At 54.0% G+C, this 109,117-nt stretch carries 123 protein-coding genes, 1 tRNA gene, 2 rRNA genes and 1 pseudogene (2 of these 127 cut by a window edge); 93 read left to right on the plus strand and 34 right to left on the minus strand.

What is annotated here, in order from left to right; translation table 11 throughout:
* Both malP and malQ read left to right on the plus strand, forming a co-directional pair.
* A protein-coding gene (gene malP, locus AAEY27_RS01680; RefSeq protein WP_342323237.1) for a maltodextrin phosphorylase crosses the window boundary here: on the plus strand, nucleotides 1–1,021 show its final stretch. Its footprint begins 1,373 nt before the window's first position; the window shows 1,021 of its 2,394 coding nt (coding positions 1,374–2,394); the start codon falls outside the window, past its left edge; its stop codon occupies nucleotides 1,019–1,021.
* A gap of 9 nt (nucleotides 1,022–1,030) precedes the next feature.
* Entirely contained in the window at nucleotides 1,031–3,109 is a 2,079-nt protein-coding gene (gene malQ, locus AAEY27_RS01685; protein ID WP_342323238.1) for a 4-alpha-glucanotransferase, read from the plus strand.
* Nucleotides 3,110–3,225: 116 nt separating this feature from the next.
* Here the strand turns inward: malQ and gntT are convergent, their stop codons facing one another.
* The 3 genes from gntT to gntX form a co-directional block, all read right to left on the minus strand.
* On the minus strand, nucleotides 3,226–4,542 hold the full coding sequence (gene gntT, locus AAEY27_RS01690) for a gluconate transporter (protein ID WP_342323239.1): 1,317 nt from the start codon (nucleotides 4,540–4,542) through the stop codon (nucleotides 3,226–3,228).
* Between the two features lie 402 nt (nucleotides 4,543–4,944).
* The gene (gene nfuA / locus AAEY27_RS01695) at nucleotides 4,945–5,520 is read right to left on the minus strand and encodes a Fe-S biogenesis protein NfuA (RefSeq protein ID WP_342323240.1); all 576 of its coding nucleotides are present in this window, start codon (nucleotides 5,518–5,520) and stop codon (nucleotides 4,945–4,947) included.
* A 58-nt stretch (nucleotides 5,521–5,578) separates the two neighbouring features.
* Complete coding sequence (gene gntX / locus AAEY27_RS01700; protein ID WP_342323241.1) at nucleotides 5,579–6,262, minus strand: DNA utilization protein GntX; 684 nt, start codon at nucleotides 6,260–6,262, stop codon at nucleotides 5,579–5,581.
* A 38-nt stretch (nucleotides 6,263–6,300) separates the two neighbouring features.
* Between gntX and bioH the strand changes: the two genes are divergently transcribed.
* Entirely contained in the window at nucleotides 6,301–7,071 is a 771-nt protein-coding gene (gene bioH, locus AAEY27_RS01705) for a pimeloyl-ACP methyl ester esterase BioH (protein WP_342323242.1), read from the plus strand.
* A gap of 8 nt (nucleotides 7,072–7,079) precedes the next feature.
* On the opposite strand, the gene feoC is transcribed toward bioH, so the two are convergent.
* The 5 genes from feoC to greB form a co-directional block, all read right to left on the minus strand.
* The gene (feoC, locus tag AAEY27_RS01710; protein ID WP_342323243.1) at nucleotides 7,080–7,319 is read right to left on the minus strand and encodes a [Fe-S]-dependent transcriptional repressor FeoC; all 240 of its coding nucleotides are present in this window, start codon (nucleotides 7,317–7,319) and stop codon (nucleotides 7,080–7,082) included.
* Nucleotides 7,320–7,330: 11 nt separating this feature from the next.
* On the minus strand, nucleotides 7,331–9,649 hold the full coding sequence (feoB, locus tag AAEY27_RS01715) for a Fe(2+) transporter permease subunit FeoB (protein WP_342323244.1): 2,319 nt from the start codon (nucleotides 9,647–9,649) through the stop codon (nucleotides 7,331–7,333).
* A gap of 31 nt (nucleotides 9,650–9,680) precedes the next feature.
* Nucleotides 9,681–9,908, minus strand: a complete 228-nt coding sequence (gene feoA, locus AAEY27_RS01720) for a ferrous iron transporter A (protein WP_342323245.1) — start codon at nucleotides 9,906–9,908, stop codon at nucleotides 9,681–9,683.
* Between the two features lie 442 nt (nucleotides 9,909–10,350).
* Nucleotides 10,351–12,690 carry a Tex family protein gene (locus AAEY27_RS01725; RefSeq protein WP_342323246.1) on the minus strand — a complete coding sequence of 780 codons (2,340 nt, stop codon included), beginning with the start codon at nucleotides 12,688–12,690 and terminating at the stop codon, nucleotides 10,351–10,353.
* Nucleotides 12,691–12,788: 98 nt separating this feature from the next.
* Nucleotides 12,789–13,262, minus strand: a complete 474-nt coding sequence (gene greB, locus AAEY27_RS01730) for a transcription elongation factor GreB (RefSeq protein ID WP_342323247.1) — start codon at nucleotides 13,260–13,262, stop codon at nucleotides 12,789–12,791.
* 218 nt (nucleotides 13,263–13,480) lie between these two features.
* On the opposite strand from greB, the gene ompR reads away from it, so the two are divergent.
* Together ompR and envZ are read left to right on the plus strand one after the other, a co-directional pair.
* The gene (gene ompR / locus AAEY27_RS01735; RefSeq protein WP_001157751.1) at nucleotides 13,481–14,200 is read left to right on the plus strand and encodes a two-component system response regulator OmpR; all 720 of its coding nucleotides are present in this window, start codon (nucleotides 13,481–13,483) and stop codon (nucleotides 14,198–14,200) included.
* Nucleotides 14,197–15,549 (plus strand): two-component system sensor histidine kinase EnvZ, encoded by a 1,353-nt coding sequence (gene envZ / locus AAEY27_RS01740; RefSeq protein WP_342323248.1) that lies wholly within the window; start codon nucleotides 14,197–14,199, stop codon nucleotides 15,547–15,549. Before ompR ends, envZ begins: the two co-directional genes overlap by 4 nt.
* Here the strand turns inward: envZ and AAEY27_RS01745 are convergent.
* Nucleotides 15,544–16,494: a sugar-binding transcriptional regulator gene (locus AAEY27_RS01745; protein WP_342323249.1), complete on the minus strand. Its 951-nt coding sequence runs from the start codon at nucleotides 16,492–16,494 to the stop codon at nucleotides 15,544–15,546. The genes envZ and AAEY27_RS01745 overlap by 6 nt on opposite strands.
* 205 nt (nucleotides 16,495–16,699) lie before the next feature.
* Between AAEY27_RS01745 and dalD the strand changes: the two genes are divergently transcribed.
* The 5 genes from dalD to AAEY27_RS01770 all read left to right on the plus strand — a co-directional run bounded on the left by dalD (nucleotide 16,700) and on the right by AAEY27_RS01770 (nucleotide 23,179).
* Entirely contained in the window at nucleotides 16,700–18,097 is a 1,398-nt protein-coding gene (gene dalD / locus AAEY27_RS01750) for a D-arabinitol 4-dehydrogenase (RefSeq protein ID WP_342323250.1), read from the plus strand.
* Between the two features lie 12 nt (nucleotides 18,098–18,109).
* Nucleotides 18,110–19,582: a xylulokinase gene (xylB, locus tag AAEY27_RS01755; protein ID WP_342323251.1), complete on the plus strand. Its 1,473-nt coding sequence runs from the start codon at nucleotides 18,110–18,112 to the stop codon at nucleotides 19,580–19,582.
* 101 nt (nucleotides 19,583–19,683) lie between these two features.
* Nucleotides 19,684–20,634 (plus strand): substrate-binding domain-containing protein, encoded by a 951-nt coding sequence (locus tag AAEY27_RS01760; RefSeq protein WP_425294665.1) that lies wholly within the window; start codon nucleotides 19,684–19,686, stop codon nucleotides 20,632–20,634.
* Between the two features lie 58 nt (nucleotides 20,635–20,692).
* A complete protein-coding gene (locus tag AAEY27_RS01765; protein ID WP_342323253.1) occupies nucleotides 20,693–22,192 on the plus strand; it encodes a sugar ABC transporter ATP-binding protein in 1,500 nt (499 codons plus the stop codon).
* A 39-nt stretch (nucleotides 22,193–22,231) separates the two neighbouring features.
* A complete protein-coding gene (locus AAEY27_RS01770; protein ID WP_425294666.1) occupies nucleotides 22,232–23,179 on the plus strand; it encodes an ABC transporter permease in 948 nt (315 codons plus the stop codon).
* Between the two features lie 121 nt (nucleotides 23,180–23,300).
* On the opposite strand, the gene pckA is transcribed toward AAEY27_RS01770, so the two are convergent.
* From pckA to AAEY27_RS01795, 5 genes are all read right to left on the minus strand, one after another.
* Nucleotides 23,301–24,920, minus strand: a complete 1,620-nt coding sequence (gene pckA, locus AAEY27_RS01775; protein WP_342323255.1) for a phosphoenolpyruvate carboxykinase (ATP) — start codon at nucleotides 24,918–24,920, stop codon at nucleotides 23,301–23,303.
* Between the two features lie 338 nt (nucleotides 24,921–25,258).
* Entirely contained in the window at nucleotides 25,259–26,143 is an 885-nt protein-coding gene (gene hslO / locus AAEY27_RS01780; RefSeq protein ID WP_342325435.1) for an Hsp33 family molecular chaperone HslO, read from the minus strand.
* Between the two features lie 18 nt (nucleotides 26,144–26,161).
* Nucleotides 26,162–26,563 (minus strand): ribosome-associated heat shock protein Hsp15, encoded by a 402-nt coding sequence (gene hslR / locus AAEY27_RS01785; RefSeq protein WP_342323256.1) that lies wholly within the window; start codon nucleotides 26,561–26,563, stop codon nucleotides 26,162–26,164.
* On the minus strand, nucleotides 26,563–27,240 hold the full coding sequence (gene yrfG / locus AAEY27_RS01790; RefSeq protein WP_342323257.1) for a GMP/IMP nucleotidase: 678 nt from the start codon (nucleotides 27,238–27,240) through the stop codon (nucleotides 26,563–26,565). Before yrfG ends, hslR begins: the two co-directional genes overlap by 1 nt.
* Nucleotides 27,241–27,305: 65 nt before the next feature.
* Entirely contained in the window at nucleotides 27,306–29,441 is a 2,136-nt protein-coding gene (locus AAEY27_RS01795) for an intracellular growth attenuator family protein (RefSeq protein WP_342323258.1), read from the minus strand.
* Between the two features lie 317 nt (nucleotides 29,442–29,758).
* On the opposite strand from AAEY27_RS01795, the gene nudE reads away from it, so the two are divergent.
* Nucleotides 29,759–30,319 (plus strand): ADP compounds hydrolase NudE, encoded by a 561-nt coding sequence (gene nudE / locus AAEY27_RS01800; protein WP_342323259.1) that lies wholly within the window; start codon nucleotides 29,759–29,761, stop codon nucleotides 30,317–30,319.
* 64 nt (nucleotides 30,320–30,383) lie between these two features.
* On the opposite strand, the gene mrcA is transcribed toward nudE, so the two are convergent.
* Entirely contained in the window at nucleotides 30,384–32,936 is a 2,553-nt protein-coding gene (mrcA, locus tag AAEY27_RS01805; RefSeq protein WP_342323260.1) for a peptidoglycan glycosyltransferase/peptidoglycan DD-transpeptidase MrcA, read from the minus strand.
* 119 nt (nucleotides 32,937–33,055) lie between these two features.
* On the opposite strand from mrcA, the gene AAEY27_RS01810 reads away from it, so the two are divergent.
* From AAEY27_RS01810 to trpS, 12 genes are all read left to right on the plus strand, one after another.
* Nucleotides 33,056–33,841 carry a DNA utilization protein HofM gene (locus AAEY27_RS01810; protein ID WP_342323261.1) on the plus strand — a complete coding sequence of 262 codons (786 nt, stop codon included), beginning with the start codon at nucleotides 33,056–33,058 and terminating at the stop codon, nucleotides 33,839–33,841.
* Nucleotides 33,841–34,359 carry a PilN domain-containing protein gene (locus AAEY27_RS01815; protein ID WP_342323262.1) on the plus strand — a complete coding sequence of 173 codons (519 nt, stop codon included), beginning with the start codon at nucleotides 33,841–33,843 and terminating at the stop codon, nucleotides 34,357–34,359. The genes AAEY27_RS01810 and AAEY27_RS01815 overlap by 1 nt, the downstream gene beginning before the upstream one ends.
* 4 nt (nucleotides 34,360–34,363) lie before the next feature.
* Complete coding sequence (locus tag AAEY27_RS01820) at nucleotides 34,364–34,825, plus strand: hypothetical protein (protein ID WP_342323263.1); 462 nt, start codon at nucleotides 34,364–34,366, stop codon at nucleotides 34,823–34,825.
* Nucleotides 34,815–35,162, plus strand: coding sequence for a HofP DNA utilization family protein (locus AAEY27_RS01825; protein WP_342323264.1), 348 nt, complete (start codon nucleotides 34,815–34,817; stop codon nucleotides 35,160–35,162). The genes AAEY27_RS01820 and AAEY27_RS01825 overlap by 11 nt, the downstream gene beginning before the upstream one ends.
* Nucleotides 35,128–36,363 carry a DNA uptake porin HofQ gene (gene hofQ, locus AAEY27_RS01830; protein ID WP_342323265.1) on the plus strand — a complete coding sequence of 412 codons (1,236 nt, stop codon included), beginning with the start codon at nucleotides 35,128–35,130 and terminating at the stop codon, nucleotides 36,361–36,363. Before AAEY27_RS01825 ends, hofQ begins: the two co-directional genes overlap by 35 nt.
* Before the next feature lie 286 nt (nucleotides 36,364–36,649).
* Nucleotides 36,650–37,171 carry a shikimate kinase AroK gene (gene aroK, locus AAEY27_RS01835; protein WP_002920267.1) on the plus strand — a complete coding sequence of 174 codons (522 nt, stop codon included), beginning with the start codon at nucleotides 36,650–36,652 and terminating at the stop codon, nucleotides 37,169–37,171.
* A gap of 55 nt (nucleotides 37,172–37,226) precedes the next feature.
* Nucleotides 37,227–38,315, plus strand: coding sequence for a 3-dehydroquinate synthase (gene aroB / locus AAEY27_RS01840; protein ID WP_342323266.1), 1,089 nt, complete (start codon nucleotides 37,227–37,229; stop codon nucleotides 38,313–38,315).
* An 88-nt stretch (nucleotides 38,316–38,403) separates the two neighbouring features.
* Entirely contained in the window at nucleotides 38,404–39,681 is a 1,278-nt protein-coding gene (damX, locus tag AAEY27_RS01845; RefSeq protein WP_342323267.1) for a cell division protein DamX, read from the plus strand.
* 67 nt (nucleotides 39,682–39,748) lie between these two features.
* Nucleotides 39,749–40,570 (plus strand): adenine-specific DNA-methyltransferase, encoded by an 822-nt coding sequence (gene dam / locus AAEY27_RS01850; RefSeq protein ID WP_342323268.1) that lies wholly within the window; start codon nucleotides 39,749–39,751, stop codon nucleotides 40,568–40,570.
* A gap of 54 nt (nucleotides 40,571–40,624) precedes the next feature.
* A complete protein-coding gene (gene rpe / locus AAEY27_RS01855) occupies nucleotides 40,625–41,302 on the plus strand; it encodes a ribulose-phosphate 3-epimerase (RefSeq protein WP_342323269.1) in 678 nt (225 codons plus the stop codon).
* A complete protein-coding gene (gph, locus tag AAEY27_RS01860; protein ID WP_342323270.1) occupies nucleotides 41,295–42,056 on the plus strand; it encodes a phosphoglycolate phosphatase in 762 nt (253 codons plus the stop codon). Before rpe ends, gph begins: the two co-directional genes overlap by 8 nt.
* A complete protein-coding gene (gene trpS, locus AAEY27_RS01865) occupies nucleotides 42,049–43,053 on the plus strand; it encodes a tryptophan--tRNA ligase (protein WP_342323271.1) in 1,005 nt (334 codons plus the stop codon). The genes gph and trpS overlap by 8 nt, the downstream gene beginning before the upstream one ends.
* Before the next feature lie 89 nt (nucleotides 43,054–43,142).
* On the opposite strand, the gene cysG is transcribed toward trpS, so the two are convergent.
* From cysG to nirB, 4 genes and pseudogenes are all read right to left on the minus strand, one after another.
* Nucleotides 43,143–44,507, minus strand: a complete 1,365-nt coding sequence (gene cysG, locus AAEY27_RS01870; RefSeq protein ID WP_342323272.1) for a siroheme synthase CysG — start codon at nucleotides 44,505–44,507, stop codon at nucleotides 43,143–43,145.
* 17 nt (nucleotides 44,508–44,524) lie between these two features.
* Nucleotides 44,525–44,671: pseudogene (locus AAEY27_RS01875) on the minus strand (nitrite transporter NirC); the annotation flags it as partial.
* A 16-nt stretch (nucleotides 44,672–44,687) separates the two neighbouring features.
* Nucleotides 44,688–45,014: a nitrite reductase small subunit NirD gene (nirD, locus tag AAEY27_RS01880; RefSeq protein WP_342323273.1), complete on the minus strand. Its 327-nt coding sequence runs from the start codon at nucleotides 45,012–45,014 to the stop codon at nucleotides 44,688–44,690.
* Nucleotides 45,011–47,554, minus strand: a complete 2,544-nt coding sequence (gene nirB / locus AAEY27_RS01885; RefSeq protein ID WP_342323274.1) for a nitrite reductase large subunit NirB — start codon at nucleotides 47,552–47,554, stop codon at nucleotides 45,011–45,013. The genes nirD and nirB overlap by 4 nt, the downstream gene beginning before the upstream one ends.
* Nucleotides 47,555–47,794: 240 nt before the next feature.
* Between nirB and AAEY27_RS01890 the strand changes: the two genes are divergently transcribed.
* From AAEY27_RS01890 to argD, 6 genes are all read left to right on the plus strand, one after another.
* Nucleotides 47,795–49,093, plus strand: coding sequence for a cytosine deaminase (locus AAEY27_RS01890; protein ID WP_342323275.1), 1,299 nt, complete (start codon nucleotides 47,795–47,797; stop codon nucleotides 49,091–49,093).
* Nucleotides 49,094–49,248: 155 nt separating this feature from the next.
* Nucleotides 49,249–49,821, plus strand: coding sequence for a peptidylprolyl isomerase A (gene ppiA, locus AAEY27_RS01895; RefSeq protein WP_342323276.1), 573 nt, complete (start codon nucleotides 49,249–49,251; stop codon nucleotides 49,819–49,821).
* Nucleotides 49,822–49,926: 105 nt separating this feature from the next.
* On the plus strand, nucleotides 49,927–50,097 hold the full coding sequence (locus AAEY27_RS01900) for a YhfG family protein (protein ID WP_342323277.1): 171 nt from the start codon (nucleotides 49,927–49,929) through the stop codon (nucleotides 50,095–50,097).
* Entirely contained in the window at nucleotides 50,087–50,689 is a 603-nt protein-coding gene (locus tag AAEY27_RS01905) for a putative adenosine monophosphate-protein transferase Fic (protein ID WP_342323278.1), read from the plus strand. The genes AAEY27_RS01900 and AAEY27_RS01905 overlap by 11 nt, the downstream gene beginning before the upstream one ends.
* 196 nt (nucleotides 50,690–50,885) lie before the next feature.
* The gene (gene pabA / locus AAEY27_RS01910; RefSeq protein ID WP_342323279.1) at nucleotides 50,886–51,449 is read left to right on the plus strand and encodes an aminodeoxychorismate synthase component 2; all 564 of its coding nucleotides are present in this window, start codon (nucleotides 50,886–50,888) and stop codon (nucleotides 51,447–51,449) included.
* 87 nt (nucleotides 51,450–51,536) lie between these two features.
* A complete protein-coding gene (gene argD, locus AAEY27_RS01915; RefSeq protein ID WP_342323280.1) occupies nucleotides 51,537–52,757 on the plus strand; it encodes a bifunctional acetylornithine/succinyldiaminopimelate transaminase in 1,221 nt (406 codons plus the stop codon).
* Here argD and AAEY27_RS01920 read toward each other — a convergent pair.
* Both AAEY27_RS01920 and crp read right to left on the minus strand, forming a co-directional pair.
* The gene (locus tag AAEY27_RS01920; RefSeq protein ID WP_342323281.1) at nucleotides 52,747–54,825 is read right to left on the minus strand and encodes a YccS/YhfK family putative transporter; all 2,079 of its coding nucleotides are present in this window, start codon (nucleotides 54,823–54,825) and stop codon (nucleotides 52,747–52,749) included. The genes argD and AAEY27_RS01920 overlap by 11 nt on opposite strands.
* 48 nt (nucleotides 54,826–54,873) lie before the next feature.
* Nucleotides 54,874–55,506 (minus strand): cAMP-activated global transcriptional regulator CRP, encoded by a 633-nt coding sequence (gene crp, locus AAEY27_RS01925; protein ID WP_000242755.1) that lies wholly within the window; start codon nucleotides 55,504–55,506, stop codon nucleotides 54,874–54,876.
* Between the two features lie 312 nt (nucleotides 55,507–55,818).
* Here crp and AAEY27_RS01930 point away from each other — a divergent pair, with 312 nt between their 5' ends.
* Nucleotides 55,819–56,223 (plus strand): OsmC family protein, encoded by a 405-nt coding sequence (locus AAEY27_RS01930; RefSeq protein ID WP_342323282.1) that lies wholly within the window; start codon nucleotides 55,819–55,821, stop codon nucleotides 56,221–56,223.
* Between the two features lie 27 nt (nucleotides 56,224–56,250).
* Here AAEY27_RS01930 and AAEY27_RS01935 read toward each other — a convergent pair whose 3' ends face one another.
* From AAEY27_RS01935 to AAEY27_RS01945, 3 genes are read right to left on the minus strand one after another with little or no spacing between them, the layout of a single operon-like run.
* Nucleotides 56,251–57,120 (minus strand): phosphoribulokinase, encoded by an 870-nt coding sequence (locus AAEY27_RS01935; protein ID WP_342323283.1) that lies wholly within the window; start codon nucleotides 57,118–57,120, stop codon nucleotides 56,251–56,253.
* 53 nt (nucleotides 57,121–57,173) lie between these two features.
* Nucleotides 57,174–57,392 (minus strand): YheU family protein, encoded by a 219-nt coding sequence (locus AAEY27_RS01940; protein ID WP_342323284.1) that lies wholly within the window; start codon nucleotides 57,390–57,392, stop codon nucleotides 57,174–57,176.
* Nucleotides 57,389–58,408 (minus strand): hydrolase, encoded by a 1,020-nt coding sequence (locus tag AAEY27_RS01945; RefSeq protein ID WP_342323285.1) that lies wholly within the window; start codon nucleotides 58,406–58,408, stop codon nucleotides 57,389–57,391. Before AAEY27_RS01945 ends, AAEY27_RS01940 begins: the two co-directional genes overlap by 4 nt.
* Nucleotides 58,409–58,676: 268 nt before the next feature.
* Here AAEY27_RS01945 and mdcA point away from each other — a divergent pair, with 268 nt between their 5' ends.
* From mdcA to mdcH, 8 genes are all read left to right on the plus strand, one after another.
* Nucleotides 58,677–60,332 (plus strand): malonate decarboxylase subunit alpha, encoded by a 1,656-nt coding sequence (gene mdcA, locus AAEY27_RS01950; RefSeq protein WP_342323286.1) that lies wholly within the window; start codon nucleotides 58,677–58,679, stop codon nucleotides 60,330–60,332.
* The gene (locus tag AAEY27_RS01955) at nucleotides 60,332–61,189 is read left to right on the plus strand and encodes a triphosphoribosyl-dephospho-CoA synthase (RefSeq protein ID WP_342323287.1); all 858 of its coding nucleotides are present in this window, start codon (nucleotides 60,332–60,334) and stop codon (nucleotides 61,187–61,189) included. The genes mdcA and AAEY27_RS01955 overlap by 1 nt, the downstream gene beginning before the upstream one ends.
* Before the next feature lie 9 nt (nucleotides 61,190–61,198).
* Nucleotides 61,199–61,498 (plus strand): malonate decarboxylase acyl carrier protein, encoded by a 300-nt coding sequence (gene mdcC / locus AAEY27_RS01960; RefSeq protein WP_342323288.1) that lies wholly within the window; start codon nucleotides 61,199–61,201, stop codon nucleotides 61,496–61,498.
* Entirely contained in the window at nucleotides 61,491–62,327 is an 837-nt protein-coding gene (locus AAEY27_RS01965) for a biotin-independent malonate decarboxylase subunit beta (protein ID WP_342323289.1), read from the plus strand. Before mdcC ends, AAEY27_RS01965 begins: the two co-directional genes overlap by 8 nt.
* The gene (gene mdcE / locus AAEY27_RS01970; RefSeq protein WP_342323290.1) at nucleotides 62,324–63,124 is read left to right on the plus strand and encodes a biotin-independent malonate decarboxylase subunit gamma; all 801 of its coding nucleotides are present in this window, start codon (nucleotides 62,324–62,326) and stop codon (nucleotides 63,122–63,124) included. Before AAEY27_RS01965 ends, mdcE begins: the two co-directional genes overlap by 4 nt.
* 124 nt (nucleotides 63,125–63,248) lie before the next feature.
* Nucleotides 63,249–64,208, plus strand: a complete 960-nt coding sequence (locus AAEY27_RS01975; RefSeq protein WP_342323291.1) for an AEC family transporter — start codon at nucleotides 63,249–63,251, stop codon at nucleotides 64,206–64,208.
* Between the two features lie 2 nt (nucleotides 64,209–64,210).
* A complete protein-coding gene (locus AAEY27_RS01980; RefSeq protein ID WP_342323292.1) occupies nucleotides 64,211–64,828 on the plus strand; it encodes a malonate decarboxylase holo-ACP synthase in 618 nt (205 codons plus the stop codon).
* Entirely contained in the window at nucleotides 64,828–65,724 is an 897-nt protein-coding gene (gene mdcH, locus AAEY27_RS01985) for a malonate decarboxylase subunit epsilon (protein WP_342323293.1), read from the plus strand. The genes AAEY27_RS01980 and mdcH overlap by 1 nt, the downstream gene beginning before the upstream one ends.
* A 135-nt stretch (nucleotides 65,725–65,859) precedes the next feature.
* Here the strand turns inward: mdcH and AAEY27_RS01990 are convergent, their stop codons facing one another.
* Complete coding sequence (locus tag AAEY27_RS01990) at nucleotides 65,860–66,792, minus strand: LysR family transcriptional regulator (protein ID WP_342323294.1); 933 nt, start codon at nucleotides 66,790–66,792, stop codon at nucleotides 65,860–65,862.
* A 25-nt stretch (nucleotides 66,793–66,817) separates the two neighbouring features.
* Complete coding sequence (locus AAEY27_RS01995) at nucleotides 66,818–68,719, minus strand: ABC transporter ATP-binding protein (RefSeq protein WP_342323295.1); 1,902 nt, start codon at nucleotides 68,717–68,719, stop codon at nucleotides 66,818–66,820.
* A gap of 170 nt (nucleotides 68,720–68,889) precedes the next feature.
* On the opposite strand from AAEY27_RS01995, the gene kefG reads away from it, so the two are divergent.
* From kefG to slyD, 4 genes are all read left to right on the plus strand, one after another.
* Nucleotides 68,890–69,441 carry a glutathione-regulated potassium-efflux system ancillary protein KefG gene (kefG, locus tag AAEY27_RS02000; RefSeq protein WP_342323296.1) on the plus strand — a complete coding sequence of 184 codons (552 nt, stop codon included), beginning with the start codon at nucleotides 68,890–68,892 and terminating at the stop codon, nucleotides 69,439–69,441.
* On the plus strand, nucleotides 69,441–71,246 hold the full coding sequence (gene kefB / locus AAEY27_RS02005) for a glutathione-regulated potassium-efflux system protein KefB (protein ID WP_342323297.1): 1,806 nt from the start codon (nucleotides 69,441–69,443) through the stop codon (nucleotides 71,244–71,246). Before kefG ends, kefB begins: the two co-directional genes overlap by 1 nt.
* A gap of 10 nt (nucleotides 71,247–71,256) precedes the next feature.
* A complete protein-coding gene (locus AAEY27_RS02010; RefSeq protein WP_342323298.1) occupies nucleotides 71,257–71,457 on the plus strand; it encodes a YheV family putative zinc ribbon protein in 201 nt (66 codons plus the stop codon).
* A gap of 94 nt (nucleotides 71,458–71,551) precedes the next feature.
* Entirely contained in the window at nucleotides 71,552–72,142 is a 591-nt protein-coding gene (slyD, locus tag AAEY27_RS02015) for a peptidylprolyl isomerase (protein WP_342323299.1), read from the plus strand.
* A 114-nt stretch (nucleotides 72,143–72,256) separates the two neighbouring features.
* Here slyD and AAEY27_RS02020 read toward each other — a convergent pair whose 3' ends face one another.
* Nucleotides 72,257–72,475, minus strand: coding sequence for a protein SlyX (locus AAEY27_RS02020; RefSeq protein ID WP_342323300.1), 219 nt, complete (start codon nucleotides 72,473–72,475; stop codon nucleotides 72,257–72,259).
* Between the two features lie 238 nt (nucleotides 72,476–72,713).
* On the opposite strand from AAEY27_RS02020, the gene fkpA reads away from it, so the two are divergent.
* The 11 genes from fkpA to bfr all read left to right on the plus strand — a co-directional run bounded on the left by fkpA (nucleotide 72,714) and on the right by bfr (nucleotide 80,942).
* Nucleotides 72,714–73,562 (plus strand): FKBP-type peptidyl-prolyl cis-trans isomerase, encoded by an 849-nt coding sequence (gene fkpA / locus AAEY27_RS02025; protein WP_342323301.1) that lies wholly within the window; start codon nucleotides 72,714–72,716, stop codon nucleotides 73,560–73,562.
* 159 nt (nucleotides 73,563–73,721) lie between these two features.
* Nucleotides 73,722–74,444 (plus strand): helix-turn-helix transcriptional regulator, encoded by a 723-nt coding sequence (locus AAEY27_RS02030; RefSeq protein WP_342323302.1) that lies wholly within the window; start codon nucleotides 73,722–73,724, stop codon nucleotides 74,442–74,444.
* On the plus strand, nucleotides 74,444–74,830 hold the full coding sequence (gene tusD, locus AAEY27_RS02035; protein ID WP_342323303.1) for a sulfurtransferase complex subunit TusD: 387 nt from the start codon (nucleotides 74,444–74,446) through the stop codon (nucleotides 74,828–74,830). The genes AAEY27_RS02030 and tusD overlap by 1 nt, the downstream gene beginning before the upstream one ends.
* Entirely contained in the window at nucleotides 74,830–75,189 is a 360-nt protein-coding gene (gene tusC, locus AAEY27_RS02040; protein ID WP_342323304.1) for a sulfurtransferase complex subunit TusC, read from the plus strand. Before tusD ends, tusC begins: the two co-directional genes overlap by 1 nt.
* 7 nt (nucleotides 75,190–75,196) lie before the next feature.
* Nucleotides 75,197–75,484, plus strand: a complete 288-nt coding sequence (tusB, locus tag AAEY27_RS02045; RefSeq protein WP_342323305.1) for a sulfurtransferase complex subunit TusB — start codon at nucleotides 75,197–75,199, stop codon at nucleotides 75,482–75,484.
* Between the two features lie 124 nt (nucleotides 75,485–75,608).
* Nucleotides 75,609–75,983 (plus strand): 30S ribosomal protein S12, encoded by a 375-nt coding sequence (gene rpsL / locus AAEY27_RS02050; protein ID WP_003023654.1) that lies wholly within the window; start codon nucleotides 75,609–75,611, stop codon nucleotides 75,981–75,983.
* A 96-nt stretch (nucleotides 75,984–76,079) separates the two neighbouring features.
* Nucleotides 76,080–76,550, plus strand: a complete 471-nt coding sequence (gene rpsG, locus AAEY27_RS02055) for a 30S ribosomal protein S7 (protein WP_007369802.1) — start codon at nucleotides 76,080–76,082, stop codon at nucleotides 76,548–76,550.
* A gap of 99 nt (nucleotides 76,551–76,649) precedes the next feature.
* Nucleotides 76,650–78,764 carry an elongation factor G gene (gene fusA / locus AAEY27_RS02060; protein ID WP_342323306.1) on the plus strand — a complete coding sequence of 705 codons (2,115 nt, stop codon included), beginning with the start codon at nucleotides 76,650–76,652 and terminating at the stop codon, nucleotides 78,762–78,764.
* A 70-nt stretch (nucleotides 78,765–78,834) separates the two neighbouring features.
* The gene (gene tuf / locus AAEY27_RS02065; protein WP_342322705.1) at nucleotides 78,835–80,019 is read left to right on the plus strand and encodes an elongation factor Tu; all 1,185 of its coding nucleotides are present in this window, start codon (nucleotides 78,835–78,837) and stop codon (nucleotides 80,017–80,019) included.
* Nucleotides 80,020–80,198: 179 nt separating this feature from the next.
* Nucleotides 80,199–80,393 (plus strand): bacterioferritin-associated ferredoxin, encoded by a 195-nt coding sequence (gene bfd / locus AAEY27_RS02070; protein ID WP_034812717.1) that lies wholly within the window; start codon nucleotides 80,199–80,201, stop codon nucleotides 80,391–80,393.
* Between the two features lie 72 nt (nucleotides 80,394–80,465).
* A complete protein-coding gene (gene bfr / locus AAEY27_RS02075) occupies nucleotides 80,466–80,942 on the plus strand; it encodes a bacterioferritin (RefSeq protein WP_342323307.1) in 477 nt (158 codons plus the stop codon).
* On the opposite strand, the gene AAEY27_RS02080 is transcribed toward bfr, so the two are convergent.
* Nucleotides 80,939–81,340 carry a prepilin peptidase gene (locus tag AAEY27_RS02080; RefSeq protein WP_425294652.1) on the minus strand — a complete coding sequence of 134 codons (402 nt, stop codon included), beginning with the start codon at nucleotides 81,338–81,340 and terminating at the stop codon, nucleotides 80,939–80,941. The genes bfr and AAEY27_RS02080 overlap by 4 nt on opposite strands.
* A 434-nt stretch (nucleotides 81,341–81,774) precedes the next feature.
* On the opposite strand from AAEY27_RS02080, the gene rpsJ reads away from it, so the two are divergent.
* From rpsJ to AAEY27_RS02235, 31 genes are all read left to right on the plus strand, one after another.
* The gene (rpsJ, locus tag AAEY27_RS02085) at nucleotides 81,775–82,086 is read left to right on the plus strand and encodes a 30S ribosomal protein S10 (protein ID WP_001181005.1); all 312 of its coding nucleotides are present in this window, start codon (nucleotides 81,775–81,777) and stop codon (nucleotides 82,084–82,086) included.
* 32 nt (nucleotides 82,087–82,118) lie between these two features.
* Nucleotides 82,119–82,748 (plus strand): 50S ribosomal protein L3, encoded by a 630-nt coding sequence (rplC, locus tag AAEY27_RS02090; protein ID WP_017460069.1) that lies wholly within the window; start codon nucleotides 82,119–82,121, stop codon nucleotides 82,746–82,748.
* Between the two features lie 10 nt (nucleotides 82,749–82,758).
* Entirely contained in the window at nucleotides 82,759–83,364 is a 606-nt protein-coding gene (rplD, locus tag AAEY27_RS02095) for a 50S ribosomal protein L4 (RefSeq protein WP_342323309.1), read from the plus strand.
* Nucleotides 83,361–83,663, plus strand: coding sequence for a 50S ribosomal protein L23 (rplW, locus tag AAEY27_RS02100; RefSeq protein ID WP_000617546.1), 303 nt, complete (start codon nucleotides 83,361–83,363; stop codon nucleotides 83,661–83,663). The genes rplD and rplW overlap by 4 nt, the downstream gene beginning before the upstream one ends.
* A gap of 17 nt (nucleotides 83,664–83,680) precedes the next feature.
* Nucleotides 83,681–84,502, plus strand: a complete 822-nt coding sequence (rplB, locus tag AAEY27_RS02105) for a 50S ribosomal protein L2 (RefSeq protein ID WP_023479412.1) — start codon at nucleotides 83,681–83,683, stop codon at nucleotides 84,500–84,502.
* A 16-nt stretch (nucleotides 84,503–84,518) separates the two neighbouring features.
* Complete coding sequence (gene rpsS / locus AAEY27_RS02110; RefSeq protein ID WP_001138115.1) at nucleotides 84,519–84,797, plus strand: 30S ribosomal protein S19; 279 nt, start codon at nucleotides 84,519–84,521, stop codon at nucleotides 84,795–84,797.
* Nucleotides 84,798–84,811: 14 nt separating this feature from the next.
* Nucleotides 84,812–85,144 (plus strand): 50S ribosomal protein L22, encoded by a 333-nt coding sequence (rplV, locus tag AAEY27_RS02115; protein ID WP_002919773.1) that lies wholly within the window; start codon nucleotides 84,812–84,814, stop codon nucleotides 85,142–85,144.
* 17 nt (nucleotides 85,145–85,161) lie between these two features.
* On the plus strand, nucleotides 85,162–85,863 hold the full coding sequence (gene rpsC / locus AAEY27_RS02120; protein ID WP_000529945.1) for a 30S ribosomal protein S3: 702 nt from the start codon (nucleotides 85,162–85,164) through the stop codon (nucleotides 85,861–85,863).
* Nucleotides 85,864–85,875: 12 nt separating this feature from the next.
* The gene (gene rplP / locus AAEY27_RS02125; RefSeq protein WP_007369814.1) at nucleotides 85,876–86,286 is read left to right on the plus strand and encodes a 50S ribosomal protein L16; all 411 of its coding nucleotides are present in this window, start codon (nucleotides 85,876–85,878) and stop codon (nucleotides 86,284–86,286) included.
* Entirely contained in the window at nucleotides 86,286–86,477 is a 192-nt protein-coding gene (rpmC, locus tag AAEY27_RS02130) for a 50S ribosomal protein L29 (protein ID WP_004388609.1), read from the plus strand. Before rplP ends, rpmC begins: the two co-directional genes overlap by 1 nt.
* The gene (gene rpsQ / locus AAEY27_RS02135) at nucleotides 86,477–86,731 is read left to right on the plus strand and encodes a 30S ribosomal protein S17 (RefSeq protein WP_003031120.1); all 255 of its coding nucleotides are present in this window, start codon (nucleotides 86,477–86,479) and stop codon (nucleotides 86,729–86,731) included. The genes rpmC and rpsQ overlap by 1 nt, the downstream gene beginning before the upstream one ends.
* 165 nt (nucleotides 86,732–86,896) lie before the next feature.
* Nucleotides 86,897–87,268 (plus strand): 50S ribosomal protein L14, encoded by a 372-nt coding sequence (rplN, locus tag AAEY27_RS02140; protein WP_004388611.1) that lies wholly within the window; start codon nucleotides 86,897–86,899, stop codon nucleotides 87,266–87,268.
* 10 nt (nucleotides 87,269–87,278) lie between these two features.
* On the plus strand, nucleotides 87,279–87,593 hold the full coding sequence (gene rplX / locus AAEY27_RS02145; RefSeq protein ID WP_007369816.1) for a 50S ribosomal protein L24: 315 nt from the start codon (nucleotides 87,279–87,281) through the stop codon (nucleotides 87,591–87,593).
* A gap of 14 nt (nucleotides 87,594–87,607) precedes the next feature.
* Nucleotides 87,608–88,147, plus strand: coding sequence for a 50S ribosomal protein L5 (gene rplE, locus AAEY27_RS02150; protein ID WP_074780829.1), 540 nt, complete (start codon nucleotides 87,608–87,610; stop codon nucleotides 88,145–88,147).
* 14 nt (nucleotides 88,148–88,161) lie between these two features.
* On the plus strand, nucleotides 88,162–88,467 hold the full coding sequence (gene rpsN, locus AAEY27_RS02155; protein WP_007369817.1) for a 30S ribosomal protein S14: 306 nt from the start codon (nucleotides 88,162–88,164) through the stop codon (nucleotides 88,465–88,467).
* A gap of 33 nt (nucleotides 88,468–88,500) precedes the next feature.
* Nucleotides 88,501–88,893, plus strand: a complete 393-nt coding sequence (gene rpsH / locus AAEY27_RS02160) for a 30S ribosomal protein S8 (protein WP_342323310.1) — start codon at nucleotides 88,501–88,503, stop codon at nucleotides 88,891–88,893.
* Nucleotides 88,894–88,905: 12 nt separating this feature from the next.
* Entirely contained in the window at nucleotides 88,906–89,439 is a 534-nt protein-coding gene (rplF, locus tag AAEY27_RS02165; protein WP_342323311.1) for a 50S ribosomal protein L6, read from the plus strand.
* Nucleotides 89,440–89,448: 9 nt separating this feature from the next.
* Nucleotides 89,449–89,802, plus strand: a complete 354-nt coding sequence (gene rplR, locus AAEY27_RS02170) for a 50S ribosomal protein L18 (protein WP_017460073.1) — start codon at nucleotides 89,449–89,451, stop codon at nucleotides 89,800–89,802.
* Nucleotides 89,803–89,816: 14 nt separating this feature from the next.
* On the plus strand, nucleotides 89,817–90,317 hold the full coding sequence (rpsE, locus tag AAEY27_RS02175; protein ID WP_007369821.1) for a 30S ribosomal protein S5: 501 nt from the start codon (nucleotides 89,817–89,819) through the stop codon (nucleotides 90,315–90,317).
* A gap of 6 nt (nucleotides 90,318–90,323) precedes the next feature.
* On the plus strand, nucleotides 90,324–90,503 hold the full coding sequence (rpmD, locus tag AAEY27_RS02180; protein ID WP_079805475.1) for a 50S ribosomal protein L30: 180 nt from the start codon (nucleotides 90,324–90,326) through the stop codon (nucleotides 90,501–90,503).
* 3 nt (nucleotides 90,504–90,506) lie between these two features.
* Nucleotides 90,507–90,941, plus strand: coding sequence for a 50S ribosomal protein L15 (gene rplO, locus AAEY27_RS02185; protein WP_342323312.1), 435 nt, complete (start codon nucleotides 90,507–90,509; stop codon nucleotides 90,939–90,941).
* 7 nt (nucleotides 90,942–90,948) lie between these two features.
* Nucleotides 90,949–92,280, plus strand: a complete 1,332-nt coding sequence (gene secY, locus AAEY27_RS02190) for a preprotein translocase subunit SecY (protein WP_007369823.1) — start codon at nucleotides 90,949–90,951, stop codon at nucleotides 92,278–92,280.
* 30 nt (nucleotides 92,281–92,310) lie between these two features.
* Complete coding sequence (gene rpmJ, locus AAEY27_RS02195) at nucleotides 92,311–92,427, plus strand: 50S ribosomal protein L36 (RefSeq protein ID WP_000868187.1); 117 nt, start codon at nucleotides 92,311–92,313, stop codon at nucleotides 92,425–92,427.
* A gap of 146 nt (nucleotides 92,428–92,573) precedes the next feature.
* The gene (gene rpsM, locus AAEY27_RS02200) at nucleotides 92,574–92,930 is read left to right on the plus strand and encodes a 30S ribosomal protein S13 (protein WP_023479435.1); all 357 of its coding nucleotides are present in this window, start codon (nucleotides 92,574–92,576) and stop codon (nucleotides 92,928–92,930) included.
* Nucleotides 92,931–92,946: 16 nt separating this feature from the next.
* Entirely contained in the window at nucleotides 92,947–93,336 is a 390-nt protein-coding gene (gene rpsK, locus AAEY27_RS02205; RefSeq protein ID WP_002919257.1) for a 30S ribosomal protein S11, read from the plus strand.
* 34 nt (nucleotides 93,337–93,370) lie between these two features.
* Entirely contained in the window at nucleotides 93,371–93,991 is a 621-nt protein-coding gene (gene rpsD / locus AAEY27_RS02210; protein WP_000135224.1) for a 30S ribosomal protein S4, read from the plus strand.
* A 25-nt stretch (nucleotides 93,992–94,016) separates the two neighbouring features.
* Nucleotides 94,017–95,006 (plus strand): DNA-directed RNA polymerase subunit alpha, encoded by a 990-nt coding sequence (locus AAEY27_RS02215; RefSeq protein WP_007369825.1) that lies wholly within the window; start codon nucleotides 94,017–94,019, stop codon nucleotides 95,004–95,006.
* Between the two features lie 40 nt (nucleotides 95,007–95,046).
* A complete protein-coding gene (gene rplQ, locus AAEY27_RS02220; RefSeq protein WP_002919206.1) occupies nucleotides 95,047–95,433 on the plus strand; it encodes a 50S ribosomal protein L17 in 387 nt (128 codons plus the stop codon).
* 108 nt (nucleotides 95,434–95,541) lie between these two features.
* Entirely contained in the window at nucleotides 95,542–95,910 is a 369-nt protein-coding gene (locus AAEY27_RS02225) for a DUF1992 domain-containing protein (RefSeq protein WP_342323313.1), read from the plus strand.
* A gap of 8 nt (nucleotides 95,911–95,918) precedes the next feature.
* Entirely contained in the window at nucleotides 95,919–96,350 is a 432-nt protein-coding gene (gene zntR / locus AAEY27_RS02230; protein WP_342323314.1) for a Zn(2+)-responsive transcriptional regulator, read from the plus strand.
* A gap of 57 nt (nucleotides 96,351–96,407) precedes the next feature.
* On the plus strand, nucleotides 96,408–96,620 hold the full coding sequence (locus AAEY27_RS02235; RefSeq protein WP_342323315.1) for an alternative ribosome-rescue factor A: 213 nt from the start codon (nucleotides 96,408–96,410) through the stop codon (nucleotides 96,618–96,620).
* On the opposite strand, the gene mscL is transcribed toward AAEY27_RS02235, so the two are convergent.
* The 5 genes from mscL to def form a co-directional block, all read right to left on the minus strand.
* The gene (mscL, locus tag AAEY27_RS02240; protein ID WP_342325437.1) at nucleotides 96,617–97,030 is read right to left on the minus strand and encodes a large-conductance mechanosensitive channel protein MscL; all 414 of its coding nucleotides are present in this window, start codon (nucleotides 97,028–97,030) and stop codon (nucleotides 96,617–96,619) included. The genes AAEY27_RS02235 and mscL overlap by 4 nt on opposite strands.
* Nucleotides 97,031–97,173: 143 nt before the next feature.
* Nucleotides 97,174–98,550, minus strand: a complete 1,377-nt coding sequence (gene trkA / locus AAEY27_RS02245; RefSeq protein WP_342323316.1) for a Trk system potassium transporter TrkA — start codon at nucleotides 98,548–98,550, stop codon at nucleotides 97,174–97,176.
* 22 nt (nucleotides 98,551–98,572) lie between these two features.
* A complete protein-coding gene (gene rsmB / locus AAEY27_RS02250; RefSeq protein WP_342325439.1) occupies nucleotides 98,573–99,862 on the minus strand; it encodes a 16S rRNA (cytosine(967)-C(5))-methyltransferase RsmB in 1,290 nt (429 codons plus the stop codon).
* Nucleotides 99,863–99,908: 46 nt separating this feature from the next.
* Complete coding sequence (gene fmt, locus AAEY27_RS02255; RefSeq protein ID WP_342323317.1) at nucleotides 99,909–100,856, minus strand: methionyl-tRNA formyltransferase; 948 nt, start codon at nucleotides 100,854–100,856, stop codon at nucleotides 99,909–99,911.
* Between the two features lie 21 nt (nucleotides 100,857–100,877).
* A complete protein-coding gene (def, locus tag AAEY27_RS02260) occupies nucleotides 100,878–101,387 on the minus strand; it encodes a peptide deformylase (protein WP_007369833.1) in 510 nt (169 codons plus the stop codon).
* A gap of 130 nt (nucleotides 101,388–101,517) precedes the next feature.
* On the opposite strand from def, the gene dprA reads away from it, so the two are divergent.
* Genes dprA through AAEY27_RS02290 form a run of 6 tightly spaced genes read left to right on the plus strand, consistent with a single transcriptional unit; the run spans nucleotide 101,518 to nucleotide 105,310 of the window.
* Nucleotides 101,518–102,642 (plus strand): DNA-protecting protein DprA, encoded by a 1,125-nt coding sequence (dprA, locus tag AAEY27_RS02265; RefSeq protein ID WP_342323318.1) that lies wholly within the window; start codon nucleotides 101,518–101,520, stop codon nucleotides 102,640–102,642.
* Nucleotides 102,614–103,087: a DUF494 family protein Smg gene (smg, locus tag AAEY27_RS02270; protein ID WP_342323319.1), complete on the plus strand. Its 474-nt coding sequence runs from the start codon at nucleotides 102,614–102,616 to the stop codon at nucleotides 103,085–103,087. The genes dprA and smg overlap by 29 nt, the downstream gene beginning before the upstream one ends.
* Before the next feature lie 26 nt (nucleotides 103,088–103,113).
* Nucleotides 103,114–103,671: a DNA topoisomerase family protein gene (locus tag AAEY27_RS02275; RefSeq protein ID WP_342323320.1), complete on the plus strand. Its 558-nt coding sequence runs from the start codon at nucleotides 103,114–103,116 to the stop codon at nucleotides 103,669–103,671.
* Nucleotides 103,661–104,233, plus strand: coding sequence for an L-threonylcarbamoyladenylate synthase type 1 TsaC (gene tsaC / locus AAEY27_RS02280; protein WP_342323321.1), 573 nt, complete (start codon nucleotides 103,661–103,663; stop codon nucleotides 104,231–104,233). The genes AAEY27_RS02275 and tsaC overlap by 11 nt, the downstream gene beginning before the upstream one ends.
* Before the next feature lie 4 nt (nucleotides 104,234–104,237).
* Nucleotides 104,238–105,056: a shikimate dehydrogenase gene (gene aroE / locus AAEY27_RS02285; protein ID WP_342323322.1), complete on the plus strand. Its 819-nt coding sequence runs from the start codon at nucleotides 104,238–104,240 to the stop codon at nucleotides 105,054–105,056.
* Nucleotides 105,053–105,310 carry a DUF1488 domain-containing protein gene (locus AAEY27_RS02290; RefSeq protein WP_342323323.1) on the plus strand — a complete coding sequence of 86 codons (258 nt, stop codon included), beginning with the start codon at nucleotides 105,053–105,055 and terminating at the stop codon, nucleotides 105,308–105,310. Before aroE ends, AAEY27_RS02290 begins: the two co-directional genes overlap by 4 nt.
* Here AAEY27_RS02290 and AAEY27_RS02295 read toward each other — a convergent pair.
* Nucleotides 105,286–105,840: a gamma carbonic anhydrase family protein gene (locus tag AAEY27_RS02295; RefSeq protein WP_342323324.1), complete on the minus strand. Its 555-nt coding sequence runs from the start codon at nucleotides 105,838–105,840 to the stop codon at nucleotides 105,286–105,288. The genes AAEY27_RS02290 and AAEY27_RS02295 overlap by 25 nt on opposite strands.
* 472 nt (nucleotides 105,841–106,312) lie before the next feature.
* On the opposite strand from AAEY27_RS02295, the gene AAEY27_RS02300 reads away from it, so the two are divergent.
* The 3 genes from AAEY27_RS02300 to AAEY27_RS02310 all read left to right on the plus strand — a co-directional run.
* Nucleotides 106,313–107,854, plus strand: a 16S ribosomal RNA gene (locus AAEY27_RS02300).
* Nucleotides 107,855–107,939: 85 nt separating this feature from the next.
* A tRNA-Glu gene (locus tag AAEY27_RS02305) sits at nucleotides 107,940–108,015 on the plus strand.
* Nucleotides 108,016–108,246: 231 nt separating this feature from the next.
* Nucleotides 108,247–109,117 (plus strand): 23S ribosomal RNA (locus AAEY27_RS02310) (it continues 2,035 nt past the right edge of the window).
* Together the 16S and 23S rRNA genes with 1 tRNA gene alongside form the textbook arrangement of a ribosomal RNA operon.

Raw genomic sequence — 109,117 nt, forward strand, 5'->3', positions numbered from 1 at the left:
CAAACAGTGCAACCCGCTGCTGGCCGCGCTGCTTGATAAGACGCTGAAAAAAGAGTGGGCCAACGATCTCGACCAGTTAATCAACCTTGAGAAATACGCCGATGATGCGGCGTTTCGCCAACAATATCGCGACATTAAACAGCAGAACAAAGTACGCCTGGCCGCGTTTGTGAAAGCGCGTACCGGCATTGAAATTAACCCGCAGGCGCTGTTTGACATCCAAATCAAACGCCTGCACGAGTACAAACGCCAGCATCTGGGTTTGCTGCACATCATCGCGCTGTATAAAGAAATCCGCGAAAACCCACAGGCCAACCGCGTACCGCGCGTGTTCCTGTTCGGGGCGAAAGCCGCGCCAGGGTACTACCTGGCGAAAAATATTATTTATGCGATCAACAAAGTGGCAGAGGTGATCAACAACGATGCGACGATTGGCGACCAACTGAAAGTGGTGTTCTTGCCGGATTACTGCGTGTCAGCGGCGGAAAAACTGATCCCGGCGGCGGATATCTCTGAACAAATTTCGACGGCGGGCAAAGAAGCCTCGGGCACCGGCAATATGAAACTGGCGCTCAATGGCGCGCTGACGGTCGGTACGCTGGACGGCGCCAACGTTGAAATCGCAGAACAGGTGGGCGAGGAGAATATCTTTATCTTCGGCCACACGGTCGAGCAGGTGAAAGCGTTGAAAGCCAAAGGCTACGACCCGGTGAAATGGCGCAAAAAAGACAAGCAGCTGGATGGGGTGCTGAAAGAGCTGGAGAGCGGCAAATACAGCGACGGCGACAAACACGCATTCGACCAGATGCTGCACAGCATCGGCAAACAGGGCGGCGATCCGTACCTGGTGCTGGCGGATTTCGCCGCCTATGTGGACGCGCAAAAACGGGTGGATGTGTTGTATCGCGACCAGGACGCCTGGACCCGCGCGGCGATTTTGAATACCGCCCGCTGCGGCATGTTTAGCTCCGATCGCGCGATCCGCGATTATCAAACCCGAATCTGGCAGGCAAAACGTTAAGGAAGCGCGATGCAGAGTAAACGTCTGGAGCAGGCCGCGCTGGCGGCGGGGATCAGCCCGAACTACATCAATGCGCACGGTAAACCGCAGTCCATCACCGCGCAAACCCGGCAGCGTTTGCTGGACGCGATGCACCCTGTAACGAGCAAAACATCACCTGTGCCAACGGTGCAGGTGTTTATTCATGGCAAAAAAAAGCCATTACCGGTTACCGGGAAAGGGGATTTCCACTGGCAACTGACCACCGAGGCGGGCAAACAGCACCAGGGCGACGTCAGCGGTGGAACCCACATTGCACTGCCGACCGGGCTGGCGCTGGGCTACCACACTTTGACGCTCACGCAAAAAAACCAGCACTGGCAGTGCCGGGTGATTATCGCCCCGGCGCGTTGTTACGAACCGCAGGCGCTGCGCGAGGGCAAAAAGTTGTGGGGCGCGTGCGTGCAGCTTTATACCCTGCGCTCAGAAGCTAACTGGGGCATCGGCGATTTTGGCGATCTGAAAGCGATGCTTGGCGAGGTGGCAAACCGCGGTGGCGCGTTTATCGGCCTCAACCCTATTCATGCGCTCTACCCGGCGAACCCGGAGAGCGCCAGCCCTTACAGCCCGTCATCCCGCCGTTGGTTGAATATCATTTATATCGATGTCAACGCGGTGGCGGATTTTCGCGACAGCGACGCGGCGCAGGCGTGGTGGCAACTGCCAACTACCCAGCAAACATTGCGCGCCGCGCGAGACAGCGAGTGGGTGGATTACTCGACGGTAACGGCGCTGAAACTGGCGGCGTTACGTATGGCCTGGCAGCGCTTTAGCCAGCGCGGCGAGGAGGATGAACAAGCCTGCGCTTTCCGCGCCTTTGTGCAGCAGGAAGGTGAGAGCCTGTACTGGCAAGCGGCGTTTGATGCGTTACATGCAAGCCAGGTCAAAGAAGATGAATTGCGCTGGGGCTGGCCGGTGTGGCCGGAAGGGTATCAGTCCATCGACAGCCCGCAGGTCAACACTTTTTGCCAGCAACATGCCGATGAGGTGGATTTCTACCTTTGGTTGCAATGGCTGGCGTATACGCAATTTGCCGAGTGCTGGGAAACCAGTCAGGGCTACGCCATGCCGATTGGCTTATATCGCGACCTGGCGGTCGGTGTCGCGGAAGGCGGGGCGGAAACCTGGTGCGATCGCGAACTCTATTGCCTGAAAGCCTCCGTCGGTGCGCCGCCGGATATTCTTGGCCCGCTAGGGCAAAACTGGGGATTGCCGCCGATGGATCCCCACGTCATGCGCGCGCGTGCCTATGCGCCGTTTGTCGACCTGTTACGGGCGAACATGAAAAGCTGCGGCGCGTTGCGTATTGATCATGTGATGTCGATGCTGCGCCTGTGGTGGATCCCTTACGGTGAAACGGCGGATCACGGTGCCTATGTGCAGTATCCGGTGGATGATCTGCTCGCGATTTTGGCGCTGGAAAGCCAGCGTCATCAGTGCATGGTGATTGGCGAAGATTTGGGAACGGTGCCGGTGGAAATCGTCGGTAAGCTGCGCAGCAGCGGCGTCTACTCCTACAAAGTGCTCTATTTCGAAAGCGATCACGAGAAAACCTTCCGTGCGCCGCAAGCTTACCCGGCGCAGTCGATGGCGGTCGCCACCACGCATGACCTTCCGACCCTGCGCGGTTACTGGGAAAGCGGTGATTTAACGCTTGGCAAAACGCTGGGTTTGTACCCGGATGACGTGATTCTGCGTGGGTTATACGCCGATCGCGAGCGGGCGAAACAAGGGCTGCTGGATGCGTTGCATCAGTACGGTTGCCTGCCGCAACGCGCCGGGCATAAGGCGTCGCGCATGCCGATGACGGATGTGCTTAACCGCGGGATGCAGCGGTATATCGCCGACAGCAACAGTGCGCTGCTGGGGTTACAGCCGGAAGATTGGCTGGATATGCCAGGGCCGGTGAATATACCGGGAACCAGTTATCAGTATAAAAACTGGCGGCGTAAACTCGCGGTGTCGCTGGAGAAAATGTTTGCCGACCAGAAGGTCAACAAGCTGATAAAAGATCTCGACCGACGCCGCAAAGCGGCAGGAAAACACTAACAAAAATGCCCGGATAACCGGGCATTTGTTTTTGTAGAACTAACTTGCAGGCCCGGCTCATAGGCCTGATAAGCGAAGCGCCATCAGGCAATCGGTGCCACCGGGCAATATGAAAATCAGACCACCATACCCAGCAGCAAGCAACCTACCAAACCACACACGGAAATAATGGTTTCCAGCGCTGACCAGGAACGCATGGTTTCGCCGATAGTCAGGTTGAAATACTCCTTGAACAGCCAGAAACCTGGATCGTTTACGTGAGAGAAAATCACGCTACCAGAACCCACGGCGATAACCATCAGCTCCGGGCTAACACCGGTGGTGGCAATCAGCGGCGCGGCGATACCGCCTGCGGTAATGGCTGCCACGGTCGCGGAACCGAGCGCAATACGCAGAACGGCCGCGATAGACCAGGCCATAAACAGCGGGGAAAGATTGGTGGAATGCATCATTGAAGCGATGTATTTATCGACGCCGCTATCAACCAAAACCTGCTTGAACGCGCCGCCGCCGCCGATGATCAGCAACATCATGGCGATGATTTTGATCGAGCTGGTCAGGGTGTCATTGATGTCGTCCATGGAACGACCGCGATTCAGGCCGAAGGTAAACACCGCAATCAGCACCGCGATCATCGTTGCCATCACCGGATCGCCGAAGAACTCTGCATACGGCAGTATCGCATGGCCTTTTGGCAGCAGCATTTCCGCGACCGCACGCAGAGCCATCAGGATAACCGGCACCAGAGAAGTCCAGACGCTGACGCCGAAGCTCGGCATCTCTTCTTCGCTGAAGGTCTTAGCGTTGTACAGCCCTTCCGGAATCGGTTTATCAATGCTTTTCAGGAATTGTGCGTAAACCGGGCCGGCGAGGATCACCGTTGGAATCCCGAGCAGCGTACCGTACAGCAGGGTTTTGCCCATATCCGCATGGAAAATGGTCGCAATAGCGGTCGGGCCTGGGTGCGGTGGCAGGAAGCCGTGCGTCACAGAGAGCGCCGCCGCCATCGGTACACCCACATAGAGCAGCGGAATACGCGCGGAAGCAGCAACGGTGAAGACCAGCGGCAGCAACAGCACAAAACCGACTTCATAGAAGAGAGCGAAACCGACAGTAAAACCGGTTAACACAATCGCCCATTGAATATATTTACGACCGAATTTTTCAATAAGTGTGGTGGCGATACGCTGCGCGCCGCCGCAATCCGCCAGCAGCTTGCCGAGCATGGCGCCAAAGCCCATGATCAGCGCAAGGCTTCCCAGCGTTCCGCCAACACCATTTTTGATGGATTTGACAACGGCATCCAGCGGCATGCCCTGCATCATCCCGACGGCGAGCGCCACCAGGATAAGAGCGATAAACCCGTTCAGTTTGAAACGGATCATTAACAACAGTAAGAGGGCAACACCGATAGCGACAATGACTAATGGCATGATTTACCTGGCCTTTAATTTGTTATGGGTAACGTCAGTGTTTCGTGGCAGCCGCCTCCCAATTGGGAACAACGCGCTGCGGCACCGTTACGGCTTACATCCATTGCTCAAAATTGTAGTCGGATGTTTTTTATCTTGTCGGTGCTGGGTGGGATGATACGGGTAACATCCATGAAAAGAGAATCACCCCGTTGATCAAAATGTAAGATCTGAGACCTTCGTCATACTAAGGCAGGGAAATTAATCGTTAACAAAACGGGAGAAATGAGGGAGAGGATACGGGTAACAAGCTGAATGTGGGCGCTGCGTCGCGGTTTGGTTGCTGGATGGCTCCTACCTATGGAGACTTGTAGGCCCGGTAAGCGAAGCGCCACCGGGCAAATCACAGCGCAATGGAAATACTTAGTAGTAGGAGTGCTCGCCGCGCTGGTGCTCGGTAAGATCGCGCACGCCTGCCAGTTCCGGGAACTCGTTCAGCAGTTGCTTCTCAATACCTTCTTTCAGCGTCACATCGACCATCGAACAACCGTTACAGCCGCCGCCAAATTGCAGAATGGCGTAACCTTCTTCGGTGATCTCCATCAGCGTTACGCGGCCGCCATGGCCTGCCAGCTGCGGGTTAATCTGTGATTGCAGCAAATACTCCACGCGCTCCATCAGCGGTGCGTCGTCAGAGACTTTGCGCATTTTGGCGTTCGGCGCTTTCAGCGTCAGCTGAGAGCCAAGTTGGTCGGTAACAAAATCGATTTCCGCATCTTCCAGATACGGCGCGCTCAGCTCATCGACATAGGCAACCAGTTGTTCAAATTTCAGCGCGGTATCGGTGGCTTCAACCGCGTCCGGCGGACAATAAGAGACACCGCATTCAGCGTTTGGCGTGCCTGGGTTAATCACAAATACGCGAATTTGTGTCCCTTCTTCCTGATTTGCCAGCAGTTTGACAAAGTGCGCTTGGGCAGCGTCGGAAATACGGATCATAGCAATGGCCTAATAGTTGACTATTTTACTCGGTTATAATACGCCCATCATCGAGGGTCTACAAGGTTCGACACAGGCACCAAACCTGAACAGTTGCTGCGCCGCTGCGTAAAAGCAGCCGGGTAATCTCTGCAACAGTGCTGCCGGTCGTGACGACATCATCCACAACGACGATATGGAGACCCGCCACCGGCAATTCAAGGTGAAAGGCGTTTTTCAAATTCTGTTTGCGCAACCGCGCGCTGAGATGGTGCTGAATCGGCGTCGCCCGCAGGCGTTTCAACGCTTTGCGCGGGTAGGGGCACTGCAACCAACGCGAGAGAAACTGGCACAACAAATCGCTCTGATTAAACCCTCTTCGCCACTGGCGACGCGAATGCAACGGTACGCTGAGGATCATGTCCGGCGGCGGTTGCACGCTTCTACCCCGCGCGTTTAACACCGCCAACAGCAGCAGTCGCGCCAGCGCCGGTGCGATTTCCGGGCGCGGCAAAAACTTGAACTGATGCACCAGCGAACTGAGCGGTGGCGCATAGCTACTCACCGCTACCAACCGATGCCACGGCGGTGCTTTTTTCAGGCAGCGCCCGCATTGCAAATCATCCCGGGCGGCCGGTAAACCGCACAAAGGGCAAACTTTATCGCGCAGTTGGATGGCGCGCGCGCAGCCGGAACAGATTCCCCAGTGGCTCAGCATCAACGGCATTAAGCATAGCCAGCACAAACCCGGCACTGATAGCATGTTGCACCTCCTTGTGTGAAAGAAGAGAACGATAACTGATGAATGACATCTGGTGGCAAACCAAAGGCGAAGGGAATTCTCATCTTGTGCTGTTGCACGGCTGGGGACTGAATGCCCAAGTCTGGGATTGCATTATTGCGGAACTGAGTACGCAATTTACGCTGCATCTGGTCGATCTGCCGGGGTATGGCAGAAGCACCGGGTTCGGCGCGTTATCATTGCAGCAGATGGCGGACATCGTGTTAGCGCAGGCGCCAAAACAGGCAATTTGGCTGGGTTGGAGCCTCGGTGGCCTGGTCGCGAGCCAGATTGCGTTGCAGGCGCCTGGACGCGTAAATGCGCTGGTTACAGTCGCTTCGTCGCCGTGTTTTAGTGCGCAAGACGATTGGGCGGGCATCAAGCCGGACGTGCTGGCGGGTTTTCAGCAGCAACTGAACGAAGATTTTCAGCGTACCGTAGAGCGTTTTCTGGCGCTGCAAACACTGGGTACGGAAACCGCGCGTCAGGATGCGCGGCAATTAAAAAACGCGGTGTTATCACTGGATATGCCCTCGACAGAGGTGCTGAACAGCGGGTTGGAAATTCTAAAAACCGTGGATTTGCGTGAAGAACTCGGCGCGCTGGCGGTGCCGTTTTTGCGCCTGTATGGCCGCCTCGACGGGCTGGTGCCGCGCAAAATCGTTCCATTGTTAGATGAGAAGTGGCCGGGCAGCGAATCGGTTGTTTTCCCGAAAGCGGCCCATGCACCGTTTATTTCCCATCCCGCCGAGTTTTGTGATGCGCTGGTGGCGTTAAACGCGACGTTATAGCTTTCAACTCAACGTAAAACCCACCATTCACGCAAACAGGCGCTTTTTCCTTCCGGGCACTGCTTACAGCTTCCGGTTAAACAACCGGTCGCTTCTTGTTGGATGCGCACAGCTTTGCCCATCGCTTCCATGCGATCGAGCATGGCATCAATCATCGCTTTAGGTGTTTGCAGGGCGACACTGAGCTGGCTGGCCTCCATGCGCCCCTGCAATGCCAATAAATCACGAACCTCAATTAACGATGCCATTAGCCTGATCCTCAGTGACAGTCGCCCGCAGGGCTGTCGCAGCAGCTGGCGACGGTTTTACGCATTGCCAGCAAATTCACATCAACCCGGCTTCTGGCGCGGCGAAGCAGGCCAATCACCACCACGTTAAACAGCACAACCGCCAGAATGCAGGTCAGGCTGTAAATCGGATGCTGGCTGAAGGTCGCGGTTTGATAAAACAGCGTGGAGAGCGAGTAAGCGATATTCAGCCCCCACAGCACCGAAAAGCCCATCCAGCCCCGGCTGGATTCGCGGGCGATTGCGCCCATAGCGGTAATGCACGGCACATACAGCAGCACGAAAATCAGGTAGCTGTAAGCGGCTGCCGCACTGCCAAACTTCTGGCTCATCACGCCCATGGTGCCGGTTGCCATTTCGCCGTCGCCTTTGCTGGCTTCAATCGGGTTTGCCAGTACGCTCAGGCTGAAGGTCTCTTTCAGGCTGCTGCCGGTCTCTTCCAGCGCGGCGGCGAGTTCATCCGTCAGGCTGAATTCCGCCGGGTTGAACTCTTCTTGCGCAATGTTTTCGGCGGTGTAGAGCGTGTTCAGCGTGCCGACCACCACCTCTTTTGCCATCGCCCCGGTCACCAGGCCTACTGTGGCTTGCCAGTGATCGGCATGTACGCCAATCGGCGCTAACAGCGGCGTGAAGACGCGGCTGATTGAGGCCAGCGCGGATTCATTGATGTTGTGCACGGTGCGGCCGTTCAGCGAGAAACTGTTCATCGCGCTGAGGAAAATGCTGACGATGATGATCACTTTACCCGCGCGGATCACAAAGCCTTTCAGGCGCTGCCAGGTTTGCAGCAGCAGGCTTTTCAGATGCGGAACGTGATACACCGGCAGTTCCATCACAAACGGTGACGCTTCGCCGCGCAGCAAGGTGTATTTCAACATCAGACCGGTCAAGATCGCCATCACAATACCTAACACATACAGCGAGAACACCGTGACTGCGCCCTGCTGGCCGAAAAAGGCGGCCGCGAAAACGGCGAAGATCGCCAGTCGCGCGCCGCAGGACATAAACGGCGCCATCATGATAGTGATAAGACGTTCACGCGGCGCATCGAGCGTACGCGCGCCCATCACCGACGGGACATTACAGCCGAAACCGACAATCAGCGGCACAAACGATTTCCCCGGCAGCCCGAGCGATTGCATCAGCCTGTCCATCACAAACGCGGCACGCGCCATATAACCGGAGTCTTCAAGAAACGACATAAACAAGTACATCATGCCCAGTTGCGGCACCAGCGGCAGCACGGTATTCACGCCGCCGCCAAGGCCCTGCGCGAGGAACACCGTCAACCATTCCGGGAAGTGCAGCGTGTAGCCAAGCCATTGAATGCCGTGGATGAATATCGCCACGGAACCGGCATCGAAAATCGGCGAGAACGCGCCGCCAATGTTAATGGCGAACAGGAACATCAAATACATGACGAACAGGAAAATCGGCAGACCCAAAAAACGGTTGATGATAATGCGGTCAACGGCGGCGGTGAACTTGCTTGGCTCTGCGGTAAGCGTGTTGCTGACGGTATCGCAAATCGCGGCAATCGACTGGTAGCGCGCATCGGCAATATGCAGCGCCGGGTCGTCCATTTCGGCTTGCAAACGCGAAAGCACGGCAGCAAGTTGCGGCGCATCAATACCGGCGTTGGCGCGGCTATAAATATCGCCTTCCAGCATTTGCAGCCCCATCCAGCGGCGCTGTTGCCACGAAATATCGTCAGCCATTTGCGCGGCCAGCGCGTCGGCTTCGCGCGAAAGGGGCTGAGCGTAATGCACCAGTTCCACATCATTGTTGGTTTGATGGCGGTCTATCGCCAACTTCAATGCTTCAATTCCGCGCCCGCGTGTGGAAACCAGCGGGATAACCGGGCAACCCAGCCGGGCAGCCAGCGCATCGATATCGATGCGGAGTTTCTGCTTTTCCGCAATGTCGAGCATGTTGAGAGCAATAATGCAGGGAACGCCCAGCTCCAGCAGTTGCAGCGTCAGGTAGAGGTTTCGTTCCAGGTTGGACGCATCCACGACGTTAATCAGCAGATCTGCGTCGCCGCTCAAAATGTAGTGGCAGGCTATTTGTTCGTCGAGCGAGGTTTGCGCAGAAATGGTGGTTAACGAATAGGTACCGGGAAGGTCAACCAGTGTGACCTGGTGGTCGGTCGTTGAAAACAGGCCTTCTTTGCGTTCAACGGTGACGCCGGCCCAGTTGCCCACGCGCTGACGTGCGCCGGTTAATTGATTGAATAATGTGGTCTTGCCGGAATTGGGATTGCCAATTAAGCCAATGGTCATTTTTTTCATTATTGTTAGCACCCTACGTAAAACTTTTTGATTAACGGGAAACCGCTTCTAATTTGAGATAAGCGAGATCCTTTTTCCGTAACACTAAATTAACGCGGCGGGTTTCAATGTGGACAGGATCGCCTAAGGGGGCCACGCGCACGACATTAAAAGAGGAACCGGGCAACATCCCTAATGACAGAAGTTTCTGCCGCCAGGCCGGGCTTATTTCTTGCGAGAAACCGATAATTTTCCACGCGCTATCAGGAGAAAATTGCATAGAACCTACTTTTATGATCTGCGGGCCAATATGGACTGTGCGTCATCAATGAATGGAGAATAATCTACCAAGGCAATGATAATGAGAATAGTTTCTATCATCAATTCAAACAATGCGTTTGCGGCGGTGAAAAATAAGAAATCGATTTTCTTTTGACGTAGCGCAATATTTTCGGGTTTTGCAATTCGTACCTGAAAGACTAATTATTCGCGTACAGATAAGTAAGGATTTTATTTGTGCGCTTAATGTTTAATTAAGGTTCTAATTGTAAGGAATATGAAGGTGATATTAATGAAACAGTTAATTGATTAATATTTTTGAATATTAATCGCCAGACAAAATAGAGAGTTAATAAGAATTTTAGAAAGGGTGTACTGGATCAAATTGATCGATTTCGAATGTTTTTTTAAAAATGCCCTCTCCCGCAAGAGAGGGGTTTTTATTAGCGCTTCTTACCCATTGCCGCTGCCAGCGCATCCATCATCGCGCTGTTACCACTGGGTTGAGACTCACGGCCGCGCGGCGCTTTGGCCGGACGCGCATTGCTGCGGTTGCCATTATCGCGGTTGTTGCTACTTCCCCCGCCACGGCGCGAGTTGCTCTCTCCCGGTTGCTCATCCAGACGCATGGTCAGGGCGATGCGCTTACGCGGCAGATCCACTTCCAGCACTTTCACTTTCACGATATCGCCGGCTTTCACCACCGTATGCGGATCTTCAACGAACTTATCCGCCAGCGAAGAGATGTGCACCAGGCCATCCTGATGCACGCCGATATCAACGAAAGCACCAAAGTTAGTGACGTTGGTGACCGCGCCTTCCAGCACCATGCCCGGCAGCAAATCGCTCAGGGTTTCGATTCCTTCGGCAAAGGTCGCGGTTTTGAACTCTGGACGCGGGTCACGGCCCGGTTTTTCCAGCTCTTTGATGATGTCGGTCACCGTCGGCACACCGAACTGCTCATCGGTAAACTCGGACGCTTTCAGTTTGCGCAGTTCGCTGCTGTTACCCATCAAATCGCGCAAAGACTGTTCCGTTGCCGCCAGAATACGTTCCACCACCGGATAAGTTTCCGGGTGGACGGTAGAGGCATCCAGCGGGTTGTCGCCGTGGTTGATACGCAGGAAGCCAGCGCACTGCTCAAAGGCTTTCGGCCCAAGGCGGCTTACTTTCAGCAATTGCTGGCGGTTCTGGAATTGACCGTTTTCATCGCGCCAGGTGACGATATTTTGCGCCATCATGCGGGTTAACCCCGCTACGCGGGTCAGCAGCGGGACTGACGCGGTATTGAGATCTACGCCGACGGCGTTTACGCAGTCTTCCACTACCGCATCCAGTTTGCGCGCCAGTTGTGTCTGGCTAACGTCGTGCTGATACTGACCGACACCGATGGATTTCGGATCGATTTTCACCAGCTCCGCCAGCGGATCCTGCAAACGGCGCGCGATGGAAACCGCGCCGCGAATCGAAACATCGAGATCCGGGAATTCCAGTGCTGCCAGCTCGGAGGCGGAATAAACCGAGGCGCCCGCTTCGCTGACAATCACTTTTTGCGCGGTGACTTTCGGGAACTGCTTTTGCACATCGAGGAAGAAACGTTCAGTTTCACGTGACGCCGTACCGTTGCCGATGGCGACCAGTTCAACGTTGTGCTTCTCGCACAGCGCCGCCACAGCCACTGCCGCTTTCGCTGCTTGTCCGGTGTGCGGGTAAATGGTGTCGGTTGCGACCAGTTTTCCGGTGGCATCCACCACCGCCACTTTCACGCCGGTACGCAAACCGGGATCGAGGCCCATCGTGGCGCGCAGCCCGGCGGGCGCAGCCATCAGCAGATCGTGCAGGTTGCGGGCAAACACGTTGATCGCTTCGTCTTCGGCGCGTTCACGCACCGTGCCCATCAGCTCGGTTTCCAGATGCATCAACACTTTAATGCGCCAGGTCCAGCTCACTACGCCTTTGCGCCAGCTGTCCGCCGGGGCGTTATTCAGGCGCAGACCAAGATGGTCGATGATAATTTGCTCGCCGTGGCTCTCTTTTGGCGGCTCATCGAATTGCGGATCGGCATTCAACGCCAGTTGCAGCACACCTTCGTTGCGCCCACGGAACATCGCCAGCGCGCGGTGCGAAGGAACCGCCGACAGCGGTTCGTGGTGATCGAAGTAATCGCGGAATTTCGCGCCTTCTTCCTCTTTGCCGCTGACCACCGTCGCCACCAGGTGGGCGTTTTTCCACAAATAATCACGCACTTTTGCCAGCAGGGCGGCGTCTTCTGCGAAGCGTTCCATCAGGATGTAACGCGCGCCGTCGAGGGCGGCTTTGCTGTCGGCGACGCCTTTATCGGCATCGACAAACGTGGCGGCCAACGTGTCTGGATCTTGCGAAGGATCGTTCCACAGCGTGTCCGCCAGTGGCTCCAGCCCGGCTTCAATGGCAATTTGCCCGCGCGTGCGGCGTTTGGGTTTGTAAGGCAGATAGAGATCTTCGAGTTCGGTTTTACTCAGCGTGCCGTTGATCGCTTTCGCCAGCTCATCGCTGAGTTTGCCCTGCTCGCCGATCGATTTCAGAATCGCCTGGCGGCGCTCTTCCAGTTCGCGCAGGTAACCAAGACGGGTTTCGAGCTGACGCAGTTGCGTGTCGTCCAGACCGCCGGTGACCTCTTTACGATAGCGCGCGATAAACGGCACAGTATTCCCTTCATCAAGCAGGCGAACGGCGGATTCCACCTGTTCGGTTCGTGCCTGAAGTTCACCCGCAATAATGCGGCAGAGCGAATCATTCATCATTTCTTTATCATCTTCTGAACAAAAATCAGGGGATAGTTATACGGACTGACACCGCAAAATGCCAGCCGCCGAGGGTGCTCTCGGACTCATCCGGGGGGTTATTTCACATAGTCAATTTCATTGACGTACCAGGTCGCTTCACCGCCGGGCGTTTGCACGACCGCCACATCGCCGGCTTCTTTTTTTAACAGAGCGCGGGCCATTGGCGAGTCTATGGAGATGTAATCTTTGCGCCCGAAAATCTCATCATAGCCAACGATGCGAAAACGTAAGGTGTCGCCGTCGTCGTTTTCAATTTCCACCCAGGCGCCAAAAAAAACCTTTCCTTCTTGTTGCGGCGAATAATCGACGATTTTTAAATTTTCCAGACATTTGGTCAGATAACGTACCCGACGATCTATCTCGCGCAGGCGCTTTTTGTTGTACTGGTAATCGGCGTTTTCACTGCGATCGCCAAGGCTTGCGGCCCAGGTAACCTTTTTGGTGACTTCCGGGCGCTCCTGACGCCAGAGAAAATCGAGTTCCTGCTTCAGTTTGTCGTAACCTTCGCGGGTGATCAGGGGCGTTTTCATGCTTGAGCCTTAATTTGAGTCTTGTCTGCACTTTACAAACGAAACGTCGTAAGGTGCGGATTAATCATGTTTTATGTGACGTAATATGCATATAAGCTGCTGTTAAATATGCTTTGTAACAATTTCGACTAGAATTTATACCAGATTTCGCTGGTCGTTAACGCGCACTTTTTTAGAATACGGAAACATTATTGTTGGAACCTTTGGGAGTATAAACAATGCAAGAGAATTATAAGATTCTGGTAGTGGATGACGACATGCGTCTGCGCGCATTACTTGAGCGTTACCTTACCGAGCAGGGCTTCCAGGTTCGTAGCGTCGCTAACGCTGAACAAATGGATCGTTTGTTAACTCGCGAATCTTTCCACTTGATGGTACTGGATCTGATGCTGCCTGGCGAAGATGGTCTCTCCATCTGCCGCCGCCTGCGTAGCCAAAGCAACCCGATGCCGATCATTATGGTAACGGCGAAAGGGGAAGAAGTAGACCGCATTGTTGGCCTGGAAATCGGCGCCGACGACTATATTCCAAAACCGTTTAACCCACGTGAGCTGCTGGCGCGTATCCGCGCGGTACTGCGTCGCCAGGCGAATGAACTGCCGGGCGCGCCGTCTCAGGAAGAAGCGGTCATTGCGTTTGGTAAGTTCAAGCTGAACCTCGGCACGCGCGAAATGTTCCGCGAAGATGAGCCGATGCCGTTAACCAGCGGTGAGTTCGCCGTACTGAAAGCGCTGGTGAGCCACCCGCGTGAACCGCTGTCGCGCGACAAGCTGATGAACCTGGCGCGTGGCCGTGAATATTCAGCGATGGAGCGCTCCATCGACGTGCAGATCTCCCGCCTGCGTCGCATGGTGGAAGAAGATCCGGCGCATCCTCGCTATATTCAGACCGTTTGGGGTTTGGGCTACGTGTTTGTGCCGGACGGTTCTAAAGCATGATGCGAGTGCGTTTCTCGCCGCGAAGTTCCTTTGCCCGCACATTGTTGCTTATCGTCACTTTGCTGTTTGTCAGCCTGGTGACGACTTACCTGGTGGTGCTGAATTTCGCCATTTTGCCGAGCCTCCAGCAGTTCAATAAGGTCCTCGCCTACGAAGTGCGTATGTTGATGACCGATAAACTGCAACTGGAGGATGGCACGCAACTGGTGGTGCCGCCGGCATTTCGCCGCGAGATCTATCGCGAATTGGGTATTTCTCTCTATTCCAACGAGGCGGCGGAAGACGCTGGCCTGCGTTGGGCGCAGCATTATGAATTTTTAAGCCAGCAAATGGCGCAGCAGCTTGGCGGCCCGACCGAGGTGCGTGTTGAAGTGAACAAAAGCTCGCCGGTGGTGTGGTTGAAAACCTGGCTGTCGCCCAATATTTGGGTGCGCGTGCCGCTGACGGAAATCCACCAGGGCGACTTTTCTCCGCTGTTCCGCTACACGCTGGCGATTATGTTGTTGGCGATTGGCGGTGCCTGGCTGTTTATCCGCATACAAAACCGACCCCTTGTTGATCTCGAACATGCCGCCCTGAAAGTGGGGAAAGGGCATATTCCGCCGCCGCTGCGTGAGTACGGCGCATCGGAAGTGCGCTCGGTGACTCGCGCTTTTAACCAGATGGCGGCCGGGGTGAAGCAGTTAGCGGACGATCGCACGCTGTTGATGGCGGGCGTCAGCCATGACTTGCGAACGCCGCTAACGCGTATTCGTCTGGCGACGGAAATGATGGCGGAAGAAGATGGTTATCTCGCTGAATCCATTAATAAAGACATCGAAGAGTGCAATGCGATTATCGAGCAGTTTATCGATTATCTGCGTACCGGCCAGGAGATGCCGATGGAAGCGGCGGATCTGAACGCGGTGCTCGGCGAGGTGGTCGCGGCGGAAAGCGGTTACGAACGTGAAATTGAAACCGCGATGGCAGATGGCGAAATCATCGTGCGCATGCATCCGCTCTCCATCAAACGCGCGGTGGCGAATATGGTGGTGAACGCCGCGCGCTACGGCAACGGTTGGATCAAAGTCAGCAGTGGTACGGAGTTGAACCGCGCCTGGTTCCAGGTGGAAGACGACGGTCCGGGTATCAAACCGGAGCAGCGTGAACATCTGTTCCAGCCGTTCGTGCGCGGCGACAGCGCACGCAGCACCAGCGGCACCGGGCTTGGCCTGGCGATTGTGCAGCGCATTGTCGATAACCATAACGGGCTGCTGGAATTAGGCACCAGCGAGCGCGGTGGCTTATCGATTCGCGCGTGGCTGCCGATTCCGATTTCTCGCGTAGCAGGGCAAAAAGAGAACTTATGATTCTTGCAGCAGCTTCAGCGCGGTATCTTCATCGGTCACTAGCCCCGTCAGCCATTTGCCGATAAGCGCGGCGCGGATGGCGTGATATTTCTTCGCGCCGCCGCAAAAACCAATCACCGGACGGGTTGTATTGCTGCTCAGCGGCACACTGGTCAGCAATGCATCCAGTTCCGAATTTAACCTCACACCTTCATGGTTGAAAAAGTGCCCGAGCATTTCGCCTGCAACCTGTTGTTTTTTGAGGTCATTAACCTGGTCGTCGGTAATAAACCCTTCGGTGTTTAACGGACAGCCAAGCTCGACTTCGCCAATCCCCAAAAACGTGATGTCTGCGTTAAGCGCTCGGGCGGCAACGCGCTGGTACACCAGGTGCTGGCACCAAATCAGCTTATCTTGCAGGCTGTCGGCATACAGCGGTGCCGGAATGAAAAAGTATTTTCCCTGCATTTTCTCCGCCAATTTCAGCGGAACGTCATACCGCGTACCGGAATCGTCTCGCGAGATAGCGCCGATCATCGACACGCATTGGTGCTGTAATCGCTCCTGGCGGGGAAGGGCATCGATCACCGCAAACAGCGTTTTACCCGAGCCGACCGCGAACACTTTTGGCTGTTCATCGCCGATAAACTGCGACATCACGTCCGCCCCTTCGACCGCCAACATCTGTTGAATGGCATCGTTTTCCAGCCCCGCTGAGGGAACCACGCGGCACAGCGTGAGCGCGAATTTCTCCTGTAATTCATGTGCCAGCTTGATACAGCCGCTTACCGGATGGGTGATATTCACCGCCACCAGCCCGGTTTCGCGCGCGCCGGAAATCAGGCGCTGCGCCACCTGGCGGGAAAGCCCCAGCGCTTTGGCGATCTCTTGCTGAGTCAGGCCTGCGACGTAATACATCCACGCCGCGCGGGCAGCCAGCTCCAGCTTTTTTTCTTCTCTGTTCATGAATGTATTCCTGAGTGATCTCGCGGCATCTTACCTTCACACCAAAACGCTGTCGATAAAATTGGGCAAATGCCACTTTTTAGGGCAATTGCTAATTTCGTGCGTTGCCTCTCAGAACAGACTCGCCACAACCACCTAACATACGTGCAATGAATCGGGCATGTGCCCATTAAAATATCAAATGCTCAATTGTGAGGTGATTGTAATGTCCAGTGAAAAATCAGTGTGGATGCATATTGGTGCGGGCTCATTTCATCGTGCTCATCAAGCCTGGTATCTGCACAAACTGATGGAACAGGGCGACGACAGCTGGAGTATCGCGCTGGGGAATATCCGCGATGATGCAAACGCGTTGCTGTCTGCGTTGCGTGCGCAAAACGGGGAGTACGTGCTGGAAACGGTCTCTCCGAAAGGGGAGCGTCAATATGAAACGATCACCTCTATCCGCAAGGTGCTGCCGTGGGACAAAGAGATCAGCGCGCTCATCAAACAAGGCGCCGATAAACAGACGCGAGTGATTGCGTTCACCGTGACCGAAAGCGGCTATTACCTGACGCCGGAACATGAGCTGGATTGCCAGCAGGCGGACATCCAAAGCGATCTGAACGGCGGCATTCGCACGCTTTACGGCGCACTGACCCACATTTTGAAAGCACGCGTCGCGCAACACGGCGAACCGGTGACACTGCTCACTTGTGACAACCTGCGCCATAACGGCGAGCGTTTTCGTCACGGCTTCCTCTCTTTCCTGAAACAAAAAGGCGAAAAAGCACTGTATGACTGGGTTGAGCGCGAAACGACGTCGCCGAACACCATGGTTGACCGCATTACGCCGCGCCCAACGCCGGATGTGGCGGAACGTGTGCTGGCCGCCACCGGTAAAAAAGACAACGCCCCAGTAATGGGAGAATCCTTCATTCAATGGGTGATTGAAGATAATTTCGCCAATGGTCGTCCGGCGCTGGAAAACGTCGGCGTCGAACTGGTTGACTCCGTGCTGCCGTGGGAAGAGGCGAAAATCCGCATTCTGAACGCCACCCATAGCTGCATCGCCTGGGCCGGGACGCTGATCGGCCAGAGCTATATCGACGAAAGTACCAACCAACCGGCCATTCGCCGCATGGCGTATGACTATGTTACCGAAGATGTGATTCCCTGCCTGACACCCAGCCCGCTGGATCTTGAAAAGTATCGCGATGTGGTGCTGGCGCGCTTTGGTAACCCGTATATCAAAGACACCAACCAGCGTGTCGCGGCCGATGGTCTGTCGAAAATCCCTGGCATGGTGACGCCAACCCTGATTGGCTGCTATGCACTTGGCCGCGAGCCGAATGCCACGGCGGTGGTTCCAGCGCTGTTCTTCCTGTTCCTCAAACGCTGGGCAGAAAATGCGCTGCCTTATACCTACCAGGATGGCGTGCTGCAACCGGATGCGGTTCGCGCCGTCTTCGCCAGCCCCGATCCGCTGGCAGCCTGGGCGGCGGATGAAGCGCTGTTCGCGGAACTGGCGCAGTCTGCCGACTTCCTGGCGTTGTTGCGCCGCACGGTTCGCGCGCTGGAACAGTGGGTGAAACAGCCGCAAAAAGAGCTGGCGATGGCCTGACGGGGAGGCGCTATGTATCTCGGTATTGATGTCGGAACGTCGGAAATCAAAACGCTGTTACTGGACGGTAACAGCAAAATTGTCGCCGTGGCGGGGGCGCCGTTAACGGTTCAACGCCCTCATCCTCATTGGTCTGAACAAGATCCTGAAAGCTGGTGGCAGGCGCTGAACCAGGCGCTGGGTCTGCTGCGGGGGCAAGTTGCCGGGCAATGGAAGGAGGTGAAGGCGATTGGTCTGTCCGGGCAAATGCACGGCGCGGTGCTCTTAGGCAAACAGGGGAATGTGCTGCGTCCTTGCATCCTGTGGAACGACACGCGCAGCGCAAAAGAGTGCGAGTTGCTGACCGAGCGCGCGCCAGAGTTACACCAAATCGCCGGGAACCTCGCCATGCCGGGGTTTACCGCGCCAAAATTGCTGTGGGTAGCGGAGCATGAACCGCAGATTTTTGCGCAAACCGCGCATGTGCTGCTGCCGAAAGATTATCTGCGCTGGCGTATGACGGGCGAAATGGTGAGTGATATGTCTGACGCGGCGGGCACACTGTGGCTGGATGTCGCACAGCGTGACTGGTCGGATAGCCTGCTCGCGGCCTGCGATTTGCACCGCGACATGATGCCGCGGTTAGTTGAAGGTTCGCAGCCCAGCGGCGTGCTGACCGACGAAATTGCGCAGTCATGGGGGCTTTCGCCCAACGTCGTGGTGGCGGGCGGTGGCGGTGATAACGCCGCCAGCGCGGTCGGTATCGGCGCGGTGAACGCAGGGGATGCATTTATTTCTCTTGGCACGTCGGGCGTGTTGTTTGCCGTTAATGACCGTTATCGCCCGAACCCGCAATCGGCGGTTCATGCATTTTGCCATGCGCTGCCGGAGCGCTGGCATCAGATGAGCGTGATGTTGACCGCTGCCAGCGCGCTGCGCTGGTTGTGTACCCTTTTGCGCTGTGACGAAGCGACATTGATGTCCGAAGTGGCGCAGCTTACGCCCGCGCAGCGCCGTCATGCGCCGATCTTTTTACCTTATCTTTCCGGCGAGCGTACGCCGCACAACGATCCGTGGGCGCAGGGGGCGTTTAGCCACTTAACCCATGATGTTGACCGTGCGCAACTGGGATATGCCGTGATTGAGGGCGTGACGTTTGGCCTGATGGACGGTTTACAGGTGCTTTATGAAGCCGGCACCGAACTGACGCAATGTTCACTTGTCGGCGGCGGCGCGCGCAGTGCGGAATGGGCGCAGCTTATCGCCAACGTGTTGAACATACCTATTGTCACGCATGAGGGGGGTGAAGCTGGCGGGGCGCTTGGCGCGGCTCGTCTGGCCTGGCTCGCCGTCGGCGGTGATGAGAAGGAAGTCTGTACTAAGCCAACGGAGCGGCGACGTTATCTTCCACAGAGTGAAAGCAGGGAAGGATTGCTGAGTCGTTTACAGGATTTTCGCCTGCAGTATCGCCAGCAGGTCGAGGCTCGTAACCTGGCGCGCGGCTAACGCTGCGCGCTGTTATTCCGAATCCGTTGGTAAGGGCGGCTAAGGCTGCCCATTACGCCGGTTATCACTGTACCTACACAAGGAAAAAGAACGTGAAAAAGATGGTTTGGGCTTTAGCGTTATCCATTGCATCCCTGTCTGTCGCCGTCCATGCGGAAGACAAAATTAAGGTCGGTTTCGCCAACCGTACCTTGAACGGTGCTTTCTTTAACGGCTTGACCGAGTATATGAAGATTCATGCCAAAGAACGCGGCTATGAACTGATTACCACCGATGCGCGCGGCGATCTGAATAAACAGATTTCCGACGTGGAAGATATGCTCTCTCAAGGGATCAATTACCTGATCCTTAACCCGCAAGATCCTGAAGCTGGTTTGCGCATCACGCAAATTGCCAAGCGTAAAAACGTCCCTGTTGTGGTGTTGGACAGTGATATCTCTCTCGACGCGCCCGTCATTACTCGCGTGCAAGCAAACAACGCGAAAAACAACATCATGATTGGCGAATACGCCGTCGAAAAATTTGGCGACAAGCCAATGAACTGCATTTTGATCAGCGGCAACCAGGGCAACCTGGTCGGTGAAGCGCGTCGCGTGAACTTCATGCGCGGGGTCACCGAAACGCAACTGCGTAAGTACAACCACACGCAGCTTACGATCATTAGCCAAGGCTGGGGAAACTGGGATCAACAAGGTGGCCTGAAAGCGATGGAGGATTTAATCGTCGCGCAGGGCGACAAAATCAACTGCGTGTATAGCGAAATGGACGACATGGCGCTGGGTGCGGTGCTGTCTCTGAAAGCGGCGAACAAGTTAAACAACGTGCTTGTTTTCTCTCACGATGGCTACAAGAAAGGGCTTGAAGCCGTGCAGCGTGGCGACATTCAGGCCACCGCATCAAATAACCCGGATCTACTGACCAACACCGTGCTGGACGTGATTGCCAAGTACCAGGCGGGTCAGAAAGATTTCCCGGATTATGTCTACATCCCCTCGATTTTGATCACCAAAGACAATGTGAGCAAGTACTACAACAAAGACTCAATTTTCTAATGGTTACGTCTCCCCGATGGCAAGGGGAGACGTTTTTTAAAATCGAGAGGTATTCCTGATGGAAGAGTATGCAATCGTCATCGATAAGGTGAAAAAAAGTTTCGGCGGGGTACATGCGCTAAAAAATGTAAACCTGAAAATTAAGCAGGGTGATATTCACGCGATCGTCGGGGAAAACGGCGCGGGAAAATCGACGCTGATGAAAATCTTGTCAGGAATTTATGTTAAGGACGGCGGGACGTTACACGTTAATGGTAAAGAGGTTCACTTCACCTCCCCAGGGCAAAGCCGGGACAGCCAGATCGGTATCATCTATCAGGAACTGGCGCTCTCGCCGGATTTAACGGTGGCGGAAAATATCTTTCTGGATGACCTGGGGTTGGGCAAGCGGTTCGTTAACTGGAACACGTTGAACAAAAAAGCCGCCAGGGTGCTAAGCAACCTGGGTTTTGCTATCAAGCCCGACGATAAAGTGGGTGATTTGAGTGTCGCCTACCAGCAAATGGTTGAGATCGCCAAATCGCTGGCGCGCAACGTCAAAATTTTGATCCTCGATGAGCCGACCGCCGTACTGTCGGAGCGCGAAATCGAGATCCTGTTCAGCCAGTTGAAGTTACTCAAAGGCCAGGGCGTCACCATCCTTTATATCTCGCACCGGCTGGAAGAGATTTTCATGATCGCCGATGCCATCAGCGTCATTAAAGATGGCGAATCCGTGGGCGATTTAGACCCGAAAACCTGCACCGAAGACGACATTATTTCCGCGATGGTCGGGCGTAAGTTCGAGAATTTATACCCGCCGAAAAATATTCCGCAGGAGGAAGAGATCCTCCGCGTTGAGAACCTGGCGACTCGCGCCTTGTTAAGCGACATCAATTTGCATGTGCGCAAAGGCGAAATTGTCGGCCTTGCTGGACTGGTTGGCGCGGGGCGTACGGAAATCGCCCGCTGTCTGTTCGGTATCGACCGCATGTCGGAAGGGACGATAACCAAAAACGGTCAGCCAGTTGTGATTCACCATCCGGCAGACGCGATGCGCTACGGCATCGGCCTGGTGCCAGAAAGCCGCAAAGAGCAGGGCGCAATCCTCACGCAAAGTATTCGCGAAAACATTTCGTTATCTCGCCTGAAAAGCGTGTGTTACCGGCTGGGGATTATTAACCACCAGCAGGACAAGAAGTTAGCGGAGGAGTATCGCAGCAAGCTGAAAATCAAATTAGGGTCGGTTGAACATCCGGTGTCCAGTCTCAGCGGCGGTAACCAGCAAAAAGTGGTTATCGCGAAATGGCTTAATACCGGCTGCGACTTGCTCATTCTTGATGAACCGACACGCGGCGTCGACGTGGGGGCAAAGGTCGAAATCTACAACGTCATTCACGATCTCGCCGAGCGAGGATTCGCCATTATTTTAATCTCTTCGGAAATGGTTGAGGTCATCAACCTGTCACACCGCGTTTATGTGATGAGCGAGGGCAGTATCACTCGCGAACTGATCGGTGATGAGATTTCGGAAGAAAACATCATGAAGCATGCCATTCCAAAACGGGCATTGGTTTAACGAGGAAACGTAATGGAACAGATTAGCCAGACTCACGTCATGCCCTCCTTTCACGAAAGGGTGCTTAAGTTTTTTGTGAATAACTCCACGCTTATCGTTTTTCTCTTAATGTTGGTGATTGCCGGTTTCCTGTCCGATAGGTTTTACAGCGGCGACAACATCACCAACGTGCTTCGCCAGAGCGTGCCGTTAGGGTTAGCGGCGCTGGGCATGCTGTTTGTGATTCTGACCGGGGGGATCGATCTCTCCGTTGGCTCGGTGATGGCGTTTATTTCCGTGGCGGTGGCGATTTTCATTCCCGAAATCGGCCTGTGGCCTGCGTTATTCGCCAGCTTATTTATTGCGGCGATAATCGGTGCTGGCGCCGGAACGTTGGTGACGCTGTTCAATATCGCGCCGTTTATCGCCACGCTGGCGATGATGACTATTGCCAGGGGGCTGGCGTTAATCATATCGAAGGGGCAACCGGTCTTTATTGATGATATGTCTTTTGTCGATTTCGGTACGGGTTACCTGTTCGGTCTGCCAAAGCCGGTCTACGTGCTGGTGGTTTTCGCCCTGCTGGCGCATTGCGTTTATAAGTACACGGTGTTTGGTCGCCTGACGATTTCTATCGGTTCCAACGAAACCGCCACGCGCTTCGCCGGGATCAAAGTCGGCTGGTATAAATTCGCGGTGTATGCCTTAAGCGGCTTCGCCTGCGGCCTGGCGGGTGTGCTGGCCTCAACGCGTACGGGCGTCGGCTCGCCGGTGCTTTCCGTGGGGTTTGAACTGGATGTTATCGCCGCCGTGGTGGTGGGGGGAGCGAGTCTCGCGGGCGGTCGCGGCAACGTGATGAATACCATCGTTGGGGTGATGATCCTCAGCATCATCTCTAACCTGATGAACCTGATGAATATTTCCGGCTACAACCAGCAGGTGGTGAAGGGGCTGATTATTATCGCGGCGGTGATGCTGGAAAGCCTGAAATCGCGCCAGCGCAGTTAAGCTGCCTGATGGCGCTCTAGGTTTTGTAGGCCGGGTAAGGCATAGCCGCCACCCGGCTCTTTGTCAGCAATATGAAACCCTGGCGTTGCGGCCAGGGTTTTGTTGCTCTTGCGTAAGCGAATTACAGTTTCGGTCCGGCGCTGACCAATGCGGCACCGGCGTCGGTATCGGTGTATTTCTCGAAGTTCTCAATAAACAACGTCGCCAGTTGAGTCGCTTTCTCCTGCCACTGCTCCGGGGATGCATACGTACTGCGCGGGTCGAGAATACGGCTATCGACACCGGGCAGCGACGTTGGAATCGCCAGGTTAAACATCGGCAGCGTGAAGGTTTCGGCATCATCCAGCGAACCGTCCAGAATGGCGTCGATAATCGCGCGCGTATCCTTAATGGAGATGCGTTTGCCCGTGCCGTTCCAGCCTGTATTCACCAGATACGCCTGCGCACCGGCGGCCTGCATCCGTTTCACCAGCACTTCTGCGTACTGCGTGGGATGCAGCGATAAAAACGCCGCGCCAAAGCAGGCGGAGAAGGTCGGCGTCGGCTCGGTGACACCGCGTTCGGTACCGGCCAGTTTGGCGGTAAAACCAGAGAGGAAATGGTACTGCGTCTGGTTAGCCGTCAGGCGAGAAACCGGGGGTAACACACCGAACGCGTCTGCCGTCAGGAAGATAACTTTGGTGGCATGGCCCGCTTTCGATACCGGTTTAACGATGTTCTGAATATGGTAAATCGGGTACGAGACGCGGGTGTTTTCTGTTTTCGACGCATCATCAAAATCAATGCTGCCGTCCTCGCGAACGCTGACGTTTTCCAGCAGCGCATCGCGGCGAATGGCGTGGAAAATGTCCGGTTCGGCCTCTTCAGAAAGCCGGATGGTTTTGGCGTAGCAGCCGCCTTCAAAGTTAAAGACGCCGTCATCATCCCAGCCGTGTTCGTCATCGCCAATCAGGCGGCGTTTCGGATCGGTGGAAAGGGTGGTTTTACCGGTGCCGGAAAGACCGAAGAACACCGCGACATCGCCTTTTTCGCCGACGTTGGCAGAGCAGTGCATCGACGCAATGCCCTGCAACGGCAGCAGGTAGTTCATGATCGAGAACATGCCTTTTTTCATTTCGCCACCGTACCAGGTGCCGCCGATTAGCTGGATGCGCTCGGTAAGGTTAAACGCGACGAAGTTTTCAGAATTCAGGCCCTGTTCTTTCCACTGCGGGTTGGTGCATTTCGCGCCGTTCATCACGATAAAGTCCGGCGTAAAATCGGCCAGTTCTTCATCGGTTGGGCGAATAAACATGTTTTTGACGAAGTGCGCCTGCCAGGCCACTTCCGTGATAAAGCGAACAGAGAGACGGGAGTCCGGGTTCGCGCCGCAAAACGCGTCGACAATAAACAGGCGTTTGCCGGAGAGTTCTTGTGTGACCAGATTTTTTAAATGCTGCCAGACCTCAGGCGAGAGAGGTTTGTTGTCGTTCTTGCCTTTGCCTTTATCGGCCCACCACACCGTATCGCGGGTGGTGTCATCTCGGACAATATACTTATCTTTCGGCGAACGGCCGGTGAAAATACCGGTGTCCACGGCGACAGCACCAGAATTCGTCAACACGCCACGCTCATATCCTTCCAGGTCTGGACGAAGCTCCTCCTGATACAGCGTATCGTAGTCGGGATTGTAGACGACATCCTGAACATCGTTGATACCATAAGCCTTGAGATCTTGCGGGGTTAAGCTCTTAACGCGCATGTCACTGCTCCTTAGCCAATATGTACTACCTGAAATTGTAGGGTTGTTCTTTGCCCGCTTACCGGGACGAGGCTCATAGATTTACTTATCTCGACAAACCTTGGCTTACGCAAAACACTGTGATTAGGGTCACGTAACGGGATGAATTATGGCAAAATTTATTACATTGATCGGGAAAATGTTATCAGAATGCGCTAAGGCAACATTTTTAACCTTTGCTTTGTGACTGTAATCGCTTTCATGGAAGAAAATTACGTAACACTTTCAGGCGGGATTGTAGCGGAAACGTGACGAATAATGCAAAAACGCCGCCCGGAGGCGGCGTTGTATAAGCGGGATCAATGAACCTGCGGATTGGCGGGAGACGCGTTATTGCGGATTTCCGCAATATCCATCGCATTGAAGAGATAGTGGTTACCGCAGTAATCGCAGTGCATATCAATTTCGCCCTCTTCGGCGAGAATGCTGTCCACTTCTTCATCCGGCAGTGTTTTCAGCGCACCAGCGCAGCGTTCGCGGGAACAGGTGCATTTGAATTCGACATCCTGCGGATCGTACAGCGTGACTTCTTCTTCATGGTACAGGCGCCACAGCACATCTTCCGCCGCCAGCGTAAACAACTCTTCCGCTTTGATGGTTTCTGTCAGCACGGCCAGATGTTCAAAGTCCGTGGCCTGCGTATCTTGCGCCGGCAGAACCTGTAACAGCATGCCGCCTGCGGCGGGCTGACCTTCCACGTCACCGGTACGGATAAACAGACGCGTCGGCAACTGTTCGGAACGCAGGAAATAATCTTCCAGGCACTCCGCCAGCGTATCGCCTTCAAGACCCACTACACCCTGATAACGCTCGCCTTCTTCCGGCGTAATGGTGATAACTAAATACCCATTGCCGACCAGCGTTTTCAGATCCGCGTCTTCAGGCACATCGCCCTGCACGCGCGCCACACCGCGCATTTGCTGGCGGTTGTTACCGTTGATCACCGCCAGGCTCATGGGGCCATCGCCCTGCAACTGAACAGTAATGTCACCGGCAAACTTCAGCGTTGCAGTCAGCAGGCTGGTCGCGACCAACAACTCACCGAGGATGGTTTTCACCGGCAGCGGATAGTTGTGGTTCTCCAGCACCTGTTTCCAGGTTTCGGAGACCGTCACCAACTCGCCGCGTACGGCATAGTTTTCAAATAGATAGCGGTGTAATTGGTCTTGATTGGCCATGATTATCTCTCTTGCGGGTGAGCGTTACTCGCTGCCACCGGATTTAAATTTCATCAGATCGCGGCGCTCCTTTTTGTCCGGGCGGCGATCGGGGTGCGGCATTGTAAGTGCATTGAGCTTGCGGGCCTGCGCCATTTTTTCGCGTTTCTCAATGCTTTCCGCTGTTTCTTCATAGAGTTCAACGGCTTCGTTTGCCGGGCGTCGTTGATCCGTAATGCCTTTAATGATGACGGTGCGTTCATCATTGCCCTGACGCAGCGTCAGTGTGGCATTCAGCTCTACGACTTTACTCGGCTTGCTGCGTTGCCCGTTGTAATGCACTTTGCCGCCGTCAATCATCTCGCGGGCCAGGGCGCGGGTTTTATAAAACCGCGCGCACCAGAGCCACTTATCCAGGCGGACTTCTTGCGCAGGCTGCTGTTTCATTACATCTCCTTTAAAAGCGAGGGGAGCAAGCGGCGGTAGTCATTCATTGCCGGATGGCGCAGATAACTTTTTTCCGCCATCCCAGAATCCGGGTTGGTCACGCCCAGGCAATAGCGAATGCCAAATGTCGTCGCGGCATCCAGAATCGGCTCGCTGTCATCAATAAACAGCGTGCGTTCCGGATTGAGGCCCGTTTCCTGGGCGACAGCTTGCCACAAGCGCTGATCCTCTTTCGGATAACCAAATGTATGGGTGGAAAGTAATAAATCAAGGTGTGCCGCCAGACCGGTGTGCTCCAGCTTCACCGCCAGATTATGCGGATGCGCATTGGTCAGCAAAATGCGGCGCTTACCGCTTTTTTGCAGTGCATCCAAAAAGGGCACCGTGTCTTCGCGTAGCACTGCGCGTGGCCCTTGTTGTGTGGTCATGGCGCAAATATCCAACCCGAGGCGTTCGCTCCAGTAGTCCAGACAGTACCAGTTTAGCGTATGCTGCACGGCGTGATATTCCAGGCGGAGCGCGCTCTGCGCTTCTTCCGGCGTTAAGCCCAGTTTTTCGCCGTAAGTTTGCGGCACTAATTGTTGCCAAAAGAAGTTATCAAAGGCGAGGTCGAGCAGCGTGCCGTCCATGTCCAGCAAAACGGTATCGACGTCCTGCCATGCGATATCAAGATGCATTAAAAAGCTCCAGCCAGAAGAAAACGTGCGCGACAGGTTATCACAGCTCGCGCAACGATGAGTTATCAGCTGAGGCTATCCTGGGTGGGGATTAACCGGGGGTTCAGGCAGCTTTCATAATACTGCTGAATATCTTCAAGGCGCGTGCGGTTACGCTGGTAACGGCGCAGCGCCAGCACACCGTTATAAAGGCTGCAAATGACCATCGCCAGCAATAGCAGGGTGGTGCCGGCATAGCGCCACAAACCGGCCGCGTCCGGCATACGGTGCAGGCTAATATGCCGGGTGCCGTTCGCATCGGTATAAATATTGGTGATGATCCCTTCGGCGTGGAACGGCGTCTGCATCAGCATTTGCGCCAGGCGCTGAAATTCCGCCCATTGCTCTTGTGCCGGGTAATCATAGAGCGCGATGGGCGGCCACGGCTGATCGACCAGCTCGTTGCCCTCTTCGCTCACAATCAAAAAACCACCTGGCGCCGGGCTGTTTAACGCCTGCGCCGCGCGCGTGGTTTCACGCATGATAAAAGGCGCGGTGGACGTGGTGACCAGGTTATCCAGCGACTCGGCACTCACCGGGCGCAACAGAACGTTTACCCCGGTCAGCTTTCCTTCTCTGGCGCGTTTGGTGAGCGTGTCCCAATCTTTGCTGTTACCCAGGTTAACCAGCGCGTTTTTCAACCGCAGGCATTCGTCTTCGGCGGCACACAGATCCTGTGTTTTCAATACGATTTCGGCGAAGTCATCCAGCAAGACCATGCCGGATTTTTGAATGGCTGAGCGTAACACCGGGCTAACGCGTGAATCTTCTTCCGTTGTGGGATGAAGCTGACGACTGACCGCCTGCGCCAGCGCTGTGGCTTTCGTGACGATCTCCGATTCCGGCAACGGCAGGGGCGGGGCGTTATTCCAGATAATTTGCGAGCAGTCGAACGGCGTGAATGGCGACGTCTGGCGGGATGCCCAATTGCTTTGCGTGTGGATATTACACATCCCGGTGCCGCTGATGCGCAGCGTATCGCCAATCCGCAGACCGGCGGCTTCAAGCTGGTTGACGCTGCTGGCTTCAACGGTTTGCGCGCCCTTGATCCACGAGACGGTGAATTTAATCGGCATATCCAGCGGAACCCAAATCAGCAGCATCGCCAGCACCACCAGCGAGCCGGTGGCGATCACCGCGCTGCGCACCCAGTGCTGTAGTGGGAAGTTTTTCACTTCATCGTGCAGCGACAGAAAACGGCCCTGACGCACGACATGGCGATCAAGGTAGATATCAATATCGGTTTGCTGACCCAAATCGCGAGTGATAAAGGGCTGCCAGTGACGTGGATAGATCAGGTCAATAATACCCAGCGAGATATTATTCATTTGCTCCTGATTATTTTCACCGAACAGCCCCCAGCGCTTTGGCGTGCCACGCAGACAATGAATCTCCCGCAGCGTGTTTTTCGCCGGTGGCGCATACAAGCCCCACAGCCCGGCGGCAAGCAGCATCACGCCGCCGCCCGCCAGCCACGGGACAAAAACGCCAGGCGTTGCGAGGCAAAAGAAGAACATCAGGAACGAGGCGGAGATCAGCAGCGCTTCGCGCATGCCGTCCGGGCGGCTTAATGCGTACTCGTAAGGCGTTTCGCGGCGAATATTGAGCAGCTCAATCTGTTCGCTCTCTTCACCGCGAATGGCAGAATGCGTCGATGAGATATTTTCCAGCTCGCCGCCGCGCTCTTCATGCATATATTCGCTGAGCGTGTGGCCGTTAAGCGAAATCACCAGTGGCATCGAGTCGGTGCGAATCAGCTCAACGTTATTCTCGTCGGTAATGTGTTGTTCCCAGGACGGCGGGAGATGGACTTCAACAGAGTCCAGGTAGTAGCGCCATTTGTTTGGCGCGTCCGTCGTGATGCCGTAGCGCGTGATGGAGTGCGCGACAAACAGAACGGTGTTGCTGTGGGCATTAAGTTTGATGGATACCGGCGCGGCGGTTGCGCCGGTCGGACCAGGGGTATTTTGCGTACGGGAAAGCGTCTCCAGATAGCGTTCAACAGCGTCGCGCTCTTCTGGTGTTAACTTGCGGGCAGTCGCGCCGGTGAAAGCCTGTAAATAAGGCAGTCGGTACCGACGTTGCGACCTGAACCTGTAAATCCATCCGGCGAGGAATGCGCAGGCCAGCATAGCAGCGAAAAAAATCAAAATGGTGCTCATGCTTTCCCCATCTTACTTTTTCTAACAGGTGTAGTCAGTTGCACCCTTCCCGTGAATATCGAATGTGGCTGGCCGTTGTAAGCAAGAAATTAACTTGAGTATTTTTAAGCGCATACCAGTGGCAAAAAGAATAGCAAAACGACCCCAGCGGGAATATCAGCAAATTCTTAGTTTTATTTCAAGCTATTGACTTTTTGGTGAAATTGGGAATTGATTTGAGAGAGGTTGCAGGAATGTAAATTAGCGGCAAAGGACATTGCCCAAACAGTGCGTAGTGTCGCACAATAACGAAAGTTTCTCTGCAAAGACCGATAATAATGAGCGAATCATTGCAAAAACCCACCATTCTTAACGTCGAAACCGTAGCGTCTTCACGACTTTTTAACGTAGAAAGTGTCGACCTTGAATTTAGCAACGGTGTGCGCCGAGTCTACGAACGCATGCGTCCTTCTGCTCATGAAGCTGTGATGATTGTGCCGATTGTCGACGATCATCTGATCCTGATTCGCGAATATGCGGTTGGAACCGAGTCTTACGAGTTGGGATTTTCCAAAGGTCTTATCGACGCAGGTGAGAGTATATACGAAGCGGCGAACCGTGAACTAAAAGAAGAAGTCGGATTTGGTGCAAAAGAGCTTACTTTTCTGAAAAAACTCAGCATGGCGCCCTCTTATTTCTCCAGCAAGATGAACATCATCGTTGCCGAAGACCTTTATCCCGAGTCATTACCCGGTGATGAACCCGAACCGCTACCTCAGGTACGCTGGCCTTTAAAGCACCTGATGGATCTGCTGGAAGACCCCGATTTCACCGAAGCCCGTAACGTCAGCGCACTGTTTTTAGTGCGCGAATGGCTAAAAAGCCAGGGGCGACTTTGACCGCACAAAATAACAAATGAAAAGGGCGCGTAAGCGCCCTTTTTGCTATCTGTAATCGCTGTTCTTAAAACAGCTCGTGCGACTCGCCGTTGTCGATAAGCGTCGTACCCACTTCGTGTACTGCTTGCTGGGTCGGCTGCGTGCCTTCAATAAAGTACTCCTGACGGCTGCTGCCACCGCTTGCCAGTTGCCCGGTACTGCGGTCGATGTTCACCGTCACAACACCCGGCGGCGGCGTGAGCGGATCTTCCGGTACACCATCCAGCACGGCTTTCATATACGCATCCCAGGCTGGCTGCGCACTCTTGGCACCGCCTTCATAACCGGAAATCTGATCTTTAATCGCGCCTGAAGCTGTGGTGCGACCAAGATCGCGGCGGTGATCGTCAAAACCAATCCACACCGACGTCACCACGCCTGGGCCATAACCCGAGAACCAGGCATCTTTCGAGCTGTTAGTGGTCCCGGTTTTGCCGCCGATATCGTTACGCTTGAGATCGCGTCCCGCGCGCCAGCCAGTACCTTGCCAGCCCGGTTCGCCGAAGATGTTGCTGTTCAGCGCGCTCTTAATCAAAAACGACAGCGGGGTGCTGATCACGTGCGGGGCATACTCTTCGCCGCCGCTACGCTGCACCAGCGCCTGGTTCGCCTGCTCCAGTTGCGGCATCGGCACCGAGGTGTTTTGCTGCTCCTGCGACGTGGCGACATTTTCCATATCTTTGTTTTCCAGCACGTTCGATTTCGGCGTTTCACCGTAAATCACGGGAATATCGCAATCGGCACAGGCTACTTTCGGGCGCGCTTCAAACAGCACATTGCCCTGATCGGTTTCGATTTTGCTGATAAAGAAAGGGTCAATCAGGAAGCCGCCGTTGGCCATCACGGAATAGCCCCGCGCAACCTGCATTGGCGTGAACGACGCGGAACCGAGCGCTAACGATTCGGTATGGACAATGTTTTGCGCCGGGAAGCCGAAACGCTGCAAATACTCAGCCGCGTAATCAACCCCCATCGCACGCATTGCGCGAACCATCACCACGTTTTTCGACTGCCCCAAACCCTGGCGCAGGCGAATCGGGCCGGCATATTCATCCGGTGAGTTTTTCGGTCGCCAGTCGGAACCGGCGCCCGCATCCCAACGGGAAATTGGTGCGTCATTCAGAATGCTCGCCAGCGTCAGGCCTTTATCCATCGCCGCGGTGTAAAGGAACGGTTTGATGTTCGAGCCCACCTGGCGCAGCGCCTGCGTCGCACGGTTAAACTTGCTTTGGTTGAAATCAAAACCTCCCACCAGCGCCATCACCGCACCGTTATGCGGGTTGATGGAAACCAGCGCCGAGTTCACATCCGGCACCTGTGCCAGCCACCAGGCGTCATCAACCTGGCGAACCCAGATCTGCTGCCCAACCTGCACGGCGTCGGTCACTTTGCGCGGCGTGGTGCCCTGTTGTGTATCCGAACGATAAGGACGCGCCCAGCGCACCCCTTCCAGACGCAGCGAAACCGAGGTGCCATCCGCCATCATCGCGGTGGCTTCTTGCGGGTTCGCGCTGGTTACCACCGCCGGAGACAGCGGCCCGTAAGTCGGCAGTGTTTTCAGGGAGTCGGTAATTTTTTTGCTGTCCCACGCGGTTTCACCCACTTTCCACAGCACATTTGACGGCCCACGGTAGCCGTGGCGCATATCGTAATCCATCACGTTATTACGCACGGCAGTTTGCGCGGCTTGCTGCACTTTGCGGGTCACGGTGGTGTAAACGCGATAACCATCTTCGTACGCTTTATCGCCGTAGCGGTTCACCATCTCCTGGCGCACCATTTCGGAAAGATACGGCGCAGAGAAAGCAATTTCCGGCGCATGGTAATTGGCATCGATCGCTTCGCTGCGCGCCTCTTCGGCCTGCTGCTCGGTGATATAACCTTCGCTCTGCATACGCGCCAGCACCACATTACGACGCGCCGTCGCACGATCGAGTGAATAGAGCGGGTTAAACGTTGACGGCGCTTTCGGCAGACCGGCAATCACCGCCATTTCGCTCAGCGTCAGCTGATCGACAGATTTACCGAAGTAAACCTGCGCCGCTGCGCCCACGCCATACGCGCGGTAACCGAGGTAGATTTTGTTGAGGTAAAGCTCAAGGATCTCGTCTTTACTCAGCAGTTGCTCAATACGAATCGCCAGGAACACTTCCTTAATTTTACGCATCATCGTGCGTTCCGGGCTTAAGAAGAAGTTACGCGCCAGTTGCTGAGTAATGGTGCTCGCCCCTTGAGAAGCGTGGCCGGAGAACAGCGCAACGCTGGCGGCGCGGAAAATCCCCACCGGATCGACGCCGTGATGCTCATAAAAACGGCTGTCTTCCGTTGCGATAAACGCTTTCACCATTTCAGGCGGGATCTGATTTAACGTCAGCGGGATACGGCGTTTTTCGCCGTATTGGGCGATCAATTCACCATCAGCGCTGTACACCTGCATCGGAATCTGTAGCCGCACATCTTTCAGCGTGGCGACATCAGGTAGCTGTGGCTCTATATATTTGTACAGACCAAAAACCGAGCCTGCTCCCAGCAGAATGCAAAAGATTGCAAGGATGAATAAATACTTTACGAACTTCACTGGAGATTTCCCATTTAGAGTCATTTGGGCAGTTTATAAACAACCGCGCGGTAGTATAAAGGCAAGCCTGAAGCATTGATATAGCGTCATCCAGCGAGACGATAAGGAGATCGTGATTTATGACATTCAGGCATTGGCAAATTGGTTTGCATATTCAACAAGATGGCATCTTCATTGTGGCGCTTGCCGCAGGCCGCTACGGGCAGTCGCTGCGCCGTTGGTGGCACCTTCCTCTCCCTTCCGACACGGTTGTGCAGGGGCGCATTAAAGCGCCAGAACACCTGCTTGCCGCACTACGCCCCTGGCGTCAATCTTTGCCGCAGCGTCACTGCGTACGCATGGCGTTTCCCGCCGGGCAAACGCTGCAAAGAAAGCTGCCGCGCCCGGCAATCACCCTGCGCGAACCGGCGCTGACGAACTGGGTTTCCCAGGCAATGGCGCGCGAGCTGGAAATGGTGGAAAACGAACTGTGTTTCGATTTTACCGAGGATGAACCCGCAAAAACCTATGGCGTGACGGCGGCGCAAAACAGAGATGTCGCCGCGCTGCTGGACATCGCCCAGCAGCTTTCGCTGCACCTTTCCTCTATTACACCCGATGCCAGCGCGTTACAGCCGTTGCTCCCCTGGTTAACGCCTCCGTCCCGCTGTCTTGCCTGGTGCGATGAACGCCAATGGCTGTGGGCAACAAAGGAAAGCTGGGGGCGACGCGCGCGGGAAGAGGCCGAAACTGTCACGCAGCTTGCTTCGTTGCTCGGGTTGCCGGTAGATGAAATTGCGCAATGCGGTGACATGCCCGGCGAGTTTGATTGCTGGTGCGCCGTTCCGTCACGCCAGCCACCGCTACCGCAAAACGGCGAACGTTACGCCGTCGCGCTGGGGCTGGCGTTCGCCAGGGGATACTAATGCAACCATTGGTGAACTTTATTCCCTGGCGTCGGCAAAAGCAGCGGCGCTGCCTACGCTTTTGGGCGGCAATGTTCATAGCCACGGCGCTCGCGATAACGCTGTGCGCTGCGCTTTGGCGAGCCAGGCTGGCGGAAGATGTGCAAAGCGCAGTGTTCTGGCGGCAGTCCGATGACGCTGTGTTAAACGGCCTAATCGCCGGTGAAAAACCGCTGCGCTCGCGCTTAGAACAATGGCAGCAGGCGCAGGCCCGGTTGTTGCGGAGAGAGAGCACGCAAGCGTGGCGGCAAACATTGCTTACGTTGGCGGCGGCGTTGCCGCAAAAAGCCTGGCTGACGCAGCTTCGCTGGCGGCAAAACCAGCTTGAGCTGTCCGGGCTGGCGCGATCCGTAAACGCATTAAGCGAGCTTGAACAGCGGCTGCAAAAAACGGTGGGCTTTCGCCTGCAACCGATGGGGGCAATGGCGCGAGACGCAGAGGGCCGTTGGCAATTTAACTATCAGTTAAACCGGGAGTAGGCCAATGGCACTCAACATTGATATGTGGCTTGCCCTGTCGCCGCGCATGCGGGTTTTGTTTTGGCTTATCAGTACGCTGCTTGGGTTGTTGCTGGTGTGGTGGTTAGTGATTTGCCCGCAGCAAGACGTTTTGGCGCGTGCGATAGCGGAACAAGCGGAGCAGTCGCAGATGCGACAAACGCAGTGGCGCAAATTACGCGCGTTGGCACCGCCATCGGAACATCCGGCATTGCCCGCGGTACGCGCTTTTAGCCCGCTGGATTTCCAGGCGCAGGATCGGCAACTCATCCGCTGGCAACCCGCGCAGGGTGGGGGAGAGCTGGTGCTGGAAACGCGTTGGCAGCCGGTGATTGAAACATTCCAGTTGCTTGCCGAGCGCGGCATGTTGATACCGGCTTTTTCATTGATCGCCAATGAAGACATGCTGCATTTCACCCTGGAACTGGAGCGTGACGATGACAGCTAAACGTCTGCTATTTGCCGGTGGGCTGTGTTTGCTGCTGTGCGGCATGCGCGACCCTTTTCAACCGTTACCGGATGTCTGCCAGATTGCCCAACTCAACGCGTGGCAGTTTCACGGCGTCGTGCAGGGTGGGCAAAAGATAGGGATTGTCAGCGATGCCGCCGGGCGGTGGCATCGGGTAGTTGCGGGTGAAACGCTGCCCTCCGGGTGGCGCATTATTTCGGTCAACCCGCAGGAAATTGACGTCGCAACAGGGAAAGAGTGCGCCCCCTCAACATGGCGCTGGAAACGAAAAGGAACTCAACATGCGAAAATGGATAGCGAGCATCGCGCTCTTTAGTTTACCGATGGTCTGCGTGAAGGCCGCGAACCTGGTGACGTTGACGGTCGATGAAGTACCCGTCACGCAGGTGTTGCAGGCGCTGGTGGCACAAGAGAAACAGAACATCGTCATTCCGTCGGAAGTCAGCGGCAACGTGTCGCTTAACCTGACCGATGTTCCCTGGTTGCAGGCGCTGCAAACGGTGGCGGCCAGTGCGGGATTAACCTTGAACCAGCAAGGCAATATCTGGCAGGTGCATACCGTTCAGTCGCGGCAACAAAAACAGGCAGAGCAGGAAGCGGCCCAGGCGAAGCGTAAACTGAATGCGCCAACGCTGACACGCAGCATTTCGCTGCGTTATGCGGATGCAACAGAACTGGCGAAAGCGGGCGATAAACTGCTTAGCCCGCAGGGTGCCATAACGGTCGATACCCGGCTTAATCGCTTGTTGGTTCGCGATAATAAAGAAGGCGTTGCCGCCCTGGAAAAATGGGTGGCGCAGATGGATTTGCCGGTCGAGCAGGTTGAGCTTGCCGCTTACATCGTCACTATCAATGAAAAAAGTCTACGTGAGCTGGGCGTGAAATGGGGTATGGCACAAGATACGCCGGCAGCGCGCGGGCAAATGAGTGGCCTGTCTGCGGATCTCTCTGTCGCCACCGCCGCCACGCGCGTGGGTTTCAATATTGGCAGCATCAATGCCCGGCTGCTTGAGCTGGAGCTTTCCGCGCTCGAACAAAAACAGCAGTTAGAGATCATCGCCAGCCCACGGTTGCTGGCGTCGCACTTGCAACCCGCCAGTATCAAGCAGGGCAGCGAAATTCCTTATCAGGTCTCCAACGGAGATAACGGAAACACGGCGGTGGAATTTAAAGAGGCGGTATTGGGTATGGAAGTCACGCCCACGGTGCTGCCCGATAACCGCATACGCCTGAAATTACATATCAGCCAGAATATGCCTGGCCAGGTGTTGCAACAGGCCGGGGGCGAAGCGTTGGCCATTGATAAACAAGAAATCGAGACTCAAGTGGAGGTGAAAAGCGGCGAAACGCTGGCACTTGGCGGTATCTTCTCGCAAAAAAACACGACGGGAAGTGCGCAAGTGCCTGGTCTTGGGGCAATCCCGGGCTTTGGGCGATTGTTTCGACAAGATGCAAAAGACAACGAACGACGTGAGTTGGTGGTGTTTATTACCCCCCGGTTGGCAGCGGTACATTAAATCTGCCGTAACTCCCCTTTTTCTACGTAACTTGGTTCAGGTGTTTGACGTGAGAGATGATTTAGCTTACAAGGAGTACCGATTTGAGCGTCAGTGGTCTCCGCGTAATAACGAGCAGCGTGAAGGATAGCGTGTTTATTCAGTTGCCAAACAAGCCGGAGTACTGAGATAATTTTCGATCTGACTCTCGCACTATCGCATATGAGGTTTCAGTTCATGTCCTGCTACGCCGCGAGTCTGCGAAGCGGGTTTATCATCAACGAATAGTCTTAGTAGTACCGAAAAAATGGCAGAGAAACGCAATATCTTTCTGGTTGGGCCTATGGGTGCCGGCAAAAGCACTATTGGGCGTCAGTTAGCTCAACAACTCAATATGGAATTTTACGATTCTGATCAAGAGATTGAGAAACGAACCGGAGCTGATGTGGGCTGGGTCTTCGATGTTGAAGGTGAAGAAGGTTTCCGCGATCGCGAAGAAAAAATCATCAATGAGCTGACGGAAAAACAGGGCATCGTGCTGGCGACTGGCGGCGGCTCTGTGAAATCTCGCGAAACCCGTAATCGTCTCTCCGCCCGCGGCGTAGTGGTTTATCTGGAAACCACTATCGAAAAGCAATTGGCTCGCACTCAACGTGATAAAAAACGTCCGCTGCTGCAAGTGGACGCGCCGCCGCGCGAAGTGTTGGAAGCGTTGGCCGACGAACGCAATCCGCTGTATGAAGAGATTGCCGACGTGACCATTCGTACCGACGATCAGAGCGCTAAAGTGGTGGCAAACCAGATTATTCATATGCTGGAAAGCAACTAATTCTGGCTTAATACACAGGCCTGCGGGTTTAAGCAACTAAGGTGGATGTCGCGTCATGGAGAGGATCACCGTCACTCTCGGGGAACGTAGTTACCCTATCACCATCGCGGCTGGTTTGTTCAACGATCCAGCTTCCTTCGCGCCTCTGAAGTCCGGTGATCAGGTCATGCTGGTCACCAATGAGACTCTGGCTCCGCTCTATCTGGACAACGTTCGTCGTGTTCTTGAACAGGCGGGCGTGAAAGTGGATAGCGTGATTTTGCCAGATGGCGAGCAGTATAAAAGCCTGGCGGTCATGGACACGGTCTTCACCGCGTTGTTGCAAAAACCCCACGGGCGCGACACCACACTTGTCGCGCTTGGCGGCGGCGTCGTCGGTGATTTAACCGGCTTCGCAGCGGCCAGTTATCAGCGCGGCGTGCGCTTTATCCAGGTGCCGACCACGCTCCTTTCTCAGGTTGACTCCTCCGTTGGCGGTAAGACGGCGGTAAACCATCCCCTTGGCAAAAACATGATTGGCGCGTTTTATCAACCTGCGTCGGTTGTTGTCGATCTTGATTGCCTGGCAACTCTCCCTGCCCGCGAATTGTCCTCCGGCCTCGCGGAAGTGATCAAATACGGCATTATTCTCGACGGCAAGTTTTTTGACTGGCTTGAACAGAATATGGACGCGTTGTTGCGTCTGGATGGCCCGACGCTTGCGTACTGTATTCGCCGTTGTTGTGAGCTGAAAGCCGAAGTCGTCGCTGCCGATGAGCGGGAAACGGGCTTACGTGCTTTACTGAATCTGGGGCATACCTTCGGCCACGCTATCGAAGCGGAAATGGGCTACGGTAACTGGTTGCACGGTGAAGCTGTGGCAGCCGGTATGGTGATGGCGGCACATGCGTCAGAACGCCTCGGCCAGTTTAGTGCAACAGATACACAGCGTATCAAAGACTTGCTCAAACGCGCGGGTCTGCCGGTGCAAGGCCCGCATGAAATGGCCGCGCAGGCTTACCTGCCGCATATGATGCGCGATAAAAAAGTGTTAGCGGGAGAGATGCGTTTAGTGCTCCCGTTGGCAATAGGGAAGAGTGAAGTTCGCGGCGGAGTGTCGCACGACGTAGTACTTGGCGCTATTGCTGATTGCCAGCAGGCGTAAATATTAGAAAGGTCTGGTCACGCGTTGCGTGGCGTTTAACTTCGGGCGATATGCATGATGTGGCATACGCCTTTGTGTGGGGTGTTAAATGGATGAATTCAAACCAGAAGACGAGCTGAAACCCGATCCCAGCGATCGTCGTACTGGTCGTTCTCGTCAATCTTCTGAGCGTGTCGACGATCCGCAGATCAACTTTGATGATGTTGATGTGGATGCGGACGAACACCGTCCTTCACGTTCCCGCCGGGCGCGTGATGAGCGTGAAGAAGAACGCTATGAAGAAGATGAAGAGGCTTTTGACGAGGAGCGCGAAGAGCGCCGTCCGCGTAAGCGTAAGAAAGCCGCAGCCGTGAAGCCAGCCTCTCGCCAGTACGTGATGATGGGCGTCGGCATTCTGGTGCTATTACTGCTGATTGTCGGCATAGGTTCTGCGCTGAAATCCCCCGCACCTGCATCAAACAACGAACAAAATGGCTCGGCAGAGAAAACGATCGATCTCTCCGGCAACAACGATAACGCTGGTACGGCGGGTAACCCGGCCGATCAAGCGAATGGCGCACAGCCTGCGCCGGGTACGCAGCCGCAGGCGGCAAACAATGTGCCAGGTCAGCAGGATGTTTCTCTGCCGCCGATTTCTTCTACGCCATCGCAAGGGCAGGCGCCTGCTGCCGCGCCTGAAGGCCAGCAGCGTGTAGAAGTGCAGGGCGATCTGAACAGCGCGCTGTCACAGCCGCAAAACCAGATGCAGATTGATAACGTCGCCAGTTCGACGCTGCCGACCGAACCGGCAACGGTCGCGCCGGTACGTAACGGCAACGCCGCTGCGTCGCGCCAGCAGCCGACATCCGGTGAAACCAATACCGCCGCGCCGCGCACTGAGCGTAAGCAAATGGTGATTGAGCCGAAACCGACCGCGAAAGCGCCGGTTGCCAAAACCGAGCCAAAAGCGGAATCGAAACCGGTCGCTCAGACGCCGAAACGCACGGAAACCACAGCGGCAGCTCCTGCGGCAACCGCGACGCCTGCGCAACCGAAAGCGGCTGCCAGCACAGCGCCTGCCGCGAGCGGTGCAACATCTACCGGCAATGTCGGTGCGCTGAAATCTGCGCCGGGTAGCCACTACACGCTGCAACTGAGCAGCTCGTCGAACTACAGCAACCTGAATTCGTGGGCGAAGAAAGAGAACCTGAAAAACTTCGTGGTTTATCAGACGACGCGCAACGGTCAGCCGTGGTATGTGCTGGTGAGCGGTGTGTATGCGTCGAAAGATGAAGCGAAACGCGCAGTCTCCGCACTGCCCGCAGATGTTCAGGCGAAAAACCCGTGGGCTAAGCCGCTGCATCAGGTTCAGGCCGATCTGAAGTAATGTTTAAAGCGCAGGATGCTGTCGGAGCTTTCTCCACAGCCGGAGAGAGTGTAAGTAATCAGTCAGCATGAAAAAGAATCGCGCTTTTTTGAAATGGGCAGGGGGCAAGTACCCCCTGCTGGACGATATCGGAAGGCATCTGCCAAAGGGTGAATGCCTTATCGAGCCGTTCGTTGGCGCGGGTTCGGTGTTCCTTAACACGTCGTTCTCCCGCTATATCCTTGCTGATATCAACAGCGACTTAATCAGCCTCTACAACATCGTCAAAGACAGCCCTGACGATTACGTTCATCACGCGCGGGCGTTGTTCGCGCCTGAGACGAATCAATCCGAGGTGTATTACAGGCTGCGCGAAGAGTTTAACCAATGCCAGGAGCCTTTCCGGCGCGCGCTGCTGTTTTTATACCTCAACCGGCACGGCTACAATGGCCTGTGCCGCTACAACTTGCGCGGCGAATTTAATGTGCCGTTCGGGCGTTATAAAAAGCCCTATTTCCCGGAAGCTGAGTTGTATCACTTCGCAGAAAAAGCGCAGAATGCCTTCTTTTACTGTGAATCTTACGCCGAGAGCATGGCGCGTGCGGACGCGAACTCCGTTGTTTACTGCGATCCGCCTTACGCACCGCTTTCCGCAACAGCGAATTTTACGGCATACCACACAAACAGCTTTAGTCTTGAGCAGCAGGCCCATCTGGCAGCGATTGCCGAAAACCTGGTGCAAAACCGGATCCCGGTGTTGATTTCCAACCACGACACGCTGTTGACGCGTGAATGGTACAGTCAGGCAAAATTGCATGTGGTGAAAGTGCGACGCAGTATCAGCAGTAACGGTGGAACACGTAAAAAGGTGGATGAATTGCTGGCGCTTTATCGCCCGGCCCCCTTGTAACCCCGTTCACCGCGCCGCCAGCCTGCCGAACCCTAATTTCTCAAGGAGATGCGGATGAAACAGTATTTAATTGCCCCTTCGATTCTGTCGGCAGATTTTGCTCGCCTGGGCGAAGATACCGCCAATGTGCTGGCCGCCGGCGGAGATGTCGTTCATTTCGACGTGATGGATAACCACTACGTACCGAACCTGACCATCGGCCCGATGGTACTTAAAGCCCTGCGCGACTACGGCATTACCGCTCCTATTGATGTGCACCTGATGGTCAAACCGGTTGACCGCCTGGTGCCGGATTTCGCCGAAGCCGGGGCAAGCATCATCACTTTTCATCCTGAAGCTTCCGAACACATTGACCGCACGCTGCAACTTATCAAAGAGCACGGCTGTAAAGCGGGGCTGGTGTTTAACCCGGCAACACCGCTGAGCTATCTCGATCATGTGATGGACAAGCTGGATGTGATTTTATTGATGTCCGTTAACCCCGGTTTCGGCGGTCAGTCGTTTATTCCTCATACGCTGGATAAACTGCGCGAAGTGCGTCGCCGCATCGATGCTTCTGGCTTCGATATTCGTCTGGAAGTCGATGGCGGTGTTAAGGTGAGCAACATTGGCGAAATAGCCGCAGCGGGCGCGGACATGTTCGTGGCAGGCTCGGCGATTTTCAATCAGCCGGATTACAAACAAATCATTGATGAAATGCGTAGCGAACTGGCGAAGGTAAGTCATGGATAAAATGCAGTCGATTCAGGGTGTCGCTTTCGATCTCGACGGCACATTGGTAGATAGTGCGCCGGGGCTGACGGCTGCCGTGGACAGCGCGTTATATGCGCTGGAGCTTCCACAGGCGGGCGAACAGCGCGTGGTCACCTGGATTGGAAATGGCGCAGATGTGCTCATGGAACGCGCGTTCAACTGGGCTCGCCAGGAGCGGGCTATCCAGCGAGTCACACAGGGTAAACCCGATCTGGAGACCGGCGATATTCCGCAGGCAGAGCAGATCGGCATGCTGCGTAAGCTGTTTAACCGTTATTACGAAGAGACCGTCGAAGAGGGCAGTTTCCTGTTCCCGGACGTATCCGAAACGCTGGCGGCATTACATGCCAAAGGCCTGCCGCTGGCGCTGGTGACCAACAAACCGACGCCGTTTGTGGCGCCATTGCTGGAAGCGCTGGATATCGCAAAGTACTTTACGTTTGTGGTTGGCGGCGATGACGTGGTGAATAAAAAGCCGCATCCTGAACCGTTGCTTTTGGTGTGCGAAAAACTCTCGATTCAACCGCATGAGTTACTCTTCGTCGGTGATTCACGCAATGATATCCGCGCCGCGCAGGCGGCAGGCAGCGTCTCTGTTGGCCTGACGTACGGTTATAACTACGGCGAAGCGATTACCTTAAGTGAGCCGGACTACGTGTTCGACCATTTTAAAGATTTACTGCCCGCACTCGGGCTTCCGCACAGTGAATATCAGGAAATGAAAAATGACTAAGCCCATCGTCTTTAGTGGCGCACAGCCCTCAGGTGAATTAACCATTGGCAACTATATGGGTGCGCTGCGTCAGTGGGTGAACATGCAGGACGACTTTCACTGCATCTACTGCATTGTCGACCTGCATGCCATCACCGCGCGTCAGGATCCGCAGAAACTGCGTAAAGCGACGCTCGATACGCTGGCGTTGTATCTGGCGTGTGGCATCGATCCGCAGAAAAGTACCATTTTCGTTCAATCCCATGTTCCTGAGCATGCGCAACTGGGCTGGGCGCTGAACTGCTACACCTATTTCGGCGAACTGAGCCGTATGACGCAGTTCAAAGACAAATCCGCGCGCTATGCAGAAAACATCAACGCCGGTCTGTTTGATTACCCGGTGCTGATGGCGGCAGACATTCTGCTGTACCAAACCAATCAGGTGCCGGTCGGCGAAGACCAAAAACAGCATCTGGAGCTGAGCCGCGATATTGCGCAGCGCTTTAACGCGATTTATGGCGATGTCTTTAAAGTCCCTGAGCCGTTTATTCCGAAATCCGGTGCCCGTGTGATGTCGCTGCTGGAGCCGACCAAGAAGATGTCCAAGTCGGACGATAACCGCAACAACGTTATCGGCCTGCTGGAAGATCCGAAATCGGTGGTGAAGAAGATCAAACGCGCAGTGACCGACTCCGACGAGCCGCCGGTGGTGCGTTACGACATTGCCAACAAAGCGGGCGTTTCCAACTTGCTGGATATTCTCTCCGCCGTTACCGGCCAGAGCATTCCGGCGCTGGAGCAGCACTTCGAAGGCAAAATGTATGGTCACCTGAAAGGCGAAGTCGCGGATGCCGTTTCCGGCATGCTGACCGAGTTGCAGGAGCGTTATTATCGTTTCCGCAATGACGAAGCCTTCCTGCAAAGCGTGATGAAAGAAGGTGCGGAGAAAGCCAGCGCGCAAGCGGCTGAAACGCTGAAAAAGGTTTATGAAGCGATTGGTTTTGTCGCCAAATCGTAATCACCTGAATGCCTGATTGCCCGGTGGCGCTGCGCTTACCGGGCCTACAAATCCCGTAGGCTTGAAAGCGCAGCGCCATCAGGCATTTCTCAAAACCACTTCAACTTATCGCGCAGCGTCACTACACGGCCTACGATAATCAATGCTGGGCTTTGCACCTGCTCTGCCAGCTCGCCCAACTGCGACAAGCTACCGCTCACCACCCGTTGTTGTACCGACGTACCGTTTTCCACCAGCGCCACCGGCATCTCGGCCTGCATGCCATGGGCAATCAACTGTTCCTGAATCGCTGCCGCCTGATTAAGCCCCATATAAAACACCAGCGTCTGTTTTTCTGCCGCCAGGTTGGCCCAATCCAGCTCGCCGCCGGTTTTCAAATGCCCGGTAACCAGCCGCACGCTTTGCGCGTAATCGCGGTGCGTCAACGGAATGCCAGAATAAGCCGAACAGCCGGAAGCCGCCGTAATCCCCGGCACCACCGAGAAAGGCACGCCGGCATCACACAAGGTTTCCAGTTCTTCACCTCCGCGCCCGAAGATAAACGGGTCGCCGCCTTTCAAACGCACCACGCGCTTGCCGCTTTGCGCTTCGCGCAGCAGGATCTGGTTGATCTCCTCCTGCGGTACGCAGTGGTAGCCCGCGCGTTTGCCGACGAAAACGCGATCGGCGTCGCGACGCACCAGGTTCATGATTTCATCGGAGACCAGCCGGTCATACACCACCACATCCGCCTGCTGGATCTGCTGCAAGCCTTTCAAGGTTAACAGCCCGGCATCGCCCGGACCTGCGCCGACCAACACCACTTCCCCGCGGTGATCCAGCGGTTCATCCAGCAATTGCTCGGTGATTTTCTCGACCATGGGCGTGTCCTGGTTGGCGAGCGATTGGGCAAGCCGGTCATTAACGAACAATTTTTCCCAGAAGCGACGGCGCTCACTCACACTGGCGAAATGGCGCTTCACCCGGCCGCGCAATTGACCGGCGAAGGTTGCGACATGGCCCAAATGTTGCGGCAACAGCGATTCCAGTTTTTCGCGCAGCAAACGCGCCAGCACCGGAGAAGTGCCGCCAGAGGAAACCGCCACCATCAACGGAGAGCGGTCGATAATTGAGGGCATAATAAAACTCGCCTGAGCCGGCGCATCGACCACATTACAGAAGATGCGGCGCGTTTCTGCCGCATCGCTCACCTGCTGATTCACCGCTTCGTTATCGGTAGCGGCAATCGCCAGCCAGCACTCATCGAGCAGCGTTTCGCGAAATTCCCCTTCGACCAGCGTCAACATCCCTTCCGCTGCCCAGACGGAAAACTGCGGCACAAAAGAGAGCGCGTTGACGGTAAGCCGTGCACCCGCATCCAGAAGCAACCGGGCTTTACGTTCTGCGACATCACCGCCGCCGACGAGCAGGCAGGAACGGTCCCGTAATTGACAGAAAATTGGCAAATGGTCCACGGCATTACCCCAGTATTTTAGTTATTCGCGATAGCTTGATTTTGCTCGGCTTTCACCGCAGCCGGTCGCTCAGATTTCGGCGTAGCATACCAGTAACCCAACGTCATCAGTAAGGCAGCGGATCAAGTATTCCCCAGCGTTATGGCTAATAGCGAATTCCCTATACGTTTCGCTGGGGTATCACGCTTTAATCTGCACTTCGCCATCTTTTACGCGCACGTCGAAATGCGTGACAGAGCGGCTTTCATCTTCCAGGCAGAAGCCGTCCCGCAGGCGGAAACGTTGCTTTTTCAGCGGGCTGGCAACCCACAATTCACCCTGATGCTCGGCGATAATGCCGCGCGACAGCACGCTGGCCTGGAAAAACGGATCGATATTGCTGATGGCGAAAACCTGCTCGTCATGACGCGGGCGGAAAATCGCCACTTGCTGATCGTTTACCAGCGCGCAAACGCCGGTCGAGGGCACGATGTCATCGATTTTGCAGACGGTGTTCCACTGGCTCATGCGTTTTCCTCCACTAACATCACCGGAATACGTTCATACGGCGTGGCCGGGCGATGCTGCGCGCGCTCAGGCACCACTTGCACGTTCGGGTCACGGCGATCGCTGTTGATAAAGTGTTTGAAGCGTGTCTGCGCGGCTGGCGTATTCACGGTTTCGGTCCACTCACAAATCACCGCGTCACGCAGGCGAGCCATTTCCGCTTCCAACTGCGCATCAAAGCCCAATTTGTCGTCGATAATCACGCTTTTCAGGTACTCGATGCCACCTTCCATGCTTTCCAGCCAGGAAGCTGTACGGGTTAGTTTGTCGGCAGTACGGATGTAGAACATCATGAAACGGTCGAGATAACGCAGCAGGGTTTCGCGGTCGAGATCCGCCGCCAGCAGATCCGCGTGGCGCGGTTTCATGCCGCCGTTGCCGCAAACATACAGGTTCCAGCCTTTTTCCGTGGCGATAATGCCAACGTCTTTGCCCTGGGCTTCCGCACATTCACGGGTACAACCGGAAACGCCAAATTTCATTTTGTGCGGCGTGCGAATGCCTTTGTAACGGTTTTCTAGTTCAACGCCGAAACCGACGCTATCGCCGACGCCGTAACGACACCAGGTTGAACCGACACAGGTTTTCGCCATACGCAGCGCTTTTGCGTACGCGTGACCGGTTTCGAAACCGGCGTTAATCAACTGACGCCAAATTTCCGGCAGATCGTCTTTTTGCGCGCCGAACAGGCCGATACGCTGCGAGCCGGTAATTTTGGTGTAGAGATTGAATTCACGGGCGATGCGGCCGACTTCCATCAGCCCTTCCGGGGTGATTTCGCCACCGGCAGAACGTGGGATCACCGAATAGGTGCCGTCTTTCTGGATGTTGGCGAGGAAGTTGTCGTTGGTATCCTGAAGTGGCGTGTGCTGCGGTTTCAGGACGTACTCGTTCCAGCAGGAGGCGAGCAGGGAACCGACCGTCGGCTTACACACTTCACACCCGTAACCTTTGCCGTATTTCGCCAGCAGTTCGTCAAAGGTTTTGATCCCTTCGACCTGAATCAGGTGATACAGCTCCTGGCGAGAGTAGGCGAAGTGTTCGCACAGGTTGTTGGTGATTTCGATGCCCTGTTTCGCCAGTTCGGCGTTCAGCACTTGCGTGACCAACGGGATGCAGCCGCCGCAACCGGTACCGGCTTTGGTTTCGGCTTTCAGGGCGGCAACGGTGTGGCAGCCTTTGTTGATGGCCGCGATCAAGTCACCTTTGGTAACGTCGAAGCAGGAGCAGATTTGCGCGCTGTCCGGCAGCTTATCGACGCCGATAGAGGGTTTGCCGCTGCTGGCGTGGGCCGGCAGGATTAACGCGTCCGGGTTTTCCGGCAGTTCGATGGCGTTCAGTACCAGTTGCAACAGGTTGCCGAAATCGCTGGTGTCGCCCACCAACACCGCGCCGAGCAGGGTTTTGTTATCCGGGCTGACGATCAGGCGTTTGTAGACTTCTTTGCTTTCGTCGAGGTAAACGTAGCTGCGCGCGCCCGGCGTGCGACCGTGCGCATCGCCGATGCCGCCAACATCCACGCCGAGCAGTTTCAGCTTGGCGCTGAGATCTGCGCCTTCAAAGGCATTTGGCGTACCGAGAATATGATCCACGGTGACCTGCGCCATTTTGTAACCCGGCGCGACCAGGCCGTAAACGCGGTTGTTCCAACTGGCGCATTCGCCGATAGCGTAGATATTCGGATCGGACGTCTGGCAGTTGTCATTAATCAGGATGCCGCCGCGCGGCGCCACTTCCAGCCCGCACTGCGTGGCCAGTTTGTCGCGCGGGCGGATGCCGGTCGAAAAGACGATAAAGTCGACTTCCAGCTCGCTGCCATCGGCAAAGCGCATGGTTTTGCGCGCTTCGGTGCCTTCCTGCACGATCTCTTGGGTGTTTTTGCTGGTGTGCACGCCCACGCCCATGCTTTCGATTTTGCGTTTCAGCTGCTCGCCGCCCATCTGGTCGAGCTGCTCGGCCATCAGCATTGGCGCGAATTCAATCACATGCGTTTCAACGCCTAAGTTTTTCAGCGCGCCTGCGGCTTCCAGACCAAGCAGGCCGCCGCCAACCACAGCGCCACGGCGGCTACGGCGCGCGCAGGCTTCAATGGCGTTTAAATCTTCGATGGTGCGGTAAACGAAACAGTCTTGTGTTTCGGAACCTTTGATCGGCGGGATCCACGGATAGGAGCCGGTCGCCATGATCAGTTTGTCGTAATACACCGTGCGCCCGGCGCTCGAGTGAATCACTTTTTCCTGACGGTTAATAGTGATCGCGCGTTCGCCGACCAGCACTTTTACGCCATGTTTCTCGTAAAAGCCTTCGCGAACCAGAGAGAGTTCTTCAGCAGTATGGTGAGAAAAATAGGAAGAGAGATGGACGCGATCGTAGGCTTTACGCGGCTCTTCACAGAAGACGGTAATGTCGAACTGGCTGGCGTCGGCTTTATCGAGAAGATCCTCAATAAAGCGGTGGCCGACCATGCCGTTACCGATAATTGCGAGTTTGACTTTGCTCATTTTTGCCTCGATTTCTTTTTTACTACCGCCTACCTTAACGATTCAGCCTCCTCGCTTATTGATGTGCATCAAATACGCCTTCACCTACCACTTAATGAGTATATGACTGATTTTTATCGATTTTTATAAGTTACGGATATCGCAGGCATTTATGAATTGTGGAATTTGCATACGAAATATGAAGGTTTTTGGCATGACCTCTGATACAAAATATCTGAGGGAAATAGAGGGAGTAATGCGATGTCGGTAACACCACTTTGGTTAGTTCAGAATGTGCATTTACCCGATCGCGAAGGGCTATGGCAAATTGCGATTGAGCAGGGGCGTTTTGGTGAAATCACGCCGATGGGCGCGACGCACAGCGACAATCTTGAGGTGCTCAATGCGCGAGGCGGGCTGGCGCTGCCGCCATTCATCGAGCCGCATATTCACCTCGACACCACGCAAACCGCCGGAGAACCGAACTGGAACCAGTCCGGCACGCTGTTTGAAGGCATTGAGCGCTGGGCCGAGCGTAAAGCGCTGCTGAGCCATGATGACGTGAAAACGCGCGCCTGGCAGACGCTAAAGTGGCAAATGGCCAACGGCGTACAGCATGTGCGCACGCACATCGATGTTTCCGATCCTTCCCTGACGGCGCTGAAAGCGATGCTGGAAGTGAAAGCGGAAGTCGCGCCGTGGATCGATTTACAACTCGTCGCGTTCCCGCAGGAAGGCATTCTTTCTTACCCCAATGGTGCGGAATTGCTGGAAGAGGCGCTGTGTTTAGGGGCGGATGTGGTCGGGGCGATCCCGCATTTTGAGTTCACCCGCGAATACGGCGTTGAATCTCTGCATATCGCGTTTGCGCTGGCGCAAAAATATGATCGCCCGCTGGATATTCACTGCGATGAAATCGACGATGAGCAATCGCGTTTTGTGGAAACCGTCGCCGCGCTGGCGCTGAAAATGGGTATTGGCCCTCGTGTCACCGCCAGCCATACCACGGCAATGCACTCTTATAATGGTGCATACACCTCGCGCTTATTCCGTTTGCTGAAGCTTTCCGGCATCAACTTTGTGGCGAACCCGCTGGTGAATATTCATCTGCAAGGGCGCTTTGATGATTACCCGAAACGCCGTGGCATCACGCGGGTGAAAGAGCTGCTGGCGGCGGGCATAAATGTCTGCTTCGGTCACGATGATGTGTTCGATCCCTGGTATCCGCTGGGCACCGGCAATATGTTGCAGGTGCTGCACATGGGGCTGCATGTCTGTCAGCTCATGGGTTACCAGCAAATTGACCAGGGGTTGCGTTTGATCACCCATAACAGCGCCAGAACTTTTGGCCTGGTGGAGTACGGCATTGAACCCGGTTTTCCGGCAAATATGATTATTTTGCCTGTAGAAACAGGCTTTGATGCGGTACGTTGCCAGGCACCGGTTCGCTGGTCGATTCGCCAGGGGCGGGTGATTGCCAGCACGCAACCGGCACAAAGTTGGGTACAAATGGACCGCGGTGGTGAAGAAGTGGTGTTCAGCCGAACACCGCGAAAATAGCGCCCAGCCGGGATGTTGCGCCGCGCGTTGTGACGCGTCTGGCGTTACATCTGTTACCAAATACGTAAAATTAAGTAAAAGGCTAGCCTGCTGGCTGACTGCTCTTTAGAATCAAGCCACTCGCTTTCTTTACTGCACTTCGTTAAGGAAACCTTATGGTTAAATCGACTCTGGCGGCTGTTGCGGCTGTACTGGCCCTTTCTGCTATCTCCCCTGCTGCCCTGGCAGCAAAAGGCGATCCTCATGTTCTGCTCACCACATCTGCCGGTAATATCGAACTGGAGCTGAACAATCAGAAAGCCCCTGTGTCGGTGAAAAACTTCCTTGATTACGTAAACAACGGTTTCTATAACAACACGACGTTCCATCGTGTGATCCCGGGGTTTATGGTGCAGGGCGGTGGTTTCAACGAGCAAATGCAGCAAAAACAGCCTAACCCGCCGATTAAGAACGAAGCCGACAACGGCTTGCGTAATACTCGCGGCACCATCTCAATGGCGCGCACCGCCGACAAAGACAGCGCGACCAGCCAATTCTTTATCAACGTTGCGGATAACGCTTTCCTCGATCACGGACAACGTGATTTTGGTTATGCGGTGTTTGGTAAAGTTGTGAAAGGAATGGATATCGCCGATAAGATTTCGCAGGTGCCGACGCACGATGTGGGTCCTTACCAGAATGTCCCATCAAAACCGGTTGTTATCCTCTCAGCGAAAGTGCTGCCATAAGTTTTCCCCACACGGGCTGTTCGGCCCGTGTTCTGTTGCCTTCCGGCGTAACGTGAATTTTCTGCTTATAATTTGGGCAAGTACACGTCTAAACAGGGAGGCGCTATGAGCAAGAAACTCACCGACAGGCAAAAATCCCGTCTCTGGGAGCAGCAGCGCAATGTCAATTTCCAGGCCAGCAGGCGTCTGGAGGGCGTTGACAGTGAACTTGTGACGCTTAACGCCGAAGAAGCCAATGTGCGTCTTGAAGAACTCCGGAGGCACTATGAGCGATAAATTTGGCGATGGCCGCGATCCGTACCTCTTTCCTGGCCTGAACGTGATGCGCAATGTGTTAGGCATTCACGAGACACAGCGGCTGGAGCAAGCCGCTTATCAACTGACGGCATTACGCGCCGCAACGCTTGAACTTGGCCCTTTAGCGCGCGGGCTGCCCCATCTTTGCGCCATTCACCATCACCTTTATCAGGATGTGTTTGACTGGGCCGGGCAGGTTCGCGAAGTGGATATCTACGAAGGCGATACCCGTTTCTGCCATTTCGAATACATCGAGAAGGAAGGGAATGCGCTGATGCAGCAACTCGAAGATGAGGAGTGGCTGTGCGGGCTGGCGAAAGCCGAGTTTATTGAGCGGCTGGCGCATTATTACTGTGAAATCAATGTGCTGCACCCGTTCCGTCTCGGTAATGGTATTGCGCAGCGCATCTTCTTTGAACAACTCGCGTTGCACGCCGGTTTTTCTCTCGACTGGCGCGATATCGATCCCAACGACTGGAGCACCGCGAACCAGGCCGGTGCGATGGGCGATTTACAACCGCTGTATGCGATCTTCGGCAACGTGGTGAGCGAAGCGGTGGTAGGGGAGTAACATCATTTTGTCGGATGGCGCTGACGCTGATCCGACCTACAAAACCCAGTGGAGCGGATCATTTGTCGGCCGGATCAGCGTCAGCGCCATCCGGCGATTATCGCAGCCGAGCAGGTCTGCTCTGCAAACCCGTTTTTTATCCAGGCGAAGTGCCGTATAGTTTTGCGCAATTTGTACTGCATTCGGCTGAACTCACATGATCCTGCTTATCGACAATTACGACTCCTTCACCTGGAACCTGTACCAGTATTTTTGTGAACTGGGCGCAAGCGTGGAGGTAAGGCGTAACGATGAGCTGACGTTGGCGGAGATTGCCGCGCTGGCGCCACAAAAGATCGTTATCTCGCCGGGCCCGTGCACGCCGGATGAGTCTGGTATTTCGCTGGATGTCATTCGGCATTACGCCGGTAAATTGCCGATTCTTGGCGTTTGCCTGGGCCATCAGGCGATTGCGCAAGTGTTTGGCGCCACCATTGTGCGTGCGGCAAAAGTGATGCACGGCAAAACCTCTCCTATTACCCATCACGGCGCGGGCGTATTTACGGGTCTTAATAATCCATTAACTGTCACTCGCTATCATTCGCTGGTTATCGATCCGCCCACGTTGCCTGAGTGTTTTGAGGTCATGGCGTGGAGCGAAAGCGGGGAGATCATGGGTATTCGCCATCGGCAGTGGGATTTGGAAGGGGTGCAGTTCCACCCGGAAAGTATCCTCAGCGAGCAGGGCCACCAATTACTGCAAAACTTCCTGACACGGTGATTTCTGGTTGCCATGCAGTGATTTTTTATGCATATTTCGTGATTATATTTTCATAATCAATGCGACATAAAACTGGATGGGTATGACATGGCAACTCAGCAAGACGCCGTTACGCGCGCAACATTCGACGAAGTGATTCTGCCAATTTTCGCACCGGCCGAGTTTATCCCGGTGAAGGGAAAAGGCAGCCGTGTGTGGGATCAGCAGGGCAAAGAGTATGTTGATTTTGCAGGCGGTATTGCGGTTACCGCTTTAGGCCACTGTCACCCGGCGCTGGTGGAAACGTTGAAAACCCAGGGCGAAACGCTGTGGCATATCAGCAACGTGTTTACCAATGAACCCGCGCTGCGCCTGGCGCGTAAACTTATCGACGCCACTTTTGCCGAGCGCGTGGTATTTATGAACTCCGGCACCGAAGCCAACGAAACCGCATTTAAGCTGGCGCGTTTTTATGCATCTACGCGCCACAGCCCGTACAAAACCAAAATCATTGCTTTTCATAATGCTTTCCACGGGCGTTCGCTGTTCACCGTGACAGTGGGCGGCCAGCCGAAGTATTCCGATGGCTTCGGCCCGAAACCGGCCGATATCATCCATGTGCCGTTTAACGATCTGCATGCGGTAAAAGCGGTGATGGACGATCACACCTGCGCGGTCGTGGTTGAACCTATCCAGGGCGAAGGCGGCGTGACGGCGGCAACGCCGGAATTCCTCAAAGGTTTGCGTGAGTTGTGCAACGAACACAACGCACTGTTGGTGTTTGATGAAGTGCAGTGCGGCATGGGCCGCAGCGGCGAACTGTTCGCGTATATGCATTACGGCGTTACACCGGACATCCTGACCAGCGCGAAAGCCCTCGGCGGCGGTTTCCCGGTTAGCGCGATGTTGACCACCGAAGAGGTTGCCAGCGCGTTTCATGTCGGTTCACACGGTTCCACCTACGGGGGTAACCCGCTGGCCTGCGCCGTGGCTGGTACCGCGTTTGATATTATCAATACGCCGGACGTGCTGAATGGCGTCAATGAGAAACGCCAGCTGTTCGTTAAGCATTTGCAGCAAATCAACGAGAAATTCGACCTGTTTAGCGATATTCGCGGCATGGGGCTGCTGATTGGCGCCGAGCTAAAACCACAGTTCAAAGGCCGTGCGCGTGATTTCCTCTACGCGGCCGCCGAAGAAGGTGTGATGGTGTTGAATGCTGGCCCTGATGTGATGCGCTTTGCGCCCTCGCTGATCGTCGATGAAAAAGATATCGATGAAGGCATGCATCGCTTTGCGCAAGCGGTAGCAAAAGTGGTTAACGCGTAAGGCGTCGACGAAGCCAATTACCGTGATGCGGGCGCTGACGCCATGCCACTGACGAAATGGTGTGCATGGTGTTCAGATGCCCGATAATCCGCTGTAAATGCTGCTCCAGCGTGCTCATTGGCCCGTGCGTTAACGTCTCCGGTGCTTCCAGAATATTCACATCCCCCGATTCACCCGGCCCGTCATACTCCAGCCGTTGCTGACACCGTTGCAGGGCAATTTCGCATGACTGCAAATAGCGCTGTGCCAGTTCAGGCGTCAGCATGGTGTGCTCGCGCGCCAGCGTGGTCATCGCATTAATATGCTCAACGATAAACTGGCTGTGGGTGACCCACAGTTTCATATCGTTCAGGTAACGCGTGTTAAAACCCGGTTCCTGCATCGCCTGATTCAGCGAGTTAAACAACGCGTTATGCGCCTGGTTAACGCGCATACGCTGCCAGGCCAGCGGCGTGGCTTCTGGGTTATCACTGAGGATCAAGCGAATAGCGTCCTGATCGGTTTCCAGCGCGTCGTGCGCGTTCTGGCGCAGCAAGCCGCTTTGCCACTGCGGCCACAGCCAGACCATCCCGCCGAAGGCAATCAGGCAGCCAATCAGCGTATCAACAAGCCGGGCGATAATGAACTCATCGCCATTTAGCGTCAGGATCTGCAACGTATAAACGGCTGTAATGGTAAAACCGACCATCGCCCAGCCGTAGCTTTTGCGAATAATCAAATAGCTGACCAGCGTGATAAGCAGCATTGCGGCCAGCGTGAAACCGAGTGGCACGTGGAAGTGCAGGGTTGCCCCGGCGATCATCAGTCCCGCAAACGTGCCCGCTGCCCGGTGGACAATGCGCACCCGCGTCGCGCCATAACCGTTTTGCGTCACAAACATCACCGTCATCATGATCCAATACGGCTTCGGCAAGTTCAGGGCGCTGCCCATTAGGCTTGCGATACTGAGCATTACGCTGATGCGCGCGGCATTGCGCAGGGCGGCAGATTTTAGCGACAGATAACTTCTCAGCGCCGGGAAAAGCGGTAAACGGCGCTGCTTCTCGGCCATCAGATCGCGAATATAGAGCGGGCGCTGCGTACGCAGTACGCGGGCGATACGGCTGAAATGCCAGGCGCAAAACTGCCCGACCGGGTTGTCCGGGTGCTGACGGGCGATTTTTTCCAGCGCGCCGATTTGTTTCTCCATGGTGAAACGCGTCGGGTAGCGGTGATAAAGAATGTCATCCGCCAGCACGCGCAGGCGAGCGGCGACGGTTTGCGCATTCCAGCGAATAACCTGCTCGGCGTGGGTTTGCTCGACCAGTTTTTGCACTTCAGCAGGCTGATGCAAACTGACGGAGATATGCTCCTGCAAATCCAGCGCAACCTGAAAGACGCGCAGCAGGCGTTTGTAATCATTGTTTTTATTGGCCGCCAGCATGTGCAACTGCTGGTAGCACTGGCTTATTAAATCTACCGCTTTTTGCTGGCGGGCCAGCAGCGGCGGCAAGGCTTTTTCTGGGTCTGCGTGCTGGGTCAGCAGGCTATATTTTGCCTCGCAATAATCGGCCAGTTGCCGGTAGAGCAAACTGAGCGATTCGCGCAACGGCTGCTCGCGCCACATCCAAAACCAGAACCAGTTAAACAGCCCGTACCAGAGCGTACCCAGCGCGTAAATCAGTAGCGGCTCCCACACCGGCATATTCCCGGCGAGGCTCAACGTAAAGATAGAGGCAATCAGCGAGGCCGGTAATAAACGCCCATGCAGCGCGCTGATTTCCCCCGTTACGCCGAGCAGCAACGTCAGCACGGTCAGGATCAACGGCAAGGGAAAATCGTCGGCAAGCAGTAGTTGAACGGCCAGGCTACAGCCCGCAAACAGCGAGCCGCCAATAATCAGGCGTTTGAAAAAACGTTTGTGGGGTGTATCAAGACCGGCAATGTTGCAGCAGGCGGGAACGAGGGAGAACAGCAGACCTTGTTGTAAATGGCCGACCAGCAAACCAATCGCCACAGGCAAACACAACACCAGCGTTTGTCGCAGTGCGTAGTTGATCTCGGGGTGATAAATCAGCCTGCGCCACATGGGGAAAGAAAAACGGCGCACCGGATAAGCGATGCGCCGTTTTGCAGATTAACGTGTTCCGTAGACGACGATGGTTTTGCCGTGGGCGGAGATCAGGTTTTGATCTTCAAGCATTTTCAGAATGCGACCGACTGTTTCACGGGAGCAACCGACGATCTGACCAATTTCCTGACGCGTAATTTTAATTTGCATGCCGTCAGGGTGGGTCATTGCGTCCGGCTGTTTCGCCAGATTCAACAGCGTTTGCGCAATGCGGCCTGTAACGTCCAGGAACGCCAGGTTGCCGACTTTCTCCGAAGTCACCTGCAGGCGACGCGCCATTTGCGCGGAGAGACGCATCAGAATATCCGGGTTAACCTGGATCAACTGACGGAATTTTTTGTAGGAAATTTCGGCTACTTCACAGGCGGTCTTGGCGCGTACCCAGGCACTGCGCTCCTGACCTTCTTCGAACAGGCCCAGTTCACCGATAAAATCGCCCTGGTTGAGGTAAGAGAGGATCATCTCTTTACCTTCTTCATCCTTGATGAGCACTGCCACTGAGCCTTTGACGATGTAATACAACGTTTCCGCTTTTTCACCTTGGTGAATAAGCGTGCTCTTCGACGGGTACTTATGAATATGGCAATGAGACAAGAACCATTCGAGAGTCGGGTCTGTTTGCGGTTTGCCAAGCACCATGCGCGGTTATCCTCTGTTATAAGCTGGCTCCAGAAGCCGGGCGTAAGGGAACCCTGTTTCTGGGGTTGCAATCAAAGCTTCCCAAATCCCGGGAAGTGGACCGTCAGCGTCATCTGCGGCCTCTAATGTATGATGTCCTTTGCGTACATGCGTAACGTCAATGTATCTCTGTAGCATCCAGACTGTTTTAGCATAGCTTTTAACGCCTGTCTCCTGGTGTCTCGCTTCAGCATGACGCAGGTCGCCTTCCGTTGCGGCTTTTCTTATGTGCGCGTAATCTGTAAAGAAAATTGCAACTCCGGAGTGATGAAAATGCAGGCACGTGTGAAATGGGTTGAAGGGTTAACGTTCCTTGGTGAGTCCGCTTCTGGTCACCAAATTCTGATGGACGGCAACTCTGGCGACAAAGCGCCAAGCCCAATGGAAATGGTTCTGATGGCCGCAGGCGGGTGCAGCGCAATCGACGTGGTGTCGATCCTGCAAAAAGGGCGTCATAACGTCACCGACTGCGAAGTGAAACTGACCTCAGAGCGCCGTGAAGAAGCGCCGCGCCTGTTTACCCATATTAATCTGCACTTCGTCGTCACCGGTAACGCATTGAAAGATGCCGCCGTTTCTCGCGCGGTTGATCTGTCGGCAGAGAAATATTGCTCTGTGGCGCTGATGCTGGAAAAAGCGGTGAATATCACCCACTCCTACGAAGTGATCGAAGCCTGATTACGCAGCCCGGCGGCGCAGTCCGGGCTATATAATCTTTTTCCCTTCCATCAGCCGTTGTACCAGCGGCGTCATGATCAGTTCCATCGCCAACCCCATTTTGCCGCCTGGCACCACCAGCGTATCCATATGCGAGATGAATGAACCTTGCAACATTGCGAGCAACCACGGGTAGTCGATCCCTTCTAAATTGCGGAAGTGAATAACAACAAAGCTTTCATCCAGTGAAGGAATGCCTTTCGCGGCAAACGGGTTGGAGGTATCAACCGTCGGCACGCGCTGAAAGTTGATATGGGTGCGCGAAAACTGCGGCGTAATAAAGTTGATGTAGTCTTCCATCGACCGCACCACGGAATCCATCACCGCTTCACGGGAGTGTCCGCGCTCGCTGGTGTCGCGAATGAGTTTCTGGATCCACTCAAGGTTAACGATCGGCACCACGCCGACCAGCAAATCGACATAGCGCGCAACGTCATGCTGCGGTGTCACCACGCCGCCGTGCAGCCCTTCATAAAACAGCACATCGGTCGGTTCCGGCAACGGTTGCCAGGGCGTAAAAGTGCCCGGCACCTGGTTCCAGGGGACGGCTTCATCGTAAGTGTGCAGGTATTTGCGCGCCTGGCCCTGGCCGGTTTGGCCGTAGTCGCTAAAGGTTTGTTCTAACAGGCCAAAGTCATTGGCTTCCGGGCCAAAGTAGCTAATATGCCGGCCAAGATCGCGGGCCTTGCGGATAGCCATATCCATTTCCGGGCGGGTGTAGCGATGGAAGCTGTCGCCTTCCACTTCCGCCGCGTGCATGTTGAGTTGGGCGAAAATTTTACGAAAGGCGAGGCTGGTGGTGGTGGTTCCCGCGCCGCTGGAGCCTGTAACGGCGATAACCGGATGTTTGGCGGACATAGCTACTCCCTGAATCAACGATTATTTTCAGTATCAAAGCCGCCCGCACCCTGTCATTCGTGGAACTGCCCGCGCGGCATAATGTTCACCGTTTCGTGCAGTTCCGACCACACCAGCACGGCTTCGCCGTGTTGCAGTTGCCGTTTAACGTCGGCGACCTTTTGTTCAAGCGAACGCTCATGTTCACCATAATCGGTGCCTTCGCGCAAGACAAAGCTCTCAATCAGGTTGTCCAGCGTCTGCGCGTCAAGTTCTTGCCACGGAATAATCATGATGCTCCCAAATAGGCGGATAACCAGTCCGGGATGCGCTTCTCCAGCCACATTTCCGGGTGACGGAGTGTTCCGCCGACAAAACCAACGTGACCACCGTGTTCTGTCAGTTGATATTCAATATTCGTGGGTAAATGGCTGGCATCCGGGATCACGTTATGATCCATAAACGGATCGTCTTTGGCGTGGATAATCAGCGTCGGTTTGCGGATAAGCGGCAGCTGCGGCATGGCGCTACAGCGGCGATAGTAATCCAGCGCGTCGGCAAAACCGTGGATTTTCGCCGTGATCATGTCATCAAACTCCCGAATTCGCCGCACCTTTCGCAGCGCCGGCAGCGTGGTTGGCAAAGAACCGGGGTAGGCCCTTAATTTGCGCGCGGCATTGGCTTTCAACAAGTTCAGCAAATAGCGCTGATAAACGCGCGAAAAGCCCTTTTCCATATGATAACTACAGGCTTCCAGCATCAGCGGCGCCGAGACAATCACTGCCGCATCGACAGGCAAACTGTCATCCGCTTTCGCCAGCAAGCAGCCGAGCATATTGCCGCCCAGCGAGTAACCCACGGCGGCGGTCGGTACCGGGCCGAACTCTTCGCGCAACCAGTGCAAAAACCAGGTGCCATCCTCAGTTTCACCGGAGTGATAAATCCGACTCAGGCGGTTTGGTATGCCGCTGCACCCGCGAAAATGCATCACCACGCCCAGCCAGCCGCGCTGTTTTGCCGCATGGATCAGGCCATGTGCGTAAGGGCTGTGCAGGCTGCCTTCCAGACCATGAAACACCACAAGGCGCGGTTTATGGCGGGCTTGATACGGCTCTTCGCTCCACGCGAGATCAACAAAATCCCCGTCTGGCAGTTCAAGGCGCTGCCACCAGGGTTCGAATTGCAAACGGCGGCGAATCAATCGCGGCAGCATGGTTTGTAGATGCGGATTGCTCGCACCCCGCATCGGCTGGAAATAGTGTGAAACGCCTTGATCTTCAAGGAGATTCGCAGGGGTAATTTCTGCCATTTCGTCTTCTAATCTCTGTAAACCGGCGAACATTATACGTGCGAATAATTGAGCCGTTTAATAATTTGCGGCTCCTGTATAGGTTAAAAGCGCCCCATAAAGCTTTTCTTACCTGCCTAAACTGATCTGCATCACAAATTGTCACTTTGATTATTACTCTCAGGCTAATGATTTAGCCAGCACCTTAATTGATGCATTTCTCACCGGAGCGCAGACTACGTTCAGTGTTAAGCAAGTCAAAATGATGAGCTGAATCAGGAGGTTAATAATGTTATCTGGGCAAAAGCCAGCACAGGTATGGAACACGCGGCGTAGCGAGAAACAGCGTCGCCTGGCGTCCATTCCCGTGCAAGGCAAGGTACTGCCGACCGGCGATCTTGTCGCCATGCTGGAAAAACTGATCGCTCCGGGCGACCGCGTTGTACTGGAAGGGAACAACCAAAAACAGGCTGATTTCCTCTCGCGCATGCTGGCCGAAGTGAACCCGCAGAAAGTGCACGACCTGCACATGATCATGCCAAGCGTCGGGCGTAGCGAACATCTTGATATTTTTGAGAAAGGTATCGCCCGCAAACTCGATTTCTCCTTCTCCGGCACGCAAAGCCTGCGCATTTCGCAACTGCTGGAAGATGGGCAACTGGAAATCGGCGCAATCCACACTTACATCGAACTTTACGCCCGCCTGTACGTTGACCTGTGCCCGAATGTGGCGCTGATTGCTGGTTACAAAGCAGACCGCAAAGGCAACCTGTACACCGGACCAAGTACTGAAGACACGCCCGCGCTGGTGGAAGCCGCCGCGTTTCGCGACGGGATCGTCATTGCGCAGGTCAACGAACTGGTTGACGACGAATGCGATCTGCCGCGCGTGGATATCCCCGGTTCGTGGATCGACTATGTGGTGGTTGCTGACAAACCGTTCTTCATCGAGCCGCTGTTCACCCGTGACCCGCGCCTGATCAAGCAAGAACACATCCTGATGGCGATGATGGCGATTAAAGGCATCTACGCGGAACATCAGGTGCAGTCGCTCAACCACGGTATTGGTTTTAACACTGCCGCTATCGAACTGCTGCTGCCAACCTACGGCGAACAGCTCGGCCTGAAAGGCAAAATCTGCAAACACTGGACGCTGAACCCGCATCCAACGCTGATCCCGGCAATTGAAAGCGGCTGGGTCGAAAGCGTGCACTGTTTCGGCGGTGAACTGGGGATGGAAGAGTACATCCGCGCCCGCCCTGACGTGTTCTTTACCGGTGCCGATGGTTCGATGCGCTCCAACCGCGCGTTCTGCCAGTTAGCCGGTCAATACGCCGTGGATATGTTTATCGGTTCGACCTTGCAGATTGATGGCGATGCCAACTCCTCAACCGTTACCCGTGGACGCCTGGCCGGTTTCGGCGGCGCGCCAAATATGGGCCATGACCCGCACGGTCGTCGCCACGCAACACCGGCCTGGCTGAACATGATCACCGAACCTAACCCAATGGAACGCGGAAAAAAACTGGTTGTGCAGATGGTCGAAACCTTCCAGGCCGGCGCCAAACCGACTTTCGTGGAAAGCCTCGACGCGGTGGAAGTGGCGAAAACCTCCGGCATGCCGCTGGCGCCGGTCATGATCTACGGCGATGACGTCACACACGTGCTGACCGAAGAGGGGATTGCTTACCTCTATCGCGCTGAAAGCATGGAAGAGCGCCGTGCGATGGTCGCTGCGGTTGCCGGTATCACCGATATCGGTCTGGGCGTTGACGCCAAACGCGTCGCGCAACTGCGCCAAAGCGGCAAAGTGGTCTACCCGGAAGATATGGGCATTCGCCGCACTGATGCCACGCGCTCACTGTTAGCAGCCAGCAGCGTCGCTGACCTGGTGGAATGGTCCGGCGGTCTTTACAACCCACCTGCGAAATTCCGGAGCTGGTAATGAAACTTCTGCCACGGATTGAAGCTGAAGGCGGTGCCGAATGGCTGGCGCGAGCCGCCACACAGTGTCTGATTGACGAAGCACGATTAAGCCCGAAGCCCGGTCTGGTGGACAGCCGGGGGAGTGGTGCGCACCACGATTTAACGCTCGATCTGATGGAGCGTTCCGCGCACAGCCTGACCCCCACGTTTCAGGCGCTGGCGCAACAAAGCTGGCTGCGGCCAGCGGATGTCGCGCTCAGACAAACCATAGGGCGTCTTGGTCGGGACGGCGAACAGCAGATGATGGCGGCCACCAATGGCGTGAATACCCATCGCGGCGCGATTTGGGCGCTCGGATTGCTGGTTAGCGCGGTGGCCATGTCAGGCGGCAGCGACTCGGCAGAGACCATTACCGCCACCGCCGCACGGCTGGCGCAGTTGCCGGATGACGCGGCGCCAAAAGTTTTCAGCAAAGGCCTTCGCGCCACGCACCGCTACCGGGTGCCGGGCGCGCGTGAAGAAGCCCAGCAGGCGTTTCCGCACATCATGAAACTGGCCCTGCCGCAATTGCAGCAAAGCCGCCAGCACGGCAGCGATGAAACCGAAGCGCGGCTAGATGCGCTGATGGCCATCATGACCTCGCTGAGCGATACCTGCGTGTTATCCCGCGCGGGCATGGAAGGACTGGAGACGATGCGCCACGGCGCAAGCGCGGTGCTGCAAGCCGGTGGTGTTGCGCATCCGAACGGGCAGCGGGCGCTTGCTGAACTGGACAGAAAAATGCTGGCGCTGAACGCCTCGCCGGGTGGCGCGGCCGATTTACTCGCCGCCACGCTGTTTCTCGATCGCGTTACGACGCCTTATTTAGCGAATTAAGAGGAAGTTATGGAACACATTACGATAACCGTGCCTGCCGGCCGCGCATTACGCGGCAAAGCGCTGGCGGGCGTTGTGGGCTCCGGGGATATGGAGGTGTTATTCACCGCCGACCAGGGGCAAACATTGACGATTGATATCACCACCTCCGTGGATAACAGCCGTGGACGTTGGGAAGCGCTGTTCAACCGGTTAAGTGTGGTCAGCACGCTGCCTGCGGGCCAGCTTGTGATCCACGATTTCGGCGCAACGCCCGGTGTGGCGCGTATCCGTATCGAACAGGTTTTCGAGGAGGTGAGCTATGCGTGACGATCGCAGTTTTATCGAACTTAAAGCGCGTCAACGCGCCCAAACGCTGCTGGATGAAGGCAGCTACCGCGAACTGTTAGATCCGTTCGAGGGCATTGTTTCCCCGTGGTTAGGGGCGCAGGGCATTGTTCCGCAGGCGGATGACGGCATGGTGGTCGCCAAAGGCACCCTCAACGGCCAACCGGCGGTGGTTGTCGCCATCGAAGGCGCGTTCCAGGGTGGCAGTATGGGCGAAGTCTCCGGCGCGAAAATGGCGGCGGCGCTGGAACTGGCGGCAGAAGATAACCGCAACGGCATCCCAACTCAGGCGGTGTTATGCCTCGAAACCGGCGGCGTGCGTTTGCAGGAAGCCAACCTGGGGCTGGCGGCGATTGCCGATATTCACGCGGCGATTGTTGATCTGCGCCGTTACACCCCGGTGGTCGGCATTGTCGCCGGCACCGTGGGCTGCTTCGGCGGGATGTCCATCGCGGCGGCGCTGTGCAGCTATCTGATTGTCACCCGCGAAGCGCGGCTTGGTCTGAACGGCCCGCAGGTTATTGAACAGGAAGCCGGGATCGACGAGTACGACTCGCGCGATCGTCCGTTTATCTGGAGCATGACCGGCGGCGAAGTGCGTTATCGCAGCGGGCTGGTGGATGCGCTGGTGGGCGACGGTATCAATGCGGTGAAACAGGCGATGAACGAGGCGATTGCCAAAGGCGTGCCGGCGAAACATCGCACCGATAACTACGACGATTATCTGCAACGTTTGACCCAGTTCGATACCCGCAAACAGGCGGATACCGAGCAGATCAACGCGTTGTTTGCCGGGGAGGGTAAAGCATGAGTACGACAGTCAGCCGCGGCGCTTTATGGCTGGAAAAACTAGCGCCCAATGCCGAGCACCTCAGCGGGCTGTGCCCGTCAGTGCAGGCGGCAGATGGCAATGTTAACGGTGAAGCGGTGCGCTTTATCGCGGTGGTGCCGGATGCCAATAACCACTATCCGCGCGCCGCAAAAGGCGAAGTCGGTCTGCTGGAAGGCTGGACGCTGGCGAAAGTGGTGAGCGAAACCGTTGCCGCCGATGCCAATAACAGCGTGAAACGCCCGATCATTGCGGTGATCGATGTGCCGAGCCAGGCCTATGGCCGCCGCGAAGAAGCATTTGGTATTCATCAGGCGCTGGCCGGAGCGGCTGCCGCTTACGCCAATGCGCGTCTGGTGGGTCACCCGGTGATTGGTCTGATCGTTGGCAAAGCGATGTCGGGGGCGTTTCTTGCCCACGGTTACCAGGCCAACCGCCTGATTGCCTTCAATGATGCCGGCGTGCTGATCCACGCCATGGGCAAAGACTCTGCGGCGCGTATTACGCTGCGTACCGTCGAGGCGCTGGAAAAACTGGCGGCAACCATTCCGCCGATGGCGTATGACATCAGCAACTATGCCACGCTGGGTTTGCTGTCGGATTTGCTGAACATCAGCAACCCGGATGCCCCTTCAGAAACCGATCTGGCGCAGGTGCAAAGCACCTTGCAACAGGCTATCAAAGACGCTCGTCAGGACACCTCGTTGAAAAACCGTCTGGGTGCTGACAACCGCCGCAGCTCCGCTCTCGTGCGCGAACGCATGAAAGCGAGCTGGTAAGTAAAAAGAAACCTGCCAGATAGCAACGCATGGGCGCGCGTGAATGCCGCGCTCATGCGCTACTGAAAATAAAAACATCGCGCTAGTGCTATTTCTTTTCCTTTTGAAGGCTTACAGGTGATTTATGACTTATGTAATTGTTCATGCCCTTGCACCGATTTTCGTCATCATGCTGCTGGGTTTCTGGGCAGGGAAGGCCAAAATGGTCGACAACAAAAATGTTTCCCTGCTGAATATCTTTGTAATGGATTTTGCCCTGCCCGCCGCGCTGTTTAGCGCCACCGTGCAGACGCCGTGGGCCGGTATCATCGCGCAATCCCCGCTGATTGTGGTGCTGACCCTTTCCATGTGGATTACCTATGCCGCCATTTACTTCCTGGCGACCGCCGTTTTCAAAAAATCACCGCAGGATGCCGCGGTGCTGACGCTGACCGTCGCGCTGCCGAACTATGCCGCGCTGGGTCTGCCGATCCTCGGTAGCGTGCTGGGCGAAGTGCCGTCCACTTCGCTGTCTGTTGCGGTTTCCATCGCCTGTGGTTCCGTGCTGATGACGCCGTTCTGCCTGCTGATCCTTGAGCGCGAAAAAGCCCGCGCGGCAGGTGGCGACACCGGTTCTACCCTGACGATGCTGCCGGTACTGATGTGGCGTTCGGTGAAAAAACCGATTGTCTGGGGGCCGCTGCTGGGGGTTGTGCTGTCGGCTATCGGCATCAAAATGCCGGATCTGCTGCTGGCGTCCATCAAACCACTGGGCCTTTCCGCGACGGCTGCGGCACTGTTCCTGACTGGCGTGATCCTCTCCGCACGTAAACTGGCGATCAACACCATGGTTATCTCCGCCACCATCACTAAGCTTCTGATCCAACCGGCGATTGCCTGGGGGATTGTGCTGGTGCTCGGTTTGCACGGCTCGGTGGCGATCACCGCGATCCTGATGATTGCGCTGGCTGCGGGTTTCTTCGGTGTGGTATTTGGTAACCGCTTTGGCGTGCAATCGCCGGATGCGGAAGCGGTGCTGCTGCTCAGCTCCGTGCTCTGTATCCTGTCGCTGCCGCTGTTTATCTCGCTGACATCAGGAATGTAATCATGACCGCAACAGCACGCCCGCACGATCTTCTTTGGCTCCTGACACAAGATGCGCTGGAAGGGGTAACCGAACCCTGGGTCGCGGAGGTCTGGCACGCTGGGTTACCGGTGGTGGTGCGGCGTGATGTTGCAAACGACGGTCGAATCCCCGTTGGCGTGCGCGGCCTGCGTCGCGACCAACGTGCCGCGGGGTGGGTGAGGCCGGAGCAGATTGCGCGCGTGGTCTCACCCGAACAGCTTGTCGCGCCGCAGGTACTGCCGCGCTCGCCGTTTATCTCCCAGCCGCCGGTGCAACTGGCGCTGCAACTGGCGCAGTTCGCCTGGCCGTGGTGCTGGGGGGTGACCGGCAGCACCGGTTACGCGCTGGCAACCGGCATTCCGGTGATTCATGCCGAAAGCGATCTCGACCTGCTGATCCGCGCCCCTGAACCGCTCGCCAAACGTGATTTGCAACGCTGGCAGCAGCAACTTAGCGGTGGGCTATGCCGGGCGGATACGCAAGTTGACACGCCTCTTGGCGGTTTTGCGCTGGCGGAGTGGCTGCGCGATGGGCGAGTGATGCTGAAAACAAACCACGGGCCGCGTCTGGTGAGCGACCCGTGGCACAGGGAGGAATAATGAAAATTCTGTTTACTTTTCCGGGGCAGGGGACACAGCGCCCCGGTATGTTACAGGCGCTTCCGGGAACGGAGATGCAGGAAGCGCGTGAAGTCCTTGGTGCCGAAGCGGACACCCTCGACACGGCAGCGTCGTTGCAGCACACGCGTGCTGTACAACTGGCTTTGCTGATTGCCGGTGTCGCCTGGGGACGCGAGTTGCAGCGCCGGGGTGTCACGGTGGACATCGCCAGCGGTCTGTCGATTGGCGCCTACCCGGCGGCGGTGATTGCCGGAGCGCTCGATTTTCATGATGCGTTGCGTCTTGTGGCGTTGCGCGGTGATTTGATGGAGCAGGCGTATCCGCAGGGGTACGGGCTGACTGCGATCATGGGGCTGACACTGCCCCAGGTGGAAAAGTTGCTGGAAGGCAGCGGGGCGTATATCGCCAATCTCAATGCTGAAACCCAGATTGTTATCGCCGGAAGCGATGAGGCGATGGCGGACGTCGCAACGCGCGCGCTGGCGAAAGGCGCCAACAAAGCGCACCGCCTGGCAGTGAGTGTGCCTTCCCACTGCGCGTTGCTGGCGGAACCGGCAGAAAAGCTGGCGCAGGCCTTTGCCGATGTCACGCTCAACCGGCCGCAATGCGCGTATTTAAGCGGCAGCACCGGGCGCGTGCTGTGGCAGCCGGAGAAAATCGCCGACGATCTGGCGCGCAATATGGCGCGCACCGTGCGCTGGCAGGAAGCGGTCGTCGCCGCCAATGAACGCGACGCGAGGCTGGCGATTGAGATGCCGCCGGGCGGGATTTTGACGTGCCTGACGCGTCAGGCGGCGTGGAACGGGGAATGCATTTCGCTCGAGCGCAGCGGCGTCGATGTGGCTGTGCATCTGGCGAAGCGGCTTAGGGATTGAGGATTTTTGCTTTGCCGGATGGCGGCTACGCCTTATCCGGCCTACGGACTCCCCTGGTTTTGCTTTGCCGGATGGCAGCTACGCCTTATCCGGCCTACAAGGTGCGGGGAATCCGCGTCGCCATCGGGCAATGAATCATGCACTGTCACCCAAACTGCGCGCGTACATTCGTCCTTCGGCGGCCAGCGCCAACAAATTGGGGTCATGCTCGCGGTTGCGGGCAAAGACAATGGCGATCAACTGCTGCATTTGGTACGGCTCGGCCAAGCGCAGCATCTGCACCGAACCTTCATACACTTTTCTCATCCTGCCCGGCATCAGCGTAAAACCCACCCCAGCCTGCACCAGGCTGAGCATTGAGAAAATGTCGTTCACGCGGGTGACGATTTCCGGCTCGAACCCGGCGATATGAAACGCTTCCTGGAAACCGGCGTAGGTGGCAAACCCTTCCGCCAGCGAGACAAATTTTTGTGAGCGATAATCGCGCAGATCGGCGAGGGTGCTGGTTTTCAGCGTTGCGCTGGCGGGCGCCGCGAGAAAAATATCGTCATGGAATAGCGGCAGTATTTCGAGATTGTTAGTGTCGATTTCACTCTCGGAAATTGAGATGAGAATCGCGTCGAGCGAGCCCTCTTCCAGCATATGCAACAGCGTGTCGTTCGAGCCCATCGTCAGATCCATTTCCAGATCCGGGCGGCGCAACTTCATGCCCATGATGAGCCTCGGCACGGTTTCCAGCGTCAGAGAATAGAGCGTGCCGACGCGTAAACGCCCCTGACCAACGCCAGCGGTTTTGCGCGCTTCGTCCAGTCCGCGCTCCATCAACTGCGTCACTTCCTGGCAATATTCCAGCAGTGTCCAGGCAGCGGGCAGCGGGATCAGATTGCGCCCTTTGTGCACAAACAGCGGGCAACGGACATTCTCTTCCAGCGTATGCAGGGCGCGGTGCACGCTAACACCGCTCAGATTGAGGGCTTCGGCGGCGCGGGCGATATTTCCCTTTTCCATGAAGACCATGAAAATACCCAGCTTGCGAAACGTAATGTCGTTGGTGATATCCAGATTCATAAGCTCTCTCGCCCGCTGCTGCGCATTATTCTTGCAGCATCGCCTCTAGCTGTTCATGCGCGTCCAGCCACGCCATTTCGCACTCTTCCAGGCCGGATTTCGCCGCCGCCTGTTGTTGCAGGCAGGTGGTTAATTCCGCTTTACGGCTTTGATCGTACAACCCGCTGTCGCCCAGCTTCTCTTCGGCTTGTGCCAGTTGCGCGTTGAGTTTTTCCATCTCTTTTTCCAGACGGGCAATCTCTTTACGCAGCGGCTGGGTTTGTGTGCGCAGTTCGGCTTCGCGACGCTTTTGATCTTTGCGCGCCTGGGCACTGTTGCCGTTCTCTTTCGCGGTATCCGCAGGCTGGCTTTCCTGCTTTTGTACATCACTCAGCCACTGCTGATAATCGTCCAAATCGCCGTCGAACGGCTCGACTTTGCCGTCGTGGACAAGGTAGAGATCGTCGGTGGTCGAACGTAGCAAGTGGCGGTCATGCGACACAACAACCAACGCGCCTTCAAACTCGATCAGCGCGTCGGTCAGCGCCTGGCGCATATCCAGATCGAGGTGGTTAGTCGGTTCATCGAGCAGCAGCAGGTTCGGGCGCTGCCAGACAATGAGCGCCAGTACCAGCCGCGCTTTCTCGCCACCGGAAAAACGTTCGGTCACTTCGGTGACTTTATCGCCCTGGAAACCGAAACCGCCGAGATAATCGCGCAGCTTCTGCTCCAGCTCCTGCGGCGCCAGGCGCGCCAGATGCTGTAACGGCGATTCGTCGGCGCGTAAAAACTCCAGTTGGTGCTGGGCGAAGTAACCGAGCTTGATGCCTTTCGCCAGGCCGATTTCACCGCTTTGCGCCGCCAGTTCGCCGGCCAGCAATTTGATCAGCGTCGATTTGCCCGCGCCGTTGCGCCCCAGCAGACCGATGCGCGAACCCGGCACCAGGTTGAGTTTGATGGCGTTCAGAATGGTGCGATCGCCGTAACCCGCGCTGACTTTTTCCATCTTCAGAATCGGGTTTGGCAGGCTTTCCGGGGCACGAAAATTAAAGTGGAACGGGTTATCAACCTGCGCCGGGGCAATCAGTTCCATGCGCTCCAGCATTTTGATACGGCTTTGCGCTTGCTTGGCTTTGCTGGCTTTCGCTTTGAAGCGGTCGATAAAGCTTTGCAGATGCGCCACGCGCTGCTGCTGGCTTTCATAGGTCGCTTGTTGCTGGGAAAGCCGCGTGGCGCGCTGGCGCTCGAACGAGCTGTAGTTGCCGGTGTATTCAAACAGGCTTTGCTGCTCGATATGCAGAATTTTGTCGACCACTGGATCAAGGAAATCGCGGTCGTGGGAAATCAGGATCAATGTGCCGGGATAGCTTTTCAGCCACTTCTCCAGCCAGATCACCGCGTCGAGATCGAGGTGGTTAGTCGGTTCATCAAGAAGCAGTAAATCGGAACGACAAATCAGCGCTTGCGCCAGGTTTAAACGCATGCGCCAGCCGCCGGAAAAGTCGCTCACTGAGCGGTCGAGTTGCTCATTGGAGAAACCCAGTCCGTGCAACAAGCTGGCGGCGCGAGAGCGAATCGTCCAGGCGTCAATGGCGTCGAGTTTGCCGTGGACGGTGGCAATGGCGTGACCGTCGTTGCGCTCGTTGGCGGCATTCAGTTCCGCTTCAAGCTGGCGATATTCACGATCGCCGTCGATCACATAGTCGATGGCCGCTTCATCTAAAGCGGGCGTTTCCTGATTCACCCACGCCAGTTGCCAGGTGCCGGGAAACGTGAAGCTGCCGCCATCGGCGCTTATCTCGTTTTTCAAAAGCGCCAGCAGGGTCGATTTGCCGCAGCCGTTTTTACCCACCAGCCCCACTTTTTGGCCTGGATTGATGGTGGCTGTGGCGTTATCCAACAGGACACGCACGCCGCGACGAATTTGTAACGAGGAGAAAACAATCATAAGACGCCGTATGTTCCGACTATGTTAATTTGTCATTATGGTAATGTAAGGTTTCGGCCAAATGCCGTACCGGGGCCGCAATGTTAGCCCAAAATGAAGACGATAGACAAAATCATTCTGGCAGGCCGCTGGGCATGTTGCCGGAGATTCGACACCCGGGAGGGGAATAGATGTCGCAGACAGCGAAAGTGTTGCTGCTGTATGCCCATCCGGAATCACAGGACTCGGTGGCAAACCGGGTTTTGCTTAAGCCGGCAACGCAGCTACCAAACGTAACGGTGCACGATCTGTACGCCCGTTATCCTGACTTTTTTATTGATATTCCTCGTGAACAGGCGTTGTTGCGCGAGCATGATGTCATTGTGTTTCAACACCCTTTGTACACCTACGGTTGCCCGGCGTTGCTGAAGGAGTGGCTCGATCGCGTGTTGAGCCGCGGCTTCGCCAGCGGTATTGGCGGGAATCAACTGGCGGGAAAGTACTGGCGCAGCGTCATCACCACGGGTGAACCGGAAAGCGCTTATCGCCACGATGGACTGAATCGCTATTCGATGAATGATGTTTTGCGCCCATTTGAGCTGACCGCCGCGATGTGCCGCATGCACTGGCTCAGCCCGATCGTCATTTATTGGGCGCGCAGACAGGCACCGCAGGAACTGGCTAGCCATGCCAAAGCTTACGATGACTGGCTGGCCTCACCGCTGCCGGACGGAGGCCGCTAATGGAAGGTTCCACACTTTTACTGGCTGGCGTGTTATTCCTCTTTGCGGCGGTTGTTGCTGTTCCGCTGGCGGCGCGTTTGGGCATCGGCGCGGTGCTCGGCTATTTGCTGGCGGGCATCGCGATTGGCCCGTGGGGGCTGGGGTTTATCAGCGACGTCGATGAAATCCTGCATTTCTCGGAGCTGGGCGTGGTATTCCTGATGTTCATCATCGGGCTGGAGCTGAACCCTGCCAAACTGTGGGAATTACGCCGCTCTATTTTTGGCGTTGGTGCGGCGCAGGTACTGCTCAGCGCGGCGATCCTCGCCGGGTTATTAATGCTGACCCAATTCTCCTGGCAGGCGGCGGTGATTGGCGGGATCGGCCTTGCGATGTCGTCGACGGCGATGGCGCTGCAACTGATGCGTGATAAAGGCATGAACCGCAGCGAGTCCGGGCAGCTTGGCTTCTCGGTGCTGCTGTTTCAGGATCTGGCGGTGATCCCGGCCCTGGCGCTGGTGCCACTGCTGGCGGGCAATGGCAACGATCATCTCGACTGGATGAAAGTCGGCATGAAAGTGCTGGCGTTCGCGGGCATGTTAATTGGCGGACGTTACCTGCTGCGCCCGGTGTTTCGCTTTATTGCCGGTTCCGGCGTGCGGGAGGTGTTTACCGCCGCGACGCTGCTGTTAGTGCTCGGTTCGGCGCTGTTTATGGATGCGCTCGGGTTGTCGATGGCGCTCGGCACGTTCATCGCTGGTGTTTTATTGGCGGAGAGTGAATATCGCCATGAACTCGAAATCGCCATCGAACCGTTTAAAGGGCTGCTGCTCGGGTTGTTCTTTATCTCCGTAGGTATGGCGCTGAACCTTGGCGTGCTCTATACCCATCTATTGTGGATTGTAATGAGTGTGGCGGTGCTGGTGGCGGTGAAAACACTGGTGCTCTACCTGCTGGCGCGCGTGTACGGCTTGCGCAGTTCGGAGCGTATGCAGTTTGCCGGTGTGTTAAGCCAGGGCGGCGAGTTTGGGTTTGTGCTCTTTTCCGCCGCTTCTTCCCAGCACTTATTTCAGCATGATCAAATGGCGCTCTTGCTGGTGACCGTTACGCTGTCGATGATGACCACGCCGCTGCTGATGCGCGGCGTTGATAAGCTCCTCTCCCGGCGTTTCAACACGCCGGAGGACGAAGACGAAGCGCCGTGGGTTGACGATGATAAACCGCAGGTGATTGTCGTTGGGTTTGGCCGTTTTGGTCAGGTGATTGGCCGCCTGTTGATGGCCAACAAAATGCGCATCACCGTGCTGGAGCGCGATATCAGCGCGGTCAACCTGATGCGTAAGTACGGTTATAAGGTTTATTACGGTGATGCCACGCAGGTTGAATTGCTGCGTTCGGCGGGCGCGGAGGCGGCGCAATCTATTGTTATCACCTGTAACGACCCGATAGATACGATGAAGCTGGTGGAGATTTGCCAGCAGCACTTTCCTCATCTGGCGATTCTGGCGCGGGCGCGGGGACGTGTCGAGGCCCATGAACTGTTGCTGGCCGGTGTTTCGCAGTTCTCCCGTGAAACATTTTCGAGTGCGCTGGAGTTAGGCCGCAAGGCGCTAATTTCGCTTGGGATGCATCCGCATCAGGCTCAGCGGGCGCAATTGCACTTTAAGCGTCTGGACATGCGTATGCTGCGTGAACTGATGCCGGTGCATACCGACACAGTACAAATTTCCCGCGTGCGCGAAGCACGGCGCGAGCTGGAGGAGATTTTTCAGCGTGAAATGCAGCAAGAGCGTCGCCAGCTGGATGGCTGGGACGAGTTTGAATAAGGGGAGTCGAATGGCTGTACGTAAACGTTTTATCGCCGGTGCGACCTGTCCGGCATGCCAGGCGAAAGACTCACTGGCAATGTGGCGTGAAAATAATGTCGATATTGTTGAATGTGTTAAGTGTGGGCATCAAATGCGCGAGGCGGATAAAGAGACGCGCGAGCATGTACGCAAAGATGAGCAAGTGATAGGGATTTTTCATCCGGACTAGCGATATCAGGCAGGTTTTTTTAAGCTAAAGGGTACACGGGTGCAGAATTCCGCTACAATCTGCGCCAGTATTTTTCCCACGCTCAGGAGATATCATGAAAGTAGCAAAAGACCTGGTGGTCAGCCTGGCCTATCAGGTACGTACAGAAGACGGTGTATTGGTTGATGAGTCTCCGGTGAGTGCGCCGCTGGACTACCTGCACGGTCACGGTTCCCTGATCTCCGGTCTGGAAAACGCGCTGGACGGTCACGAAGTCGGCGACAAATTCGATGTGGCTGTTGGCGCGAATGACGCTTACGGTCAGTACGACGAAAACCTGGTACAACGCGTACCGAAAGACGTCTTCATGGGCGTTGATGAACTGCAGGTTGGCATGCGCTTCCTGGCGGAAACCGACCAGGGTCCAGTACCGGTTGAGATTACCGAAGTGGAAGACGACCACGTTGTGGTTGACGGTAACCACATGCTGGCTGGCCAGAACCTGAAGTTCAACGTTGAAGTTGTCGCGATTCGCGAAGCAACGGAAGAAGAACTGGCGCACGGCCACGTTCATGGTCCGCATGGTCACGATCATGACCACGACCATGATCACGACGGTTGCTGCGGCGGTCACGGTCACGACCATGATCACGACCACGGTGGCAAAGGTGGTTGTGGCGGTCACGGCGGTTGCGGCTGCCACTAATACCCGTCGTCTTTCGCGCCACAGGTGCGTTGGCTTTCTGAAACACGTTATGTAGGCCTGATAAGCGAAGCGCCATCAGGCACAAAAAGCGGGGAAACCCGCTTTTTTTACGCCTTAATAATGGGGCGGGGGCGTCTCTTCTGAAGGGGAGGCCAGGTGCGATGGTTGGCTGGCTTTGACCTTTTCCACCAGCAAGCGCACATGCTCGCGCAGCTTCACCATCTCCAGCTCATGAGCGATAACCGTCTGGTTCAGCTCTTCAATGGTCATTTCCTGAAAGGCCAGTCGGCTTTCCAGTTCCGCCAGTCGCGCTTCTGTTGTTAACTCTTGCATTGATCACCTCTGGGTTGCGTCCGGCTCGATTTACGTTAAACGGGCGGATTTTACTGAACTTTGCCTTTCGATACAGCATTAAGGCCGTATAGCAGAAACTTATTTAAACAAAAATAGTCACAAATCAGGTGAATTCAGGAAGAGTGCTTATGTTGATTTCTGCCGCAACGCTTTATAGTACGCTTCTTAACTTTGTGTATAACCCTGGGGCGAGATGCCCCGGCCCCTGGAGAAATGGATGAAATCACTGTTTAAAGTCACGCTGCTGGCGACCACCATGGCCGTTGCCCTTCATGCACCGATTTCTTTTGCTGCACAAACCGCAACAAAAGAGGCTGCGGCAGCAACTGACAGCAAAGCGGCATTTAAAAATGACGACCAGAAATCCGCCTATGCGCTGGGTGCATCACTGGGCCGCTACATGGAAAACTCCCTGAAAGAGCAGGAAAAACTGGGTATCAAGCTGGACAAAGCTCAGCTGATCGCCGGTGTTCAGGACGCGTTTGCTGATAAGAGCAAACTGAGCGATCAGGAGATCGAACAGACTCTGCAAGCGTTTGAAACCCGCGTGAAAACCGCCGCTCAGGATCGCATGGAAAAAGACGCGACTGAAAACGAAGCGAAAGGCAAAACCTTCCGTGATACTTTCGCGAAAGAGAAAGGCGTGAAAACCTCTGATACCGGTCTGCTGTATAAAGTAGAAAAAGAGGGTACCGGCGACGCGCCGAAAGATAGTGACACTGTTGTTGTGAACTACAAAGGTACGCTGATCGACGGTAAAGAGTTTGATAACTCTTACACCCGTGGCGAGCCGCTCTCTTTCCGTCTCGATGGCGTCATCCCGGGCTGGACTGAAGGCCTGAAAAACATCAAGAAAGGCGGCAAGATCAAGCTGGTCATCCCACCGGCACTGGCTTACGGCAAAACTGGCGTCCCGGGTATCCCGGCTAACTCCACGCTGGTCTTCGAAGTCGAGCTGCTGGATATCAAACCGGCACCGAAAGCTGACGCTGCTGCGCCAGAAGCGGCTCCGGCAGCAGGCGATAAAGCTGCTGATGCGAAAGATGCCGATAGCAGTAAGAAATAAAAGTGTGAAACGCGCCGCCTTCGGGCGGCGTTTTTTTTTGCACCGAGGATATAATTCTGGAAAGCTTTGCCTACGATGTATTAATTTATATCCCCATATGAATACTGAGCCTGCCCTGAAAACATAACGACAGGCTCCTGAAAAGGAGTGTTTTTTTTCATGTCCAGGTCGCTATTAACCAACGAAACCAGTGAGCTAGATCTCCTGGATCAACGTCCTTTCGATCAGACCGACTTCGATATCCTCAAATCCTATGAAGCGGTGGTGGACGGGTTAGCGATGCTCATTGGTTCGCACTGCGAAATCGTTTTGCACTCCCTGCAGGATTTGAAATGTTCCGCTATCCGCATCGCCAATGGCGAACACACAGGGCGTAAAATTGGCTCACCCATTACCGACCTCGCGCTGCGCATGCTGCACGATATGACCGGTGCCGACAGCAGCGTCTCGAAGTGCTACTTCACACGCGCGAAAAGCGGCGTACTGATGAAGTCAGTGACGATTGCCATCCGCAACCGCGATCACCGCGTGATTGGTTTACTGTGCATCAACATGAACCTTGATGTGCCGTTCTCGCAAATTATGAGCACCTTTATCCCGCCTGAAACTCCTGATGTTGGCTCTTCGGTGAACTTTGCGTCTTCTGTGGAAGACTTGGTTATGCAAACGCTGGAGTTCACCATCGAAGAGGTCAATGCCGATCGTAACGTTTCCAACAATGCCAAGAATCGTCAGATCGTACTGAACCTCTATGAGAAAGGTATCTTTGATATTAAAGACGCGATCAACCAGGTGGCTGACCGTCTAAATATTTCCAAACACACCGTTTACCTCTATATCCGCCAGTTCAAAAGCGGCGATTTTTCCGGGCCAGATCGGTAATGCGTTTTGCTCTGATGGTGACCGGCCCGGCGTATGGCACACAGCAGGCGAGTAGCGCGTACCAGTTTGCTCTGGCGTTACTGGAAGCGGGGCACACGCTCAGTAGTGTTTTCTTTTATCGCGAAGGGGTGAGCAATGCGAATGCGCTCACTGCGCCTGCCAGCGACGAGTTTGACCTCGTTCGCGCCTGGCAGCGCCTTCATGATGAACAGCAGGTTGAATTGCACATCTGTGTCGCCGCTGCGTTGCGCCGTGGTGTGGTGGATGACACCGCAGCGCAGCGCCTGGCGCTGCCTGGTGCGAATCTGCAAGCGGGTTTCTCGCTGACGGGGCTTGGTGCGCTGGCCGAAGCCGCGCTCTCTTGCGATAGAGTGGTGCAGTTCTGATGAAACGTATCGCTTTTGTCTTTACCTCCGCACCGCATGGTTCCTCTTCCGGGCGTGAAGGGCTGGATGCGTTGTTAGCCACTTCAGCCTTTAGCGATGATATCGGCGTTTTTTTTGTCGGCGACGGCGTATTCCAACTGCTGGCAAACCAACAGCCGGGGGCGATTCTGGCGCGGGATTACATCGCGACGTTTAAAGTCCTTCCTCTTTATGACATCGAACAGTGCTGGCTGTGCGCGGCTTCGCTGCGTGAACGCGGTTTAGGCGATGAGACGGCATTTGTTCTACCCGCTCAGCGTCTGGAGCCGGACGCGCTGCGCGACGCGCTTGAGCAATACGCTGTCGTACTGACCTTTTGAGGCGCTTATGCTGTTGACTTTATCCCGCTCACCCTGGCAGTGCGATATGGCGGCGCTGCTGCGCTTGCTGCGGCCGGGGGATGATTTGCTACTGTTATCCGATGGAGTAGCGGCTGCGCTGGAGGGCGGGCGTTATGTTGAGTTATTACTGAACGCCCCCATAACAGTGCATGTGCTAAAAGATGACGTTGATGCTCGCGGTCTTGATGGTCAAATTTCGAGCAGTGTCGCCAAGGTTAGCTATACTGATTTCGTTAGCCTGACGGTGAAAAACGCCGTCCAGATGCATTGGTAATGTGGGATCGCTGTATATTTCTTGACACCTTTTAAGCACAGCCATAAAATTCTGCGTCCTCATATTATATGAGGCCGTTTTATTACGTGTTTACGAAGCAAAAGCTAAAACCAGGAGCTATTTAATGGCAACAGTTAACCAGCTGGTACGCAAACCACGTGCACGCAAAGTTGCGAAAAGCAACGTGCCTGCGCTGGAAGCATGCCCGCAAAAACGTGGCGTATGTACTCGTGTATATACTACCACCCCGAAAAAACCGAACTCCGCACTGCGTAAAGTATGTCGTGTTCGTTTAACCAACGGTTTCGAAGTGACTTCCTACATCGGTGGTGAAGGTCACAACCTGCAGGAGCACTCCGTGATCCTGATCCGTGGCGGTCGTGTAAAAGACCTCCCGGGTGTTCGTTACCACACTGTTCGTGGCGCGCTCGACTGCTCCGGTGTTAAAGACCGTAAGCAATCTCGCTCCAAGTACGGCGTGAAACGTCCTAAGGCTTAATGGTTCTCCGTTAAGTAAGGCCAAACTGTTTTAACTTAATGTCAAACTAAACTCTTAGAGTTTTGGACAATCCTGAATTAACAACGGAGTATTTCCATGCCACGTCGTCGTGTTATTGGTCAGCGTAAAATTCTGCCGGATCCTAAGTTCGGATCAGAACTGCTGGCGAAATTTGTAAATATCCTGATGGTAGACGGTAAAAAATCTACTGCAGAAGCAATCGTATACAGCGCGCTGGAGACCCTGGCTCAGCGTTCTGGTAAAAATGAACTGGAAGCTTTCGAAGTCGCTCTCGAAAACGTGCGCCCGACTGTCGAAGTTAAGTCTCGCCGCGTAGGTGGTTCTACTTATCAGGTTCCAGTTGAAGTTCGTCCGGTTCGTCGCAATGCTCTGGCAATGCGTTGGATCGTTGAAGCTGCTCGTAAACGCGGTGATAAATCCATGGCTCTGCGCCTGGCGAACGAACTTTCCGATGCTGCAGACAACAAAGGTACTGCAGTTAAGAAACGTGAAGACGTTCACCGTATGGCCGAAGCCAACAAGGCGTTCGCACACTACCGTTGGTAATCCCTTCGGAGTTTTAGTCACCAGGCGGGCGCTTCATGTAAGTCGCCCGCTGTTTGGCAACTTAAATCTGAACGCCTAAAGAGACAAACGAGGAATCAAATGGCTCGTACAACACCCATCGCACGCTACCGTAACATCGGTATCAGTGCGCACATCGACGCCGGTAAAACCACGACTACCGAACGTATTCTGTTCTACACCGGTGTGAACCACAAAATCGGTGAAGTTCACGACGGCGCCGCAACCATGGACTGGATGGAGCAGGAGCAAGAGCGTGGTATCACTATCACCTCCGCAGCGACTACTGCATTCTGGTCTGGCATGGCGAAGCAGTATGAACCGCATCGCGTTAACATCATCGACACCCCAGGGCACGTTGACTTCACCATCGAAGTAGAACGTTCCATGCGTGTGCTTGATGGTGCGGTAATGGTTTACTGCGCCGTTGGTGGTGTTCAGCCGCAGTCTGAAACCGTATGGCGTCAGGCAAATAAATATAAAGTTCCGCGCATTGCGTTCGTTAACAAAATGGACCGCATGGGTGCGAACTTCCTGAAAGTTGTAGACCAGATCAAAACCCGTTTGGGCGCGACTCCGGTTCCGCTGCAACTAGCAATTGGCGCTGAAGAAGGTTTCACCGGTGTTGTTGACCTGGTGAAAATGAAAGCGATCAACTGGAACGATGCCGATCAGGGCGTTACCTTCGTTTACGAAGATATCCCGGCTGATATGCAGGATCTGGCTGACGAATGGCACCAGAACCTGATCGAATCCGCTGCTGAAGCTTCTGAAGAGCTGATGGAGAAATACCTGGGTGGTGAGGAACTGACTGAAGAAGAGATTAAAACTGCTCTGCGTCAGCGTGTTCTGAACAACGAAATCATCCTGGTAACTTGTGGTTCTGCGTTCAAGAACAAAGGTGTTCAGGCGATGCTGGATGCGGTAATTGATTACCTGCCGTCCCCGACTGACGTTCCTGCGATCAACGGTATGCTGGACGATGGTAAAGATACCCCAGCTGAGCGTCACGCAAGTGATGAAGAGCCGTTCTCTGCACTGGCGTTCAAAATTGCTACCGACCCGTTCGTTGGTAACCTGACCTTCTTCCGCGTTTACTCTGGTGTGGTTAACTCTGGTGATACCGTACTGAACTCCGTGAAATCCGCACGTGAGCGTTTCGGTCGTATCGTTCAGATGCACGCTAACAAACGTGAAGAGATCAAAGAAGTTCGCGCAGGCGACATCGCTGCAGCAATCGGTCTGAAAGACGTGATCACCGGTGATACCCTGTGTGACCCGGACAACCCGATCATTCTGGAGCGTATGGAATTCCCGGAACCGGTAATCTCCATCGCCGTAGAACCGAAAACCAAAGCTGACCAGGAAAAAATGGGTCTGGCTCTGGGCCGTCTGGCTAAAGAAGACCCTTCTTTCCGCGTATGGACTGACGAAGAATCTAACCAGACCATTATTGCTGGTATGGGTGAACTGCACCTCGATATCATCGTTGACCGTATGAAACGTGAATTCAACGTTGAAGCGAACGTGGGTAAACCGCAGGTTGCTTACCGCGAAGCGATTCGCTCGAAAGTTACCGATATCGAAGGTAAACACGCCAAACAGTCTGGTGGTCGCGGTCAGTATGGTCATGTTGTTATCGACATGTACCCACTGGAGCCGGGCTCAAATCCGAAAGGTTATGAGTTCGTCAACGACATCAAAGGTGGTGTAATTCCTGGCGAATACATCCCGGCCGTTGATAAAGGCATCCAGGAGCAGCTGAAATCTGGTCCGCTGGCGGGTTACCCGGTTGTGGATATGGGTGTTCGTCTGCACTTCGGTTCTTACCACGACGTTGACTCCTCTGAACTGGCGTTTAAACTGGCGGCTTCTATCGCCTTTAAAGAAGGCTTCAAGAAAGCAAAACCTGTTCTGCTTGAGCCGATCATGAAGGTTGAAGTTGAGACTCCGGAAGAGAACACCGGTGACGTTATCGGTGACTTGAGCCGTCGCCGTGGTATGTTGCGCGGTCAGGAAACCAACGTTACTGGCGTTGTGATCCACGCTGAAGTTCCGCTGTCTGAAATGTTCGGGTACGCAACTCAGCTGCGTTCTCTGACTAAAGGTCGTGCTTCTTACTCCATGGAGTTCCTGAAGTATGATGATGCGCCGAACAACGTTGCTCAGGCCGTAATTGAAGCCCGTGGTAAATAAGCCGCAGGGTTAAAACCAAAGTCCCGTGCTCTCTCCATAGAGGGAGAGCACTATAGTAAGGAATAAAGCCGTGTCTAAAGAAAAATTTGAACGTACAAAACCGCACGTCAACGTCGGCACAATCGGTCACGTTGACCATGGTAAAACTACTCTGACTGCTGCAATCACTACCGTACTGGCTAAAACCTACGGCGGTGCTGCCCGCGCATTCGATCAGATCGATAACGCGCCGGAAGAAAAAGCTCGTGGTATCACCATCAACACTTCTCACGTTGAATATGACACCCCGACTCGCCACTACGCACACGTAGACTGCCCGGGCCACGCCGACTATGTTAAAAACATGATCACCGGTGCTGCGCAGATGGATGGTGCGATCCTGGTTGTAGCTGCGACTGACGGCCCGATGCCGCAGACCCGTGAGCACATCCTGCTGGGTCGTCAGGTAGGCGTTCCGTACATCATCGTGTTCCTGAACAAATGTGACATGGTAGATGACGAAGAGCTGCTGGAACTGGTAGAGATGGAAGTTCGTGAACTGCTGTCTCAGTACGATTTCCCGGGCGACGACACGCCGATCATCCGTGGTTCTGCTCTGAAAGCGCTGGAAGGCGACGCAGAGTGGGAAGCGAAAATCATCGAACTGGCCGGCTTCCTGGATTCTTACATCCCGGAACCTGAGCGTGCGATTGACAAGCCGTTCCTGCTGCCGATCGAAGACGTATTCTCCATCTCCGGTCGTGGTACCGTTGTTACCGGTCGTGTAGAGCGCGGTATCATCAAAGTGGGTGAAGAAGTTGAGATCGTTGGTATCAAAGACACCGCGAAATCCACCTGTACCGGCGTAGAAATGTTCCGCAAACTGCTGGACGAAGGCCGTGCTGGTGAGAACGTAGGCGTTCTGCTGCGTGGTATCAAACGTGAAGAAATCGAACGTGGTCAGGTACTGGCTAAGCCGGGTTCCATCAAGCCGCACACCAAATTCGAATCAGAAGTTTACATCCTGTCCAAAGATGAAGGCGGCCGTCATACTCCGTTCTTCAAAGGCTACCGTCCGCAGTTCTACTTCCGTACAACTGACGTGACTGGCACCATCGAACTGCCGGAAGGCGTGGAGATGGTAATGCCGGGCGACAACATCAAAATGGTTGTTACCCTGATTCACCCGATTGCAATGGACGATGGTCTGCGTTTCGCAATCCGTGAAGGCGGCCGTACCGTTGGCGCGGGCGTTGTAGCTAAAGTTCTGGGCTAATTATTTAGCTTTGAATTAAAAAGGGCACTTCGGTGCCCTTTTTACTGTCTGTCATTGATGGCCCGGTATTATTTACCCGCGATTTAGTTATGCAAGTACGCGCACTTTTACAGTTGCATCGTTGTAATCATAACCATTCTCATTTACACTTCTGTGCATAAAGTGAACGGGAGTGATTCATGTACGTTTGTTTGTGTAATGGTGTAAGTGATAAGAAAATTCGCCAGGCAGTGCGCCAGTTTCACCCTCAGTCATTTCAACAACTCCGCAAATTTGTTCCGGTAGGAAATCAATGTGGTAAATGTATTCGTGCGGCAAGAGAAATTATGCAGGACGAATTGACGCAGATGCCGGAATACAAAGAGATCGCCTAAAGCTCTATCTTTTTTTTGACATCCTTGTAGCCCCATCTACGCTTCAATGAGTGGAAGCGGAGGGACTATATAATGAAAGGTGATGTTAAAATCATAAATTATCTCAATAAATTATTGGGAAATGAGCTTGTCGCAATCAATCAATACTTTCTCCACGCGAGAATGTTCAAAAATTGGGGACTGACGCGCCTCAACGATGTTGAATACCATGAATCCATTGATGAAATGAAACATGCCGATCTATACATTGAGCGTATTTTATTTCTTGAAGGGCTACCGAATTTGCAGGATTTAGGCAAACTCGGGATTGGTGAAGATGTCGAAGAGATGCTGCAATCAGACCTTCGTCTGGAACTGGAAGGCGCAAAAGATCTGCGTGAAGCGATCGCTTATGCCGACAGCGTTCATGACTATGTTAGCCGCGATATGATGATCAATATTCTTGCCGAAGAAGAGCATCATATTGACTGGTTGGAAACAGAGCTCGATCTTATCTCGAAAATCGGCATCCAGAATTATCTCCAGTCGCAAATCAAAGTTGAAGATTAAGACGGTATCAAAGCCGGATACCCGATCAGTAAACCCGCTGCCGCCAGAAATGGCCCAAAAGGCAGCGGGTTTTTTAATGCCTGCAAACTTCGGCGACGAAGAACATTAACGCTCATCGCACCACAGGCGAGAAGCGAAGCAACGAATACCAATGCGGGTAATTGCTCCCAACCATGCCAGGCACCCAGAGCAGAAAGATATTTCACGTCGCCATAGCCAAGACCTTCTTTACCGCGTAGCAACCGATAGCTCCAATAAAGAAAGGCGAAACCCGCATAACCCGCCACCGCACCTATTACCGATTGCGGCAAAAACTCAACATGCGAAGTGCAATGCCAAACGAGACCTGACCAGAGAAGAGGGCAGGTGAAACTATCCGGCAGCAGACCGCTGCGCATGTCATACCTGACAAGAATCAGGTTTAGTAGCAAATATATAGAAAGAAAAAGCATGGCATCCCTGCCTCGTCATTGACCAACACAATGAGCGAAGGATGCGTAAAACGAGGCGGTAAACAAAGGCGACAATTCCGCTATTGCGATCACCTTTCCAGGAAATATCATTGAGGAAACCTCCTTTGCATCCTTTCTGCGAGCATATGCACTGAGTTGTGTAATTTCTAAACTGTACTTGCGTCTGGCCCAAATTTACGTATAATGCGCGGGCTTGTCGTAATTGACGGGTGGTTCAATCTGAACCATAGCGGTGTTGTTTAATCGCTAACAATGCTCCCAATCGGGGGGCTACGTAAGAACGATTACACTCCCCCATCAATCGTAATGGGTGTGAGGAGTAATTATTTTCGTCTATAAATAATTGGAGCTCTGGTCTCATGCAGAACCAAAGAATCCGTATCCGCTTGAAAGCGTTTGATCATCGTCTGATCGATCAATCAACCGCCGAAATCGTCGAGACTGCTAAGCGCACTGGTGCGCAAGTACGTGGTCCGATCCCGCTGCCGACCCGCAAAGAGCGCTTTACCGTTCTGATCTCTCCGCACGTCAACAAAGATGCGCGTGATCAGTACGAAATCCGCACTCATAAGCGTCTGGTTGACATCGTTGAGCCAACCGAGAAAACCGTTGATGCTCTGATGCGTCTGGATCTGGCTGCCGGTGTAGACGTGCAGATCAGCCTGGGTTGATCAGGTCATCGAGCGATTGAGAGGTTGAAACAATGATTGGTTTAGTCGGTAAAAAAGTGGGCATGACCCGCATCTTCACTGAAGATGGCGTATCTATCCCAGTAACCGTAATCGAAGTTGAAGCAAACCGCGTTACTCAGGTTAAAGATCTGGCTAACGATGGCTACCGTGCTATCCAGGTTACCACCGGTGCTAAAAAAGCTAACCGTGTAACCAAGCCGGAAGCTGGTCACTTCGCTAAAGCTGGCGTTGAAGCTGGCCGTGGTCTGTGGGAATTCCGTCTTGCTGACGGCGAAGAATTCACCGTAGGTCAGGACATTAGCGTTGAGCTGTTTGCTGAAGTTAAAAAAGTTGACGTAACTGGCACCTCTAAAGGTAAAGGTTTCGCAGGTACCGTTAAGCGCTGGAACTTCCGTACCCAGGACGCTACCCACGGTAACTCCCTGTCTCACCGCGTTCCGGGTTCTATCGGTCAGAACCAGACTCCGGGCAAAGTGTTCAAGGGCAAGAAAATGGCAGGTCAGCTGGGTAATGAGCGCGTAACCGTTCAGAGCCTGGACGTAGTACGTGTTGACGCTGAGCGCAACCTGCTGCTGGTTAAAGGTGCTGTCCCGGGTGCAACCGGTAGCGACCTGATCGTTAAACCAGCTGTGAAGGCGTGAGGAGATAGCAATGGAATTAGTATTGAAAGACGCGCAGAGCGCGCTGACTGTTTCCGAAACTACCTTCGGTCGTGACTTCAACGAAGCGCTGGTACACCAGGTTGTTGTAGCTTATGCAGCTGGTGCTCGTCAGGGTACTCGTTCTCAGAAGACCCGTGCTGAAGTAACTGGTTCCGGTAAAAAACCGTGGCGCCAGAAAGGCACCGGCCGTGCTCGTTCTGGTTCTATCAAGAGCCCGATCTGGCGTTCTGGTGGTGTGACCTTCGCTGCGCGTCCGCAGGACCACAGTCAAAAAGTTAACAAAAAGATGTACCGCGGCGCGCTGAAAAGCATCCTGTCCGAACTGGTACGTCAGGATCGTCTGATCGTTGTCGAGCAGTTCTCTGTTGAAGCACCGAAAACCAAGCTGCTGGCTCAGAAACTGAAAGACATGGCTCTGGAAGATGTGCTGATCATCACCGGTGAGCTGGACGAGAACCTGTTCCTGGCCGCGCGCAACCTGCACAAGGTTGACGTTCGCGACGCGACTGGTATCGATCCGGTTAGCCTGATCGCCTTCGACAAAGTCGTAATGACTGCTGATGCTGTTAAGCAAGTTGAGGAGATGCTGGCATGATTCGTGAAGAACGTCTGCTGAAGGTGCTGCGTGCACCGCACGTTTCTGAAAAAGCGTCTACTGCGATGGAAAAAACCAATACCATCGTTCTCAAAGTTGCTAAAGACGCGACCAAAGCAGAAATCAAAGCTGCTGTGCAGAAACTGTTTGAAGTCGAAGTCGAAGTCGTTAACACCCTGGTAGTTAAAGGGAAAGTTAAACGTCACGGACAGCGTATCGGTCGTCGTAGCGACTGGAAAAAAGCTTACGTCACCCTGAAAGAAGGCCAGAATCTGGACTTCGTTGGCGGCGCTGAGTAAGTCGGAGGAGTAATACAATGGCAGTTGTTAAATGTAAACCGACATCTCCGGGTCGTCGCCACGTAGTTAAAGTGGTTAACCCTGAGCTGCACAAGGGCAAACCTTTTGCTCCGTTGCTGGAAAAAAACAGCAAATCCGGTGGTCGTAACAACAATGGCCGTATCACCACTCGTCATATCGGTGGTGGCCACAAGCAGGCATACCGTATTGTTGACTTCAAACGCAACAAAGATGGTATTCCGGCAGTTGTTGAACGTCTTGAGTACGATCCGAACCGTTCCGCGAACATCGCGCTGGTTCTGTACAAAGACGGCGAACGCCGTTACATCCTGGCCCCTAAAGGCCTGAAAGCTGGCGACCAGATTCAGTCTGGCGTTGATGCTGCAATCAAAGCAGGCAACACCCTGCCGATGCGCAATATCCCGGTTGGTTCTACCGTTCATAACGTAGAAATGAAACCAGGTAAAGGCGGTCAGCTGGCTCGTTCCGCTGGTACTTACGTTCAGATCGTTGCTCGTGACGGTGCTTATGTCACCCTGCGTCTGCGTTCTGGTGAAATGCGTAAAGTCGAAGCAGACTGCCGCGCTACTCTGGGCGAAGTTGGCAATGCTGAGCATATGCTGCGCGTTCTGGGTAAAGCAGGTGCTGCACGCTGGCGTGGTATTCGTCCTACCGTTCGCGGTACTGCGATGAACCCAGTAGACCACCCACACGGTGGTGGTGAAGGTCGTAACTTTGGTAAGCACCCGGTAACTCCGTGGGGCGTTCAGACCAAAGGTAAGAAGACCCGCAGCAACAAGCGTACTGATAAATTCATCGTACGTCGCCGTAGCAAATAATTTTAGAGGATAAGCCATGCCACGTTCTCTCAAGAAAGGTCCTTTTATTGACCTGCACTTGCTGAAGAAGGTAGAGAAAGCGGTGGAAAGCGGAGACAAGAAGCCCCTGCGCACTTGGTCCCGTCGTTCAACGATCTTTCCTAACATGATCGGTTTGACCATCGCTGTCCATAATGGTCGTCAGCACGTTCCGGTATTTGTTTCCGACGAAATGGTCGGTCACAAACTGGGTGAATTCGCACCGACTCGTACTTATCGCGGCCATGCTGCTGATAAAAAAGCGAAGAAGAAATAAGGTAGGAGGAAGAGATGGAAACTTTAGCTCAACATCGCCATGCTCGTTCTTCTGCTCAGAAGGTTCGCCTTGTTGCTGACCTGATTCGCGGTAAGAAAGTGTCGCAGGCCCTGGATATTCTGACCTACACCAATAAGAAAGCGGCTGTACTGGTCAAGAAAGTTCTGGAATCTGCCATTGCTAACGCTGAACACAACGATGGCGCTGACATTGACGATCTGAAAGTTGCGAAAATTTTCGTAGACGAAGGCCCGAGCATGAAGCGCATTATGCCGCGTGCGAAAGGTCGTGCAGATCGCATCCTGAAGCGCACCAGCCACATTACTGTGGTTGTGTCCGATCGCTGAGACTCTGGAGACTAGCAATGGGTCAGAAAGTACATCCTAATGGTATTCGCCTGGGTATTGTAAAACCATGGAACTCTACTTGGTTTGCGAACACCAAAGAATTCGCTGACAACCTGGACAGCGACTTTAAAGTACGTCAGTACCTGACTAAGGAACTGGCTAAAGCGTCTGTATCTCGTATCGTTATCGAGCGTCCGGCTAAAAGCATTCGTGTAACCATTCACACTGCTCGCCCGGGTATCGTTATCGGTAAGAAAGGTGAAGACGTTGAAAAACTGCGCAAGGTCGTAGCGGATATCGCTGGCGTTCCTGCACAGATCAATATCGCCGAAGTTCGTAAACCTGAACTGGACGCAAAACTGGTTGCTGACAGCATCACTTCTCAGCTGGAACGTCGTGTTATGTTCCGTCGTGCTATGAAGCGTGCTGTACAGAACGCCATGCGTCTGGGCGCTAAAGGTATCAAAGTTGAAGTTAGCGGCCGTCTGGGCGGCGCTGAGATCGCACGTACCGAATGGTACCGTGAAGGTCGCGTTCCGCTGCACACTCTGCGCGCTGACATTGACTACAACACCTCCGAAGCGCACACCACTTACGGTGTAATCGGCGTAAAAGTGTGGATCTTCAAAGGTGAGATCCTTGGTGGTATGGCTGCAGTTGAACAACCGGAAAAACCGGCTGCTCAACCTAAAAAGCAGCAGCGTAAAGGCCGTAAATAAGGAGCGTCGCTGATGTTACAACCAAAGCGTACAAAATTCCGTAAAGTGCACAAAGGCCGCAACCGTGGTCTCGCGCAGGGCACGGATGTGAGCTTCGGCACTTACGGTCTGAAAGCTGTTGGCCGTGGTCGTCTGACCGCTCGTCAGATCGAAGCAGCACGTCGTGCTATGACTCGTGCTGTTAAGCGTCAGGGTAAGATCTGGATCCGTGTATTCCCGGACAAACCGATCACCGAGAAGCCGCTGGAAGTTCGTATGGGTAAAGGTAAAGGTAACGTGGAGTATTGGGTTGCCTTGATTCAACCGGGTAAAGTCCTGTATGAAATGGACGGTGTTCCGGAAGAGCTGGCCCGTGAAGCCTTCGAGCTGGCAGCAGCAAAACTGCCGATTAAAACCACCTTTGTAACTAAGACGGTGATGTAATGAAAGCAAAAGAGCTGCGTGAAAAGAGCGTTGAAGAGCTGAACACCGAGCTGCTTAACCTGCTGCGCGAGCAGTTCAACCTGCGTATGCAGGCTGCAAGTGGCCAGCTGCAACAGACTCACCTGTTGAAGCAAGTGCGTCGTGATGTCGCACGAGTTAAGACTTTACTGACTGAGAAGGCGGGTGCGTAATGACCGATAAAATCCGTACTCTGCAAGGTCGTGTTGTTAGCGACAAGATGGAGAAATCCATTGTTGTAGCTATCGAACGTTTCGTGAAACACCCGATCTACGGTAAATTCATCAAACGTACGACTAAACTGCACGTACATGACGAGAACAACGAATGCGGTACTGGTGACGTGGTTGAAATCCGCGAATGCCGTCCGCTGTCCAAGACCAAGTCCTGGACGCTGGTTCGCGTTGTAGAGAAAGCGGTTCTGTAATACAGTACGCGTTCTCAAACGAATAAACGGCTCAGCGATGAGCCGTTTATTTTTTCTACCCATATCTAGGAAGCGGTGTTATAATGCTGCGCCCCCGATATGGGGCTTTTTATCGACCCTGATTCTGGGGTCTTCAGTAGTAGTTGACATTAGCGGAGCACTGAAATGATCCAAGAACAGACTATGCTGAACGTCGCCGACAACTCCGGTGCACGTCGCGTAATGTGTATCAAGGTTCTGGGTGGCTCGCACCGTCGCTACGCAGGCGTAGGCGACATCATCAAGATCACCATCAAAGAAGCAATTCCGCGTGGTAAGGTCAAAAAAGGTGATGTGCTGAAGGCGGTAGTGGTGCGCACCAAGAAGGGTGTTCGTCGCCCTGACGGTTCTGTCGTTCGCTTCGATGGCAATGCTTGTGTTCTTTTGAACAACAACAGCGAGCAGCCAATCGGTACGCGTATTTTTGGGCCGGTTACTCGTGAACTTCGTTCTGAGAAGTTTATGAAAATCATCTCTCTGGCACCAGAAGTACTCTAAGGAGCGAATCATGGCAGCTAAAATCCGTCGTGATGACGAAGTTATCGTGTTAACCGGTAAAGATAAAGGTAAGCGCGGTAAAGTAAAAAATGTCCTGTCTTCCGGCAAGATCATTGTTGAAGGTATCAACCTGGTTAAAAAACATCAGAAGCCGGTTCCGGCCCTGAACCAACCGGGTGGCATCGTTGAAAAAGAAGCTGCAATTCAGGTTTCTAACGTTGCGATCTTCAATGCGGCAACCGGCAAGGCCGACCGTGTAGGCTTTAGATTCGAAGACGGCAAAAAAGTCCGTTTCTTCAAGTCTAACAGCGAAACTATCAAGTAATTTGGAGTAGTACGATGGCGAAACTGCATGATTACTACAAAGACGAAGTAGTTAAGAAACTCATGACTGAGTTTAGCTACAATTCTGTCATGCAAGTCCCTCGGGTCGAGAAGATCACCCTGAATATGGGTGTTGGTGAAGCGATCGCTGACAAGAAACTGCTGGATAACGCAGCAGCTGACCTGGCAGCAATCTCCGGTCAAAAACCGTTGATCACCAAAGCGCGCAAATCTGTTGCGGGCTTCAAAATCCGTCAGGGCTATCCGATCGGCTGTAAAGTGACTCTGCGTGGCGAACGCATGTGGGAGTTCTTTGAGCGCCTGATCACTATTGCTGTACCTCGTATCCGTGACTTCCGTGGCTTGTCCGCTAAGTCTTTCGACGGTCGTGGTAACTACAGCATGGGTGTCCGTGAGCAGATTATCTTCCCAGAAATCGACTACGATAAGGTCGATCGCGTGCGTGGTTTGGATATTACCATTACCACTACTGCGAAATCTGACGAAGAAGGCCGTGCTCTGCTGGCTGCCTTTGACTTCCCGTTCCGCAAGTAAGGTAGGGTTACTTCATGGCTAAGCAATCTATGAAAGCACGCGAAGTTAAACGCGTAGCTTTAGCTGAAAAATACTTCGCGAAACGCGCTGAACTGAAAGCGATCATTTCTGATGTGAACGCTTCCGACGAAGATCGTTGGAACGCTGTTCTCAAGCTGCAGAGTCTGCCGCGTGATTCCAGCCCGTCTCGTCAGCGTAACCGCTGCCGTCAAACTGGTCGTCCGCATGGTTTCCTGCGGAAGTTCGGGTTGAGCCGTATCAAGGTCCGTGAATCCGCAATGCGCGGTGAAATCCCGGGTCTGAAAAAGGCTAGCTGGTAATTGTCACCAATTGAATCACGGGAGTAAAGACAGATGAGCATGCAAGATCCGATCGCGGATATGCTGACCCGTATCCGTAACGGTCAGACCGCGAACAAAGCTGCGGTCACCATGCCTTCCTCCAGGCTGAAAGTGGCAATTGCCAACGTGCTGAAGGAAGAAGGTTTTATTGAAGATTTCAAAATTGAAGGCGACACCAAGCCGGAACTGGAAGTAACTCTTAAGTACTTCCAGGGTAAAGCTGTGGTAGAAAGCATTCAGCGTATCAGCCGCCCAGGTCTGCGCATCTATAAGAAAAAAGATGAGCTGCCGAAAGTTATGGGTGGTATGGGTATCGCAGTTGTTTCTACCTCTAAAGGTGTTATGACTGATCGTGCAGCGCGCCAAGCTGGTCTTGGTGGCGAAATTATCTGCTACGTAGCCTAATCGGAGGAAACAATGTCTCGTGTTGCTAAAGCACCGGTCGTTATTCCTGCCGGCGTTGACGTTAAACTCAACGGTCAGGTTATCACGATCAAAGGTAAAAACGGCGAGCTGACTCGTACTCTCAACGATGCTGTTGAAGTTAACCAAGCAGACAATGCTCTGACTTTCGGTCCGCGTGATGGTTACGTAGACGGTTGGGCTCAGGCTGGTACCGCGCGTGCCCTGCTGAACTCAATGGTTATCGGTGTTACCGAAGGCTTCACTAAGAAGCTGCAGCTGGTTGGTGTAGGTTACCGCGCAGCGGTCAAAGGGAATGTAGTAAACCTGGCACTGGGTTTCTCTCATCCTGTTGACCATCAACTGCCGGCCGGTATCACTGCAGAATGCCCGACTCAGACTGAAATCGTACTGAAAGGTGCGGATAAACAGCTGATCGGTCAGGTTGCAGCAGATCTGCGCGCCTACCGTCGTCCTGAGCCTTATAAAGGCAAGGGTGTTCGTTACGCCGACGAAGTCGTGCGTACCAAAGAGGCTAAGAAGAAGTAAGGTAACACTATGGATAAGAAATCTGCTCGTATCCGTCGTGCGACCCGCGCACGCCGCAAGCTCAAAGAGCTTGGTGCGACCCGCCTGGTGGTACATCGTACCCCGCGTCATATTTACGCCCAGGTAATCGCATCGAATGGTTCTGAAGTTCTGGTAGCTGCTTCTACTGTAGAAAAAGCTATCTCTGAACAACTGAAGTACACCGGTAACAAAGACGCGGCCGCAGCTGTAGGTAAAGCTGTTGCTGAACGCGCTCTGGAAAAAGGCATTAAAGATGTGTCCTTTGACCGTTCCGGGTTCCAATATCATGGTCGCGTCCAGGCACTGGCAGATGCTGCCCGTGAAGCTGGCCTTCAGTTCTAAGGTAGAGGTGTAAGATGGCTCACATCGAAAAACAAGCTGGCGAACTGCAGGAAAAGCTGATCGCGGTTAACCGCGTATCTAAAACCGTTAAAGGTGGTCGTATTTTCTCCTTCACAGCTCTGACTGTTGTTGGTGATGGTAATGGTCGCGTTGGTTTTGGTTACGGTAAAGCGCGTGAAGTTCCGGCAGCGATCCAGAAAGCGATGGAAAAAGCCCGTCGCAATATGATTAACGTCGCGCTGAACCACGGCACCCTGCAGCACCCGGTTAAGGGTACTCACACGGGTTCTCGTGTATTCATGCAGCCGGCTTCCGAAGGTACCGGTATTATTGCCGGTGGTGCAATGCGCGCCGTTCTGGAAGTCGCTGGGGTTCATAACGTTCTGGCTAAAGCATATGGTTCCACCAACCCGATCAACGTGGTTCGTGCAACTATTGATGGCCTGGAAAATATGAAGTCTCCAGAAATGGTCGCTGCCAAGCGTGGTAAATCCGTTGAAGAAATTCTGGGGTAATTGACCATGGCAAAGACTATTAAAATCACTCAAACCCGCAGTGCAATCGGTCGTCTGCCGAAACACAAGGCAACGCTGCTTGGCCTGGGTCTGCGTCGTATTGGTCATACTGTTGAACGTGAGGATACTCCTGCGATTCGCGGTATGGTCAACGCGGTTTCCTTCATGGTTAAAGTTGAGGAGTAAGAGATGCGTTTAAATACTCTGTCTCCGGCCGAAGGCTCTAAAAAGGCGGGTAAACGCCTGGGTCGTGGTATCGGTTCTGGCCTCGGTAAAACCGGTGGTCGTGGTCACAAAGGTCAGAAGTCTCGTTCTGGCGGTGGCGTACGTCGCGGTTTCGAAGGTGGTCAGATGCCTCTGTACCGTCGTCTGCCGAAATTCGGTTTCACTTCGCGTAAGTCAATGATTACGGCAGAAATTCGTCTGTCCGATCTGGCTAAAGTAGAAGGCGACGTAGTAGACCTGAACACGCTGAAAGCGGCTAACATTATCGGCATCCAGATCGAGTTCGCGAAAGTGATCCTGGCTGGTGAAGTAGCTCGTCCGGTAACTGTTCGTGGCCTTCGTGTGTCTAAAGGCGCTCGTGCTGCTATCGAAGCTGCTGGCGGTAAAATTGAGGAATAAGTAGCAGATGGCTAAACAACCGGGATTAGATTTTCAAAGTGCCAAGGGTGGAATTGGCGAACTGAAACGCAGACTGCTGTTTGTTATCGGTGCGTTGATTGTGTTCCGTATTGGCTCTTTTATTCCGATCCCTGGTATTGATGCCGCTGTACTTGCCAAACTGCTTGAGCAACAGCGTGGCACCATCATTGAAATGTTTAACATGTTCTCTGGTGGTGCTCTCAGCCGTGCTTCTATCTTTGCTCTGGGTATTATGCCGTATATTTCGGCATCAATTATTATCCAGCTGTTAACGGTCGTTCATCCGGCCCTGGCGGAGTTGAAGAAAGAAGGGGAGTCTGGTCGTCGTAAGATCAGCCAGTACACCCGTTACGGTACTCTGGTGTTGGCCATATTCCAGTCGATCGGTATTGCTACCGGTTTACCGAATATGCCTGGTATGCAAGGTCTGGTAATGAATCCAGGCTTTGCATTCTATTTCACCGCTGTTGTGAGTCTGGTTACAGGAACAATGTTCCTGATGTGGCTCGGTGAACAGATTACTGAACGCGGTATCGGTAACGGTATCTCGATCATTATCTTTGCCGGCATTGTGGCGGGTCTTCCGCCAGCCATTGCCCATACTATCGAGCAAGCGCGTCAAGGCGACCTGCACTTCCTCCTGTTGCTGTTGGTTGCAGTATTAGTATTCGCAGTGACGTTCTTTGTTGTTTTCGTTGAACGTGGTCAACGCCGCATTGTGGTGAACTACGCGAAACGTCAGCAAGGCCGTCGTGTCTATGCTGCTCAGAGCACACATTTACCGCTGAAAGTGAATATGGCGGGGGTAATCCCGGCAATCTTCGCTTCCAGTATTATTCTGTTCCCGGCTACCATCGCGTCATGGTTCGGGGGCGGTACTGGTTGGAACTGGCTGACAACAATTTCGCTGTATTTGCAGCCTGGGCAACCGCTTTATGTGTTACTCTATGCGTCTGCAATCATCTTCTTCTGTTTCTTTTACACGGCGTTGGTTTTCAACCCGCGTGAAACAGCAGATAACCTGAAGAAGTCCGGTGCATTTGTACCAGGAATTCGTCCGGGAGAGCAAACGGCGAAGTATATCGATAAAGTAATGACCCGTCTGACTTTGGTCGGTGCGCTCTATATTACTTTTATCTGCCTGATCCCGGAGTTCATGCGTGATGCAATGAAAGTACCGTTCTACTTCGGTGGGACCTCCCTGCTTATCGTTGTTGTCGTGATTATGGACTTTATGGCTCAAGTGCAAACTCTAATGATGTCCAGTCAGTATGAGTCTGCATTGAAGAAGGCGAACCTGAAAGGCTACGGCCGTTAATGGTCGCCCGAGAAGTTACGGAGAGTAAAAATGAAAGTTCGTGCTTCCGTCAAGAAATTATGCCGTAACTGCAAAATCGTTAAGCGTGATGGCGTCATCCGTGTGATTTGCAGTGCCGAGCCGAAGCATAAACAGCGCCAAGGCTGATTATTTCGCATATTTTTCTTGCAAAGTTGGGTTGAGCTGGCTAGATTAGCCAGCCAATCTTTTGTATGTCTGTACGTTTCCATTTGAGTATCCTGAAAACGGGCTTTTCAGCATGGAGCGTGCAAGTAAAATTATAGGAGTGCATAGTGGCCCGTATAGCAGGCATTAACATTCCTGATCAAAAACATGCTGTGATCGCATTAACTTCGATCTACGGTGTCGGCAAAACCCGCTCTCAAGCCATTCTGGCTGCCGCGGGCATCGCTGAGAATGTTAAGATCAGTGAGCTGTCTGAAGAACAAATCGACACGCTGCGTGACGAAGTTGCCAAATTTGTCGTTGAAGGTGATCTGCGCCGTGAAGTTAGCATGAGCATCAAGCGCCTTATGGACCTTGGTTGCTATCGCGGTTTGCGTCATCGTCGTGGTCTCCCGGTTCGCGGTCAGCGTACCAAGACCAACGCACGTACCCGTAAGGGTCCGCGCAAACCGATCAAGAAATAATCGGGGTGATTGAATAATGGCAAAGGCACCAATTCGTGCACGTAAACGTGTAAGAAAACAAGTCTCTGACGGCGTGGCTCATATCCATGCTTCTTTCAACAACACCATCGTTACTATTACTGATCGTCAGGGTAACGCGCTGGGTTGGGCAACAGCCGGTGGTTCCGGTTTCCGTGGTTCTCGTAAATCCACTCCGTTTGCAGCTCAGGTTGCAGCAGAGCGTTGCGCTGAAGCCGTAAAAGAATACGGCATCAAGAATCTGGAAGTTATGGTTAAGGGACCGGGTCCGGGCCGCGAATCTACCATTCGTGCTCTGAACGCCGCTGGTTTCCGCATCACTAATATTACTGATGTGACTCCGATCCCTCACAACGGTTGTCGTCCGCCGAAAAAACGTCGCGTATAACGCGGTCGTTTTCTAGGATTGTTGGAGAAAGAAAATGGCAAGATATTTGGGTCCTAAGCTCAAGCTGAGCCGTCGTGAGGGCACAGACCTGTTCCTTAAGTCTGGCGTTCGCGCGATCGATACCAAGTGTAAAATTGAACAAGCTCCTGGCCAGCACGGTGCGCGTAAACCGCGTCTGTCTGACTATGGTGTGCAGTTGCGTGAAAAGCAAAAAGTTCGCCGTATCTACGGTGTGCTGGAGCGTCAGTTCCGTAACTACTACAAAGAAGCAGCACGTCTGAAAGGCAATACCGGTGAAAACCTGTTGGCTCTGCTGGAAGGTCGTCTGGACAACGTTGTATACCGTATGGGCTTCGGTGCCACTCGTGCAGAAGCACGTCAGCTGGTCAGCCATAAAGCAATCATGGTAAACGGTCGTGTTGTTAACATCGCTTCTTATCAGGTTAGTCCGAATGACGTGGTTAGCATTCGTGAGAAAGCGAAAAAGCAGTCTCGCGTGAAAGCCGCTCTGGAGCTGGCTGAGCAGCGTGAAAAGCCAACCTGGCTGGAAGTTGATGCTGGCAAGATGGAAGGCACGTTCAAGCGTAAGCCGGAGCGTTCTGATCTGTCTGCGGACATTAACGAACACCTGATCGTCGAGCTTTACTCCAAGTAAAGCTTAGTACCAAAGAGAGGACACAATGCAGGGTTCTGTGACAGAGTTTCTAAAACCGCGCCTGGTAGATATCGAGCAAGTGAGTTCGACGCACGCCAAGGTGACCCTTGAGCCTTTAGAGCGTGGCTTTGGCCATACTCTGGGTAACGCACTGCGCCGTATTCTGCTCTCATCGATGCCGGGTTGCGCGGTGACTGAGGTTGAGATTGATGGTGTACTTCATGAGTACAGCACCAAAGAAGGCGTTCAGGAAGATATCCTTGAAATCCTGCTCAACCTGAAAGGGCTGGCGGTGAGAGTTCAGGGTAAAGATGATGTTATTCTTACTCTGAATAAATCTGGCATTGGCCCTGTGACCGCAGCCGACATTACCCACGACGGTGATGTCGAAATCGTCAAGCCGCAGCATGTGATCTGCCACCTGACCGATGAAAACGCATCTATCAATATGCGTATCAAAGTTCAGCGCGGGCGTGGTTATGTGCCGGCGTCTGCCCGAATTCATTCGGAAGAAGATGAGCGCCCGATCGGCCGTCTGCTGGTTGATGCGTGCTACAGCCCTGTAGAGCGAATTGCCTATAATGTTGAAGCAGCACGTGTTGAACAGCGTACCGACCTGGACAAGCTGGTCATCGAAATGGAAACCAATGGCACAATCGATCCTGAAGAGGCGATTCGTCGTGCGGCAACCATCCTGGCAGAACAACTTGAAGCTTTCGTTGACTTACGTGATGTACGTCAGCCGGAAGTTAAAGAAGAGAAACCAGAATTCGATCCGATCCTGCTGCGCCCTGTTGACGATCTGGAATTGACTGTCCGCTCTGCTAACTGCCTTAAGGCAGAAGCTATCCACTATATCGGTGATCTGGTACAGCGTACTGAGGTTGAGTTGCTGAAAACGCCGAACCTGGGTAAAAAATCTCTTACCGAGATTAAAGACGTGCTGGCTTCACGTGGTCTGTCTCTGGGCATGCGCCTGGAAAACTGGCCGCCGGCAAGCATTGCTGACGAGTAACCGGATCACAGGTTAAGGTTTTACTGAGAAGGATAAGGTCATGCGCCATCGTAAGAGTGGTCGTCAACTGAACCGCAACAGCAGCCATCGCCAGGCCATGTTCCGTAACATGGCAGGTTCTTTGGTTCGTCATGAGATCATCAAGACGACTCTGCCGAAAGCTAAAGAGCTGCGTCGCGTAGTTGAGCCGCTGATTACTCTTGCCAAGACTGATAGCGTTGCTAATCGTCGTCTGGCATTCGCCCGCACTCGTGATAACGAGATCGTGGCAAAACTGTTTAATGAGCTGGGCCCGCGTTTCGCGAGCCGTGCCGGTGGTTACACTCGCATTCTGAAGTGTGGCTTCCGTGCTGGTGACAATGCTCCGATGGCTTACATCGAGCTGGTTGATCGCGCCGAGCCGAAAGCAGAAGCTGCTGCAGAGTAATCTGTAGTAACGTAAAAAAACCCGCCTCGGCGGGTTTTTTTATACCCTCCACATCTACACACTCCTACAATACGTGTACCTTTTTTGTTCAACCCCCGGGAGGCCATAATGTGGTTACTTGATCAGTGGGCAGAACGGCATATCCTTGATGCCCAGCAAAAGGGTGAGTTTGACAATCTTGCTGGTAGCGGCGAACCCCTCTTTTTGGATGATGATTCGCATGTCCCGAATGAGCTCCGTGCTGGATATCGTTTGTTAAAGAATGCAAGTTGCCTTCCGCCGGAGCTCGAATATCGGAAAGAAGCTGTGGCACTTATCGATCTGCTTACCAGCGTTCAAGATGATCATCCGCAATACCATGAACTTAATCGTCGATTGTCATTACTTGAGCTGAAACTACGGCAAGCAGGACTAAGCACCGATTTTCTCCGTGGGGAGTACGCAGCGCAGCTGCTACAAAAGATCAACGAGGAGTAGTAGTAACCATGTACCGCATTGGTGAAATTGCAAAAATGGCGGACGTCACCCCGGACACAATCCGTTATTACGAAAAGCAGCAGATGATGGATCATGAAGTACGAACCGAGGGTGGCTTTCGTCTCTACACCGACAAAGACCTGCAGCGCCTGAAATTCATTCGTCATGCCCGGCAATTAGGTTTTACCCTTGAGTCAATTCGCGAGCTTCTGTCGATCCGTATCGATCCAGAACACCATACATGCCAGGAATCGAAAAGCATTGTGCAAGAGCGGCTTAGCGAAGTCGAAGCGCGAATAGAAGAATTGCAGTCAATGCGCCGCTCATTACAAAAACTCAATGATGCATGTTGTGGGACAGCTCACAGCAGTGTCTATTGTTCAATTCTTGAAGCTCTGGAACAGGGAGTAGGTAGTAACCCGAATACCGTGCGCAGTTGATCTTATGAATCGGGAAGTCTACACTTCGCCCGTTTTCACATACAATCTGGAGAAATAATGAGCCGCTATCAACATACCAAAGGGCAGATTAACGATAACGCCATTGAGGCGCTACTACATGACCCGCTGTTTCGGCAACGTGTCGAGAAAAATAAGAAAGGAAAAGGGAGTTATCTGCGGAAGAATAAACATACTAAACGAGGCTTTCAGGAGGCCAGTGGCAAGCAAGCGAATCGCTTATTTACCACTGGCCTTCTTGCATCTGCTTAACTGCGATTGTTTTGCTCTTTCAGCAGATCGCGGATTTCACTCAGCAACACTTCTTCTTTACTCGGTGCCGGTGGTGTTTTCGGCTGTTCTTCATGTTTGCGTTTCAGTTTATTGATCACTTTAATCGCCAGGAAAATGGCAAAAGCGACAATGATGAAATCAAAAATATTCTGAATGAAGACGCCGTAATGCATGACGACAGCGGGTACATCTCCCTGAGCGTCACGTAATATCAGCGCAAACTGTTTAAAATCGATCCCGCCAATTAATAAACCCAATGGCGGCATAATGATATCGGCAACCAGCGATGAAACTATTTTACCGAATGCTGCACCGATAATTACACCTACTGCCAAATCGACTACATTTCCGCGCATCGCGAATTCGCGGAATTCTTTTAACATACTCATCGTTTTCTCCATGTGCTGTACGTCACAATAAGTCTAACAACATACGGAGCAATTTCCATTTGATGGCCTAAATTAGTGAGATTTCTTAGCCCCTTACAAACATAGGGAATAAAAAGGGACGCTCAATAGTGCGTCCCAAATTACTAAAGGAAGAAGGGACTGGGCTGGAATAGACGCTCAACGTCAGTGATATATTTTTTATCAGTCAAAAACATAATCACATGATCGCCCTGCTCAATGCGCAAATTATCATTGGCGATCATCACGTCATTACCACGCACTACGGCACCAATAATCGTACCAGGCGGAAGTTTAATGTCATCAATAACGCGACCGACAACCCGTGATGTCGTTTCATCACCATGTGCAACTGCTTCGATTGCTTCCGCTACCCCGCGGCGCAATGAAGAGACGCCAACTATATCCGCTTTTCGCACGTGGCTGAGCAATGCGGAAATAGTCGCTTGCTGCGGAGAGATCGCTATGTCGATCACGCTTCCCTGCACCAGATCGACATAAGCCCGTCGCTGGATGAGCACCATCACCTTTTTTGCGCCCATACGCTTGGCCAGCATCGCCGACATAATATTGGCTTCATCATCGTTGGTGACGGCAATAAACAGATCCACCTGATCAATATGCTCTTCGGCCAGCAGTTCTTGATCCGACGCATCACCATAAAAAACGATGGTATTTTGTAGTTTTTCAGCCAGCTCAGCCGCGCGCTGTTGATCGCGTTCGATCAGCTTCACGCTGTAATCCTTTTCCAACTGCTGCGCCAGCCCGGCGCCAATATTCCCGCCGCCAACCAGCATGATGCGTTTATAGGGCTTTTCCAGCCTCTGCAATTCACTCATAACAGCACGAATGTGCTGCGATGCCGCGATAAAAAACACTTCATCACCGGCTTCAACTATCGTTGAACCCTGCGGACGGATAGGACGATCGTGGCGGAAAATCGCCGCCACGCGAGTATCAATGTGCGGCATATGTTCGCGCATAGTCGAAAGCGCGTTACCGACAAGTGGGCCACCATAATACGCTTTCACCACAGCCAGGCTCACTTTGCCTTCCGCAAAATTCACCACTTGCAACGCGCCCGGATATTCAATCAGGCGATAAATACTGTCGATGACCAACTGTTCCGGCGCGATCAGATGATCGATAGGCACCGCTTCGGAGTGGAATAACTTATCCGCGTCACGCACATAATCCGGTGAACGAATACGAGCAATGCGGTTTGGTGTGTTGAACAGTGAATAGGCAACCTGACAGGCAACCATATTGGTTTCGTCTGAGCTGGTGACCGCGACCAGCATGTCCGCATCATCGGCGCCAGCTTCACGCAACACTCGCGGATGCGATCCATGCCCTTGTACGACGCGCAGATCAAATTTGTCCTGCAAAATACGCAGACGATCGCCATTGGTATCGACAACGGTAATATCGTTATTCTCTCCGACCAGGTTTTCCGCCAGCGTGCCGCCGACCTGCCCTGCACCCAGAATAATTATTTTCATCTGCTGTGACCCGTTGCCTTTATCACTGTTTGATTATCTTAGCGTAAAAGAAGCCATCACCTTCCTCCGCGCCTGGCAGATTCTGCAGCCCGGGTTGATCCAGCGTACCGGTGACACTCAGTTGCGCGTCAGGCGTGCGTTCGAGGAAAGCGGCAACCTGCTGGCTGTTCTCCTCAGGCAGGATCGAACACGTTGCGTATACCAGCGTACCGCCGGTTTTCAAATGCGGCCAGATAGCGTCGAGAATTTCCGATTGCAGCTGTGCCAGTTCAGGAATGTCGCGATCGCGGCGCAGCCATTTAATGTCAGGGTGACGACGAATAACGCCCGTTGCAGAGCAAGGGGCATCCAGTAGGATGCGATCGAATTGCTCATTTTCACACCACTGCGCGGGAAAACGTCCATCGCCTTGTTTCACCTGAGCTTTCATTCCCAAACGCTTCAGGTTGTCGTAAACACGCGATAAACGTTGTTCATCAATATCGACTGCCAATACGCTGGCTTCCGGGGCAGCTTCCAGGATATGTGTTGTCTTCCCGCCTGGTGCAGCGCAGAGATCGAGAACACGTTCGCCGTTTTGCGGTGCAAGGTATGTAATACAACCTTGGGCAGAAGCATCCTGGACGGTAACCCATCCTTCGGCAAAACCGGGAAGCGACGTTACCGGTGCGGCATTGGCCAGGCGCACAGCATCAGGGTAATTCGCATGTACAAATCCTTGCTGACCTGTTTCCTCCAGCAGCGCCAGCCAGCCGTCCCGCGTATGGTGCTGACGATTGACGCGCAACCACATTGGCGGTCGTTGATTGCTGGCATCAATAATTTGCTGCCACTGTTGTGGGTACGCTTTCTGCAAACGCTTGATCAACCATGACGGGAAGAGATATTGGCTGTCACTTTTTGCGAATTCAGCGAGTAACTCTTCCTGCTGACGTTGAAACTGTCGCAGCACGCCATTGATTAAACCCTTAAGCTGTGGGCGCTTAATGACTACCGCGCCCTCCACGGTTTCTGCCAGTGCCGCATGTGGCGGGATACGCGTATGCAGAAGTTGGTAAAACCCAACCATAATCAAATAGTGCACAGTGCGTTGTTTGCCCGTCATCGGCCGAGACATCAATTTATTGATGAGCCAGTCAAGCTGAGGCAGCACGCGCAGCACGCCAAAGCACAGCTCCTGGAGCAGTGCTTTGTCTTTGTCGGAAACTTTTTGTTGTAACGGCGGAAGAATGTTGCTGAGCGATTGCCCCTGTTCAATGACCTGTTCAACCGCCTGCGCAGCCATGCTGCGTAAATTCATTTGTTTTTTCATAGCCACAAAATAAAAATGCCCGGCAAAACCGGGCTAAAAATCAGTGTCAGGCCAGACGGTTGCCAGGGACAAACCATTCCCGCCGTGAATTTAATAGATCCTGCGCGCTCATCGCTTTTTTACCCGCAGGTTGCAGCGATTCAAGGTTCAGAATCCCATCGGCAGTAGCGACCTGAATCCCGGCTTTAGAAGCGTCAACGATCGTGCCGGGTTCAGCCTTTACAGACGTAGGAATGACGGAGGCTTGCCAGGCTTTCACCGGCTGATCATCAATCATAAACCAGCTCATTGGCCATGGGTTGAACGCGCGGATGCAGCGCTCAAGCTGGGCAGCGCTCAACGTCCAGTCCATGCGGGCTTCTTCTTTGCTGAGTTTTTCAGCATAGGTCACCAGTGCTTCGTCTTGTACGTGCGGTTGCGCGTTACCTTGCGCAAGCTGCTGCAGCGTCTCGATAAGCCCTTGCGGGCCGAGCTGTGCCAATTTGTCGTACAGCGTGGCGCTTGTATCTTCAGGCGTGATTGGGCAGGCGAGTTTGTACAGCATATCACCGGTATCCAGCCCTACATCCATTTGCATGATAGTGACGCCCGTTTCAGCGTCGCCGGCCCATAATGCGCGCTGAATAGGCGCCGCACCGCGCCAGCGTGGAAGTAATGAGCCATGTACATTGATGCAGCCAAGACGAGGCATGCTCAGCACAGCTTTTGGCAGAATCAGCCCGTAAGCGACAACGACCATGACATCAGCATTGAGGTCGGTAACGATTTGCTGATTTTCCTGCGCGCGCAAAGATACAGGCTGGAATACAGGTAACCCTTTTTCTTCCGCCAGTACTTTCACCGGGCTTGGCATTAGTTTTTTACCGCGACCGGCAGGGCGATCAGGTTGGGTAAAAACCCCAACGATCTGATGCTCAGAAGACAACAGCGCGTCAAGATGACGCGCTGCGAAGTCAGGAGTGCCGGCGAAAATAATACGTAGAGATTCTGACACGTTTATCCTTTTCTACCCGTCTTATGCACGGGCGTTCATACGATCCAGTTTTTCGACTTTCTGGCGGATACGCTGACGTTTCATCGGCGACAGGTAATCAATAAACAATTTGCCCACCAGATGATCCATTTCATGTTGGATACAAATCGCCAGCAGACCATCAGCTTCCAGTTCAAACGTTTTTCCATCACGATCCAGCGCGCGAATCTTAACTTTCTCAGCTCGTGGTACCAGTGCACGTTGCTCCGGAATAGACAGACAGCCTTCTTCGATTCCCGTTTCTCCGCTTTTTTCTAGCAGCTCCGGGTTAATCAGCACCAACTGCTCATCGCGATTTTCGGAAACATCAATAACGATAATGCGCTGATGAATATCAACTTGTGTTGCTGCGAGACCAATACCTTCTTCTGCGTACATAGTTTCAAACATATCATCGACGATACGTTGAATATCCGCATTCACTTCTTTTACCGGCTCGGCGACTTTGCGAAGGCGCTCGTCCGGAATATGTAACACATGCAAAACTGCCATAAATATCCAGAGTCGTGTTCAGGAGTTGTAAAGAATATTACCTCTATTCTAGACAAATCCCCCTCCGATTGACAGCATCAGTGACCAATCGCAAGGATCGCCAGAGCGGCTTGTGGCAGGAGAAAAAAGGATGATGTCCACGGAAATTTGGTTACGGCTGATACAGGTTGGTGACTTATGCGGAGACGAGTGGCTTAGCGCTGCGCAATGGCTGGAGAAAAATAGCGGTGTTACTGCCGCAGAGCTTCAACGTTTCGGGTTAACTGTTGCGCAAACCCGCCGCTTTTTCTCTTTGTCTGCGCGGGAGCTCGACCAGTGTCAGAGTTGGCTTACTGAGCCTCATCACCATTTGATCATCGCGAGTGATGAAGCATATCCCGCATCGCTGCGAGCTATCGTTGATTATCCCGGCGCGTTATTTGTGAAAGGCGATCTTGCTGTATTAAAGACGCAGCAACTGGCCGTGGTAGGTAGCCGAGCACATTCCTGGTATGGCGAACGCTGGGGACGCATTTTTTGTGAGACGCTTGCCCGCGCGGGTTTAACCATTACCAGCGGGATGGCATTGGGGATTGATAGCATTGCTCATCGTGCGGCAACGCATGTGCGCGGAAAAAGTATTGGTGTATTGGGTAATGGCTTATATAGCCTTTATCCGCGCAGGCATACGGCACTCGCCGCTCAATTACTGGATAATGGCGGTGCGCTTGTATCGGAGTTTCCATTGGCGGCTACACCAAAGCCGGGACACTTTCCGCGTCGTAACCGTATTATCAGCGGTCTTAGTCGTGGCGTGATGGTCGTAGAAGCTGCGTTGCGCAGCGGCTCGCTGGTAACAGCCCGACTCGCGCTTGAACAAGGTCGGGAAGTTTTTGCTTTACCCGGAGCCATCGGCAGCCCTGGGAGTGAAGGCCCCCACTGGTTATTAAAACAAGGCGCAACGCCCGTGACCTGCGCTGAAGAAATTCTTGAAAATTTGCAATACGGGCTGAATTGGGTGCAAGAAACCCGCGAAAATGCAATTTATTCTCCAGAAGACGAAAAGGTGGCATTGCCATTTCCTGAGCTCCTGGCTAACGTAGGAGATGAGGTAACACCTGTTGACGTCGTCGCTGAACGTGCCGGCCAACCTGTGCCAGTCACAGCCGCTCAATTGCTTGAACTGGAGTTAGCAGGGTGGATCGCAGCTGTACCCGGCGGCTATGTCCGATTGAGGAGGGCAAGCCATGTTCGACGTACTAATGTACTTGTTTGAGACTTACATCCATAACGAAGCTGAAATGCGTGTGGATCAGGACAAACTGGAACGGGATCTTACCGACGCCGGATTTGATCGTGAAGATATCTACAATGCACTTTTGTGGCTGGAAAAGCTGGCTGATTATCAGGAAGGCCTTGCCGAACCGATGCAGCTTGCTTCAGATCCGCTCTCATTGCGTATCTACACCGCTGAAGAGAGTGAACGGCTGGATGCCAGTTGCCGGGGATTCCTATTATTCCTTGAGCAGATTCAGGTGCTAAACCTCGAAACGCGAGAAATGGTGATTGAACGTGTGCTGGCGCTGGATACGGCAGAGTTTGAACTGGAAGACCTGAAATGGGTCATCCTGATGGTTCTCTTCAATATCCCGGGTTGCGAAAACGCCTACCAGCAAATGGAAGAATTACTCTTTGAAGTGAATGAAGGTATGCTGCACTAATCATTTTTGTAGCTTCAAGAGTCGTTATGGCCAAATCAGCGCTATTTGCGGTGCGCAACAACGAGCCCTGCCCGCAATGCGGGGCTGAACTTGTTATACGTTCCGGGAAACATGGTCCGTTTCTCGGATGTTCCCACTATCCGGAATGCGATTATGTCCGCCCCCTGAAAAGCCAAGCGGATGGACATATCGTCAAAGTTCTGGAAGGTCAGTTGTGCCCTCTTTGTGGTGCTGCGATGGTATTGCGGCAGGGGCGTTTTGGTATGTTTATCGGATGTAGCCAATATCCGGAATGTGAACATACCGAACTGATTGATAAGCCAGACGAAACCGCAATTACCTGTCCGCAATGCCAGAGCGGGCATTTGGTACAACGTCGTTCCCGATACGGTAAAACTTTCTATTCCTGCGATCGCTATCCCGATTGCCAGTTCGTCATCAATTTCAAACCTGTGGCGGGTGAATGTGCAGTCTGCCATTACCCGTTGCTTATCGAAAAGAAAACCGCGCAGGGCGTTAAGCGCTTTTGTGCCAGTAAACAATGTGGAAAGCCGGTTACGGCGGAACAAACTCGTGAAGAATAACCTGCCAACAGATCCCATCGCTTCAATGGTGGAGATCCTGAACAAAGAACACGTCATCGCTTATCCAACAGAAGCTGTCTTCGGTGTCGGCTGTGATCCTGACAGCGAAATTGCTGTGCATCGCCTCCTCGAACTGAAACAGCGGCCTGTGGATAAAGGCTTAATCCTTATTGCTGCAAATTATGAACAGCTAAAACCCTATATAGATGACAGCATGCTGGATGATGCGCAGCGTCAAGCCATCTTTGCGTGCTGGCCCGGCCCGGTAACATTTGTTTTTCCAGCTAAACCGAGTACGCCGCGCTGGTTAACAGGGCGTTTCGACTCTTTAGCTGTGCGCGTAACCGACCACCCGTTGGTGATTGAGCTGTGTGAAGCCTACGATAAGCCGCTGGTTTCGACGAGCGCTAACTTGTCTGGCTTGCCGCCCTGCAGAACCGCCCAGGAAGTAATCGAGCAATTTGGCCCGGGTTTCCCGGTGGTTGATGTCCCAACCGGTGGCCGGCAGAATCCTTCTGAAATCCGTGACGCCCTTACCGGCGAACTTTTCCGTCAGGGGTAATTGTATGGAATCTTACGTCGTCTTTGGCAATCCCATTAGCCATAGCAAATCGCCGTTTATACACCAGCAATTCGCCAGCCAACTGAACATTGAGCACTCGTATGGACGTGTTCTTGCGCCTGTGGACGACTTTGTGAATACGCTGAATGCTTTTTTTAAGGCGGGTGGCAAAGGCGCGAATATTACCGTGCCGTTTAAAGAAGAGGCGTTTGCTCGTGCCGATGAGTTGACCGAGCGCGCGGCGCTGGCGGGGGCGGTAAACACCTTAAAACGTCTTGAAGATGGCCGCTTGCTCGGTGATAACACCGATGGAATTGGTTTGTTGAGCGATTTGCAACGGCTGGCATTCATCCGTCCGGGCATTCGTATCCTTTTGGTAGGGGCGGGCGGCGCAGCGCGCGGTGTTATTCTTCCTTTACTATCGCTGGATTGTGCGGTGACCATCACGAACCGTACATATTCTCGGGCGCAAGAGCTGGCAGAACTTTTTGCTCATACGGGGAGTATTGACGCTATTGCGATGGATGCGCTGAGTGGTCATGAGTTCGATCTGATTATCAATGCGACCTCTAGCGGTATTGGTGGCGATATCCCGGCATTACCGGAAAAAATTATTCACCCCGGTCTTTATTGCTACGACATGTTCTACCAAAAAGGTAAAACGCCATTTCTTGCCTGGTGCGAAAGTTTAGGCGCAAAGCAATGTGCAGACGGTTTAGGGATGCTGGTGGGGCAAGCGGCGCACGCGGTATTGCTGTGGCATGGCGTGCTGCCAGATGTCGAACCTGTCATCGCCATGCTGAAGCAGGAACTGGAGAAATGAACCAGGCCATCCAGTTTTCGGATCGTGAGGAATGGAATGCTTCAATGCAGGCGGTGTGTTTTCCTGCTCTGGTCAATGGCATGCAGGTCATTTGTGCCATTAAAGGCGACGTGCTGGCGCAACGCTACGGTGGCGAAACGCCAGAACAATATCTGGCGCTCTTTCGTGATTATCGCTGGGATCTGGAAGAAGAGGCGGAACAACTTATCCGCCAGCAAGCAGAAGACGCTCAAGGCGTGGTCTGGCTTTCTTGATTCAAATACTCATCTTTCCACTTAACATAGTTATTGGCTGAATACCTTAACCCTTCAATTTCCGCCTCCTTCAAGGGGCGGATCTGTTTTACCGGGCTGCCTAAATAAAGAAAACCGCTTTCCAACCTTTTATTTTGAGGCACCAGGCTGCCCGCGCCGATCATGACATCATCTTCAATAATGGCACCATCAAGTAATATTGAACCCATCCCGACCAGCACGCGATTGCCAATAGTGCAGCCGTGTAGCATGACTTTATGTCCTACCGTCACATCCTCGCCAATAATCAGCGGATCGCCGTCGGGATTATAAGAAGACTGGTGAGTGACATGTAGAACGCTACCGTCCTGGATATTACTGCGTGCGCCTATCTCTACGTAATTCACATCGCCACGAATCACGACCAGCGGCCAAATACCCACATCATCAGCAATTCTGACATCGCCAATCACCACGCTGGTTGTATCAACCATTACTCGCTGACCAAGTTTGGGAAGTAAATCCTTATAAGGGCGTAAAACGCTAGACATAAATACCTCATCGAAAACAGGGCGAGATAATGACTTTGATCATTCGATCCACCTTCTGCAAGTCTTTTACGTATCATTATTTGCGCAGATCGTACGGGATCGCAGCAAAAAGAATGAAAAAACAGCAGTCAGCAAAAAAGATCGCAAAAAGACTTGTGCTAAAAATTGGGATCCCTATAATGCGCCTCCGTTGACACGACAACGTGAATCACTTCACCAGATAGTCGCTTCGACGGAAGAGAAAAAATCCTGAAATTCAGGGTTGACTCTGAAAGAGGAAAGCGTAATATACGCCACCTCGCGACAGAGCGCCAGGGCGCGTCGCAACTGCTCTTTAACAATTTATCAGACAATCTGTGTGGGCACTCAGGGGATATGGATTCTTGAACGTCGCAAGACGCTAAATGAATACCAAGTCTCACGGGTGAACACGTAATTCATTACGAAGTTTAATTCAGTGAGCATCAAACTTAAATTGAAGAGTTTGATCATGGCTCAGATTGAACGCTGGCGGCAGGCCTAACACATGCAAGTCGGACGGTAACAGGAAGCAGCTTGCTGCTTTGCTGACGAGTGGCGGACGGGTGAGTAAAGTCTGGGAAACTGCCTGATGGAGGGGGATAACTACTGGAAACGGTAGCTAATACCGCATAACGTCGCAAGACCAAAGAGGGGGACCTTCGGGCCTCTTGCCATCAGATGTGCCCAGATGGGATTAGCTAGTAGGTGGGGTAAAGGCTCACCTAGGCGACGATCCCTAGCTGGTCTGAGAGGATGACCAGCCACACTGGAACTGAGACACGGTCCAGACTCCTACGGGAGGCAGCAGTGGGGAATATTGCACAATGGGCGCAAGCCTGATGCAGCCATGCCGCGTGTATGAAGAAGGCCTTCGGGTTGTAAAGTACTTTCAGCGGGGAGGAAGGGGAAATGGTTAATAACCATTTTCATTGACGTTACCCGCAGAAGAAGCACCGGCTAACTCCGTGCCAGCAGCCGCGGTAATACGGAGGGTGCAAGCGTTAATCGGAATTACTGGGCGTAAAGCGCACGCAGGCGGTCTGTCAAGTCGGATGTGAAATCCCCGGGCTCAACCTGGGAACTGCATTCGAAACTGGCAGGCTTGAGTCTCGTAGAGGGAGGTAGAATTCCAGGTGTAGCGGTGAAATGCGTAGAGATCTGGAGGAATACCGGTGGCGAAGGCGGCCTCCTGGACGAAGACTGACGCTCAGGTGCGAAAGCGTGGGGAGCAAACAGGATTAGATACCCTGGTAGTCCACGCCGTAAACGATGTCGACTTGGAGGTTGTGCCCTTGAGGCGTGGCTTCCGGAGCTAACGCGTTAAGTCGACCGCCTGGGGAGTACGGCCGCAAGGTTAAAACTCAAATGAATTGACTGGGGCCCGCACAAGCGGTGGAGCATGTGGTTTAATTCGATGCAACGCGAAGAACCTTACCTGGTCTTGACATCCACAGAACCTGGCAGAGATGCCGGGGTGCCTTCGGGAACTGTGAGACAGGTGCTGCATGGCTGTCGTCAGCTCGTGTTGTGAAATGTTGGGTTAAGTCCCGCAACGAGCGCAACCCTTATCCTTTGTTGCCAGCGGTCCGGCCGGGAACTCAAAGGAGACTGCCAGTGATAAACTGGAGGAAGGTGGGGATGACGTCAAGTCATCATGGCCCTTACGACCAGGGCTACACACGTGCTACAATGGCGCATACAAAGAGAAGCGACCTCGCGAGAGCAAGCGGACCTCATAAAGTGCGTCGTAGTCCGGATTGGAGTCTGCAACTCGACTCCATGAAGTCGGAATCGCTAGTAATCGTGAATCAGAATGTCACGGTGAATACGTTCCCGGGCCTTGTACACACCGCCCGTCACACCATGGGAGTGGGTTGCAAAAGAAGTAGGTAGCTTAACCTCCGGGAGGGCGCTTACCACTTTGTGATTCATGACTGGGGTGAAGTCGTAACAAGGTAACCGTAGGGGAACCTGCGGTTGGATCACCTCCTTACCTGAAAGAACCTGCCCCTGCAGTGCCCACACAGATTGTCTGATGAAAAGCAGAAAGCAAGGCGTCTTGCGATTGAGACTTCAGTGTCCCCTTCGTCTAGAGGCCCAGGACACCGCCCTTTCACGGCGGTAACAGGGGTTCGAATCCCCTAGGGGACGCCACGCGTTAACTGATGAGGTTGAACCTCGCAGGGGACGCCACTTGCTGGTTTGTGAGTGAAAGTCACCGGCCCTGATATTTCAAAACTGACTTGTAAAGTCACGTTTGAAATATCTGCTCTTTAAAAATCTGGATCAAGCTGAAAATTGAAACGCGGAACAGTGCGAACTGTTCCGTGAGTCTCTCAAATTTTCGCAACGTGATGATGCGTAAGAAACATCTTCGGGTTGTGAGGTTAAGCGACTAAGCGTACACGGTGGATGCCCTGGCAGTCAGAGGCGATGAAGGACGTGCTAATCTGCGAAAAGCGCCGGTAAGGTGATATGAACCGTTATAGCCGGCGATGTCCGAATGGGGAAACCCGGTGCACTCAGGTGCATCATCACAGCATGAATCCATAGTGCTGTGAAGCGAACCGGGGGAACTGAAACATCTAAGTACCCCGAGGAAAAGAAATCAACCGAGATTCCCCCAGTAGCGGCGAGCGAACGGGGAACAGCCCAGAGCCTGAATCAGTTTGTGTGTCAGTGGAAGCGTCTGGAAAGTCGCGCGATACAGGGTGAAAGCCCCGTACACGAAGATGCACATGCTGTGAGCTCGAAGAGTAGGGCGGGACACGTGGTATCCTGTCTGAATATGGGGGGACCATCCTCCAAGGCTAAATACTCCTGACTGACCGATAGTGAACCAGTACCGTGAGGGAAAGGCGAAAAGAACCCCGGCGAGGGGAGTGAAAGAGAACCTGAAACCGTGTACGTACAAGCAGTGGGAGCCTCATTAATGGGGTGACTGCGTACCTTTTGTATAATGGGTCAGCGACTTATATTCTGTAGCAAGGTTAACCGTATAGGGGAGCCGAAGGGAAACCGAGTCTTAACTGGGCGTTAAGTTGCAGGGTATAGACCCGAAACCCGGTGATCTAGCCATGGGCAGGTTGAAGGTTGGGTAACACTAACTGGAGGACCGAACCGACTAATGTTGAAAAATTAGCGGATGACCTGTGGCTGGGGGTGAAAGGCCAATCAAACCGGGAGATAGCTGGTTCTCCCCGAAAGCTATTTAGGTAGCGCCTCGTGAATTCATCTCCGGGGGTAGAGCACTGTT

The sequence above is a fragment of the Kosakonia sp. BYX6 genome (assembly GCF_038449125.1).
Lineage (GTDB): Bacteria > Pseudomonadota > Gammaproteobacteria > Enterobacterales > Enterobacteriaceae > Kosakonia > Kosakonia calanthes.

What these genes read in the sequence shown, in the direction of transcription:
- malQ (WP_342323238.1), top strand. Translation starts at nt 1,031, where the DNA reads ATGCAGAGTAAACGTCTGGAGCAGGCCGCGCTGGCGGCGGGGATCAGC.
- gntT (WP_342323239.1), bottom strand. Translation starts at nt 4,542, where the DNA reads ATGCCATTAGTCATTGTCGCTATCGGTGTTGCCCTCTTACTGTTGTTA.
- nfuA (WP_342323240.1), bottom strand. Translation starts at nt 5,520, where the DNA reads ATGATCCGTATTTCCGACGCTGCCCAAGCGCACTTTGTCAAACTGCTG.
- gntX (WP_342323241.1), bottom strand. Translation starts at nt 6,262, where the DNA reads ATGCTATCAGTGCCGGGTTTGTGCTGGCTATGCTTAATGCCGTTGATG.
- bioH (WP_342323242.1), top strand. Translation starts at nt 6,301, where the DNA reads ATGAATGACATCTGGTGGCAAACCAAAGGCGAAGGGAATTCTCATCTT.
- feoC (WP_342323243.1), bottom strand. Translation starts at nt 7,319, where the DNA reads ATGGCATCGTTAATTGAGGTTCGTGATTTATTGGCATTGCAGGGGCGC.
- feoB (WP_342323244.1), bottom strand. Translation starts at nt 9,649, where the DNA reads ATGAAAAAAATGACCATTGGCTTAATTGGCAATCCCAATTCCGGCAAG.
- feoA (WP_342323245.1), bottom strand. Translation starts at nt 9,908, where the DNA reads ATGCAATTTTCTCCTGATAGCGCGTGGAAAATTATCGGTTTCTCGCAA.
- AAEY27_RS01725 (WP_342323246.1), bottom strand. Translation starts at nt 12,690, where the DNA reads ATGATGAATGATTCGCTCTGCCGCATTATTGCGGGTGAACTTCAGGCA.
- greB (WP_342323247.1), bottom strand. Translation starts at nt 13,262, where the DNA reads ATGAAAACGCCCCTGATCACCCGCGAAGGTTACGACAAACTGAAGCAG.
- ompR (WP_001157751.1), top strand. Translation starts at nt 13,481, where the DNA reads ATGCAAGAGAATTATAAGATTCTGGTAGTGGATGACGACATGCGTCTG.
- envZ (WP_342323248.1), top strand. Translation starts at nt 14,197, where the DNA reads ATGATGCGAGTGCGTTTCTCGCCGCGAAGTTCCTTTGCCCGCACATTG.
- AAEY27_RS01745 (WP_342323249.1), bottom strand. Translation starts at nt 16,494, where the DNA reads ATGAACAGAGAAGAAAAAAAGCTGGAGCTGGCTGCCCGCGCGGCGTGG.
- dalD (WP_342323250.1), top strand. Translation starts at nt 16,700, where the DNA reads ATGTCCAGTGAAAAATCAGTGTGGATGCATATTGGTGCGGGCTCATTT.
- xylB (WP_342323251.1), top strand. Translation starts at nt 18,110, where the DNA reads ATGTATCTCGGTATTGATGTCGGAACGTCGGAAATCAAAACGCTGTTA.
- AAEY27_RS01760 (WP_425294665.1), top strand. Translation starts at nt 19,684, where the DNA reads ATGGTTTGGGCTTTAGCGTTATCCATTGCATCCCTGTCTGTCGCCGTC.
- AAEY27_RS01765 (WP_342323253.1), top strand. Translation starts at nt 20,693, where the DNA reads ATGGAAGAGTATGCAATCGTCATCGATAAGGTGAAAAAAAGTTTCGGC.
- AAEY27_RS01770 (WP_425294666.1), top strand. Translation starts at nt 22,232, where the DNA reads ATGCCCTCCTTTCACGAAAGGGTGCTTAAGTTTTTTGTGAATAACTCC.
- pckA (WP_342323255.1), bottom strand. Translation starts at nt 24,920, where the DNA reads ATGCGCGTTAAGAGCTTAACCCCGCAAGATCTCAAGGCTTATGGTATC.
- hslR (WP_342323256.1), bottom strand. Translation starts at nt 26,563, where the DNA reads ATGAAACAGCAGCCTGCGCAAGAAGTCCGCCTGGATAAGTGGCTCTGG.
- yrfG (WP_342323257.1), bottom strand. Translation starts at nt 27,240, where the DNA reads ATGCATCTTGATATCGCATGGCAGGACGTCGATACCGTTTTGCTGGAC.
- AAEY27_RS01795 (WP_342323258.1), bottom strand. Translation starts at nt 29,441, where the DNA reads ATGAGCACCATTTTGATTTTTTTCGCTGCTATGCTGGCCTGCGCATTC.
- nudE (WP_342323259.1), top strand. Translation starts at nt 29,759, where the DNA reads ATGAGCGAATCATTGCAAAAACCCACCATTCTTAACGTCGAAACCGTA.
- AAEY27_RS01810 (WP_342323261.1), top strand. Translation starts at nt 33,056, where the DNA reads ATGACATTCAGGCATTGGCAAATTGGTTTGCATATTCAACAAGATGGC.
- AAEY27_RS01815 (WP_342323262.1), top strand. Translation starts at nt 33,841, where the DNA reads ATGCAACCATTGGTGAACTTTATTCCCTGGCGTCGGCAAAAGCAGCGG.
- AAEY27_RS01820 (WP_342323263.1), top strand. Translation starts at nt 34,364, where the DNA reads ATGGCACTCAACATTGATATGTGGCTTGCCCTGTCGCCGCGCATGCGG.
- AAEY27_RS01825 (WP_342323264.1), top strand. Translation starts at nt 34,815, where the DNA reads ATGACAGCTAAACGTCTGCTATTTGCCGGTGGGCTGTGTTTGCTGCTG.
- hofQ (WP_342323265.1), top strand. Translation starts at nt 35,128, where the DNA reads ATGCGAAAATGGATAGCGAGCATCGCGCTCTTTAGTTTACCGATGGTC.
- aroK (WP_002920267.1), top strand. Translation starts at nt 36,650, where the DNA reads ATGGCAGAGAAACGCAATATCTTTCTGGTTGGGCCTATGGGTGCCGGC.
- aroB (WP_342323266.1), top strand. Translation starts at nt 37,227, where the DNA reads ATGGAGAGGATCACCGTCACTCTCGGGGAACGTAGTTACCCTATCACC.
- damX (WP_342323267.1), top strand. Translation starts at nt 38,404, where the DNA reads ATGGATGAATTCAAACCAGAAGACGAGCTGAAACCCGATCCCAGCGAT.
- dam (WP_342323268.1), top strand. Translation starts at nt 39,749, where the DNA reads ATGAAAAAGAATCGCGCTTTTTTGAAATGGGCAGGGGGCAAGTACCCC.
- rpe (WP_342323269.1), top strand. Translation starts at nt 40,625, where the DNA reads ATGAAACAGTATTTAATTGCCCCTTCGATTCTGTCGGCAGATTTTGCT.
- gph (WP_342323270.1), top strand. Translation starts at nt 41,295, where the DNA reads ATGGATAAAATGCAGTCGATTCAGGGTGTCGCTTTCGATCTCGACGGC.
- trpS (WP_342323271.1), top strand. Translation starts at nt 42,049, where the DNA reads ATGACTAAGCCCATCGTCTTTAGTGGCGCACAGCCCTCAGGTGAATTA.
- nirD (WP_342323273.1), bottom strand. Translation starts at nt 45,014, where the DNA reads ATGAGCCAGTGGAACACCGTCTGCAAAATCGATGACATCGTGCCCTCG.
- nirB (WP_342323274.1), bottom strand. Translation starts at nt 47,554, where the DNA reads ATGAGCAAAGTCAAACTCGCAATTATCGGTAACGGCATGGTCGGCCAC.
- AAEY27_RS01890 (WP_342323275.1), top strand. Translation starts at nt 47,795, where the DNA reads ATGTCGGTAACACCACTTTGGTTAGTTCAGAATGTGCATTTACCCGAT.
- ppiA (WP_342323276.1), top strand. Translation starts at nt 49,249, where the DNA reads ATGGTTAAATCGACTCTGGCGGCTGTTGCGGCTGTACTGGCCCTTTCT.
- AAEY27_RS01900 (WP_342323277.1), top strand. Translation starts at nt 49,927, where the DNA reads ATGAGCAAGAAACTCACCGACAGGCAAAAATCCCGTCTCTGGGAGCAG.
- AAEY27_RS01905 (WP_342323278.1), top strand. Translation starts at nt 50,087, where the DNA reads ATGAGCGATAAATTTGGCGATGGCCGCGATCCGTACCTCTTTCCTGGC.
- pabA (WP_342323279.1), top strand. Translation starts at nt 50,886, where the DNA reads ATGATCCTGCTTATCGACAATTACGACTCCTTCACCTGGAACCTGTAC.
- argD (WP_342323280.1), top strand. Translation starts at nt 51,537, where the DNA reads ATGGCAACTCAGCAAGACGCCGTTACGCGCGCAACATTCGACGAAGTG.
- AAEY27_RS01920 (WP_342323281.1), bottom strand. Translation starts at nt 54,825, where the DNA reads ATGTGGCGCAGGCTGATTTATCACCCCGAGATCAACTACGCACTGCGA.
- crp (WP_000242755.1), bottom strand. Translation starts at nt 55,506, where the DNA reads ATGGTGCTTGGCAAACCGCAAACAGACCCGACTCTCGAATGGTTCTTG.
- AAEY27_RS01930 (WP_342323282.1), top strand. Translation starts at nt 55,819, where the DNA reads ATGCAGGCACGTGTGAAATGGGTTGAAGGGTTAACGTTCCTTGGTGAG.
- AAEY27_RS01935 (WP_342323283.1), bottom strand. Translation starts at nt 57,120, where the DNA reads ATGTCCGCCAAACATCCGGTTATCGCCGTTACAGGCTCCAGCGGCGCG.
- AAEY27_RS01940 (WP_342323284.1), bottom strand. Translation starts at nt 57,392, where the DNA reads ATGATTATTCCGTGGCAAGAACTTGACGCGCAGACGCTGGACAACCTG.
- AAEY27_RS01945 (WP_342323285.1), bottom strand. Translation starts at nt 58,408, where the DNA reads ATGGCAGAAATTACCCCTGCGAATCTCCTTGAAGATCAAGGCGTTTCA.
- mdcA (WP_342323286.1), top strand. Translation starts at nt 58,677, where the DNA reads ATGTTATCTGGGCAAAAGCCAGCACAGGTATGGAACACGCGGCGTAGC.
- AAEY27_RS01955 (WP_342323287.1), top strand. Translation starts at nt 60,332, where the DNA reads ATGAAACTTCTGCCACGGATTGAAGCTGAAGGCGGTGCCGAATGGCTG.
- mdcC (WP_342323288.1), top strand. Translation starts at nt 61,199, where the DNA reads ATGGAACACATTACGATAACCGTGCCTGCCGGCCGCGCATTACGCGGC.
- AAEY27_RS01965 (WP_342323289.1), top strand. Translation starts at nt 61,491, where the DNA reads ATGCGTGACGATCGCAGTTTTATCGAACTTAAAGCGCGTCAACGCGCC.
- mdcE (WP_342323290.1), top strand. Translation starts at nt 62,324, where the DNA reads ATGAGTACGACAGTCAGCCGCGGCGCTTTATGGCTGGAAAAACTAGCG.
- AAEY27_RS01975 (WP_342323291.1), top strand. Translation starts at nt 63,249, where the DNA reads ATGACTTATGTAATTGTTCATGCCCTTGCACCGATTTTCGTCATCATG.
- AAEY27_RS01980 (WP_342323292.1), top strand. Translation starts at nt 64,211, where the DNA reads ATGACCGCAACAGCACGCCCGCACGATCTTCTTTGGCTCCTGACACAA.
- mdcH (WP_342323293.1), top strand. Translation starts at nt 64,828, where the DNA reads ATGAAAATTCTGTTTACTTTTCCGGGGCAGGGGACACAGCGCCCCGGT.
- AAEY27_RS01990 (WP_342323294.1), bottom strand. Translation starts at nt 66,792, where the DNA reads ATGAATCTGGATATCACCAACGACATTACGTTTCGCAAGCTGGGTATT.
- AAEY27_RS01995 (WP_342323295.1), bottom strand. Translation starts at nt 68,719, where the DNA reads ATGATTGTTTTCTCCTCGTTACAAATTCGTCGCGGCGTGCGTGTCCTG.
- kefG (WP_342323296.1), top strand. Translation starts at nt 68,890, where the DNA reads ATGTCGCAGACAGCGAAAGTGTTGCTGCTGTATGCCCATCCGGAATCA.
- kefB (WP_342323297.1), top strand. Translation starts at nt 69,441, where the DNA reads ATGGAAGGTTCCACACTTTTACTGGCTGGCGTGTTATTCCTCTTTGCG.
- AAEY27_RS02010 (WP_342323298.1), top strand. Translation starts at nt 71,257, where the DNA reads ATGGCTGTACGTAAACGTTTTATCGCCGGTGCGACCTGTCCGGCATGC.
- slyD (WP_342323299.1), top strand. Translation starts at nt 71,552, where the DNA reads ATGAAAGTAGCAAAAGACCTGGTGGTCAGCCTGGCCTATCAGGTACGT.
- AAEY27_RS02020 (WP_342323300.1), bottom strand. Translation starts at nt 72,475, where the DNA reads ATGCAAGAGTTAACAACAGAAGCGCGACTGGCGGAACTGGAAAGCCGA.
- fkpA (WP_342323301.1), top strand. Translation starts at nt 72,714, where the DNA reads ATGAAATCACTGTTTAAAGTCACGCTGCTGGCGACCACCATGGCCGTT.
- AAEY27_RS02030 (WP_342323302.1), top strand. Translation starts at nt 73,722, where the DNA reads ATGTCCAGGTCGCTATTAACCAACGAAACCAGTGAGCTAGATCTCCTG.
- tusD (WP_342323303.1), top strand. Translation starts at nt 74,444, where the DNA reads ATGCGTTTTGCTCTGATGGTGACCGGCCCGGCGTATGGCACACAGCAG.
- tusC (WP_342323304.1), top strand. Translation starts at nt 74,830, where the DNA reads ATGAAACGTATCGCTTTTGTCTTTACCTCCGCACCGCATGGTTCCTCT.
- tusB (WP_342323305.1), top strand. Translation starts at nt 75,197, where the DNA reads ATGCTGTTGACTTTATCCCGCTCACCCTGGCAGTGCGATATGGCGGCG.
- rpsL (WP_003023654.1), top strand. Translation starts at nt 75,609, where the DNA reads ATGGCAACAGTTAACCAGCTGGTACGCAAACCACGTGCACGCAAAGTT.
- rpsG (WP_007369802.1), top strand. Translation starts at nt 76,080, where the DNA reads ATGCCACGTCGTCGTGTTATTGGTCAGCGTAAAATTCTGCCGGATCCT.
- fusA (WP_342323306.1), top strand. Translation starts at nt 76,650, where the DNA reads ATGGCTCGTACAACACCCATCGCACGCTACCGTAACATCGGTATCAGT.
- bfd (WP_034812717.1), top strand. Translation starts at nt 80,199, where the DNA reads ATGTACGTTTGTTTGTGTAATGGTGTAAGTGATAAGAAAATTCGCCAG.
- bfr (WP_342323307.1), top strand. Translation starts at nt 80,466, where the DNA reads ATGAAAGGTGATGTTAAAATCATAAATTATCTCAATAAATTATTGGGA.
- AAEY27_RS02080 (WP_425294652.1), bottom strand. Translation starts at nt 81,340, where the DNA reads ATGCGCAGCGGTCTGCTGCCGGATAGTTTCACCTGCCCTCTTCTCTGG.
- rpsJ (WP_001181005.1), top strand. Translation starts at nt 81,775, where the DNA reads ATGCAGAACCAAAGAATCCGTATCCGCTTGAAAGCGTTTGATCATCGT.
- rplC (WP_017460069.1), top strand. Translation starts at nt 82,119, where the DNA reads ATGATTGGTTTAGTCGGTAAAAAAGTGGGCATGACCCGCATCTTCACT.
- rplD (WP_342323309.1), top strand. Translation starts at nt 82,759, where the DNA reads ATGGAATTAGTATTGAAAGACGCGCAGAGCGCGCTGACTGTTTCCGAA.
- rplW (WP_000617546.1), top strand. Translation starts at nt 83,361, where the DNA reads ATGATTCGTGAAGAACGTCTGCTGAAGGTGCTGCGTGCACCGCACGTT.
- rplB (WP_023479412.1), top strand. Translation starts at nt 83,681, where the DNA reads ATGGCAGTTGTTAAATGTAAACCGACATCTCCGGGTCGTCGCCACGTA.
- rpsS (WP_001138115.1), top strand. Translation starts at nt 84,519, where the DNA reads ATGCCACGTTCTCTCAAGAAAGGTCCTTTTATTGACCTGCACTTGCTG.
- rplV (WP_002919773.1), top strand. Translation starts at nt 84,812, where the DNA reads ATGGAAACTTTAGCTCAACATCGCCATGCTCGTTCTTCTGCTCAGAAG.
- rpsC (WP_000529945.1), top strand. Translation starts at nt 85,162, where the DNA reads ATGGGTCAGAAAGTACATCCTAATGGTATTCGCCTGGGTATTGTAAAA.
- rplP (WP_007369814.1), top strand. Translation starts at nt 85,876, where the DNA reads ATGTTACAACCAAAGCGTACAAAATTCCGTAAAGTGCACAAAGGCCGC.
- rpmC (WP_004388609.1), top strand. Translation starts at nt 86,286, where the DNA reads ATGAAAGCAAAAGAGCTGCGTGAAAAGAGCGTTGAAGAGCTGAACACC.
- rpsQ (WP_003031120.1), top strand. Translation starts at nt 86,477, where the DNA reads ATGACCGATAAAATCCGTACTCTGCAAGGTCGTGTTGTTAGCGACAAG.
- rplN (WP_004388611.1), top strand. Translation starts at nt 86,897, where the DNA reads ATGATCCAAGAACAGACTATGCTGAACGTCGCCGACAACTCCGGTGCA.
- rplX (WP_007369816.1), top strand. Translation starts at nt 87,279, where the DNA reads ATGGCAGCTAAAATCCGTCGTGATGACGAAGTTATCGTGTTAACCGGT.
- rplE (WP_074780829.1), top strand. Translation starts at nt 87,608, where the DNA reads ATGGCGAAACTGCATGATTACTACAAAGACGAAGTAGTTAAGAAACTC.
- rpsN (WP_007369817.1), top strand. Translation starts at nt 88,162, where the DNA reads ATGGCTAAGCAATCTATGAAAGCACGCGAAGTTAAACGCGTAGCTTTA.
- rpsH (WP_342323310.1), top strand. Translation starts at nt 88,501, where the DNA reads ATGAGCATGCAAGATCCGATCGCGGATATGCTGACCCGTATCCGTAAC.
- rplF (WP_342323311.1), top strand. Translation starts at nt 88,906, where the DNA reads ATGTCTCGTGTTGCTAAAGCACCGGTCGTTATTCCTGCCGGCGTTGAC.
- rplR (WP_017460073.1), top strand. Translation starts at nt 89,449, where the DNA reads ATGGATAAGAAATCTGCTCGTATCCGTCGTGCGACCCGCGCACGCCGC.
- rpsE (WP_007369821.1), top strand. Translation starts at nt 89,817, where the DNA reads ATGGCTCACATCGAAAAACAAGCTGGCGAACTGCAGGAAAAGCTGATC.
- rpmD (WP_079805475.1), top strand. Translation starts at nt 90,324, where the DNA reads ATGGCAAAGACTATTAAAATCACTCAAACCCGCAGTGCAATCGGTCGT.
- rplO (WP_342323312.1), top strand. Translation starts at nt 90,507, where the DNA reads ATGCGTTTAAATACTCTGTCTCCGGCCGAAGGCTCTAAAAAGGCGGGT.
- secY (WP_007369823.1), top strand. Translation starts at nt 90,949, where the DNA reads ATGGCTAAACAACCGGGATTAGATTTTCAAAGTGCCAAGGGTGGAATT.
- rpmJ (WP_000868187.1), top strand. Translation starts at nt 92,311, where the DNA reads ATGAAAGTTCGTGCTTCCGTCAAGAAATTATGCCGTAACTGCAAAATC.
- rpsK (WP_002919257.1), top strand. Translation starts at nt 92,947, where the DNA reads ATGGCAAAGGCACCAATTCGTGCACGTAAACGTGTAAGAAAACAAGTC.
- rpsD (WP_000135224.1), top strand. Translation starts at nt 93,371, where the DNA reads ATGGCAAGATATTTGGGTCCTAAGCTCAAGCTGAGCCGTCGTGAGGGC.
- AAEY27_RS02215 (WP_007369825.1), top strand. Translation starts at nt 94,017, where the DNA reads ATGCAGGGTTCTGTGACAGAGTTTCTAAAACCGCGCCTGGTAGATATC.
- rplQ (WP_002919206.1), top strand. Translation starts at nt 95,047, where the DNA reads ATGCGCCATCGTAAGAGTGGTCGTCAACTGAACCGCAACAGCAGCCAT.
- AAEY27_RS02225 (WP_342323313.1), top strand. Translation starts at nt 95,542, where the DNA reads ATGTGGTTACTTGATCAGTGGGCAGAACGGCATATCCTTGATGCCCAG.
- zntR (WP_342323314.1), top strand. Translation starts at nt 95,919, where the DNA reads ATGTACCGCATTGGTGAAATTGCAAAAATGGCGGACGTCACCCCGGAC.
- AAEY27_RS02235 (WP_342323315.1), top strand. Translation starts at nt 96,408, where the DNA reads ATGAGCCGCTATCAACATACCAAAGGGCAGATTAACGATAACGCCATT.
- mscL (WP_342325437.1), bottom strand. Translation starts at nt 97,030, where the DNA reads ATGAGTATGTTAAAAGAATTCCGCGAATTCGCGATGCGCGGAAATGTA.
- trkA (WP_342323316.1), bottom strand. Translation starts at nt 98,550, where the DNA reads ATGAAAATAATTATTCTGGGTGCAGGGCAGGTCGGCGGCACGCTGGCG.
- rsmB (WP_342325439.1), bottom strand. Translation starts at nt 99,862, where the DNA reads ATGAAAAAACAAATGAATTTACGCAGCATGGCTGCGCAGGCGGTTGAA.
- def (WP_007369833.1), bottom strand. Translation starts at nt 101,387, where the DNA reads ATGGCAGTTTTGCATGTGTTACATATTCCGGACGAGCGCCTTCGCAAA.
- dprA (WP_342323318.1), top strand. Translation starts at nt 101,518, where the DNA reads ATGATGTCCACGGAAATTTGGTTACGGCTGATACAGGTTGGTGACTTA.
- smg (WP_342323319.1), top strand. Translation starts at nt 102,614, where the DNA reads ATGTTCGACGTACTAATGTACTTGTTTGAGACTTACATCCATAACGAA.
- AAEY27_RS02275 (WP_342323320.1), top strand. Translation starts at nt 103,114, where the DNA reads ATGGCCAAATCAGCGCTATTTGCGGTGCGCAACAACGAGCCCTGCCCG.
- aroE (WP_342323322.1), top strand. Translation starts at nt 104,238, where the DNA reads ATGGAATCTTACGTCGTCTTTGGCAATCCCATTAGCCATAGCAAATCG.
- AAEY27_RS02290 (WP_342323323.1), top strand. Translation starts at nt 105,053, where the DNA reads ATGAACCAGGCCATCCAGTTTTCGGATCGTGAGGAATGGAATGCTTCA.
- AAEY27_RS02295 (WP_342323324.1), bottom strand. Translation starts at nt 105,840, where the DNA reads ATGTCTAGCGTTTTACGCCCTTATAAGGATTTACTTCCCAAACTTGGT.